This window comes from Methanothermobacter sp. EMTCatA1, assembly GCF_002356395.1.
In the GTDB taxonomy this organism is placed as follows: domain Archaea; phylum Methanobacteriota; class Methanobacteria; order Methanobacteriales; family Methanothermobacteraceae; genus Methanothermobacter; species Methanothermobacter thermautotrophicus.
This window is the reverse complement of record NZ_AP018336.1, coordinates 1577501-1685000: the sequence shown is the minus strand read 5'-3', so window position 1 is coordinate 1685000 and position 107500 is coordinate 1577501. Positions and strand designations below refer to the sequence as shown.

Genomic DNA, 107500 nt, shown 5'->3' with positions numbered 1-107500 from the left:
TGTATCTGTGAATCCTCCTGATGGCCCAGAAGTAACTTATGTATCTTTTAAGGGGTCTTCTGGCCCACATCTGCCTGCAGCGTGAATAGAACCTCCCCTTATGAACGTTCTCATCAGAGACCGTCAGGACAAACATTGCAACGTTTTCCTTGTTAACAAGGTCCTCCCTTATGAAACCAGGGACTATGTGCACGCCCTCAATAACTATGCTTATCCCCTCTGTCAGCGCCCTCTCAATTACTGCCTCCACCCCTATGCTCACACTTTCAACGTGGTCCCTGAATCCTATGAGGACCTCGTCTAGTTCCGGTGGTGGAGGTATCCTCAGGGACTGGTAGGCCGTGTAGCTGGATTCGTAGATGGATGGAAGAAGTTCCCTGGAGACTATCTTACGCATGACCTCCCTTATCATGTCGGTACTTATCATGTTCCTTATTCCAAGGCGGTTTGCAACTTCAAAGGCGATTGATGATGTTCCCACACCTGAAGCACCGCCTATGAGTATTATGAGGGGCTCCTTGCACTGTCTTATCTTTCGCCAGAGCATGTACTTCTCTGCAACCTCGGGGTCCTCCTTCCTGAGATGTTCAGAGACGATTTCAACCAGTTCCTCAATGGTTATCAGATCCACCTTGTTCTTTTTAAGGTGAGCCTCAATCCTTGAAGCGAAGGTGTATGCCCTGTTTGGATCCATCTCTGCCCGGGTCAGTGAACGTGCCAGAACACCCTTGGAGAATGGCTCTGTGTATTTCTTTCCACTTACCTCTCCCTGAACCATTATCATGATCTCACCTCAAAAAGAATTCAGTGATAATCTGGAATCCAGTTTTTATATATTTAACTGGATTTAAGGTTTAAGATTTCAGCCCTTACGGAACCATCATCGTCAATTTCAATGAGAGCTGCCCTGCCCTCGGAAAGCTGCCCGGGGTTGACTATGAGGGTTTCGCCAAGGCGTTCCACACCGGGGGACTCATGGATGTGGCCGCAGATGTTGATGCATGGCTGATGCTTCTCAATCACATCCCTCACACCGGTGCTTCCCACGTTATCCCCAGAGGGAATCCTGTCAACCTCTGTTCCATGGGGCGGTGCATGGGTTACAAGAATCAGCCTATCATTCCCTTTGAGGTTCTCAAGGAGTTTATCCAGTTCGCTGCGTATCTCATCCTCTCCCAGTTCAAGGGGTGTGTTGAAGGGTGTTGGATTGGAACCGCCAAGTCCACAGAATGCAACATTCTTAATATTAAGGGTTCTTGCGTGAATATTGATGGCTCTGGAATTTTCAATTCTGGATGCGATCCCATGGGGGTCACAGTTCCCAGGTACAGCGACCACAGGTATCTTGTGTGATGCCAGCTCATTTAGCAGTTCCTCAGCAAGTTCAGGGGGGCCGAAGTGGGTTATGTCCCCGGCTACAACAATAATGTCCACCCTGTTATTTTTCAGGTAACTGTGAAGCTCGGGGATGTTTGATCCATGGAGGTCACTAACTGCGAGGATTTTCACTAAAATCACCCTATTCCCTGAAAAATGAGCCTATTTCTCTCAGGCCCTTCTTTATGTCCTCTGAGTCACCGTAAATCGCTATAAGGTCATCCTCTTCGAATTCTATTATCAGACTGTGGGTTTCGGCAATGTCCTGGACCCTGTCCTCTGCAAGTGGTTCCCTGAGGTGAACCCTTGCAGCTGCAAATCCTGGCGGCGCCCCGACAATGAATTTTGATTTGGTCTGTGGGGGTCTGTGGACCTCCTCCCCCCTAGCCGCCCTTTTCAGTTTTTCAATCCACTGTGCAGGGTAATCTGATGAGACTGTCTCTGCGAGTTCAAGGAGCTCCTCCTGGATGGAGTTTAGCATGTCATTTATCCTCTTGAGCTCCTTCATCATTTCAGGGTTTTCAGGATCTGATTTGTAGAAGTTTATTGACGTCCTGACCAGTCTAACGTCCTCTGTGATTGATGTGGGTACATCCACATCCCTTTTTCTAAGGTCTGTTAAAAGTTCAACCAGGACGAACCATGTCTGTTCTACTGGTAGTGTCATAGGTGTCCTTCCAGAATTTTTAGGGTTGTGTGATTTAGCTTTGCACCCGCATCCTCAAGCTCCTTTCGGATCTCATCAACGCTGTTGTAGGAGCTGAGGAAAAGCACATGGTTACTCTGGGTGCCCTTGATGGATATTATGGCTATTTCATCATCATCTGTGAGTTCTTTTTTCTCAAGTCCCGCCTTGTAGTCCACAAAGGGTTTGAATTCTTCTGGAAGATCCTTAAGGGTGAATATTCCCTTTAAAGTGGCTATAAACAAAAAAACACCTCTGGTTTACTTTATGGGAGTTTGACTCCCATTGAAAAATAAATATTTTGGGGGGTTATCCGCTTCCAGGTGCGAGGCGGTCGAGTTCCTCGAGTTTTTCAAGGCACTCGTCGACACATACCTGGTGGGCGTCAACCACAAGATCCTCTTTTGGAAGACCCATTGCAAGTCCCAGCAGCTGTGCAAGGTGGAGTACTGGTATGTTGAATTCTTCACCGAACTTGTCCTTGATCTCCATCTGACCCACGTCAAACTGGAGGTGGCAGAATGGGCAGACATTGACTATTGCATCCACACCTGCTTCCTTCATGTTTGTGAGTTTTTCCCTTGTGAAGTCTAGGGCAACATCCAGGTCCCTGGACCTTACTCCACCACCGGCACCGCAGCACATCATCTTGTCCTTGTAGTCAACTGATTTTGCTCCGGTGACCTCGACAATTTCATCCAGTATTGTTGGCCTTTCAGGGTTGTCTATGTTTATCTCGTCGCTTGGTTTGAGGAAGTGGCACCCATAGTGCACTGCCACGTTGAGGTTGAGGGGTTTTTCAACGACTTCTGAGAGTTTGTCAAGTCCCACATCATTGTAGAGAACTTCGGCCAGGTGCCTTACGTTTATTTCACCCTTGTATTCCCTTCCTGCTTCCTTGAGGATCTCATTGATTTTTGCCCTCATCTCCTCGTCTTCCTTGAGGAGGTGGTTTGTTTCAAACAGTGACCCGAAGCATCCGTTACATTCTGTCATGATGTCTGAACCCATCTCTTCAGCGATGGTGATGTTCCTTGCTGCTATTGCAGCCCAGGTTGTCTTGTCGAATGAACCGAAGACCCCTGGTGCCGGGCAGCAGGATGCCCCTTCCATGTCCTTGAGTTCGATTCCGAGTTTATCGAAGAGGACTCTTGTTGCCTTTTCAATTCCAGGGTACCTGTTGTTCATGATACATCCTAAAAAGTATGCGATTTCCATTTACATGCCTCCCTATTCTAGTTCACCTGTTTCCCAGTTGTATCCTATTAACTGGTCGAAGCCTGTTGCCTTGATGATTTTCTGAACCTCTTCAAGTGCTCCTGGGAACTGGTGTGTTGTTGGTGGTAGTTCTCCAAGGCCAACTGCCTTTCGGAGTTCCATTGTTGCGTCGTTTATTGGCACACCATGGCCTGTTTTTATAACGAATGATCCAACAGCCTTGTGGGCTGGTGCCATGAATCCTGCCTTGGCTGCTTCGTTCCTTGCAAGTTTCACAACATCCACGATTTTGACCTTACGTGGACACCTTTCCTGGCAGGAGTAGCAGGTGGTGCACATCCAGAGTGTTGGATCTGAGATTATCTCGTCCTTTAATCCCACGTTGGCCTTCCTTATTATCTGCCTTACCCTGTATGGGGTTCTTCTTCCTGATGGGCATGAACCTGTGCATGTACCGCACTGGAAACAGTATTCCAGACTGTCTCCTCCTGCTGCTTTTATTTTCTCAGAGAATTCCTTGTCAATATTACCCTTTCTGATTATGTTTTCCTCTCTCTGCAGTAGGGTCATTATATCACTCCTTTCGCTTTTTTCCTCCTCATCCTCTGATCCTTCATCGGAATCAGAATCCTCCGAAGAGGTTTCATCCTCAACAACCTCCTCATCTTCATCGGAGGTTTCAGCTGGTTCTTCAGTTTCAACTTCATCAGCATCTGCAGTTTCCTTCTCCGGGACTTCAGGGACCTTAACAGTCTCCTCAGCCTCAGAGGCCTCAGAAACCTTCACAGGTTCCTCAGGGGCATCGGATGTTTCATCTGCAGACGATGAAGGTTCAGCTGAAGGTTTTTCTTCAAGTTGAGGTTTTTCAGTTTCTTTAATGGGCTCGCTAGGAGTCTCTGTTTCCACTGGTTTCTCTGTTTTGCTGTCCTCTTCCTTCTTTTCACCCATCAACATTTCCTTTAGGCGTTTTAGAACTGACATTGTTTTCACACCCTGAAATATCCCTGGTTAGCAAACCTCAAATTTTTCTTATTAGACTGTGACTTTTATCTCTATATAAAGATTCCTAAAATTCACCAGAGTGTAACCTTTAAGGTTACAGTACTCTGGAAATGGTTAAGTAGAATGGTGCCTCAAGTAGCTATGACGGTGCATGATCATGACCAGATACCAGATAAAGCTACATGACGGTCCTGCAAGGCTGGGCCTCCTGGATGATACTGAAACACCCCTACTAGTTGAAGATGAAGGGATGGAGATAGCACCCCATGAGACCATACCCTACAGTGTCCCCAGGGAGATTGCAGAGTGGGGTGTTAATGAAACCCTCAGGATGTCCTCCGGTTCCGATGCAGATTATGCCTTCATACATGGATCCAGCTACCCTGACCTGAGGATAAGGTGCGCCATTGAACTTGAGGAGATGGGGTTCAGGAGGCTCATAGTGGCAAATATGGATGAACTGCTTCAGAGGCCCGTGGACCTTGTGAGAATTTTAACTGTACTGAGGGAATCTTTGAAGCCTGAAACCCTGCTTTGCTCCACCTTCTCGCACCCTGCATTCATTCCCATCCTCACCTACATGGGTATGGACCTCTTCTCAGATGCCACTGCAGAGCTATACGGGAGACTCAACATCCTCCTGACAGAGAGTCACACCTATCCACTGGACACCTACGGTATCTGTGATACCAGAGCAGAGGATCTCATGGAGAGAAACAGGCACACCCTTGAGCTAATAATCAGTGAGGTCCGTGAGCATATCAGGAACGGAACCCTCAGAAACCTTGTTGAGGAGCGTGCTGCCTCATCACCCCAGAACATGTCAGCACTCAGGATTCTGGACCGTGAGAAGCAGGAATTCCTCCAGATGTACACCCCTCTCTACTGATTATATCATTTATCAACATTTATCAGGACCCCCCGTTCATTCTGGAGTTTACAGCTAATAGAGCAGTTTCAGCATTCATCAGATCATAGATCCAAGGACAAGATAATGAAAGGACCCCACATCCATCACATCATCAACCTCAAATCCCTTCTCCCTGAGTATCCCGATGACCTCATTCTCAGATAGCCTCAGGTCAAGGTGTGGACCAGGGGTCCCCTGAATTTTTTTAAAATCAACTATGGCTAGTTTACCACCATCCCTCAGGAGTCTCCTCACCTCAGCAAGGAGGAGGTCAACCTCCCTGTTTGCAACTATCCCATGGAACACGTTTGCCATGAAATAAATGTCAACTGTCCCATCGGGAACCGGAAGCCTCCCGGTTATATCATCAAGGAGTATTAAGATGTTTTTTATTCCTGCAGCAGCTGATCTGAGGGCTTCAACTGATGGTGGGTATATGTCAACTGCAATTACCATCCCACTCTCTCCCACAGCATTCACTGCCTCAAGTGAAATGAAGCCATCCCCGCATCCAGCATCGAGGAACGTATCTCCAGGTTTCAGTGGAAGCAGTTCAATCAGTTTTCTGGCGTCTATGAGGTCACGTGTTGATTTACCCCCATCGGCATGCACTCTGCCCACACTAACACCTCCTCAGTTATGAGAAAAATGTCATGACCCGCTAAATACTCTGATTCTAAAAATGAATAATCTTTCGGGATACGACATTGTGAACATTCCATAATCACTGAAGAAATAACCGCCAGATCAGACGACACTGAAAATCCATGATCACTGCCAAATTATAAATAAAAACCCTGACAGATTATTAAATGGTGTTTAGATGATAGAAAAGATGGAGCTCACCATGATAAACGGGACCGTCCATCACTTCAAGAGGGGTGAATTTGGGGTTGAAATGATAAAGGTTGATAAGGAGAAGTGCATCATACTGGTGAGCTTCTCTGAGAGGGAATTCGGGAAGAGGGAGATAATCATCCCCCTCCAGAATGTTGAAAAATGCGAGTATCTCCTGAGATAAGTTAGATGATCATCCTCTCCACCACTGCCCGGGGTGCCCCTGCAATTTCAACAAGGTATTCCGCCTCAATGAAATGAAGGCCCGCAGGGACCACGAGACAGTGGAGTGGATCACCGAAGTCCTCGTCAACGAGTGCATCTATTCTATCAGCCCTCACAAGGGGTTTCTCAGAGCCTGCCCTTGCTATGACAACTGCAAGGGTTTCGCCGCTAATTGTATCATCATCAAGTTTCTCTGATGCCTTCAAGAGATACATGAGCCCCTCACTGGCCGTCATGTATCTATTCCTGTGGGCCTCGATATCCAGGAGGACAAGGGAGTGGGAGCCAGCCTTAAGGTTCTCCCCTATGTTGGTGTAGGGTGATGTGGGAAAGTAATTATCAGCTGTGAATGGTATCGTAATTATCCTTCCAAACTTGTAGGCCTGGAGGCCCGCGAGACCAGGGGCGGCTGATATTATGGATGACGAATGGATAACCCTTGTCTCTATTCCCCTCCTGTGGGCGTCTATGAGAAGCTCCGTGTGTGTTGTTGCAACAAGGGGATCTCCCGCAACAAGGAGGGCCACATCAAGCTCCGATGCCCTCTCAAGGGGGATTCTTTCCTCCTCGATTTCTCCCCTCCCCAGGACCTTCACACTTCTACCTATTCTCCTCTCTATTGCAGATAAACTGGACCCCTGGAGCATTGCAGTGTAGAATTCAGCGTAAACCTCGTCACAGTCCTCTATGGCCCTCAGGCCCTTGATTGATATGTCATTCTCGTCATACAGTCCCAGTCCAATTATGTATAGCATCTTAACCCTCCCTAATCAGTATCAGAAACCATTAATAACGGTATATATGCACGTGACCAATATAATAGGTGACTCAAGATATGGGAAGTTTCAATCATGAAGGGCTTGAAGGTTCCAAAGAAGATGGCTAATGATATCATAAAGATGCTTGTTGCTGGGTCACTGCTGAACAGGGACTACCGTATAAGCCGGGACCATGAGCACGTTTACATACCCCTCAGGGAGGACGCCAGGATCCCTGAGATCGACGGTGCTGAAATTGTTGATCAGGAATTTAAGGAGAGCAAACGCTCCCCTGCAAAGTTCACGGACATACTGAAATCAAAAATCCCTGAAGATGCCCTTGCATCAATCAGGAGGTCCTTTGACATAATAGGAGATACTGTGATACTTGAGATACCAGAGGAGCTTCATGATTACCGTTTCATCATTGGTGAAGCCGCCCTTGAATTCACAGGCAGAAAGGCTGTCTACATGAAGAGGAGTGGTGTGAAGGGAGTTACCAGGACCAGGGAACTTGAACTCATTGCAGGATCACCGGTGTCAGAGACCATACATCAGGAGTATGGAAGCCGGATCAAGGTGGATATAAAGGAGGTGTACTTCAGCCCCAGACTTGCAAATGAGAGGGAAACTGTCGCGGCTCAGGTGAAGGATGGTGAGGTTGTCCTTGACATGTTTGCCGGGGCTGGACCCTTCGCCATTGCAGTTGCAAGGCATGGCAGGGCTTCGCGCATCTACGCCGTTGACATAAACCCTGCGGCTGTCAGGTACATAGAGGAGAATGCCAGACTGAACCATGCAGAGGATGTTATAGTTGCAGTTGAAGGTGATGTTAGGGAGTTTCTCAGGGACAGGGAGTGCTTCGCTGACCATATAATAATGAACCTCCCTGGAAGTGCCTGCGAATTTATTGACGATGCCATCAGGGCCGTGCGGGACGGTGGAGTGATACACTACTATGAATTTGCAAGGGACTTCAAAACCCCTGTGAACCGTTTGAAGGAGGCTGCGAGGCCCTTCCATGTTGAGGTCCTTGATATGAGGAGGGTTAAATCAAGGAGCCCTGGGGTCTGGCATATGGGCATCGACGCCAGAATAAGGAAAAGTGCCTCTTCAGATCCAGAAAAAAGTGAAAAGGGGTATAACTCCCTGATATAAAAAAAGGTTTATTCCATGATTTTCAGGGGTCTAGAGGGGGTCGAGGATGCCCTTCTCAGTTATAATCCCTGATATGAGGTCTGATGGTACGATATCAAATGCAGGGTTAAGGGCTTCTGTTTTCTGCGGCGCTATCCTGCATCCACCATAATATAGAACCTCTGCAGGGTCTCGCTCCTCTATTTCGATGTCATAGATGGAGTTCTTCGTGTCGAATGTGCTCATGGGCGCTGCAACATAGAAGGGGACATTGAAGCGTTTTGCTGCCAGGGCAACCATGAGGGAGCCTATCTTATTTGCCACACCCCCCTCTGCGATACGGTCGGCGCCTATTATCACCTTATCAATCATGCCAGTCTGCATCAGGTAGCCCGCTGCAACATCCGCTATCAGCTTAACGGGGATGCCCTCCTGATGCATCTCCCAGACACTGAGCCTTGCACCCTGGCCAACTGGCCTTGTTTCATCACATATGACTGTTAACCTTTTCCCATCATCCCATGCGGCCCTTATAACCCCAAGGGCTGTCCCGTAGTCAACACAGGCAAGGGCCCCTGCATTGCAGTGGGTTAAAACCGTGTCACCATCCTCTATGAGCCCCGCGCCGTGTCTTCCTATTGCTCTGTTGGTCGCCATGTCCTCCCTGTACATTGTGATGGCTTCATCCAGGGGAGATTCTGATTTCATCACACGGTCAACGGCCCAGAAAAGGTTCACTGCTGTTGGTCTAGATGCCTTTATTTCCTCTGCCGCTACCTCAACATCCTCACCGGCGAGTTCCGCCATTGCAACCCCGAATGCTGCTGTAACCCCTATTGCCGGTGCACCCCTCACAACCATGTTCTTTATGGCATATATAACGTCCCTGTAGTCCCTGCAGCGGAAGTACTCGAGGGAGTCCGGTAGTCTGCGCTGGTCGATGAGGACCAGCTCTCCATCCTTCCATTCAATGGTCTTCATGTTCATCTATCCATGGTCAGTAGTGGCTTGCTGGTGTCATGTCAAGGTGTTTATCAGCTTCTTTCTTCCCTGGGATTCCGTAGGCGTCTGCCCTGCACTGTGTACATGCCCTGAACACGGGTATTATCTTTTCAACTTCGTTGCGGACCCTCTCGATCTGTTCACATGTTGGTCTCGGGTAGTCCTTCATCTCGCCCATTGGTATAAGGGGTATTATATTCATCAGGGACGCTCCCCTCTTTTTAACCTCCCTTGCAATGTCAACTATGTGTTCATCGTTGAGACCCGGTATGAGGACGCTGTTGACCTTTACAATTATACCTCTCTCAGCGAGCTTCTCAATACCCTCCAGCTGGTTCCTCGAGAGAACCTCAAAGGCCTCCCTTCCATGGTAGACCTTATCCTTGTAGACGACGAAGGAGTATATCTTCTCCCCTATCTCAGGGTCCACTGCGTTAACTGTGACGGTGACGGTGTTAACCCCAAGTTCTGCGAGTTCATCTGCCCTGTCCGGTAGGAGAAGTCCGTTGGTGCTCATACATTTAAGGAGGTCCGAAAATTTCTTGCTGGCCTTTTTGAAGAACTCGAATGTCTCCTCATTGGCCAGAGCGTCTCCTGGACCGGCCACACCAATTACACTTATTGGCATCTCCTCCTTAACCTTTTCCACGTGTTTTATGGCATCATCAGCTGTCATGAGCCTTCCTGTAACCCCTGGCCGTCTTTCACATTCGTTTATGTCCCTGGTGCAGAATTTACAGTGAATGTTGCAGCGGGGTGCTATTGGAACATGTATCCTTCCAACCCTGTCATGCAGTTTCTCGTTGAAGCATGGGTGGGCCTTTGTTATGTGTGCAAATCTTGTCTGTCTCTGATCTGGCATTTCTTCACCTCATCCCATCAATTATCTCCTTCGCCTTCAGGACCCATTCATCCCTGAGTACCTCATCGGTGCATACGAGGGCTATCAGGTTGTCCTCAGATAGATCCCTTATAACCCGGAATCCCTCGGGTATTATCCTGAAGATTGCATCGTATACCCTCTTCTTGAGGTTGAGTGAGGGGTCATGGACCGTCATTCCGGTGATATCCGAGACCGGGTCCTCAATTATCACCTCAAACCTGGAGGGCTGGCGGACCCTGCCCCTTCCCTGTGTTTCCCATAACCTTTCAAGTAGCTGTGGGAGGTAGGTCTCATCCTTTATCCTTAGATGAATGGAACCTGTGGCCTTATCAACCTCCATTTCAGCCATATCCTCAAGGTGAATGGGTTCGGATGTCTTCTGTGTCTTAACAGCTATTATGAAAACCGGTTCCCTTGGATCAACCCATATCCTCAGGTCATCTATGGCCCTTGAAAGCTGCAGGTCCTGGAGAACCTGCCTGGTGATTATCTCATAGACTGCGGCTCCGCGGGGGTCATAGCATTCGATCTGTATTCCCATATTAACCCTCACCGGCCTTCTTCATTCCTGAAACAAGGAGCGCCGCCCCCACTGCACCGATGTGCTGTGAGTATGGTGGCACTATGACATCTATACCCCCAAGGATGTCGCTGACTGCCTTTACAAGACCCTCTATAAGTGATGTTCCTCCGACCTGTATCAGGGGCTCCCTGACATCTATCTCCTGGAGCTGTTGCTCGTAGACCTGTTCAGCCACAGAGTGGCATGCTGCCGCGGCTGTGTCCTCCCTGGAGGTCCCTGCTGCCAGGGCTGTGACAAGGTCCTGTATACCGAAGACTATGCAGTAGCTGTTTAGAAGGGCCTTCCTGTAGTCGCCCTTGAGGGCGAGGCTTCCGAGCTCATCTATCTCCACACCGAGTCTCCTGGCGGTTATCTCAAGGAAACGACCTGAGGCACCGGCACAGATACCCCCCATGGTGAAGTTGTCTGGTATACCATCGTTGACCGTGATGACCTTGTTGTCCATACCACCTATGTCCAGCACCGTTGCCTCTCCCTTCTGGTGGTCTGCAAGGAACACTGCACCCTTGGAGTTGACGCTCAGCTCCTCCTGGATGAGGTCCGCCCCGTAGTGCTTCCCTATTGTGAGTCTACCGTATCCTGTGACACCCATCCCATCAATATCCTCAAGCTTGTAGCCGGTCCCTGAGAGTGCCTCCTCTATGCCCTTCTCTGCTGAACCTATGACATCGGTCGTTGGCAGCCACCCGGTACCTATGACCTCATTATCCTCCATGAGGACAACCTTGGTTGTTGTTGATCCCGAGTCGATACCCATGGTGAGGCCCTCCTGTTTCTCCCTTGCCAGTATGCTCTTCCTTGCGACTATGGTGGCTAGGGCCTCCATACGTATAAAGAGTTCATCCGCCTTGGTCCTTTCTGTGAATGAGTAGGTTACAACTGGGAGCCTGGTGTTCTGCTGGATGAACCTCCTGAGCTCATTCCTCACAAGGGCGCCCTCGGCACATCTGAAGCATGTTGCTATGAAGACTGCATCGGCATCTGTTTTACCCTCCACCAGGGACATTGCCCTGGCTATCATCAGCCTTATGCTTGAACTGGCACAGTTGAACCCGAACTTTTCATAGGCCTCATCTATGTAGTCGAGGTCAGCCTCGGGGATCACTATCTCCGCCCCGAAGGTTTCGGCGGCCTTCTCAATTTCCTTCTGAACACCACTGTAGTCGGTTCCGCATGAAATCTGGGCTATTTTAACCATTTTGAGCCTCCAGTTCGTCTAAGAAATTATTTATCTTGTTGACAACATCTATTGTCTCCTCACGTGTGCGGGGATATTTAAGTTCAAGGGTTGGTATGCCCCTCTTCCTGAGCTGAAAGACGCAGAGCTCGTTGGTCCTTGCGCAGCCTATGCAACCGAAGCCGAAGGGTGCCTCCTCCATTATTATGGCTGCATCTGCCTCCTCTATGAGCGGACCGAAGATTGACATCCTGCCCCTGACACCTGATGGAACCTCTATTGCGGCGTACTTCAGTCCCCTGATTGGGTCCTCTTCGGTTATGTTGAAGGGAGGTGAGTCTATTTCAGGGTCTGTGACCTTCTTTTTTAATTCCTTCTGGATTACCAGTGGCTCATGTCCCCGTCTCTCAACAAGATCAGCCAGTATCAGTGAGTTCGGTGGAAATATGGCTATCTTCAATAGAATTCCCCCTTATCTGTATCCTGGGGTCTTCTGGCTATCTCGACCATGTCTGTGAAGAGCCCCTTTGTCGCGTCAACGATGCCCACTGCACATATAACCTCACCCTCCTCCTTGAGGGGTACGACAACAACGGGAATCCCTCTGTATGGTCCCCTGTCAGGTGTTTCCCGGGCTATTTCCCCTGATTCCAGGACCTTCTCAAGTACGGGTCCTGTGTAGTTATCATCAATCACCTTTCCGTCCTCTATTCTGAGGCCCGGTAATTCCCTGCTCCTTATTGTTAGGGGCAGGCGACTTACAAGTTCATGTATGCAGATGCCAAGTTCCCTCAGTTCCTCTCCACTTGATGATGATGTTATTTTCATTTTAACCAGCCCTATGTTTTCTGTTTTGATTTTTGAGCTTTTTCAGCTATCCTGCGGAATTCATCCACAGAGATCTTCTCCTTTATTTCAGGTGCGACCTCCTGCGGGTTTTCAAGGGCCTCGCATACGTAGCCCAGGAGTTTGAATTCCTTCTCAAGCTGATGGTATCCCTCCCGGGCGGCCCCCCTGTGTCCCCTGCATCTCCTGGGGTCTCCAGGTGGAAAGCCCCTCTCCTTTGTGAATATGTTGGGGGGGTCAAGGCTCCTTATCCTTTTCACGGCCTCCATTACCACATCCTCATCTCCATGGATAAGTGCTCCGTAGCATGTTGACTTTATTGTGAGGGGAAGGCCAAGGAGGTGGAGTTTCTGGACAAGTTCCGATGAACTCAGCCTCGCCGATGGACCCAGTATTATCATCCTGGTTGCCTTTTCACCCTCTTTTTCTTTCCCGGACATATACGGTATCCCCCTCTTTCAGTTTTTCAATATTCTCAATTCCACCTGTGATTTTACCTATCATGTTGGTGCCGTTGAATGGTTCACCTGTGGGACCATACTCATCGTTGTCCTCGAGTCTGACACCCACCATACCTATGTGGCGCCTTGACATGTTGGTTATGCCGATGTTACCCTTCTTAACGCATCTCTCAGGTGTATTTTCCGGTATGAGTCCCTTTGCCAGTGATTTATCGCCCTCAAACATGACCACCTTCATTCCAGGGAAGGCGAAGTGTACCCTGAGGGATCCTATCGGTGTGTCGATGAGACCTGTGAGCCTGCGGAAGTACCAGGATGATCTGGGAGCAGCCGGGTCCAGTTCTATCTCAAGGATCTTATCCTGATCAACACCAACTGTCCTGACCTTCCCCTCCCTCAGGATGTCCATGGTGTAGGGTGGGTCCTGGACCACCACGATGGCATCATCATCCATTATACCCTCACGTATCTGTTCTATACCATATTCCCTGAGGTAATCCTCAGCCTCCTTCTGGGTCATGGCCACGGTCATTATCCTTCCGGGTTCGCATTCCACTGTTATCTGGTCGCCCTCGCCTGCTATGTCAACCAGTTCCATGCCCTCTGTGACATGGCCTATGATGTTATGGGATGGGGTTGAAACCCTATCCTCCCTGTAGATGTAGACCCTTCCAGAGCCCCTTCCTGTGTTTCTGAGTGTCACAGCCCCCCTGTTTCTCTTGTCGATTTTTTCGGGGTCTTTCTTTATTCCCTGGAGGGAGTAAAAGCCTATGAATGAATTTGCCTCATAGTCAACCCTGAGTTTTCCATCCTCCAGCATGGAGAAGAAATGTTCCACTGACTGTGGTGATTCAGGGGAGGGTTTAACCTTCACGTAGGTGAAGATCTGGTTGCCTTCCTCGAGTTCTGTGTTGAGTTCTGTTACAGCGGCGCTCTCAACTATGCTCTTCCTCTCAACCACGGGTTCAACTGATTTCACCATGTCATCCGGGGTTAACCTCTCAACTGTCCTTTTTCCGCCTGTTAACCTTGCAAATACTCCTCTGTTCTCCCTTGGGACACCGTATACTGCTGAATGGGGTTCCTTTGATATTATTATATGTGTTGAATCCGGGCTGAATCCTGAGAGGCTCATTATAACCTCATCTTCATCGTAGGTGAATTCATCCCTTGATGGTTCCAGTTCTGTCCTGAGGGGTCCCATTGCGATCTCAGATGGAGTGGTCCACCTGATGCGCATGTTTTCAAGTCCAGTGTAGATGCTCCTCCATTCCTCGACCAGGGCCGGTGCCTCTTCCGGCAGGAGTTCCAGGAGTATGCTGCCTGCTGTTGTCCTGATGCGGTAGGTGTCTATTGTCCTCTCAAGTTCCCTTGTACCGCTTATGAGGCACACCAGTGTCCCCTCCACGTAGGGGGCGCCGGTTGCCTCAAGGGCATCCCTCACCGTGGATCCATCCGGAAGTTCTACTCCCGCCCCGTTGACCTTAACAAACATGATTTCTCCCTCATAGAATTTCTTCACTCAATCCTGTTTCCCCAAACATCAAAATCTCCCCACTCACATGGTTCTTCACAATTTTTCCTCGGTCACTCCTGTTATTATCTCACTTTTAAGGTCAAAGAGGACCCCCTCATCATCATCAACCCTCAGATAAAGCCTCTGATCGGCTATTATTTCGCCAGCATCTGATGCTGTTATTCCGACTGACTCCAGCAGCTCCACACATTCATTTACATTTTCAGGTGCTGTTGTTAGAACGAAACCTGATCCTGGATACATCTTAAGCCAGCTGTCCCAATCAACGGATCTGTTCCTTGGAATGGATTCCATTTCAATTCTCGCCCCCACATTCGAAGCTTCAAGGAGCATTCCAAGTGTTCCGAGTGTGCCAGGGTTACTTATGTCCTTCCCTGCGGTGACAAGGTGCCTCTCAGCAAGTTCTGCCATGATATCTATCTGTGCCTGCACATCCTCGGGGCTCTTATGCGTGGTTGTATCCCAGTTCAGTGGAAATGAAGGGTGTGGCCTTCCATCGAGGTCTATCCCGACAATGACGCGGTCCCCTGGCCTGGCGTCACAGCTTGTTATGATGGCATCCTCGGATGCTATCCCTGCAATTGAAACATCAAGGGCATCGTAGGGGGTGTCGGGGTGAACGTGACCCCCCACCATTGGAACCCCGAATTTATCTGCACCATCCTTTATGCCCTCCATGACACTGTAACAGGTTTCACTGGAGTTTATTGACAGTACATTGACCATACCCACAGGTTTACCGCCCATGGCCGCTATGTCATTAACGTTAACAAGGACGGAACAGTAACCTGCCCAGTAGGGGTCGGCGTCCATCAGGCGGCCCCATATGCCATCTGCGGCCAGTAGAAGAAGTTTCCCGTCCCCGATCCTTATTGCAGATGCGTCGTCACCGTAGCCGAGGTAGGTGTTTCCTGAAACATTGTAGGCATCATTCAGAATAGAAACAATATTCTTTATCGGTCTTTTTCTTGTTACACCCTCAAAATTTTTAAGGGAATGGATGATATCATCTAAATCCAATTCCACACCTCTTTGTATCGTTTAGGTGTATCTCACAGTGTATTCTGCACCTATATTATCTATAATCTGTAGCAGATCCTTTTTAAAAGTTTCCAAGTCCTCCACTTCAATTGTGTCACTGCCCCTGAATAGCTCCCTGTGGATCCTCTCACCCACTATATCATCCCATCCTCCCTCAAATTCTATTATGATGGAACCTGAGCATTTGAAACCGTTCCTGACAACCCTGTCAATGTCTCCATCTGTGATGCCAATGATTGGAACGTCAAACCTGTAGAGTATGTCTGCTGCCACAAGGGTCGTGTCGTCTCCCACGGTGACAACCAGGTCAGCGTCATGAAGGCTGTAGATGTCCTCTGCTGCGTGGTTGAGGAATGAAACCCTGAAGCTCTCCTTATTATTTTCTCTTAGCTTCACCTTTCTTGGTTTTACATCGGATCGTCTTAGGAGTCCTGTCTTCACCACCGCGTCCCTTAGGTTGACCCTTCCAAGCTTCTCGACGCCGTGTTTCTTTATGCGGCCCCCGATTATATTTGTGATTATGCCGTTCTCTGCAACCAGTGTGACGTCATCTGAGGTTGATGTCCCCACCACTATACCGTTGACAAAGATGTTCTCGTTCTCTGAGACACCCACGAGTCTGCGGTATTCCCTGCTATCAGGTTCCTGTTCGTTGCAGGGCTCTCCATGGAATATTTCACGGCATATCTCCTCGGGGTCCACCAGTTCAAGTCCAAGTTCATCTGCAAGCTTTTCTGCGAATGGGAGTACCTCCCTCCTCCAGGGTACAACACTTCCATCGGGCTCTCCAGGTCTTTCTATCTGGACCATGGGCGGTTTCTTCTCCGACCTCTGGAATACCTTGTAGCCAAAGCCGTGGCCGGTTATGCGGGATTTTCCATAGTTCATGAGTACAACAAGGTCATGGCCCTCCTCTGCACAGAGGTCAACCGATTCACTGGGAAGTCTCTTCTCTGAGATGTCTATGATATCCTCAAGGTGGGCGTCGTAGACAGCTGTTCTTCCCATGGTGCCTCCCAGTCTTGCCTTCACATGACCGTATTTTCTAAGGAGTTCTATGAGCTGTGCTGCATAGCCAGAATCAACAATGTGTGGTCCGTGAACAACCACTCCTATCTTCATGAAATCACCTGAAGTTTCAGTTTCTGTGCCTCTTGCGGACTATTCTTGAACCGCATATCTCACATTCCTCAAATTCATAGTCCAGGGGGTACACCCTCCGGCACCCGGTGCATACCCGTCTCCAGCTGTAGGTGTCCCTTATACCTGATGTTAGAACACTCCTGAACCCTATACCCAGGATTTTCAGTGTGTTCTGTATTGTGTAGTCGTCTGTTATCACAGTGACGTCATCCTCCCCCCTCAGGGAAACTGCAAGGCCTATGACCTCCATGTCTGTGGGGGAAAGTCTCATTATGTCTCCTGATTCGCTGATGGCGTCCTCCACCACCTTCATGCTCTCAGGGTCGGGTTCGGTTATTTTGAGTCTACCTTCCCTCAGTGCATCCTCCAGTATCATCATTGACCTGAAATCCCTGATCTCCTCTGTGACCGACCTGACAGTGTAATTTTCCCTTCCCTCTGGCACGTATCCATTTATGAAGGCAGACGCGTCAAGAACCTTCTTCATAAAAACCACATTATCAATATGCATGGGGTCTCTGTCTTCAGCTTTGAGGGATCACCCTAATAAATGTACCTTGAGATGATGAAGAGGAAAAACGCAATCAGCTGCACTGCCCCAGGAAAGATCCCTGCAAAAATGTGGATGTATGTTTCCATCCTTAAAGGCTTCAGAGCTGCTGAATGGTAACCGGGCTGACATGAAAAAGTATTACCACAGAATCTAATAAAACTGTTAGAAACCTGTTTTTTTGGATTTAAATGGTTTTAAAACCTTTAAACGGGATTATGGCTCCCAGATGCTGATTTAAATAACCTAACGAAAACTTTATAAATAGTGCTGTTAATATATAGTAAACGGGTAGGGTCCAGGACTTTTAAAACTTATTCTGGTCTTTTAAATTGGAATTGAAACCGCCTCCAATCCAATATCAAACCCTACCCCGATCAAATCGTCATAAATTTTTATTACTTTTCTCTCCTTGTCAGAAAGGGGATTATAATCATTTTCGATAAGCTAAAAACCAGAAGACTTATAAATCACGCCCACATAAATAAATTGTTACATCCATAATTCAGTATTAAGTAGACGGTTGATGAATATGAAAAGTCAGAGTATGGAGGAGCACAGGGCCTCAGCTCCAGAGAATATCAGCTGCGGTGTCATCACCCTCAGTGATTCAAAGTACCGGGAGTTCCAGGAGACCGGTGAAATACCCGAAAGTGACACATCTGGCAGACTTCTGGTTGATGCACTCTCCCGTGATTACAGTGTTTCAGAATACACTGTGATACCCGACGATGGTGAGAAGCTCATCTCTGCAATTCATGACATGATCGATGAAGGGGTATCAGTCATATTCACCACAGGCGGCACCGGCATCGGAAGCCGTGATATAACCGTTGAGACACTCAGGGGGATCTTTGAAAAGGAACTTGATGGTTTCGGTGAGATATTCAGGTATCTCTCATTCAAGGAGCTTGGAGCCGGGGCAATACTCAGCAGGGCAACTGCAGGCGTTTACCGGGGGACCCTCATATTTGCACTGCCGGGATCACCCAACGCAGTTAAGCTTGGAATCGAAATTGTGGTCCCGGAGATAGGTCACCTTGTGAAGCACCTGCGGGAATAGTGAGAAATAATAATAGAATGTTCAGGAATGGTTGAAGTCAGATACCGAAAGTAGGGGTATGAGGGTTATGCCCTCCCTTTTAAATTCCTCGACAGCCCCTTCCTCACGGTCAACAATAACAAATGCCTTCTCAACGATCCCACCATTCTCCTGAATTGCCCTAACCGCCTTAAGAAGAGAACCGCCAGTCGTTGTAACGTCCTCAACCACGGCAACCCTGTCACCTTTCTGCAGATCCCCCTCAATGAGTTTTGATGTTCCGTATCCCTTTTTCTCCTTTCTTATCATCAGGAGCGGTTTTCTGGAGTAGAGTGACACCGCAGTGGCTATTGGGACCGCCCCGAGGGCTGGACCGGCTATCCTGTCCACTTCACCGGCCGCATCGGCTATTAGCCTCGCTATAACGTCAAGGACAGCCGGCTCCGTTACCGCCCTCTTTATATCAACATAGTAATCGCTTTCCCTGCCGGATGAGAGGATGAATTTACCCCTCTGAACGACATCCATTTCAGACAGAAGTTCTATAAGCTCCCTTCTGAGTTCCTCTGTATTTTTGACCTGCATATCTTACAGACTCCCAGCTCTGGAACGTAGCAATCTGAACATACCTGTGCCCCGCAAAGTCTACACGTGTGAAGAAAACCTGCACGCCCGCAGATGCTGCAGATTCCCCTGAGCTCCAATCTCTTCACCGGCCCATCGGGTCTATTCTTCAGGGCCTTTGAGGAGTATCTTGTCACCTATCTTCTTGACCATTTCATAGGGGACTATTGTTTCACCCTTTGATAGTCCAAGGCCCTCTGATATTCCGCCCTTCCCAAGAACAAGTGATTCTATTGCCTGGGATTCTATGTCGACTTCCACGTCCTTTACCTTCCCTATGACCTTTGCAGAGCTGTCAAGAACCTCTTTACCAACCATTTCCTCAACTATTCTCATAATACCACCATTTAATCACTGTATTTATTATTGGTCTTATTGGTATTTATAATTTTAAATGCCGTTCACCGAAAGACTTTTATATTATGATGTCCATTAAGTTGTTTTTCTTACAAAAATATATTTTATTTTTGGAGGCATAAAACCCATGAGAAAGGCCCTGGAAATATTCTGGAAGGATATGAAGACCGTTAAAAACAGTCCAGTTGTACTCTTCGTAATCGCAGTTATAATCTGCATCCCGGCGCTCTACGCCGTATTCAACATCCAGGCGACCCTTGATCCATACTCAAGGACCTCCAGTATAGAGGTTGCTGTTGTCAATGAGGACAGGGGAGCGGATTTCAATGGCACACACATGAACGTGGGTGCAGAATTTGTCAGTGAACTCAGGAAGAACAGAAACTTCGACTGGCAGTTCGTTGACCGATCCGATGCAATGGACGGCCTGAGGAAGGGAAGATACTACGCCGTTCTCATAATACCTGGAAACTTCAGCTCTGACCTCCTCTCAATAAAGAACGGGACCCCCAGACAGGCAAGTATAAAGTACATGGTGAATGACAAGTTAAACCCTGTTGCGCCAAGGATAACAAACGCTGGGGCAGATGCCCTCCAGGCAAAGATAAACAGTGAAGTCGTTAAAACCATTGATGGAATAGTATTCGGTAAGATAAGCGAAGCAGGTGAACTTGCAAGGGCAAACAGGGACGATATACTCAGGACAAAGAGATTCATCAATGAACTTAATGGGAACCTCGGTAAAATCGATGAAACACTCAGCACCGCCAACTCAGACCTGGAAAAGGGACAGAATCTGTGGTCCTCACTTAAAACAGATCTACCAGAAATCAGAGACAACGCCAACTTTGTGAAGGAGAAATACAGCCTCCTTGAAAGTTACATCGGGAAAGACCCTGCAAAGGCCCTTTCAACGGTCCAGAGCATGGAGTCACACCTATCAGAGGCAATAACCTCAATGAAATATCTCCGGGCGGTTCTTGCCAGCCTTTACTCGGCCACAGGAGACCCAAAACTGAAAACAGCCATTGACCAGATTGATACAAATGTAGAGAAGGCCAGTTCAGTTCTCGGGATATTGCAGGCAATTGAATCTGATCTCAAAACAAAGGGCACCACTGACCGGATTGTGAAGCTTAAGGCCTCCATCGACAGGATGGACAGCGCCCTCAACAAACTCATGGACAGCAGGGACGAGATAGACGCTGCAATGCAGGATGCTTCAGCGAAGCTGGGTATGGCAAACGCCAGATGGCCGGCCATGAGGTCAGCCATCCAGGATGCCAGCAGAAAGCTGAACATGATCAGCGATGATGACCTCAACAGCCTCGTTAAGCTGGCTGACATTGACCCCTCCGCTGTGAGGGAGTACTTCAGGAGCCCTGTGAGGATGGAGAAAGAGCACATCTATCCTGTGAAGAACTATGGATCTGCACTGGCACCATTTTACATACCCATATCCCTGTGGATAGGCGGTATAATCGCAGTTGCAATGATAAGCATGAGGGTGAAGTACGGTGACTACAGTAGCATCCAGGTCTACTTCGGTAGGATGGGCCTCTTCATAATAATAGCAGTATTCCAGGCCCTCGTTGTTGTTGCCGGTGCAATGTTTCTGAGGGTGCAGACCACGGGAAGCATGCTACTGCTGCTCACATCCATCTATGTGAGCATATGCTCCATGCTCATAATATATTCACTGACCTCTGCCCTGGGAAATGCCGGTAAGGCCCTATCAATAATAATTCTTGTACTCCAGATTACCGGTACCGGAGGTATATTCCCTGTGGAACTGCTACCCCCATTTTTCCAGGCGATACACCCCTACCTCCCCCTCACCTACGCTGTTGGCGCCCTGAGGGAGGTTGTTGGTGGTGTGATCTGGAGCATCTACTGGACGAACATTGCAGTTCTCAGCCTCTTCCCGGTGGCAACCTTCATTATCACGGTTCTCGTCAAGGAGAAGATGGATAAGAGGGCTCACTGGATGGAAAGCAAGCTGGAAGAAAGCGGTCTTTTCTGATAAACCCTGATTCTTTTATTTTTATTTTTTAGTCCCAAACATCAGCTGATTCTCTACCACTCTGAAGTCATGCAACAAAACAGACCCGGACACAGAACTAACAGGGCCCTTCACAGAGACCTGATTTTATTTGAACAAAAATTCAGGGCTGTGGATTCTCATGCTTTGTTGTTTAACCTGAGATCCGGGTAAAAAAATTAAAGGATTAGATGGAGAAGATCCCTCTTAAAGACCAAGTTCATCCTCTTCCATCCTTTTCTCCTCTTCCTCCCACCTGAGTTCTTCCATTATCTGTTCTTCCTCATCTTCACCGCCCCGGTTCCAGTTCACCAGGCCGTAGATAACGCAGAAGACTGTTATCAGGATGCAGAGGATATATGCGCCCCATACCCATGGGTCAGGTATTCCAAGTACCATGCTTGACCTCCACTAAACTCCGTTAAAACATTTCTGGATGTGCTCATCAGAGGGTGGTTCCGTAAGAAGGCTGACAGCCACCATGAAGATGGCTGAGACCGGCACACCCACCAGTATCGGGTCCACCACCGGCCATGGCATCGCTGCTATAACCGGGCCCCCGAAGAGTGCCTTGGCAATTCCAAGGGCCTCCGCAGTCTTCTTGTATTCGAAGAGTAACCAGAACAGACTTACAATGGCTCCTGAAACCATTCCGGCTATCGCACCCTGCCTTGTGGCCCTCTTCCAGAATATGGCTGCAACATAGACCGAAAGGAAGGATGCTGCACATATCCCGAAGAAAAGGGCTGTTCCCTGTGCAACTATGCTTCCTGGTAGCAGGTAGCCGAGGACCACCGCTATAAGTACCGCTATTATTATGCCTCCCCTTGTGATGAGGACGGATCTATCACCCTTCCTCCTTCTTACTGTCTCATAGACGTCCCTACCTATGGCAGTCCCCTGGACATGGAACTGGGCACTGAGTGTTGACATGGCTGCTGAGAGCAGCGTCAGCATGAAGATGTACGAGAACCACTCGGGCATGGCAGACTTTATGAAGAAAGGTATTATCTTATCTGCGTTTCCACCAGCAGCCTGCACCGCTATCATGCCCATCTTCCTGAAGAAGTAGACATTTGAAAGTGCCCCAACGACGTAGGCGCTCCAGGTCATCACGAATATGAAGAGTGCGCCTATTAGAACACCTCTGTTGAGCTCCCTGTTGGATTTCACGGTCATGAACCTCACTATGAGCTGGGGCTGTGCAAGGACACCCACACCAACACCAAGGATTATTGTTGAGAGGAGCGTCCACCAGTAGGGGCTGCCATATAAAGGCATGCTGGTCCAGCCAGTTGCCCCTATTGCCCGGGCCTTGGCGGGTATGAGGTGTGAAATGTTTGTGAGTGCCTGATGAGCGTCCACAACTCCGCCAAGAAGGTAGTAGGTCGATACAACAAGGAATATCATTCCAAGGAACATTATGGTGCCCTGAAGGGCGTCGGTGTACATAACACCCCTTATACCTCCAAGAACAACATAAACAGCCACTATGACAGCCATCAGTATCAGGGCGATGCTGAAGTCCAGGCCAAGGGTTGTTTCAATGAACCTTGCAGCACCTATCAGGACAACGGATGCATACAGGGGCATTCCAAGAAAGATTATGGCCCCACCAAAGTACTGAAGGAATCTGCTGTTAAATCTCCTCCCCAGGAATTCCGGGAATGTGAGGGCCGACATGTTGTGGCCCATCTTCCTTGTGCGCTTACCAAAAAACACGAATGCAATGAATACACCTACAAGTATGTTGAGAAACACGAGCCAGAGTATACCCATCCCAAAGACACCTGCCATTCCACCGAAGCCGACGATGGCCGCCGTGCTTATGAAGGTGGCTCCATAACTCATGGCCATGATGTAGGGGTGGGTCCTTCTACCGGCCACCATGTAGTCCTCTGAGGTCTCTGTCCTTCTCCATGCCACGTATCCAACGTAGCCCACAAGAAGGAAGTAGATGAGAACGACGATACCGAGTATTAAAAGATCCATTCAACATCCTCCTTTAAATCCATCAAATTATAATTAATGATAATGACAGTTAACATATAAGTCTTTAGAGACAGAAAAAACAAGAAAGCTCATCGAAGGAGATCGAAATGATATGGAACCCTGAAGCCGAATGTATGAGTCAGGAAGAAAAACAGGAATTACAGCTCAGGAGGCTCCAGAATACAGTCAAAAGAGCCTACGAAAACGTGCCCTACTACAATAAGCGTCTGAAAGATGCAGGAGTATTCCCCGAGGATATAGAAACCCTTGATGACATAGAGAAGCTACCATTCACCACAAAGAATGACCTCAGGGAGGCCTACCCCTTCGGCATGTTCGCGGTACCTGACGAGGAGATAGTGGAGGTGCATACATCATCAGGGACAACAGGTAAACCCGTTGTATCAGGTTACACCAGCAGGGACCTTGAAATATGGTCTGAGGTGATGGCAAGGGCCCTGACAATGGGCATGGCCACCAGGAAGGACCGCATACAGAACTGCTACGGCTACGGACTCTTCACAGGAGGTCTGGGTGTGCACTACGGGGGCCAGAAAATCGGGGCCACGGTGATCCCCATCTCAGCAGGTAACACAAAGCGCCAGATTGAGATAATGCAGGACTTTGGCACCACAGTGATAACATGCACACCATCCTATGCACTCTACCTTGCAGAGGTCCTTGAGAAGGAGGGTGTGGATATCGGTGAACTGAACCTGAAATCAGGGATATTCGGTGCAGAGATGTGGACCGAAGAGATGAGGGAAACCATAGAGGCCAGGCTGGGCCTCACAGCCCTTAACATCTACGGCCTCACAGAGATAATAGGTCCTGGAGTCGCGATGGAGTGCACAGAGAAGAAGGGACTCCACATTGCAGAGGACCACTTCTACCCCGAGATAATAGACCCCAAAACCGGGGAGAAACTCCCCAATGGAACAAAGGGGGAACTCGTCCTTACAACACTCACAAGGGAGGGCATGCCAGTCCTTAGGTTCAGGACCAAGGATATAACAGCCCTCAGAGATGGTGAATGTGGATGCGGCCGCACCCTTGTAAGGATGGACAGGATAACAGGTAGAAGCGACGATATGCTCAAGATCCGTGGCGTTATAGTGTTCCCGTCACAGATAGAGAGGGCCCTCCTCAAGATAAAGGGACTGGAACCCCACTACCAGATAGTTGTAACAAGGCCAGAGTTCCTTGATGAACTTGAGGTCCAGGTGGAGGCATCCCCCGAGCTCTTCTCAGATGAGGTTAAACACGTTGAAGAGGCCAAGAGGATGATAGAGAAGCATATACACAGTGAGATAGGCCTCAGGGTTAATGTGACACTCGTGGAGCCAGGAAGTCTTCCCAGGAGTGAGGGTAAGGCCATCAGGGTCATAGATAAGAGGAAATTTGACTGAAGACCTGAGAAAGGGTTAATGGATTGAATGAAGGCTAAGAGGTGTTTTGAATGAAACTGAAACAGATATCTGTATTCCTTGAGAACAGAAAGGGGAGATTGAAGAATGCCATCCACGCCCTCTCAGAGGCAGGCATCAACATCAGGGCACTTTCAATTGCAGACACATCCGAGTTCGGAATACTCAGGATGATAGTCTCCGACCCTGAACTGGCCAGGAGGGCCCTTGAGGAGAGAAACTTCGTTGTTAGGGTCAACGATGTGATAGCCGTGGAGGTCCCGGATGAACCAGGCGGCCTTGATGGAATACTTGGAGTCCTCACAGACCATGACATAAATGTTGAATACATCTATGCCTTCGTTGAGAAGAAGGGTGAGAAGGCCGTTGTGGTCATAAGGACAGAGGATGTGGATGAGGGCATAAGGGCCCTTGAGGATGCAGGTATACCCGTCCTGTCCTCGGATGACATCCTCATCCTCTAAAACCCCTCTCAGAAGCATCAGACACTGACACTCATTCTAACAGCATCTCAGGACTCAGCTGCAGCCTCGAATCCATTCCTGAATGCCTTCAGATTCACATCAATCAGTCTGGATGGCAGGTTATCCCTCATGGAACTGATCAGTGACTCCGATTCGAGAGGGAATCCCCGGGTGGCTGCTGCAGCTCCAAGCATCACCATGTTTAGGGAGAGTATGTGACCTGCCTTCAGGGCAATTTCCTCTGCATTGAATCCCCTGACACTCCCTGCCCTCTCCTCAAGGGTTGACATGATCTCATCAAGTGGCGGGTAGGGGTGCGGGCTCCTCATGAGGTTGAAGGGTGGTATCACTGACGTGTTCAGGATGACCTCTGATTCTTCAGACATCTTTGGAAGGGCCCTGATGGCCTCAAGTGGTTCGAAGGCCAGCACAAGATCGGCTTCTCCATCAGGGATGATGGATCCATGAACTTCACCAATCCTTATCTCAGTTGAGACTGACCCTCCCCTCTGGGCCATCCCGTGTATTTCACTCATAACGACGTTGATGTCCTTTTTCATTGCAGCCTCACCGATTATGACCGAGGTCTTTATTATGCCCTGGCCGCCCACGCCACAGACGTAAATATTGTAGTTCATCCTTTTCCCTCCGGTTTTATTGCTCCTGCGGGACATATCTGGAGGCATACACTGCATCCCCTGCACTTTAGAGGGTCTATGAACACCTCCCCCTCACGGGTCACCATCGCAGGGCAGGCAAGGTCCCTGATGCATTCCAGACAGAGATCACATTTCTCCCCATCAACAGCCATTGGCCTCCCGCGGACCGCTCCAGAGGAGAGCATGCAAGGATACTTTGAGATCACCACAGCCACGGATTCATGTTCCAGGGCCCGTTTAACTGTTTCTGATGTTCTTTTTATGTTCATGGGGTTCACCGTCTCCACAAATTCCACTCCAGAGGCCCTCACTATTTCCTCAATGGAGATCTCAGGGGCCTCATCACCCATCCCATCTACAGGCAGGCCCGGGTGTGGCTGACCACCCGTCATGGCCGTTGTCCTGTTATCGAGGACAACCAGCACAAATCTCTGCTTGTTGTGCACAGCATTTATGAGTGGGGGTATGCCTGCATGGAAGAATGTGGAGTCACCTATGAAGGAGACTATCCTCTGGGTGGTCGCGGCTGAGAATCCACAGGAGGTTCCTATGCTGGATCCCATGCTCAGGAGGTAATCTGCTGCAGAGTATGGAGGCTCTATTCCAAGGGTGTAACACCCTATATCTGTCGGGAATATGATCTCATCCCCTGAGAGTTCCAGTTCATCAGCAGCCCTCCTCACGGCGTAATAGAAAGCCCTGTGCGGACATCCCGGACAGAGTGAAGGAGGTCTTTCAGGTATATCCGGGACATCACATTCCCTTTCAACTGATGGTGCGCCTGTAAGCCCTGATATGGCTTTTCTGAGTATGTCCTCATTGTACTCGTATATCTCAGGGAGTGTGCCATCAAGTTTTCCATGGACATCAAGGTCCAGGCGGGCGGATCCCGCTACTGCAAGGACCTCCCTCTCCATTATGGGGTCAACCTCCTCAACAACCAGGACACGTTTAAGGCCTGAGAGGAACTCCTCCACAAGTCCTGCAGGGAATGGATACGTGAATCCAAGTTTGAGTACCGGTAATTCAAGACCAAGGGATTCAAGAGCATCGTATACATAGTTGAAGGCCCCGCCTGAGGCCACTACCCCAAGTTCTGAATCACTGCCCCCATTGAATACTCTGTTGAGTTCTGATTCATCTGCACGTATCCTCAGTTCCTTCATCTTATCAACAAGTTTCCTGTGCATCACCCTCGCGGTGGCAGGTACCGGTACAAATCGTTCCGGGTCCCTCCTGAAGAACCCCTCTGAAGGTTCACGCATCCTGCTGCCCACCTCAACCACTCCCCTCATGTGGGATACCCTGGTTGTTGTCCTCAGGAGGACCGGCAGGCCGTAATCCTCTGATAGTTCAAAGGCATGGTTCATGAATTCCAGTACCTCCTGGGGATCTGATGGTTCCAGGAGAGGGACGCATGCGAGGCGGGCGTAGTGTCTGTTGTCCTGCTCGTTCTGGGAAGAGAACATGGATGGGTCGTCGGCTGTGAGAACCACCATGCCAGCCCTCACACCGGTGTAGGCTGTGCTCATGAAGGAGTCAGAGGCCACGTTAAGGCCGACGTGTTTCATGAAGGTGAATGATCTGACACCTGAGGCAGCTGCAGCTGCAGCAACCTCCAGGGCCACCTTTTCATTCACAGAGAATTCAAAGTACATTCCTGCCCTCTTTGCGATCCCTGAGAGCACATTGCCTATCTCCGATGATGGTGTTCCAGGGTAGGTGCTTGCAACCCCCACCCCTGACTCTATCGCTGCCCTCACAGCAGCCTCGTTGCCAAGTAAGAACAGTTTATCGCCCTCTCTGGCGTTAAGTATATCCTCCAGTTCCATTAAATCACCTTGATGATGGTATATAAAGCTGATCCAGCCAAATCTGAGGAACCCATATGATATTCTTCACAATATCCTCAGCTGATCCAGCCAAATCTGAGGAACCCATATGATATTCTTCACAATATCTCTTTAACTGTTGATGGACTCCGGTGTTTGATTTTATGTTGAGTGCTGAACTTCTGATAACACTATGAAGATACCACTCAGCAGGACGCGCCGGTCCCGGAGCACTTCCAGAATACATATGTCTGTATTGTTTAAAAGATTATCAGTTAAAATCACAAACCTTAATATGTGTTGATAAACAATTAAAATTCAGTTCATTCTGAAGTTTTTCATATGAGTCAGCATGGAGATGGAAATGATAAATATCAGGGTTTTAAGATTTGAGCCGGGTGTAGATGAGAAACCACACCTTGAAAGTTATGAAATACCCTCAAAGGAGAACATGAAGGTCCTTGACGCCCTTCAACTAATAAATAAAATTCACGGAGCCAATATTGCATTCAGAAGCTCCTGCAGGGCAGGGCAGTGCGGTTCATGTGCTGTTAAGATGAATGGAGAAGTTGTGCTGGCATGCCGCGCTGAGGTGGAGGATGGTGCCATCATAGAACCCATCGACCTCCCCGTTATAAAGGACCTCATGGTCGATCGTGGAGAAATAGAGGAGAAGGTAAAGTCAATGCAGTTATATCTCCAGGCATCCTCTGAGGGAATCCAGAGGATCAGACCAGAGGATTACCTGGACTCCAAGAAGCTCAGGGGATGTATTGAATGCTTCTCCTGTATAAGCTCCTGCCCCGTTATAAAGGAGAGTTCAGAGTACGCCGGGCCCTACTTCATGAGGTACCTGTCCAAATTCGCCTTCGACCCCCGTGACACTGGCGACAGGGCACAGGAGGGCGTGGATAAAGGACTGTACTGCTGTACAACCTGCGGTAAGTGTGCAGAGGTCTGCCCCAAGGAACTCAATGTGCCCGGTGATGCCATTGAAAAACTGAGGGCAATGGCGTGCAGGGAGGGTTCCGGGCCCCTCGATGCCCACAGGAGAATCAAAAAACTTATCTCAGAAACAGGAAGATCCGTTGACAGGATAAAGGATGGTTTCATTGAATCAGTCGGCAAAAACCCCGGGTCACGGATAGGTTTCTTCACCGGCTGCCTGGTGGATTACAGGATGCCAGAGGTTGGAATGGCACTCCTCAGGGTTCTCAGGGAGCACGGCTTTGATGTTGACGTCCCGGAGGGACAGGTTTGCTGCGGATCACCCATGATAAGAACCGGGCAGGTCGACATAGTTGAGGACCTTGTTGAGAAGAACAGGAGGGCCCTCAGGGACTATGATACCATAATAACCGTCTGTGCTGGCTGCGGCGCTACCCTGAAAAAGGACTATCCACGCTACGGTGTTAAGCTGAACGTCCTTGATATAAGTGAATTCCTTGCAGACAGAATCGACACCATCAAAATGAAGCCAGTGAATATGAGGGTGACCTACCATGACCCCTGCCACCTCAAACGGGGCCAGGGAGTTGAATTCGAACCTAGGAAGATCCTGAGGAAGATACCAGGCCTCGAATTCGTTGAAATGGAGAAACCTGATCAGTGCTGTGGATCCGGTGGTGGAGTGAAGTCAGGTAAGCCAGAGATAGCAGAGGCCCTCGGCAGGAAGAAGGCAGATATGATACGTGAACTCGATGTTGACGCTGTTGTAACAATATGCCCCTTCTGTCAGCTCCATATCAGGGACTCCCTTGACCTTGCGGGCCTGGAAAAAGTCAGGGTCATGAACATACTTGAACTCCTGGACCTTGCCTATTCCGATTAAAGGGTTGAGAGACATGGAAGCCCTGGAAATGCTGGCAGAAAATATCAGCGTTGTCTTCGTCGAACCTGAAACCCCTGGAAATATCGGGTTCCTGGCAAGGGCAATGAAGAATTTTGGTCTGAGGACCCTGATCCTCATAAACCCCTGTGAACTCGAGGATGAAGCCTACTATCAGGCAATGCATGCAAGGGACATCGTGGAGGGTGCCCTGATTTATCGGGACCTTCATGAGATGATAGATTCCCTGGAGCCTGACTTCCTTGTGGGGACCACCGGCGTTCCTGGTGGCAGTTACAACGTGGACAGGATCCCCCTCAGACCATCACAGCTTGCAGATGCTATCAGGCCCTCCTCAGGGACCTTCATACTATTCGGGCGCGAGGGTGACGGTCTTTCCAATGAGGAGATAGGTCTCTGCGACATGGTTGTGAGTGTACCGACCTCAGAGGAGTATCCGATAATGAATATAACACATGCTGCAGCCATAATATTCTATGAGCTGTTCAGAGATAGGGAATTCAGATGTGAGGGCCTTGAAGAGGCCTCTGCCATGGAAAAGAGTCTTCTCCTGGAGGAAATGGATGAGATACTCTCGCTGATTGACATCCCGGAACATAAGCAGAGGGTGGCCTCGAGGGTGTTCAGGAACATCACCGGAAGGGCCTTCATAACCGCAAGGGAGGCCCACACGCTCAAGGGAGTCCTCAGGAGAATAAAGAACCGGATGAAAGGTTGATGGTGATTCTCTGTGCCCTTCAGTATCCCTGAGAATAAAGAACCGGATGAAAGGTTGATGGTGGTTCTCTGTGCCCTTCAGTATCCTTGATATCCTTGGGATGGCTGCATTCATCCTCCTCATCATACTCCTACCTGCAATTGTCAGGATGAGGATCTTCTCAGCCATTGAGGGGGCCATAGCCGAGCTCGAGGATATGGAGGGTGATGCCATGAAAATCCTGGCAGAACTTGCAGAGCCTGAGGACCCCAGGACCCTTGAGGATTACCTTGAATTCTTCATAATCCCGCCATCAGATATTGATCCAGCAGGGCTGGCAGATAGGTACCGCCGGCTCCTTGAGATGGGTGATCTGAGGCTCCAGAAACTTGTTGAAAGGTTTCCACCCGCTGCTGATACCGAAAGGAGGGCCTCCATCATCATGTGCATCAGGGTTGCTGCAGGAATGAGGGGGATACTCAAATTCCTCAGGCACAACCTTGAACTTGCAAGGAAAACCGGGAACCTTCAGATCCTTGTGGCACTCCAGATGAATCTTGAGCTGATCATGCGAACCGCCAGGGCCTACATGGACGGCTGCAGGGCCATATCACGCTGCCTTCCCATAGGTGATGGTGCAGGTCCCCTCACTGCAGGGATGCTGATAGAGAACAGGGACCAGAGGGAGCACCTGCATGAAATGGTCTATGTTAAAAAGAGGTTTATGGGGAAGGAAGTTGGTATTCTGAGGCCCAGAGGTCCCGGTTCAAGGCTCGGGATGATGATAAAGGCCATGGAGGAAATCCTTACCCGCGATGAGTTTGATGAGATAATAATGGTTGATGCTGCTGCAAAGCTTGAGGGCGAGAAGACCGGGGCTGTGGCCTGCGGTATGGGTGTGGCCATCGGCGGGTCCGGTGTTGAGAAGTGGTTCATAGAGAACATGGTGCTGGAACATAGAACCCACTCCATCATAATAAAGATGTCCCCTGAGGAGGCAATGAGTCAGATGCCAGAGGATGTCCTGGAGGGCTGCAGGGTGGCCCTTGAACAGATAAAGGGGATCGTCTCTGAATCCGATGCAGACTCCATCCTCATAGTGGGTACCGGTAACAGCAGCGGCATCCCTGACTCCGTGGAAAACCCCGATGAAATCAAGGTTAAGAAGGAGGATAATGGCAGAGATTAGAGAGGAGATGTTTTTAATGGCGATACTCAGTGACCGTGACATAAAGAGGTACATCGAGGAGGGCCTCATCACCATAGACCCCCTTGATGACCCTGAAAGACAGATACAGCCATCATCGGTTGATCTCAGGATAGGTAATGAATTTAAGGGGTTCCGGGTTATAAGGAAACCCTGCATAGACCCCAAGGACCCCTCAGATATAGAGTCCTATATGGAGACATTCCATGTTGAGGACGGACCCTTCATAATACATCCCGGTGAATTCGCCCTTGCAACAACCCACGAATACATAGCCCTGCCTGAGGACCTTGTTGCCAGGGTTGAGGGTCGTTCATCCATCGGGAGGCTTGGTATAACCATGCATGTCACAGCAGGGTACATAGACCCCGGTTTCCATGGAAGGATAACCCTTGAAATATCCAATATAGGTAAGATGCCAGTTGCACTCTACCCCAGACAGAGGGTGTGCCAGATAGTATTCGAGACAATGACGTCTCCAGCAGAGCGACCCTACGGGCACCCCTCACGTGACAGCAAGTACATCGGCCAGACAAGGCCCCAGACAAGCAGAATAAAGGATGACTATGAGATAAGAAACTCCAGACTGTAGAAGGGAGTGATTAATGTGAACCATGAAAGAACCATGACAGTTGCAAGGAAAAGAGGTTTCCTCTGGTCTTCATTTGAAATTTACTCAGGTGTTGCAGGTTTTGTGGACTACGGTCCACTGGGGGCAACACTCAAGAACAAGATAATGAACCGCTGGCGTGAATTCTATGTTGTGAGGGAGGGTTTTTATGAGATAGAATCCCCCACAATAATGCCTGAGGAGGCCCTCAAGGCATCTGGACACGTTGACCACTTCAATGACCCCATGACCCAGTGCAAGGAGTGTATGGATGTCTACCGTGCCGATCACATCATTGAGGACGCCACCGGACGCGACGTTGAGGGTCTTGAGAACCAGGAACTCACAGAGATTATATCAGATGAGGGGATAAGGTGTCCCAGGTGTGGAGGCCACTTAACCCATGTATGGAGCTACAACCTCATGTTTCAGACCCTGATAGGGGCCAGGGGTAAGAAGACAGGTTATCTGAGGCCTGAAACAGCCCAGGGCATATTCATACCCTTCAAGAGGCTCCTGAGATTCTTCAGGAACCGCCTGCCCTTTGGCGTTGTCCAGCTTGGTAAATCCTACCGTAACGAGATATCCCCCAGACAGGGAGTTATAAGGCTCCGTGAATTCACACAGGCAGAGGCAGAGATATTCGTGGACCCTGAAGACAAGACACACCCCGACTTTGAGGAGGTTAAGGAGGACATCCTCAGACTGTACCCTGCCAGTAGACAGATGGAGGACTCCGGAACTGTGGATATGACAGCCTCTGAGGCCCTTGAAGCAGGTGTGATTTCAAGTGAAGTCCTTACATACCATCTATGCCTCGCAAAAAGGTTCCTGATGGATATAGGTATCCCCGAGGATGCCCTGAGGTTCAGGCAGCACCTTCCATCTGAAATGGCACACTATGCAATTGACTGCTGGGACGTCGAGGCATTTACAGATTCCTACGGCTGGATAGAGATCATAGGGATAGCTGACAGGACCGACTATGATCTCAGGTCCCATAGCCAGCACAGCGGGGAGGATCTCAGGGTTTTCATAGAATATGATGAGCCAAGGAGAATTAGGAAACGTGCCGTGAAGCCAGACATGGGCAAACTTGGCCCAAAATTCCGTAAGGATGCCGCCAGGATAGCCAGTGCCCTCAGTGAGGTTGATGTGGATGAAATAGAGAAGGCCCTCGATGAAGAGGGAAGGTTCATCCTTGAGGGTGAATTCGAGATACTCCCTGATGATGTAAGTTTTGAGGATGTTGAGGAGGTTGTGACTGGCAGGAAGGTGTATCCCCACGTCATAGAGCCCTCCTTTGGTATTGACCGTATAATCTACACGCTACTACTGCACTCCCTTGTGGATGATGGGGAGAGGACCTACTTCCGTCTCCCACCCCATGTTGCACCGGTTGAGGTGACTGTCCTTCCACTGGTGAATCGGGAGGAGATGGTGATGACCGCCCTTGAGATAGAGAGAAACCTCAGAAGGTCAGGTTTTATTGCAGAATTTGATTCATCAGGAACAATAGGAAGGAGATATGCCCGTGCAGATGAGATAGGTGTCCCATTTGCAGTTACGGTGGATCATGAGACCCTTGAGGATGGTACAGTGACCCTTCGAAACCGTGATGACTGCAGTCAGGTACGGGTTAAGATTGAGGAACTGGTCCCCACACTTGAAAAACTCAGAGGATAAATCATTCCTCTGCCGGGACCACCTCATCCACATTAACATCCAGCATTTCACTGTCCAGACCCGTGGAGAGGCTCCAGTGATAATCAAAGAGCTCGTTACCCCACCGCAGGAGTTCATCACCGTGACCCATTATGACCCTTGTACTTGATGGGTCAGATCCTCCCTCCCTCCTGAGGCTCATCGCAAAAAAGGTGTCAGAGACAATATATGATATTTCCTGTTTCTCCTCAAGGATTCCGATCCTGAGAAGACCAGAATCCATTGCTTCCTTCAGATTCATACCTGCCGATTCCCTTAGAAACACAGGACAGCTATCAGGTGTGAGTATGACTTCAGCTGCTCCCCCGATCTCAAGGAAACGGCCTATGGCATCTGTGTGTCGGGGCAGGCACACCGAGAGCATTGCCCTGAGGTGGGTGGAGTTATCCAGCATCTCCAGATAGGTTGCATACGGCTCCTCAAGTTTACCCGGGCTGGCTTCAAGGGTGTAGGCGTCCCTGAATACATTTATCTTCATCAGAAATTCCAGGGGTATGACCCCTATTGAGTGTTCATTCCAGAAGTCCCTGTGAAGTCTGACTGCATCCAGTGAAGCTATGAACCTCGAAAGGACCGCACCCATAAGTTTCCCCTTTGAAGTCAATCTGCAGGAATCCTGACTCCTCTCAACCAGCTTTTTTGATTCTAATTCCATTAAGGAATGGGTTATGGTTGAATCTGGAGCCATCATACTCCTCCTGATATCAGAAATGGACCTTTCACCGTCCATCAGTGCAAATATAATCTTTGACCTGACCCGTGAGCCGGCCAGAAATCTGATGTCAGCAAGGAGATTCTGAAAATCACCTTCATCACGTGGTGATAACAGTTTAAATTTCATTCCGGTTCCCTCCAGATCAGCTAGTTCCCTGTTGAAAGCATTATCTTCGTAAGGTTCCTGAGTCCAAGCTTTTCTGATCTTTCACGGTAGTGCTCATAAAGCCGGAGGCCCCACTCAATGGCCCTGGCATCGGTGCTCATGATATCCCTGTTCTGGTCATAAAACCCGTTCCTATCAAAGAGGCCCAGTGACAGGAACTTATCGGTTACTGTGAAGGCAATCCTCAGAGCACCTTCAAAACGTCTTACCCTCAGGTTTCTGTTTTTAATGGATGTCCTTAAAAGACTGAAGCTTGCATTTAAAACCATTTCCCTTATAACACCGTCACTCAGAACGAGTTCGATGGGTACACCCTCCTCAAGGAACCCCTCATATATATCGATGAGATCCCTGTGGGAGATGGGTGAAACACCGTATATCTCACTGGAGCCCCTTATGAGTTCCCTGTATGTGTTATGGGGCCTGTATATATCTGCAGGTGATGCCACTATGAGTTCTGAATTGATGAGCCAGTCAATATCCTCAAGGAGTTCCTGAGGGATCCCGCTTATATCATGGTCAAGCCATATATCCTCAAGGCCATTTATAACCCTCACAGAATCAAACAGCTTCAGTGCGGAGAGTCCCATGAGTTTCATCTCCGGGGTGAGGCTGTAACGGTCCCCCCTCAACCGGACTGAACCCTCATCCATAAGCAGCCTTAGGTTACTGTAGAGTGCTGGCAGGCTGACCCTAACATCCCCCCTTATCTCATCAAAGGTTTTCGGTGATTCCAGAAGAGAAGCTATTATCCTGAATCTTGCCGCTGATTTAAGGATGAACTGAAGGTCATCATAAAGATATTCATATACATCAGTGAGTATCTCGCCATGCATGCATACACCACTCCTCTCACTACACTTATATCCTTCAGGGTTAAATATTTTGATAGAATGAAAAGGGAGGAGTTGAACTGATAGACAGTCATATACATGCAGATACTAGACCCATCGAGGATTTTGAGTTGATGGCTGTGAGTGGTGTTGAAGAAGCCATCGCATGTGCCCATGACCCTCTTGAGGCCCTATCAGCAGATGTAATCCTTGCACACCTCAGGAGAGTTCTCATGGTTGAGCCGGGGAGGGCCTCCCGTAAAGGCCTCAGACTGCACCTGGCACTGGGGATGCACCCGAGGGCCATACCCCCTGATCATGGGAGGGTCCTTGAAGAACTTCCAGCTCTCCTTAAGGATTCATCTGTTGTTGCTGTGGGTGAAATAGGCCTTGACTCGGGGTCAGAAATTGAAAAAGAGGTCTTCATAGAGCAGATGCAGATGGCAGATGAGCTGGGATTCCCTGTAATTGTGCACACACCCCGCACCAGAAAGGCCGAGATAACCCCACTGATAGTGGATCTTGTTGGAGAGAACATTGATGAGAGGAGGGCCGTGATTGAGCATGTTAACATGGATGTGCTCCCTCATCTGATTGAAACTGAATGTATTCTTGGCCTCACCGTGCAGCCGGAGAAGCTCACTCCTGCTGAAGCAGTAGAAATTCTCAGGGAATACGGGACCGAAAGATTTGTCATAAACAGTGACATGAGCTCTGCACCATCAGATCCCCTTTCTGTTCCAAGGACAGTTCACCGGATGAGGATGGAGGGCTTCGGGAGAAGAGAGATAAGGAGGGTGTCCCGGGATAACATCAGAGACCTCATCAAAATTAACTAATCCGGAACTCAAAAAAACCCATTAAAAAGCTCCAAACCTTGAAATCACCTTAAGGGCTGCCCTGTGACCTCCCCTGAGACATTCTAATGGCTCATATTCCCTGAGCCATTCTGACATGAAACCTGCTGCAAAGGCATCGCCTGCACCGGTTGTGTCGATGGCTCCAGCATCCTCAACCTTCATCTCCAGGGAATGGTCAGCTGAGAAGAAGGACGCGCCCCCTGGTCCATGGGTTACAACAACATTATCAACACCGACACCCAGTAACCTGGAAATCCCTGATTTACGGGACCCCGTGAGAATCTCAAGTTCATCATCATTCAGAAACAGGACCTCCGTTTTCCTGAGTACCGGTTCAAGGACATCGAGGCCATAGCCTGCCAGAAGGCGGCCTGGACTGAAGTAAATCTTCCTGATTTCAGCAACCCTCTGTGCAACTTCAACGTAGCAGCCACTAAGATGGACAGCATCTGCAGCCCTGATACACCGCCCCTCAGGTGTTCCGATCTCAAGTTCTGCATTGGCCCCCATATATGAATATATTGACCTTCTGCCTGAGCCATCAACTGATATGAAGGCCATGCCTGTAGGTTTTTCAACCACGGAAAGACACCCTGTGGATACACCCTCTGATTCCAGTCTGGCTCTTATTATTTCTCCGTACATGTCTCCGCCGGTGGCAGCCACGATGCCTGAACTGAAACCAAGGGCTGAGATCCAGACAGCGAAGTTGAGGGCGGAACCCCCTGGAAGGATGTGGATATCATCTATGTACATCTCAGAGTCAGGTTCAACAAAATCCTGCACCCTGAAGATAAAGTCCATGTTACAGGTCCCGACACTGACAACACGCATCAAAATAAATCACCGGGGGGTGATCATCTCCGCCCCATTAAACCGCTTATGAGTTTCGCAATAACTCCCTGCTTGTCAGGCTCAATTGGCTGGTATTCCTCGCCAATGAGGTCTGCTGCAAGCTTCATGAGGGCGTTACTTGCCGGTGACTTTGGATTCTTAATGACTATCGGCTCGCCAAAGGCGGCTGCGCGGCTTACCTCGGGGTCGTCCGGTATAACTGCAATTACAGGGACCTCGAGTATTGTTTCAACCTCCTCAACACTCAGGAAGGTTTTATCGTACTGTTCACGGTTTATAACAACACCTATTATGTTTATATCCAGTTTACTTGCAACAATCTTTGTCTTGAGGGCATCGCTTATTGATGGCACCTCAGGTGTTGTGACAAGCAGAAGTTCATCTGCAGCTGCAAGGGCTGCTACAGCGTCCTTTTCAAGCCCTGCAGGGGCGTCTATGAGTAGTATATCAGTATCCTCTATAAGGTAGGCCAGGGCATCCTCCAGACGGTCCAGCTTGACATTCCTCAGACCCTCAAGGGATATACCTGCCGGGACGACCCTTACACCGTTTGGTCCCTCATAAACAGCGTCCTCGATTGAAGCATTACCTGCAAGGACATCATGCAGTGTAACGGATTTTCCCTCCATCCCAAGGATTAATTCAAGGTTTGCCATTGCTATATCAGCGTCAAGTACGACAACCCTTTCACCGTAGGTTGAGAGCGCAACACCCAGGTTTGCAGTGATGGTTGTCTTCCCCACACCTCCCTTACCGGATGCAACTGTAATCACTCTTGTCATTCCAATACCTCCAGATAATAATCAGTCATTCCGATATAAATATTGTTACACGCGTCGCCTTTTTCATTACCCTACTTTGAAGACATGCAAGTCCGGTATAAAAATGTTGTTAGTTCTGGACAGGATATCCCGATCCAGGCAACAGTTGACCTTATCTGATCAGCGTATCTCAATACTCACCTCAAAGTTATCCACAATCTCAGGGAAATCCCTGAAGGTCTTCCTGAGCTCCATCTCGACGATGTCCATTATGTGGAACTTGAGTTTGTCCTCCTCCTTGGAGTCCCCCATTATCCTTGAGAACAGTCCCTTACCCTCATGTTCAACCATTATCTTTATCTTCCCACTGAGGTCATAGGCGTTGTCAAGGAATACTATGACCTCAGCACCCTTTATTTTGGGTATTCCAAGTATTGACATCTTTATCTTATTCATCAGGGTGAGTTCAACCCTCTCAGGGTCTATATCTGTAATTGCACCTCCTTTGTATGTCTCAAGAACCCTTTCAACCTCTTCTTCACCGATATCCTTGAGACCATATTTTTTCATGAGTTCATCCCTGCTGAGGGGTTTCCGGGTCTCTTCAGACTCATCTTCAGATTCCTGGACGGTGCCCTCAGTGAAAGAAACTTCAGAAGCCTGTGGAACTTCAGTATATTCTGTTACCGTTGCTTCCTCCTGAGAGGTCTCCTCAGAACTATCATCTGTTAATTCAGATGTTCCTTCATCACCCTCAACCTCCACATCCATACCTGAAGTCACTCCCTGATCAGCCTCGCCAGAAACATCTCCTGTTGAATCAGGAGCCACTTCACTGACCTTAACATCTTCCTCATTTTCAGTTACAGGTTCCCGGGGGGTTACTGGCTGCCTGTAGCTTGCCTCCTTGGGGTTGAAGTAGGACTCCTCCTCAACCTCGGGCATTTCAGTTATCTCAGCCGCAGTCTCTTCGATTCTGTAGATCTTGTTTATATCCATGAGATAGTCCAGCTGTGACCTTTTAAGGTCAAACAGTTCTATCAGGGTGTCTGTTTTATCAGCCACCTCCATTATCCTATCAAGAGCTTCCCCCTTCATGAAACGTCCGTAGGATGCTGCGACATGTGATCCGTCCCTGAAAAGGATGTAACCCTCATCCGATGCATGCGTAACCCTTATGAAGCCGTTGTATTCATCCCTGGCGAGTCTTTCAAGAAGTTCCGTGAAGTCTATTTCATCACCGTAGGATATCTTTGATGGTTTGGTGATTGGAAGCTCCATTACGTTCACTACCCCTTCCTGATGAGTTTGATTTCCCTTGGAGTTATTATAACAACATTCTTCTCCTTATTGCAGATCAGTATAGCCTCAGCTCCGTGGTTCTCCCTCAGATCCTTTATGCGTTCACCGACGGCTGTGAAGTCTTCAGGATTATCCCTCTGAATTTCGGTTAAGTCAAGTATAACCGGATTTTTCTCCTCGATAACCTGGGAAAGTGCGTCCTCCACATCCCCCAAGGATCCTGCCCTCAGTAGGATTATCTCATAAAACGAATGTTCCGGCACTATTATCGTCTCTGTCTCCTCGGATTCCCTTACTTCCTCGTCCAGTCCGACACTTTTTTTCAGCATTTCCAGAATGTCCCTCAACTAAATCTCCCCTATGTATTCCGTGATGACGTCCATCAATCTTGATGCCCCCCCATTTTTAACATCGACAACAGGAAGCCCGAAACGTTTTTCATATTCCTCCATTATTGATCTGTCATTAATGTTTCTTAAATTTAAGGAAATGCCTATAACCTTAGTTGGCTCGAGTGCCTCTATGGCCCTTATCTCCTCTTTTATTCCTCGAGGTTTTCTGTAGGGATGGTTTGGTCTGTGACAGAGCACTGTGGCATCTGGCATTGAACCTATGAGTATCGAAGCTGATAAGCCCCTGGGATGGGGGTTACCCCTTTCAGTCAGACTGGACTGCCCCTCTATGAATATGATGTCAGGGTTCTTTTCCTCCTCAAGGTACCTGACTGACCCCATGATGGCCGCTGCAACATCCATCACCGAAAGACTGCCTGCACGGAAGTTTATATCCACTGGCTGTTCCAGACCCATTTCATCGGTTGATATCACGCCAACCTCAAGGCCCCTCTCAATGGCCTCCTTTCCCAGCAGCCTTGTGGTTGTACGCTTACCGCACTCCTGTGAGGTTCCACCAACAAATACAAGCGGTGCCTTATGCCTGTAATTTATCTTGGGGAGCACCTCTGTGCAGCGTGAAGGGGCTACTCCAAATATCCTCCGGATGTTATCGAGCCTGGGGCTTATCTCCTTTATGGTCACATTCATCCTTTCAGCGAATTTAATAAGTGAAGTGTTCTCTGATAGGGGGAGTGATCTGAAGGAGGTGACAACGTTTTTGCCCTCATTTATTGCCTGGACAGCGTACTTGAGGGCTGTGCCCTCGGCACCTATGGGGAGCATGATGGCAACGCTACGGGCGTCTGTCTCCTTTATAAGGTCAAGAAGGCTTGATGATACCTTAAATCCGCAAAATTCAGTTCCATGTTTTTTGGGGTCGTCATCCACAAATCCTACCGCCTCAACACCCGCAAAGTTTGCGAATTTTTCTCCGCCACCACCACAGCCTATTACTATGAATGGATTCAGCTCCCTGAGTTCCTCCACAGAAGATAATGTGTGCAAATAATCACTCCTTTAATACTTGCTGGAATCAAATAGAAACTGTTAATTAGTTAGTCATACCCATTTAATTAATAAATGCTTAAAGCATATATATTTTAGGTGGAATACTCTGTTTATGGAGGCATAGTATGATAGCAAGAATACTTAAAGATTTAGGTAGGATCAATGGGGTAAACGGTTCCCTTGTTGTTGGTAAGGATGGTCTGGTAATTGAGAGTGAGGTGCCATCTGATATCGATGGGGAACTGGTTGCTGCAATGGCTTCAGCAGTGTTCGGTACCGCCGAGAGGTCAGCCGAGGAGATAAAACACGAGCCCCTTGAACAGGTCATGATTGAGGGTACCAGGGGTAAAACTCTCATGATAGATGCAGGGGAGGGAATACTTGTACTCATAACTGATGTTGATATAAATCTTGGACTTATACGTATAGAGATGAGGAGAAGCGCTGAACGCGTGAAGGACCTCCTGACATAATCTTTATTTTAGTTTTGGGGAGTATAAATTGAGAAAGCCCTACGTTATACTCATTGGAAGTGCCTCAGGTATAGGGAAGTCCACGGTGGCATCTGAACTTGCAAGGGAACTGAGCATAAAGCACCTCATAGAAACAGATTTTATAAGGGAGATAGTCAGGGGTATCATCGGGCCAGATTATGCGCCTACACTTCACAGATCATCCTTTGATGCCTACACAGCACTCAGGGACAAGGAGCGCTTTCAGGGAAATAGTATGGAGTCACTGATATGCGCTGGCTTTGAGGACCATGCCTCTTTCGTAATTCCCGCCATTGAGAAGGTCATAGAGAGGGCTGTTGCAGATTCTGATGACGTTGTTATAGAGGGCGTCCACCTCCTCCCCGGACTCATAAACACGGAAAAGTTCAGTGAAAATGCTTCAATTCATTTTTTTGTTCTGGCGGCCGAGGAGAATGTTCATAAGGAACGCTTCGTCAAGAGGGCCATGGAGATTAAGAGAGGTGGTAAACACCTTGAATACTTCCGGGAGAACCGCGTAATCCATGATTACCTTGTCAGGAATGCGAGGGAACATGGTGTCCCGGTTATCAACAATGATGATATAAACTGTACAATCAGGAGGATGCTCTCCTTCATAAGGGAGAACTGCACCGAGGTGACCCTCCAGCACCCGGTTGAACGGCTGGGTGATGTGATTGACATAATAATAAAGAGACATGGTGGCAGGATTGTTGATGTCTCCTACCCGATACCCGGGTTCTCGCAGCCCCTCAAACGTGAAGTGAACGTATATGATCCGGCTGAAGCTGAAAGATTTGTTAAAAGATTAAATGAGAGTCCCAAGAGGAAAAGAGATCTTGAAAGGCTCTACACACTCTCGAATAATGTTCACAGCCACCGAATATGTGCTCCAGATCCCGAAACTCTTCAGGAGATACTCAGGGAACTGGAAGAGAGTGGACTGGTCTACCATGATGAGGATGGGGACTGAAAGTAAATCCAGTAACATCAAGGGGTGACAGTGTGAATCAGCAGGATATGAAAATTGACTGTCCGGTCTGCGGTGGAGAACGGTGCATGACTGCAGTAACAAGGGTTGAAAAGATTCCCTACTTTGGAGAGATAATGGAGTCAGTACTAATCTGTGAAAGGTGCAATTACAGGAGCACCGACATCATATGCCTCGAACAGAAGGAACCCTCCAGGTACATCATCGAGGCCGGGGAGGATACACTCAACGCAAGGGTCGTTAAGTCACAATCAGCAACCATCAGGATACCTGAACTTGGACTCAAGGTCGAGCCAGGTCCCAGGTCAGCGGGTTACATCTCAAACATAGAGGGCGTTGTTGAAAGATTTGAAACCGCGCTTAAAACCGCCCTGAACCTGTTTGAGGATGATGAATCAAAGGAAAAGGCCTCAAAGATTCTTGAAATGCTCCATGAAGTTCGTGAAGGTGTCAGAAAAGTTACAGTGATAATAGAGGACCCCTTCGGTCAGAGCTTTGTGGGTCACCCCCTGGCCCTGAAGGAAAAACTTTCAGAGGATGAAATAAGGTCTCTGAAAACGGGATTCCTTGTTTTTGAATCAGAAGGGAATGATGATGAGGATTAATCCTCATCCACGTCCCTGAGTTTAAGTGTGCGCTGGATATCCATGGCCATGGAATCACAGTCCGCCTTTATTGCCTCAAGGTGGGCCAGGAGGCGTTCCTTCTCCTGGTTGATCCTTTCAATGTTCTTGTAGGGATATATGCACTCCTTAAGCATTTCATATTCCACTGTTGCATAGGGGTACTGGTTCAGCTGGGTGCAGACCTTTTCAAGGATCTCACCGAGGAACTTGTTCATCTCAACCTTGACTCTCTCACGTATCATCTTATCGCTGTCAAGGTGCTGTTTCATCAGTCTGACAACCTCTGCCTTTGCAAAGGGTAATTCTTCAGTTTCCTCTTCAGTTTCAGTGACATCAGCATTATTATTCTGAAACTCTTCATTTTCCATAATTTCAACCTCCATGGGACTATATCTATGTCAAGGTATATAAATGTATTCCATATAATTGAAGAAACCATCAATTATAATGTTAAGTGGACGGTATCAAATTAAGTAGATTGATGGTTCCAATCACCAGAATTAAAACTCATTTTAGCCCCCTTATTTCAAGGCTGAGGTCAACTGGATGAGCTGAAGCTGTTATGAAACCCATTGATATCACTTCAACGCCGGTAGAAGCATAAAGTTCAATATTATCCGGTTTGATGCCCCCTGATGCCTCCACTATGACATCATCCCGGAGCCCGCGCCTTTCAAGTTCCTCCAGGGTATTCCGGATTGTCTCAGGTGACATGTTATCAAGGAGTACTATATCAGCTCCGGCCTCAGCCGCCCGGACTGCATCATCGGGACTCTCAACCTCAACCTCAACCTTCTTTGTGAAACTCACATGATCCCTCACACGCCTCACCGCATCCTCAATGTTGCCCACAATGGCGATGTGATTGTCCTTGATCATTGCACAGTCATCAAGCCTGAAGCGGTGGGTGTCGCCACCACCAATCCTCACAGCCTGTTTCTCAAACCACTGAAGACCCGGCGTTGTTTTCCTTGTGGCCGCTATCCTTATACCATCATTTACCGCCCTCGCCCTCTGAAGCATGCTCCGCGTCAGGGTTGCTATACCGCTCATCTTCATCATGAGATTCAGCATGGTCCTCTCAACCATAAGGATGTCTCTGGCATCCCCTTCAAGGGTTAGAACCCTCTCACCGCCACTTATGGGATCACCATCATCCTTCCACCTGATGAGGGATATGGAGAACTCCCGGGCCATCATCTCGGCAACGTCAACACCTGCAACAACTCCCTCTTCCCTGGAAACGATATCCGCCACAACCCTGGTTCCCCTGTCAATGAGTGCCTCGGTTGTTATATCCTCAAATCCCACATCGGCCCTGATCATCTCCCTGATAATATCAATCATAAAGATCCCCTAAATTAATATAAATGGAAGAATTATAAATCTTATGTCCAGCAGGGAGATATGCGAAAGAAGAACATTTATGAAAGAGTGATATGATGGAAGTTACATTCCTCGGCACATCATCAGCGGTCCCATCAAAAAACAGAAACCACAGCTCCATAGCCCTCCGCATACCCGGTGAGGTATTCCTCTTTGACTGCGGTGAGGGAACCCAGCGGCAGATGGCCCTTGCAGGAATCAGTCCCATGAAGGTTACAAGGATATTCATAACACACCTCCACGGGGACCACATACTCGGAATACCCGGGATGATACAGTCCATGGGTTTCAGGGGTCGTGAGGAACCACTGGAGATCTATGGTCCGCCAGGGATCCAGGGACTGCATGAATGCATAATGAAGATGGGCTACTTCACCCTTGACTTCGATATCAACGTCCAGGAGGTGAGGGGTGGTACTGTTGTTGAAGAGGATGACTACCGTGTCACCTCAGCCCCGGCCTCCCACTCAGTATTCAACCTCGCATACTGCTTCGAGGAAAAGAAAAGGCCCAGGTTCCTCAGAGAGAAGGCCATTGCACTGGGACTCAAACCGGGCCCGGCCTTCGGGAAACTACACAGAGGCATACCCGTGACGGTCGGTGACAGGGTAATAATGCCTGAGGAGGTCCTTGGAAGCCCCAGAAAGGGCCTGAAGATATGTTACTCTGGAGATACCCGCCCCTGTGAGTCTGTTATAAAACTAGCGGAGGGTGCGGATCTCCTTATACATGAATCAACCCTTGAGGCCGGTAGTGAGGACAAGGCCGCTGAAAGCGGACACTCCACCGCCAGGGAAGCTGCAGAAGTTGCCAGATCCGCAGGGGTGAAGAGACTGATCCTCACACACCTCAGCACACGGTACAAGCGCACCGAGGTCATTCTGGAAGCTGCCAGGGAGGTTTTCCCCATGACTGAGGTTGCAGATGACCTGATGACACTGGAGGTAAAGGCTGATGACTCCAATCCTGAAAATTGAAACAATCTCCAGAGGGAGGTAAAGGCTGATGATCCCACTCCCGAAAATTGAAACCATTCTAATAATAACTGTAACCGTGATGGTGGCGGTCCTCCTTGTTAAGTGGACATCCTACTTCCTCAGGAAGTCAGCCAGAAAATGGGAACTTGACCTCACCCTCATACAGGTCATCAATGACATAATAAAGTACGGTGTTTATTTCATCGCAGCAAGCATAGTGCTGCGGGAACTCGGCATGGACATAACTGCGATAACCGTTAGCCTGGGAATAGCAGGTGTTTCAGTGGGTTTTGCATCAAGGGACATCATATCCAACTTCATATCCGGGATGTTCATCCTTGCAGATAAGAGCTTCAGGGTGGGTGACACCATCGAAGTTGCCGGCCAGCGGGGCAGGGTCAGGAGGGTTGGATTCAGGACAACGACGATAGAAACTCCGGAGGCCGGACTGGTGACGGTTCCAAACTCCACCTTCTCAAAAACAGCCTATGTAAATTACAGTGCTGAGGACCGTAGGAGGGTTGAACTGAGGGTCAACCTTGACTATGACATCGACCTGGAGAAATTTGAATCCGATGTGAAGGACATCCTCATGAGGGTTCCCGGGATACTGAAGGACCCTGAACCCGGACTGATCATACTGGAATTCACTGATACTGGCATCAGCGCCAAGGTAACTGCCTGGATCCCTGACCCTGACAGGGTGACAAAATACAGGTCCGTCATTGCCGGTCATGTGAAAAAAATCCTGAGGAAATACAGAGAAGGGTCATAAATGAAGAAAACAAGACTCTACGCACCCCTCATATGCCTTTTTTTCATCATGCTAAGTTCAGGTATCATAATAAAGGGATTCGAGGACTACAAGGCCCTTGAAAGATCAAGGACCCACCTTGAGAATTACAGGAATGCTCCCAGGGAGCTATTTGACCCTGTCCCCAGCAGCAGCGCCGGCTCCGGTGACCCTGTCATTGGAAGGCTCATCATACCCAGCATAGGGGTGAAGTGCTGGATAAGGGAGGACACCGTAAATGCCTATGAATCAGTATACCACTATCCTGAAAGCGTTATGCCGGGATCTGGTGGGGAGTGCGGAATCCTCGGACACAGGACAACCTACTCAGGACCCTTCAGGAAGATCGGAGCGCTGAGGAAGGGTGACCGGGTAATCATAGAGGATACATCATCCTCCATCCGCTACATATACGCTGTGACATCCAATGGTGATGATATAAGGTGGGACTACAAAACAAACCCTGTGAGGTTTTCCCAGAGCGGGGATGCAAGGCTAATGCTCATAACATGTTATCCCCCCTGCCAGAAGAAGGCTGCGTGGATAACACACTGCAAACTTGTAAAGAAGGAGAACATCTAAAGCGGGGGTTTTAGAATAATTGAAGAGATAGTGGGTGAAATCCTGGAAATTGATGGTGTCGAGGGGGTTATCATAACCGACAGGTCAGGGGAGATCCTCTACGGTGCCGGATCATTCAGCAGGGACGTGGGATCAATGGCGCAGGTGATGGCCGATGCCTCAGGTAAACTCATAAACCGGGCAGGGCAGGGGGAATACAGGTCAGCCGTGATGGAGTTCCCTGGCGGGAAGATGGTGCTCCTGAACGACAGACACCAGTTACTCGTAATGGCTGACAGGAGATCCAATCTCGGGAGGATTATTCTTCTTGCAAGGAAGACCATGCGCAAACTCTCAGAACCTGATATGGCCAGTGAACTGGCTTCCCTGAAGACGGCCATGGCCCCTGATAGGGATGAAGCTACAGTTACAGAACCAGAATACACTGCTGTTAGAGGAAAGCCCAAAATCAGCGAGGTTAAGGACTCAGATGTATCTGATACGCCTTTACTAGAATCCGATGCTTCTGCAGATTCCTCTGAATCTGATGCCATGGATGATGAAGCTGGAATGGTCGTCAGACCCCCTGAGGGCGAATCAGTGCCTGATGAGGGTGACCGTGAACCCATGGAATCACCCGGAATACCCGAGGTCAAACCTCCACTCTCACTACCCGAACTGAGGCCCCTTGAGGTCCCTGGTGACCCTGAGGGGCAGATCGAAACCGCCCTCACAATCTACGAGAACGTACTCCTTGCAATGTCAATCGGGGCCAGCAAGATAATGGGGGTTGCCCCGGCAGGTGGGATGCTCAGAAAGTCCCTTCCCTACAGTGAATGCCCTGAAACACTCAGAGACGTGAAGGTACTGGGAAGCGCATCCCTCGACTTCAGAAGGCTGAGAGAGAACATAGCGGGCTCAGGTCACAGTCTCGAGAAGATTAAGGAAGACTTCGAGAGGATAATCACGGCCATAACAGAAAATTATGGTCGTGTTATGGGGTATGATGCGTTCAGGGGGATGATAAGGCCCGAGTTCACCAGGATCCACAGGGCCTACAGTGATGTCATGGATGCACTTGGAATAACCGGGACCATTCACCCGGAGCTGAGGAAGATATGGGAGGAATGATCTCCTAAAAGAGGGACCACAAAAAACCTTCATAAAAGATAATACCGAAAACCCACTTCAGACAAAAAAGGTCTCATGGAAATCTTTATAAAACATAAGATTCTATTAATAACTGCATTAATTCTTAATTTTACTTATGATAACTCTCAGTAGGGATGCTTATGTTAAATCAGCTACAAAGAGACATTCTAAGGTTAAAGAAGGAAAAAAATGCAATCATACTCGCCCACAATTATCAGAGTAGAGAGATACAGGAGATTGCAGATTTCAAAGGGGATTCTCTTGAGCTCTGCATTGAGGCATCAAGGATAGAGGGAAAGGATATTGTCGTCTTCTGTGGAGTGGACTTCATGGCCGAGACAGCCTACATACTGAATCCTGATAAGAAGATCCTGATACCTGACAGGGGTGCTGAGTGTCCCATGGCACACATGCTCAGTGCAGAGGATGTGAAAATGGCCAGGAAGAGGTATCCTGATGCCGCCGTTGTTCTCTACGTTAACACCCTCGCAGAGGCGAAGGCCGAGGCTGATATCCTGTGCACATCATCAAATGCCGTCAGGGTTGTTGAAAGCCTTGACGAAGACCTGATTCTCTTTGGACCCGACAGAAACCTTGCATGGTACGTCCAGCAGCATACAGACAAAACTATAATACCCATACCAGAGGAGGGGCACTGCTATGTCCACAAGATGTTCACAGCCGGCGATGTAATGGCCGCAAAGGAGAAATACCCCGAAGCCGAGCTCCTCATACACCCTGAATGTGACCCTGAGGTCCAGGAACTTGCTGATCACATTCTGAGCACAGGAGGAATGCTCCGAAGGGTCCTTGAATCGGACGCCAAGAGTTTCATAATCGGGACAGAGGTTGACATGACAACACGCATCAGCCTTGAATCAGACAAGAAGACCATACCACTCCTTGAAGAGGCCATATGCGAGAACATGAAACTTCACACCCTTGAGAAGGTCAAAAATTCCCTTATAAAAGAGGAATTTGTTGTTACGGTCCCTGATGAAATCGCCAGGAGAGCCCGTAGGGCTGTTGAGAGGATGATCGAAGTATCAACATAGAGATCATGCCCACACAGATCCCTGAAAACCCCTGAATGAGATCATACCCTCACAAGATGGTACCTTCGTGATCCAAGACCAATCTCTTCTGCATAAACCAGCTGGTACCCTGAATCAACCTCAGTCCAGACCCCCCTGAACTTATCAGCGCCCTCCTCAAAATTCTTCTCAAGCATGGACCCCCTGAGGCCCAGCTGCTGGTTCACAAGATCATAACTTGCAGCATCTATTGCAACGGGATCACTGGAGACCAGTATCCCTATATCGGGTACGATGGGATAATCACTCCAGGGCACACAGTCACAGTCAGGTGTTATGTTCGTAAGGAAATTGAAGTATGCAATCTTACCCTCCTTACCTTTAATAGCGCCAAGGGAATATTCCATCATCCTTTCAATGAATGCTGGCACATCATCTTCCCAGTTAAGATCATAGACCTCATTTGGGCAGCTGTCCATACAGTTCATACAGGCTATACACTCATCATATTCAATCTTAACACCATCTTCAGTGAGGGTGATGGCCTCCACAGGACACTCCTCAACACAAACACCGCAAAGGTCACAGTCACCCATTATTACAGGTTTTGCGCACTCATGCTGTTCCAGTTTCCCATGGAGTGTTGCACATCCCATTGCAAGGTTTTTAAGGGCCCCTCCAAAACCACTCATCCCGTGACCCTTAAAATGGGACACCACAACCATCCCTGAGGAGTCATGGATGTCACCGGCTATCTTCACAGTATCAAAATGCTTCTGATTCACCTCCACGAGCCTTTCATTCCCCCCATGGAGTCCGTCCGCAATTATAAGAGGAGCACCGACAACCGCATAGTCAAAACCGTTCAGTATTGCGGTAACAAGGTGATCAACTGAATCATGCCTGGAACCATAATACAGTGTATTTGTATCGGTCAGAAAAACCTTCGCGGCGCTATCCTTGACCTTATCGACAATATGCCTTAAAATCACTGGACTTACAAAGGAATCATTCCCCCTTTCCCCAAAGTGGACCTTCACAGCCACCACATCATCCTCTGAGAAAAGATTGCCGCATACCCTCTCAAAGAGTTTCCCTATCTTACTCCCCTTATTCTCATCAGCAGATCTCGCCCTGAGGTCTGCAAAGTAAACCTTAGATGCCACAGAACATCCCTCCTATAAGAGATATCATCAAACAGAATATATAACCACCGATCACCTGCTACCTCCTTGAAGACCCCTCAGAGCACTTCAAAGAAAAGAGACACCAGTAATACAGTGCAAAGCATTAAATGTAATCCATTGACATATTTATATACACAGAAGGTGGAGAATTTGAAGAAAACCTGTTCTAACTTTTATAGATGTCTTTTTCTGGTTGCTATTTGTTTTTTCTGTGGAGGTAATGCATCGGCAACCCAGTGGGATGTGGGGTCAGGTCAGATCTACACCTCGATCCAGGCAGCAATTGATAATTCCAGCACCCTGGACGGTGACATTATCAATGTATACTGTGGAACCTATCATGAGGATGTCACCGTCAACAAGAAACTCATAATACAGGCTAATAACGGCGATGATGTGGAAATAAATCCTGCTAACACAGCATTCACCCTGGTAAAGGATGGAACCGGTGATGGCAGCGGAAGCACGATAAGGGGCTTCATAATAAACAGCCCTCCCCATGGTGTCGGGATTAATATAAGTGCAGATAACTGTAAAATTGAAAATAACAGGATTAATGGTGGTAAAACAGGAATCGCTGTTTCAGGATGCAACACCACAATCTTAAATAACGTTATTTCTGGTCCTCATGAGAATGGTATATTTGCTAACATTTCCCAGGGTTTCTTCACGGTTTCCGGAAACCGCATATTAAACATGAATGGTGATGGAATCATCTGTGGGGTTACTGTTTCCACGAACGGGACTTTAGACAGTTTTAATCTAAGCGGGAACACTCTGTCAAATATAAGCACTTCTAATGGTGCCGTATTCGGATTTCAGCTTGGAAAAAGCAAGGGTGCCGGTGGAAACCCCGAGCTGGCCAGTGTGGCCAGTTTAGTGGTTGCAGGGAACATCATTGATGGTGTAACTGCCTTCAGTGCCATTATGGGAATGGAAATAGTCAGTGATAGCGTTAATGCCATCATATCAGGTAACAGAATCTTCAATTTACAGGGTTCTGCCAACAGTTCTGTCTATGCACTTGAAGCAGCCATAGTGGGAAATGGGACCGTTGAAATATCCAAAAATATAATATCCTCCATAGTGGCGGGGCAACAGGCAGTTGGAATGGTTATCGTTGCCATCGGGGACCTTAAAATGGAAGGTAACCTTGTATCAGGTATCAGCAAAGCCAGTGCATCCGTAGCCATGTTAGGCCTGGGCCTCCTAAACAATGCAACCCTGAAAAATAACATTGCTTCAGATATCACCTCCCCGGGTGTGGCTGCAGGGATTGTGGGTGTTGCCCTGGCACATCTTGAAATGATCCATAACATGGTAAATGGAGTAAATGGAACCCGTGACGTTTCCATGGTGGCTGCAGGCTTTAACACAACAAGGGTCACCGGTAACAACATAGAAGGGGATGGCGCAGGGATAGGTATAGTGATCTGCTCACCAGACGGGACAATAAACTACAACCGTATCGCCAGCTACGAATATTATATCCAGAACTTTTTATTTTCCAACTTCGGGCCCAGCATCGATGAAATGCTTAAACCCCTCGATGATGCCATTAAAGAGCATCCAGAATTGGAACCCATCCTGAAGCCCATACGGGACGACATGGACAGACTCTTCCATCAGCTGGAAAACAGTAACACAAACGCCTCCTACAACTGGTATGGCACCAACAATCCTGATACCGCTAAATTCTTCCCTGGCAATGGAACCCTGAATTATTATCCCTGGCTGGTTCTGAAGATCGATGCAAGTCCATCCACCATAAATCCCTCTGAAACCTCAACCATTACCGCCAGTGTCTACCATGATGTGGCTGGTGGTGATCACAGTGCAGATGCCGCCCTCTTCTTCAGCGGCCCACGGGTGACCTTCACAACCAGCCTGGGGAACCTGGGCAGTAAATCTATAACAGTCCCCTGGACCAATGGTATGGCCATTACGGTTTTAAGGGCTGATGAAGGCCCGGGTACTGCCACAGTAACCGCCAGAGACTACCAGCTCGTTCAAACCACTGTAAATATTCGGGGATCTCCAGGTCCTGGCAACAGGACAAACACCACAACCGTCGTGGGGATGGAGACAACCGGTTCACCGGTGGCAGGGATCATAGTCTCCATGCTCCTGGTTCTTGGAGGCCTAACATCCGCCAGAAGACTTTAATCCCCACCCACCTTTTTTTATAGATTACCCCTTAACAACAAACTTAATTCTAAAAATGAGGTCATAGAACTCCTGAAGCCCCTTAATGCTTTACCTGAGTCTTCATTAGACTTGAAGGTCTTTGATAGAGACTAAGATGATAACTGATAAATAAATGAAGAAAACATAAATTATATGGGTGATTCTTGTGGACAGAAAAGAAGTACTGGAGCTCCTCAACATTGATTTCAGGCATGAACTCGAGGCCACCATGATGTACACCTACAATTCCTTTGTCATCGAGGACTGCGATATAAGCCGCCTGACCGAGGCCATTGCAGTCGATGAAATGAGGCATATGTGGTGGCTGGCTGACCTCATAACAAAGAGGGGAGGTAGGCCATCCATGGAGCTTGGTGAAGTGGAGTATGTTGGTGAAGATATAAAGGAGGGCCTTGAGAGGCAGATCGAGAAGGAAACAGAGGGCATTGAAGAGTATGAGAGGCAGATCGAGATAATAGATGATGATGAGGTTGTCGGTGTTTTAAGACACATTGTTGATGAGGAGAAGAGGCACAGGAAGGAGTTCCGGGAGCGTATAGCTCGACTATAATCAGCCTGTAATTTCCTGAATCGGCCCCCTCAGAACTCAGCACTCATATCTTTATCCATCTAACTATCCTCTTACCCAGCTTCGGAGCCACTCATATCTTTATCCGTCTGCGTATTCTCTTTCCTATTTCAAGGAAGGTTTCCCTTGATATTCTCTTTGGTGGACGGGGCCTCATGTAACCAAAGAAGGGGTCATCGAAGGTTTCACCGTTGACTGTGACCTTCCCCCTGTACCTGGGTATGAAGTGCCAGTGGAGGTGGGGTGGTGGGGTGTTCTGGCGGTAGAATGAGTTGAGCAGGACCCCCCAGTTGAACATGGTTGCCCCGAATTCCTTCTTCACAGCATCCTCAATTTCAGAGATTATGCGAAGCATTTCCTCCCACTCATCCTTCCTGAGGTTCCCAAGGAATTTCTCATCCCTCTTAAGGGCAACAACACAGGTGCCAAGGTTGCTCTGGTTGGGTGCCAGGAAAACAATCCAGTGGTCCCTTTCATAGAGATATTCCCCAAAATCGTATTCCTCAAAGACCACCAGATCCCTCCATCCTATCTATAAATAATGAGAGTTCAGCCACTATTGTTTCAACCACCTCATGAACTGTTTCATCCTCCCATGGCTCAGTTATCCTGAAGGAAACAAGAACATCCACCCCCCGGGGACCAGCAGAGAAAGAGTAGTCCCTGAATTTAGCTGCAAGTTTATCAATAGCTTCCTCCCTGATTTCATCCGGGATCATAAGCTTAAGTCTGAGTTTCCATCCTTCAGGGGATTTTTTGAGTTCATCAACAGCTACAAGGACCATCTTCCACCCTTTCCGGCATGATCCAGTTCATCAGTAGCAGGACCATAAATTCGCTTTTATGCCTCTCAGTCCTCAAGGACGCTTGAAAGGAAGACCATCATCTCGATCTCCTCCCTTGCGATGAAGTCCTCCATTTTAACCTTTGACTCCTCAGACCCAAAGGGGAAGTACTCCCTTTCATAGAACACTGTTATGATGAGGTCCCCTTCATCCCTTTCAGTGTCCTCATCCAGCCTCTCAATCAGCTTCTCAGTGAGCTCCTCATCAAGACCCGAGACCCTGTAACGTACATAGTTCATACCCCTATCTTCCCTGAAGCCAAAATCTTCAACCTTAACCTTCAAATAAAACACCACCCATCATTTATGTAGATTGGGATCATCATCAATAAGCCCCACAGAACACCATGCCTGCTCTGAGATCAGCTCAGTAGCTCCTCAATCACCACCAATAAATGACACTATAATCTCATTGTATTTTCCTATCTCATTCACCCCGAGGTGTCCGCACTCTGAATCGAATAGGACAAGTTCTGCTTTCGGTATTAGTTGAGCCATCGGGATTGTATCAAGTTCAGGTGGGAAGTAGCGGTCCTGGTTCACCCCGAATATGAGGGTGCGGGCCCTGATACTCTCCAGTTTCCCGCTGAGGTCATGTTTCATGGCGGCCCTGTTTCTCCAGATAACGTCATAGGGGTCCATGAGGGCCCCCTCAGAACCCATATCCATCATTGAGGACTCAAGTTCAGCATTTTCGAGGCCCTGGTAGTATTCCCTTGAAAGTCCGTGGAGGTACATGAGCATCGAGGCCAGCGCAAGTGCCCTCTCAGGCCTCCTGCCTGCCCTGAATTCCGGGTCCTCCTCGATGAGGTGGTTCATGTAGCTGAAGAGTGCATAGTTTATACCGCGCACTCGCCATGATGTCACAAGGGGTATGAGGAACTCCATTTCATCAGGGTACTCCGCAGCCCACTGAAGGGCCTGGAAACCGCCCATGGATGTGCCTATAACTCCCCTAACCTTTCTTATCCCGAATTTTTCATCTAAGAACTGCCTCTGGAAGTTGACCATGTCGAGGATGGTGTACTCCGGGAAATCCGCTCCCATCGCTGTTGTGGATGGTGATGCTGAGCCCGGTGATCCAAGGGAACTTATAGAGATTACGAAGAAGTTCTCAAGGGCCCCTCCCGGCTCTGTAAGGGCAGCTATCCTCCTGACTGATGAACAGTCCCCGCTCCAGCCATGTATGTATATAACAGCATTATCTATTACTCCCATATCATCAAAGGATGGTTTCCCTGTTGTTCTGTACTCAACGGGAGCCTCCTGGATTTTTTCTCCTGATTCAAACTGGAATTCTTCGATTTTGAAATAGGATGCTGGAATCTCCCCCATCAATTCGCCTCCCATCTCATTGTTACAGAACCTCCTCTCCATCCCTGTAAAGCTTTATGCACATTACCGGGCAGTTACCTGCAGCCTTTTCACTGCAGGATGGATCCTCAAGTTCAAGTGCCTGGATATCAGAAATTTCAACACCTTTAATGGATGAAATTCCATCATCTGCAAATTCAAATAGATCCGGGCAGCTGTCAATGCAGTTTCCGCATGATATGCACATCGTTCTATCCAGTTCAAGCCTGTACATGATGTCACCCTAAAAACTGAAGTCAAATATTAATATGGGGCTATTGCTAAAAATAGTTGGTGATGGATGGAGCAGCTGATGGTTGTGAGGAGAATGAGCCGCGGTTGTTGCTAAAAATACCTGATGATGGATCATGCGGGATGATTAAATGAGAAGGATTGATGCACTGGAACTTCAGGACAAACTCATAATAATCTACAAGGGTATGCAGCAGCGGAGATCCTTTGAAAAATTTTTCGGGAAGGATAGGTCCATGGAGAACGACTTCCTTGACAGACTCCTTAAAATGGATGCAGATGATCTCATCAGGGATGCCATAGTTGAACTCGAAGATTTAATCGGGAAGGAGAGCTACAGCCATGATGAGTGCAGTGACCCCTTTGAATGCATCGTGAACCGTGAATCAGTGGAGTACAAATGCAGGAGGTATGGAATCCCTGGACCTGAGGGGATAAAACTTGAAGACGTTGAATGCATTCTCTCAAGGATAATCTGAAGCCCCCCCTCAAGGACGTCCAGTATCCTGGATCAGGAGAACATGTTGAGAATGGCCTCCTTCAGGCCCCTTATAACATCCCCTGCAGATTGAAGAAGTGGGCTCTTAATGTTCCTGTAATCCCGGAGGTTTTCGAGACGGTTTATCCTGAAATATATGGGTGGATGCGGATCCCATGCTGTCCAGCCAGTTATCCTCTGTGACCCCCTTTTCTCCAGGGCAAGTTTCTGGTAACCTATCTTCCTGAGGGCCCTGGCCAGTACCTCAGGTTTACCGAGGGTCATTGCAGATAGCAGGTCGGCCCTGGCCTCAAAGAACTTTGCCACGAAGAATATTACGCCCATTGCAACGATTATGTAGAGTATGGGTGAAATGATAACCACGGGAAGGAGCACTGTGAGCCTCAGTATGAACTCAGCTGAGACTATGCTGAAGAGTATGATCGGGTCCCGTCCAACCAGGTGCCCCATCTCATGTCCTATGACTGCAAGGATCTCATCATCGGTGAGCTGAACAACCAGGCCAGTGGTTACAAGCACCAGCCCCCTCCCTGGACCTGGACCAGTTGCTGCAGCGTTTGCTATCATGGTATTTGCAAGCACCACCTTCGGTACCGGTATCCCAAAGGCTGATGCGGCTCTTTCAACTATTCTGTAGAGGTTCACCGTCCTTGACCTCTCATAAAGGGGATTGCATCTGAATCCATGCCTCTCCAGGACACTCCGGGCGTCATCACAGGTGGGGGGCCTTTTATTTGCAAGTGAAGCATCATAGATCTCCCTTTTTATCCTGACAACCGCATCTTCTCCCATTGTCTTTATAAAGAACCTGAATTCATCCTCTGGAAGCTGGAACTGGACTATGTGTACGCTGGGATTATCCTTTGTGAGAACCCACTCCCCCATCCTCGCGTATATCCTGTCAGAGAGGAGGATTATTCCAAGCTGCATGAGGAGAATTGCGATAACAGCATAGAAGCCAAGGATTACGAAGAGGATTATGTTCACCCCGAAGAACAGTACATAGACAAGGAGCATGCTGCTTCCGAATATCCCCCTGGACGCCATTCCCCTCCTCGTGGGGGGTTTTTCAGGGATTATATCCTCCCCCTCCACCCAGGCAAAGTATATTGTGTGCTGCCGGAGGACATCCTCAAAGACCTGGATGGATGTGAATATATCCGCGTATATTGAGTGGGCCCATTCCTCAAGATTCCGGGGGTAATCCAGGATCAGTTTAAAGTCCCCGCCTCCAATAAGCTCCCCGTATATCACCCCATCATTCCTTAAAGCCCTGAAAGCTATTTTGAGGGCCTCTTTTCTGATGTCAGTGAATTCTCCGGGGATGAGGTAGTAACGGTAGATGAAATCAAGTAGCTCCCCGTAATATGCAGGCGATATCTCGGTTCCTATGAAAAACTCCTTTATCATGGACACACAACTTTCTCCAGCTCACAGTTCGTAAGGTAGACATAAAATCTCTCAGACAGACTATAGTTTATATCAGGGTCGATATTAATATTTACACTGACAGGGTAGATTTAGTTGCCCGGTGATCTGCGATCACTGAGTACCAGTTACAGTTAACTGACTGAACTTTTCAATAAACGCTGAATGTGAACTGCATGAAGTGCAAGGTATCTGAAAATCCGTCGATAAAGGAGGCCTACCGTTTAATAGAGGATGGTATAAGGAAGAGGGCCCTTGTGGTGATACTCGCCTGCTGCAGTGCATCCTATGAGGGTCGTGCAAGGAGCAGGCTTGATGCCGGTGAAAGGCTGATCGTCATAAAACCCGATGGGACCTTCATGGTGCACCAGGACCGTAAGGTGGATCCTGTTAACTGGCAGCCACCCAAATCAAGGTCACGTGCCTATATCAAGAGGGGCAGCCTCTACCTCGAGAGTATCCGGAGGGACCCTGAAGAGCGCCTTGAGGTCGAAATCCATGAGGCCCACCTTGTATCATATTACCTTGCAAGGGACGTCCATGATCTCATGGTTGCAGGTCATGAGAACGATATGGGTGATATGATAATCATGCACCCCCACCTCATTGAGAAGGGTTTCCGGCCCGTTGCAAGGGAGTATGCCGTCACTTCAGGCTTCATTGACATACTGGGAAAGGATGAGAATGGTTCCCTCATGATAATTGAGCTTAAAAGCAGGAAGGCCGGAGTGAGTGCAGTTAAACAGCTTAAAAGGTATGTTGATGAGTTCAGGGAGGATAGGGTGGGTGTGCGTGGTGTTCTCGTGGCTCCATCCATAACCCATGATGCCATGGAGATGCTGGAGGAGGAGGGCCTTGAGTTCAGGGAGATCGAACCCCCACGGGAGCTGAGATCAAACAGGGGCGTTACACTGGATAATTTCCTTTAAAGCCTTTCTATAACCTCTGCAAGCTGTCTGAGTGTCCTGACCTCCATCACGCTTGCCCCGGCATCCCGGTAAAGTGAAACACAGCTATCCACGACGTCCCACTTCTTTTCAGGTTCAGGGTTAAGTATCAGAACCTTCCGGGCCCTCTCTGACATCTCAGCTACCAGTTCAACGCTCTCAGGGATACCATCCCTCCTTGGACCGGCCCAGTCCCTGCAGTCTGAGAGGATAACTATGTATGATTTTCCTGTGAAGGTTACGCCTTCAATAAAATCCCTGAATGCTGTGTACATATTGGATGTTCCGTGGATCATTAAATTCCTGATTCTTGACTCCCTGAGATTCCTGAAGGCATCGTAGAGGTCGTCCTCATCCAGCAGGTGGGTTGTCTCAACTATTCGGCTGTCGAAGTCAAAGAATCGTGAACGGTAGAATGTGCGCTGGGCTGCGTAGATTATGCAGAAGAACCAGTTGCTTATCCAGTCACAAGACCCGCTCACATCACTGAGGAATATGTGCTGGCTCTTCCTCTCCCTCGGTTCTGAGCGTATAAGTTCAAGCACTGTGCCCCCATGTTTAATGTTCTTCCTTATGCTCCGCCTTATATCCGGCTTCATCCTCCTGGACTGGCGTAGCCTCCTTGATCTTCTGTTGGCAATTTTTATTCCAAGTCTGCGGCATAGCTCAAATATCTCCGGGTCGAATGAATTGAGGGTGGACATGTCCCTGTCCATGACTGCGGCCACATCCATTGAAGGGTCAGTTAACTCCTCAATTTCAGGTTTGAGCTGTGCAATCTCCTCAATTCCCATCTCAACCTCTGAATTAGCTGAAAAATTTTCTGATGCCTTGAGGTGATGTAGCCCCTCGCTTTCCCCTGATCCATCTGATTCACTTTCTGCTGGAACTCCGAAGACCTCCTCGTAGGCCTCCATGAATGCGCCTGCGTATCTCACGTCCTTAACATAAACCGAGAAGAGGGCATCCCTGAGTTCAAGCCTCCCCTTAAATATCCGGTAGGCCTCAGATGCGTCCATGGTGCCCCTTACACTTACAGGGACTCCCTTATCCCTTAAAATGTTTGAGAGATGAATTATCCTCTTCATCTTTCCCCTCAACCGATTCCACAAGATCAAGGACCTTTGCTTCATCCGCCCTGTTCTTTATAACAACTCCAAGGGTTTCCTTAAGCGTATCAGAGTCCAAGCTATCCTTTCCAAGGGCCATGATGGTCCTGATCCAGTCCACGGTGGCCCTTATGGAGGGTTTCTTGATGATTCCCAGTCCCCTTATCCTGTTTATGAGCATTACAGTTTCCCTGATTAGGCCCTCAGGTGCTGATGGGACGTGAGACCTCACGATCTCCATCTCACGTTCAGGGTCAGGGTAATCAATGTGGATGTAAAGGCACCTGTCCCTTGTCTCGTCGAGGAGGTTCCTCTGGGAGTTGGAGGTGAGGAAAACCATTATATCATTTCGCAGGTCAAAGGTTCCAAGGTCATTGACCGTTATCTGCTTCTCCCCCAGGGCCTGGAGGAGGAAACTCTCGACCTCCTCATCTGCCTTGTCTATCTCATCTATCAGGAGCAGTGAGGGTTTCTCATTGATGAATGCTGATAAGAGTGGTCTTTTTATGAAGTAATCCTCCCTGAAGACGTCTTCATCGGATCCGTGGATTCGTGACTTTTCAAGGCTCAGAAGCTGTTTCTGGTAGTTCCATTCTCCGACTATCTGCTCGAAGGTTATGCCCTCATAGCACTGTATCCTGAAGAACTCTCTTCCCAGTGCCTCTGCAGTTTTTTTAGCAAGAAGTGTTTTACCAGTCCCGGGCGGGCCCTCCACGAGAACAGGTTTTTTCAGTTCCGATGAGAGAAAAAGGGTTATGATGATATCCCTGCTCGGTATGTATCCCACATTTCTGAGTGATGTGTCGATTTTATCCAGCTTTTCAGTTGTATTCATTCAAACCACTGCCAATGGGGTCTCCAGAATTAATCTGGCACCCCCTCTTAATAAAACTTTAGATGGGCTTATTCCAGTTCTGATGGTTTCACATGGATTTTAAAGATCTCAGACCCCCTTATAACATCCAGATCACATTCCATGCCGATCCTTTCCTCATTGAGGATTCTGTGAAGGTCGTCGACTGTTTCAACTGCTTCGCCGTCGAGGGCTATTATGATATCACCACGCATGACTCCAGCATCTCCTGCCGGACCATCTGAGAGTGATGCAACCATAACTCCCCTATCCGAATTCAGTTTCAGTTTCTCAACTGTTTCTGGCTTCAGCACCATGTTCTGGCAGGCCACTCCCAGGTGGGCCCTTCTTATTTTACCATCCTCTATGAGTTTATCTGCGACTTCCCTGACTGTATTTGATGGTATTGCAAAGCAAAGCCCCTGAGCAGGTCTTATAAGGGCCGTGTTTATCCCCAGGACCCTTCCGCGAAAATCAACCAGTGGTCCGCCTGAATTTCCAGGGTTTAGTGCTGCGTCTGTCTGTATAACCCCATCCACGAGCCTCCCTGTCATGGTCCGCAGGGATCTGCCGGTTGCACTCACAACTCCTGCTGTTACTGTGAACTGGAACCCGAAGGGGTTGCCTATTGCCAGGGCAAGCTGTCCCACCCTCACCCTCCTGGAGTCTGCAAATTCAGGTGTTCTGAGTTCATGCTGAGGTTCGATTTTCAGGACCGAGATGTCTGTGTGGGGGTCATCACCAACAACAGTTGCCCGGTACTCTTCCCCTGTGTTCAGTGTTACTTCAATTCTCTCTGCTCCGTGGACAACATGACTGTTTGTGATTATATGCCCGTATTCAGTGTATATGAGACCTGAACCTCCACCCACTGTCCTGTTTTTTGATCGGGCCACCGTTGTTACCCTTACAACTGAGGGGCTCACTCTATCGGCTGCGCCCATAACAGCCTCTGAGTAGGCATCCATTATTTCCTGCTCTTCAAGTTCTGTTTCACTAAAATCAGATCCTTTGTTATTATCTTTTGATTCAATCATTTTTCTAACTTTTAATTGGTTTTTAAGTTTATTTTAAAGGTTCTGGAACCTTTTTCAGGTTACTGAATTTTTAATTAAATTAAGTTATTAAAAGTCCTTATATATAAAGGTTTTCCTGGGGGTGGTGGGTTTAAATAGGGTAAGAAAGAAGGTATGATTATTAAGGTAAGAGAGGATAATAATGGATCTTCTATCAATGGTGCTCATAGGAGTTGGCCTTGCAATGGACGCCTTCAGCATATCCGTGAGCCGGGGCCTTGCACTCCATGAATCAGAGACAAACTACGCCCTGATATCCGCACTGTCCTTCGGAACCTTCCAGGCTGCCATGCCAGTTCTTGGATGGGTGTCTGGTCTTGAAATCCAGAGGCTCGTATCAGCCCTTGCACCATGGGCAGCATTCATTCTGCTCCTCATAATAGGCCTTAAAATGATCTATGAAAGCCTGATCATGGAGGAGGAAGAATTCATTTTCAGTTACCGTGAACTCCTTGTACTCTCAATTGCAACCAGCATCGATGCCTTCGCAGTGGGTGTGAGCTTCGCCCTCCTTGACATATCCATATGGCTCCCGGTAATTGTCATAGGTCTCATCACATTCATACTATCACTTGCCGGTAGCTACATAGGCGAAAGGGTGGGCCACATATTTGAAAACCGTCTTGAGGCCATTGGAGGCCTGATCCTCATCCTCATCGGTCTTAAGATCCTCCTGGAAAATGTTTCCTTCACCTGAATTTGTGGAAGTGTCTCTATGAGGCTTGGAATATGCCAGATGCAGGTAACCGAAGATAAAGAGGAGAATGTTGGTACTGCCGTTGAGATGATTGTGGAGGCCGCTGAGAGAGGCGCCCGGCTCATTGTCCTTCCTGAGATGTTCACATGCCCCTACGATGTAAACCTTTTTTCAGAGTATGCAGAGGATGAGAATGGATACTCCATAAGAACCATGAGGTCAATTGCCAGGGAACTGGGGATCCATCTGGTCGCAGGTTCCATCCCCGAGGAAACACCCGAGGGCATCTACAACACCTCCTTTGTGATGGACGATGGTGGGAACATCATCGGGAAGCATCGCAAGGTCCACCTCTTCGACATCAATGTTCCCGGAGAGATAAGCTTCAGGGAATCAGATAGCCTGATTGCAGGCGATTCCGTGACCGTTATAGAAACTCCCCACTGCATCATGGGTGTGGGGATATGCTATGATATGCGTTTCCCTGAACTTTCAAGGATGATGGCCCTAAGGGGTGCAGAGGTCCTTATATTCCCTGGGGCATTCAATATGACAACCGGACCGGCCCACTGGAGGCTCCTTGTAAGGTCAAGGGCCCTGGATAACCAGTGCTACTGTGTTGCTGCATCACCTGCAAGGAACCCCTCAGCGTCCTATGTTGCCTATGGCCACTCCATGATCGCTGATCCCTGGGGATCTGTCGTCTGTGAGGCCGATGCATCCCCCTCTGTGATCACAGCAGATATTGACCTGGAAGCCGTGGAGAGGATCCGGAGGGAGCTTCCCCTTCTGAGAAACAGAAGGCCTGATGTGTACGGCTGGAGATCTGGAGTATGATCATGATCCATAAAGGTGTTCAGCATGTCTGATAAAGCCGGAAGGACCTCCCTGCTGATACTGCTGACGGGTATCATACTTGCTCTGAGCTCATACCCTGTTACTGGCATGAGAATAGAGGGTTACTGGATCGTATCAGTTATATTCATAATTTCAATGGCTGTTCCATCATTCATATCAACCATAAGGAGCCTCGGGTCCCGTGGCTTTTTACTGATACTCGTTCTTGGCATCTATGCAATTTCGATTGAAACCCTCGCCATAATAACCGGTTTTCCCTACTCTGAGTTCTACTACGGTGATATGATCGGCCTGAAGATACTCGGCTACACCCCCTTCACGGTTCCATTCGCGTGGCTACCCCTGTTCCTTGGATCCGCCTACCTTGCAAAGGAGTGTGTTGAGGGCAGGGTTAAATTTCTGATCCTGGCAGCCCTTATTGCTGCATTAACCGACGTGGTTATTGACCCGGCTGCAGTTGCCCTCAAATTCTGGGTGTGGGTGAATCCGGGGATCTTCTATGGGGTTCCACTACAGAACTTCGCGGGCTGGATTCTCTCAGGTCTGGGGGCTGCACTGATCTCACTGGCAGTGACCGGTGACTCCCTGCAGGAGATGGGTAATGGTGCTGTATCAAGCCTTTACCTGATAATGTGTTTCTGGACAGGTGCCTGCCTCTTCCTTGGCCTTGAGATACCCTTCATTGCAGGCCTCATGCTCATTGCACTCATATTAAGAACAGCCAGGTTTAAGTTATGGTGAAGTGTCCCGTTGATGGGTTATATCCAGTGAAACACCCTGTAGTTTATGAGTGCAAGGAATAGAAGGCCGCCGAGGGCAGTGTTAACATGGGGTAAATACCAGTATATCTTCTCTATTCTTATTCTCCTTATTAGAAGCACTGAAAGGGAAAATGCCGGGTATATGAATACCAGGAAGCTCAGTGGATGGAATCCTGTAATGCATACTGTTATAATGGATAGCAGTAACCAGAAGAAGGCTGAAATTGCGAGAGCCGGTCTTCTGCCGATGAAAACGGGGGTGGTGTTTATACCTGCAATTCTGTCATATTCAGTATCAGGTACGGCCGAGAAGATGTGCATGGCTGCAACATGGCAGTAACCGGCAAAGAGGATCAGCGGGTCCGGAAGGGCGCCCGATGCAAGGTTGTATGCGAATATACCCGGCATTATATAGAGGTAGTTGGATGAGAAATCCAGGAATGGTCTCTCCTTGAAGCGAAGTGGGGGTGCGCTGTAGAAGTATGATAAAAAAAGGAATCCCATGAAAATTAGGGCCTCCGTAAGTGTCTGTGATAGCATCATAAGGAAGCTGATGACGGTTACCAGTATTATCGATCTCTTCAATCTTTTTCTCTCATCACGGGCCAGCATATGTTCTCTGGAGCCCTTCTTGGGGTTCAGAATGTCGGTTTCCTCATCCCACCAGTCATTAACCCCATATATGAAGATACTGGCCGGAAAGAAAAAGTATATCAGGTAGAGGTAGTAGGCAGGTGAGAGGAAATCTGCAAATCCTGACGCGGCCAGGGTGTATCCTATAACATAGGTCCCACCGGTGTAGATCCAGAACCTGAACCTGGATATCCTGAAGAGAAACCCCATATACTCCAGTATAGTCTTCATCTGAACACTGCCCCGACGATCATGGGCCTCCACTGACCCTGATGGAACCCATGAGGCGGAATATGTTAAACACCGCCCCTGAGACCACACGGCCCCTTGAAGGCTTCACCTTTCGGCTGTAGACTATCATGGGGTCCCTTTCAATGATCCTTGATGTCCACATGTACATGTCAGCCGCTGTCTTTATGGGTACCAGGTAACGGTAGGGGATGTACCGGTAGCCCCTCTCCGCTGTTCCCTGCCAGTCCCTGTAAATGTCTATCTGGGCCCTCAGAAATGACCGGAAATTATCCTCCCTCCCCCTTATCTCATGAGGATCAAGGGATTCGAGTCCAAACCTTTCAAGTTCATCCAGGGGGAAGTAGAGCCTCCCAAGCTCAATATCCTCTGCAATGTCCCTTATGAAGTTAACGTACTGCATGGCCCTTCCAAGGTACCTTGCATAGTGGTATGAATCAGGGTCAAGGCCCATTATGGATGCCATGAAGAGCCCCACGACCTCTGATGAACCAAGGAGGTACTCTTCGAGGGCAGACATTGTACTGTAGGATGATACTGTTATATCCATCTCCATGGACCTCAGGAAGGCCTCTGTCCAGTCATCTTCAAATTTTTTCCTCCTTGAAAGTTCCACGAATGAGTCAACCACCACGTCCCCTGTGATTTCACAGGAGTATGCTCTCCTGTACCTTTCCACGAAGTCATAGAAGCCATCAGTATCCTGCGGCACCCGGTCAACGTAGTCATCGGCCTTTCGAAGGAAGCTGTAGAGTATAAAAACGTCTCTCCTAACCTCCATTGGGAAGAAAAGTGTACTGTAGAAGTACGTTTTACTTCCCCTCTTAAATATTGAGTAAATTTTCTTGTCAATCAAAGACATATCACCCATTAGACTATTTTTAAGGTTTAAAGGTCTAAAAATTTGCAGTCATTACAGCAACCCTTTACCTTCCGGTATCCTCCATTATCTCATTGCAGACTATCTGTGATGAGACAAGTGTCATCGGGACGCCTATGCCGGGGTGGGTGTAATGTCCTGTGTAATAGAGGTTCTTAACCTTCTTGCTCTTATGTGATGGTCTCCAGAGGGCTGTCTGTCTCAGTGTATGGGAAAGCCCCAGGGCTGTGCCCTTGTATGCATTGTAACGGTCCCTGAAATCATTTATGGCGAATATCCTCTTTACAACGACATGGTCCCGTATATTTTCACCCACCTTCCTCTCAAGGTCATCCATCACCCTCCGGTAGAGGCCCTCCCTGAGTTCCTCGTTGTCCTCCATGCCCGGGGCGAGGGGGACCAGTATGAAGAGGGTGTCTGATCCCTGGGGGGCAGCAGTCGTATCTGTCCGTGAGGGTACATTCACATAGTAGGATGGTCTCTCTGGCCACCTCGCCCTCCTGGGGTCAAATACCTCCTGGAATTTATCGGCCCAGTCCCTCTCCAGGAAGAGGTTGTGGTGTTCAAGGGCATCTATAACCCTGTCAACTCCGAGGTAGGCTACAAAGGCTGATGGCGCCATTACCCTAGACTCCCAGTATGTCTCATCATAGGTCCTGTGGGGTTCATCAAGGAGTTCCAGTTCACTGTGGGGGTAATCAGCATTCACCAGGACTGCATTAGCTTCATAGATGTTCCTGTCGGTTATGACAGATGTTGCCACTCCATCGATTACCTCTATCCTTTTGACCTCCTCGTTGAAGTGGAATCTGGCTCCATGTTCAAGGGCGAGTTCATATATTGATTGGGCAACCCTCCTTATACCCCCCTCAGGGTAGAAGACTCCGAGGGTCATGTCGATATGGGACATTATATGATACATTGAGGGTGTGTTCTGGGGTGCGCTTCCAAGGAATCCCATTGAGTACTGGAGTATCTTGCGGGCCTCGTCACTCTTAAATCGCCTTTTAACGAAGTGTTCAAGAGATTCGAGTATGTTGAGCCTCAATCCTTGTAGCAGGAGCTTTCCATTAAGGAAGTCCAGGACTGACCTGTAGTCCCTGTAGAGCATTTCCTTCACAACCGAGTCGTAGAGTTTACCAGCTGATTCCAGGTACTCCCTGAGTCTTTCACCACCATCCTCCTCAAAGCTGTCAAAGAGTTCATAGTTCTTTTCAATATCAGATGATACATCAACGACCCTTCCCCCGTCGAAGAATACGCGGTATGCTGGTTCAAGTTTTTTAAGGTCATAGAAATCCTCTGGCTTGGCATTGAACTCTGCGAAGAAGTTTTCAAAGACGTCTGGCATGAGGTACCATGATGGTCCCATGTCAAAGGTGAATCCCCCCTCACTGTAGACGCTTGCACGTCCCCCAGGACCCTCATTCTTCTCAATGACAGTTACTTCCAGCCCCTTCTGTGCAAGGAGTGCCGCCGCAGATATTCCCCCGAATCCAGCTCCAACAATCACAATATTCATAAAACCACCACAGACCATATTAATAGTGTTATGTTGAAGCAGATATAAAAACTTCATTAAATGGATATTTCATTATTTAAATGTGCAGCAACAGGGATGTGTTGACCCATAGATATGATGTGAAAAGGAGGGGTGGATGAACAATGTCCCCTCTGATCCTTAAATCAGTTTAACTGAAGAATCAAAGGAACAGCACGTTATCGCACACTAACCAGTCCATTAAATCAACTAAAGAAAAGGAACAGCAAAAACTGATAATTTACTTGCAGGTTATCGTCCTGACTGGATCTTTTTAAGGGACTTGTTTGCAGCCTTCTTGAAGTCCTTATCACCCTTTCTTCTGGCCTTCTTGATGGGTTCTATGGCCCTCTCATCTCCAAGGTCTCCAAGGGACCTTACAGCTGCAAGTTTAACACCCCAGTCCTCATCATCAAGGGCAGCTATGAGGGGCTCCACTGCACGCAGATCTCCCAGTTCACCCAGGGACCTTGCAGCAAACTTCCTTACACCCCAGTCCTCATCACTGAGGGCCTCTATGAAGTGGTCTGTAACACGGGGATCTCCTATCTTCTTGAGTGCGAAGGTTGCGTATCTCCTGATTTCGCCCTCCGCTGTATCCATTATCTCCATAAGTTTCTCAAGAGATGCTTCACCAAATTCTGCAAGTTTTTCAGCTGCTTTAAACCTTACGGGATGACTTTCATCCTCCAGAAGAGCTATGAGCATTTCAACTGATTCCTCTGAAGGTTCAAGTTGTTCTATGGCCTCCATCCTCTTCTGAGGCTCCATTAGCCTCATTTCCTTCAACCTTGCATTGACCATGAGATCACCTGTTTTTTCCTGATATGCCGTAATCTCCGATGGTAACCTCTCCATTAACCAGAGACAACTGACTTCTGACCATGCCTACGTGTTCAGCTCCATCAATGAAAATTAATTTATCTCCCCGATGATATAAATATTCCACAGTAATTCAATGGAGATTCCCATGAAGAATCCTGCATGGAATACTGAAACGATCCGTGAAATAATCCGGCTTGGAAGGCTCCCCTTCCTTGGAGCCGGCTTTATACTTTATGCCACTGGAGCTGTCCTTGCAGCCATAGAGACTGGACATATCTCAGCGGAACAGTTCATCGCCGGTTACCTCATAGTTATGCCAGCACACCTATCTGTATCCTACAGCAACGACTACTATGACTTTGACCTTGACAGACCGGATTCTTCAACGAAGTACTCCGGTGGAAGCGGTACCCTCCAGAGGCACCCTGAACTGCGAAACTTCGCCTGGAGATTTGCAGTTTTTCTTATAGCCACATCCATAACACTGTCCATAATTTACACCATAACCTTCCGGAACCCCTCAGTACTTCTGCTTACTGTTTCTGGAAGCCTCCTTGGATGGTTCTACAGTGCACCGCCCCTCAGGCTTTCATACAGGGGCCTTGGTGAACTGGCAACCGCCATCACCGGATTCATATTTCCAGCCATGGGATACTCTGTAATGGCAGGTGGGCCTGACATCAGGATTCTGCTCTTCTCGGTACCGATAATGCTCTTGCAGCTCGTATTCATAATAAACGTTGAGATACCCGACCTCCGGGAGGACCTGCTGGGAGGTAAAATGACCCTTCCAGTCCGCCTCGGGGTCAGAGATTCCCGCAGGATAATGGTCCTTGCCTCAGCCGCCGCAACGGTGATGCTGGCCCTTCTTTCATTATCAGAGAGTTTCAGTCCCGGGATCAATTTCCTGGTAATAGCGGCCCTGTCACTCACAGTCACAATCCCGTGCATCCATTCACTCTATGGTTCAGGGGAGAGAGAGGATGTTGCAAGCAAATCTGAGCTTGTTATGAACTCCCTCATACTCTTCGGCATGCTTGACCTCATATATTTAACGACAGTCCTGGTGACCCCATGAAGACCTACAGACTCATGGATGACCTTGAAATATGTGACCTGTCCCTCATCATTGAGGATTCCATGGTCATTGCAGACCTCCACCTGGGCTACGAGCAGTACCTCAACACACAGGGTGTTATGGTACCCGGTTTCCAGTTCAGGAGGATAATTGAACGGATAGACACCATACGGGACGTGTCCGGAGCCTCAGGTATCATCATAAACGGGGACCTTAAACATGAGTTCGGGAGGGTGAGCTGGCAGGAGAACCGTGAGATCATCAGAATGATGCAGTACCTTGAGGAGAACTTCAGGGATATAACCATCATCAGGGGAAACCATGACGCCCTCATACCCTACATGTCACAGGTGTCACATCTCAGTGTCACCGAAACCCTCCGTATATCCGGTTTCCTCCTTGCACACGGCCACGTTGTACCCGAAGACCTTGATGCTGAGACAATAATCATCGGCCATGAACATCCCTGTGTGGGTTTAAGAAGCGGTGAGAGGGTTGAGAAGATCAAATGTTTCCTGCTTGGTCCCTTCAGGGACATGAAACTCCTTGTGATGCCCTCCTTTAACTTCGTTACAGAGGGTTCAGACATCCTCCATGAGGATATACTCTCCCCCTTTCTGAGGGAGTCTGAACTCACTGAATTCCTGGTCTATGGTGTTGAGGACTTTGAGATCTTCGAATTCAGGACCGTGGGGGACCTTCTGAAGTTTCAGCAGAAAACAGGTTATCCGGGTGATTGAATGATAAAGAAACAGGAGAGGATGTACACATCCGGAGAGATACACTCCATACTCCACCCATGGGTGAGTGAATGGTTCAGGAGGACCTTCGATGACTTCACAGAGGCCCAGAGGTATGCCATAATGGACATCCACAGGGGAAGGAATGTCCTGGTATCCTCCCCTACAGGGTCCGGCAAGACCCTCACCGCCTTCCTCTCGATAATCAGCGAACTGACGAGACTTGCAGATGATGGGGAGCTTGAGGACAGTGTCTACTGCATATACATATCACCCCTCAAGGCGTTGGACAACGACATTGAACGGAACCTGGAGGAGCCCCTCAGTGCCATCAGGGATATCGCCGCAGGGGAGGGCAGGGACCTTGAGATAAGGAAGGCTGTCAGGACAGGGGATACCACCAGCTATGAAAGGTCACGGATGCTCAAAAAACCACCCCACATACTGATAACAACTCCTGAGACACTCTCAATACTCCTTGTCGCACCAAAATTCAGGGAAAAGCTTTCAACCGTCCGCTATGTTATAGTTGATGAGATACACTCCCTTGCAGATAATAAGAGGGGAGTCCATCTCTCCCTCAGCCTTGAGAGGCTGCAGCACCTCGTGGGGGACTTCACGAGGATAGGTCTCTCAGCAACCGTCCACCCCCTCGAGAGGGTCGCGCGGTTCCTGGTTGGTTACAGCTACGGTTCAGAGAGGGAGTGTCTGATAGTTGACGTCAGCTACCTGAAGGAACTGGACATCGACCTCATATGCCCCGTGGATGATATCGTTGCCGCTGATCCCGAGGAGATAGGGAACGCCCTCTATGACATCCTCCATGACCTCATAGAGACTCACAGAACAACCCTGATATTCACAAACACCAGGAGCGGTACTGAAAGCGTTGTATATAACCTTAAAAGCCGTTTCCCTGAGAGCTACAGTGATAGCAACATCATGGCCCACCATTCATCACTCTCAAGGGAGATCAGACTTGAAACCGAGGAGAAACTCAAGAGGGGTGAACTGAAGGCGGTTGTTTCATCCACCTCCCTTGAACTCGGTATCGACATAGGCTACATAGACCTTGTGGTGCTTCTGAGTTCCCCCAAATCAGTTTCAAGGGCCCTCCAGAGGATCGGGAGGAGCGGCCATCAGCTTCACCAGAAATCTAAGGGGAGGATAGTTGTTGTGGACAGGGATGACCTTGTTGAGTGTTCACTCATACTCAAAAATGCCCTTGAGGGTAAAATCGACTCCATCAGGGTACCCGAGAACTGCCTGGATGTGCTGGCCCAGCACATATACGGGATGGCCATCGAGAACCCCTGGGACATCGACCATGCCCTTGAGGTCATAAGGAACAGCTACTGTTACAGGAACCTCAGGAGGGAGGATTACCTCTCTGTCCTCAGTTACCTGGCCGGTGAGTACGTGGAACTTGAGGAGAGGTACGTGTACGCCAAGATCTGGGTTGACTATGATAAGAACCAGTTCGGGAGGAGGGGTAAACTTGCAAGGATGCTTTACTCCACCAACATAGGCACGATACCTGATAGAAGCGCTGCGGTTGTGAAGTGCGGCGGTAAGGTCGTGGGGAGGATCGAGGAGGACTTCATGGAGAAGCTCAGGAAGGGGGACACCTTTGTGCTTGGGGGCAGAATATACCGCTTCAACTATGCCAGGGGCATGACCGTGAACGTCACTCCTGCCTCAGGGCCTCCGACGATTCCCTCATGGTTCTCAGAGCAGCTACCCCTCTCCTTTGATCTTGCATTGGATATACAGCGCTTCAGGGATATAATGGATGGAAAGTTTCAGTATGGGCGTTCCAGGAATGAGATAATGGAATTCATAATGAGCTACCTTCATGTGGACGAAAGGGCGGCGTCCTCCATCTACGAATACTTCCGTGAGCAGTACCTCTACGCCGGAATACCCAGTATAAGGAGAATGCTGGTGGAGTACTACACAGGTTTCGGTGGGAGGAAGTTCATTGTATTCCACAGTCTCTTCGGGAGGAGGGTGAACGATGCAATCTCCCGTGCAGTCGCCTACGTCATTGCCAGACGCTACCGGAGGGATGTTATGATATCTGTATCTGACAATGGGTTCTACCTCAGCTCAGAGGGCAAAATGGGTGGTCTTGAGGCCTTCAGGGAACTTGAACCTGAAAACCTGAGGAATGTGCTCAAGAAGGCCCTTGACAGGACAGAGACGCTGGCAAGCAGATTCAGGCACTGTGCTGGCCGTGCACTTATGATACTTCGGAGGTACAGGGGCGAGGAGAAATCGGTTGGCAGGCAGCAGGTTCGGGGTAAGATACTCCTCAAATTTGTGAGTGAACTTGATGATAAGTTCCCTATCCTCGAGGAAGCTCGGAGGGAGGTCATGGAGGACTACATGGACATTGAAAATGCCATCAGGGTGCTTGAATGGATAAGGGACGGTGATATGGAGATAAAACAGATCAACACCCGCATACCATCACCCTTCGCCTTCAACCTTGTGGCACAGGGCTACCTGGATGTCCTCAAATATGAGGACAGGATAGAATTCATAAGGAGAATGCACCAGGCGATAATAGATGAAATAAAAAGGTAGGTAGATGTCCTGAAAACTGGATCAGCTCCTAAGTATGAGCATCCTGTTGCCACCTCTCCTGAACTCATAGTCCACCTCCACCACATCAACATCAACTCCCCTCATCCCATTATTTATTAGTTCCCTTGCATAATCCGCCAGTTCACCGTTTTCCCTGACGATGGGGTACACCCTCACCTCGGAGCCCACCCTTGTGAGTTCTTCAAGGGCTTTTCTATGGAATTCCTGGTCAAGCCTGTGCTCGTAGATGAACAGGAGGTGTGATGAGACCACCAGGTCGAATTCACCGTCATCAAAGGGTAGCTCCCTGAGATCCCCCCTGATGTACAGGGCAGGGTTCAGTCTGTAGCTTTCCTCGAAGCAGCTGCATGCTTCAAGGCGTTTTTCAAGCATCTCATCAGGGGATTTATAGAATTCCCATTTAAAGGTATCTTTAATTCTTTTTAATTCTTCTGTGAGGGTCCGGAGGTGCTCCCTACACCTTTCACCGAGGATCCCTGGTTCCTCGCCGTACATGATGTCACATGCCCTCACATCAAAACCAGCTGCGGCCATGATGGGGGTGAATGAACTGGCACCCCCCGGGCAGTCCAGTATCCGGAGGTCCCTCAGGTCGGGAGGGTTGAGGTTGAACATTTTAAGGTACTCCCTGCATGTGCGGGCCGTGAATAGTGGCCCTTCCACCGGTTCTTTCATGGATTCACTCCTTCAGGTTCTGAAATTAAAGATTGTCATCTCATGGTCCACTACATTAATTATGTTCAATCACCTAATTCACCCTTCACCTCACCGAAATGTTTATATAGGAGTATTCTAACATATAGGTTTGTGTGTCTCATACACACATCACCCCCTTATTATGGCTTTCAACATCCGGGATATTCGTTCTGTTGAAAGCACAAAAAATATCAGCTTCCAGAGATGTGAAAAAATAAAGCACCTCCCCGTTTTTTCACTCCTAACAACCCCCCTTAAAATCTCTGGAAGCTACCCCCCATATTATCACATGCAGGGACTATTTCTAAGTTTATATGAAGGCCAGCTTCAATTTAGTGCATGTTATCATCTCACAGTTTTTCAGCTAAGATCACAGAATACATTCCGCAGATAAACAGAGAACCCTGCTTTTAAAGCATCAAAAGAACACTCCATGATATGAAACGCAAGAGAAACCCCTGAAGACAGAAAACTGATTTTAAAATTAAGCAATAATATAAATGAACAGATCCACATATTAGACTACATGAAAGCACTTGTGGTATATTACTCAAGAACCGGGAACACAAGGGAGGTTGCAGCCAGAATAGCCGATGAACTTGGATGCGATATCGAGGAGATCCATGATACCCAGAAACGTACAGGGATCATAGGATTTATAAAATCAGGTTACCAGGCTGCAAGGGGGAAGGACACCGTCCTTGAACCCTATGAAAAGGACCCCTCCAGTTACGACCTTGTGATAGCTGGAACTCCGGTATGGGCGGGTAAGCCATCTGTACCCATAAGCACCTACCTGAAGGAGAACCGTTCAAAGATAAAGAAGGTGGCCTTCTTCTGCACCTACGGTGGAAGCGGTGCAGAGGGAACATTCAGGACCATGAAGGAAATCCTTGGCATGGAACCCATCGAAACAGTCGCAATCACAGAGAGGGAGATAAAGGAAGATACCTGCGACTGCAAGATAGAACCCTTCGTAAGGGATGTTGAAGAACCATTCAGAGAACCATCAGAACCCCGGTGAATCCATATCCCAGGATGTTGAAGAACCATTCAGAGAACCATCAGAACCCCGGTGAATCTATATCCTCATAGTATGGTTTTATATCAATAACCGGGGAACCTTCCAGCGCATCAAGGCCCCTGACCCTCAGTATCTCCCCACACTCAAGTAGCTCCACAAGACAGAGCCCCACAGGGTTGGGCCTCGCAGGAGCCCTTGTAGAGAAAACACCCCTTTTCTTCCTTTTACCCCTAGGTACCACCCTTAAAACATTCCTCTCAGCCAGGTGCAGCCAGTATAAAACAAAGATGTGGCTGAAGAGTTCAAGACCGTCCACCGCATCCAGGTACTCTGGAAAGATGTGGATCTCACTCTCCTCGCTGGAAAACCTTCCCTGTGCCGGCGCATCGCTCCTGGTCCTGAAGGGGGACCTTACAACCCCAACGGGCCTTATCCTTATTTCCATGTCACTCATCTCAGCTCCGCTATAACGGTGCATGGTGCGCTGTCAACAGATCCAAGCATCCATGGAACAGCAAACACCCTCCCGGTAACCTCCCGGACACTGTCAAGTTTCATGTCCTCTATGAGAAGGAGGGGGTCTCCGTACTCGCGCCTCTCCATGAAGGCGTTCAGATGGGCCATCCTCCCCTCAGAGGGCCTTGATGAAGTGGATATCGATATACAGTCAATTCCAATAGCCCTTATCCCCTTGAAGTTTCTTCTTATATGGTCTATGAGTTCAGGGTCTATCCATGGATTGTCCCTGAGGTAAACATCCTCTCCCCTGCGTGACCCGAAACCTGTTTTTATGATGAGGAGCTCACAGTCAACAAGGTCAATGTCATCCTTTCCTATGGGGACACCTGGACCCGCATCCACCTCAATGATGGAGACCTCATTGAAGATAAGATCATCTATACTGTATTCAGAGATCCTCCTTCCTCCCTCAATGAAGTGGGCCGGTGCATCTATGTGTGTACCTGCATGGTTGCTGGTCCTGATGGTGTGGGTCTCATATCCATCATTCCCTACAGTGGTGTTGATGGTTATGCTGACATCCTCAAGGGATGGGTGGACCGGTGATCTGTCCTCAAGGTGATAGGAGAGCAGCTCATACATTTTTATTCCTCACACCGTGAATGCAGTTTACTGCACTGCTCTATGAAATCCACAACCATATTATCCCTTAGGTAATAGCGTGCCATCTTACCATCCCTCTCATAGTCAACCATCCCGGCGTTCCGGAGGATCCTCAGCTGATGTGAAACCGCTGACTGGGTTACATCCAGTAATGATGCCAGTTCACATACGCAGAGGGAGTCCAGTGAAAGCGCCCTGAGTATCTTAAGTCGTGTTGGCTCAGATAATATCTTAAAAATGTCACAGATCCCCCTTATCTCATCGATGGAGGGCATTTCAGCCCTCACCCTCAGCACCCGTTCCCTGTCTGTATGCTCAATTTCACAGATATCCCTCTTCATGAAATACTTTATAGATGGAACCGTAGATAATAATAACGCAGAGACTCTGGTGAAATATTCGGATGGATTAAAATGGCGGTGGACTGGATAAGGATAAGGGACCTTGTGGGAGAGGAGCACACCTACAGTACAGGTCCCCGTGGAAATGCAGTGGAGATTCGTGTGAGTGAGAGGAAGATAACCGTGACATACCTTCAGGATGATGAACCCGTGCAGAGGGTTTTTATTAAGTCCAATATTGTCTATTATGATTACAGTTCAGAGCATCTGAGAAAAAAGTACAGCTAGAATTGAATTTCGGCTGATCCGCTTTAAGTAATGGAATGATACCATGAAGACCATCATATTTGACATTGATAAGACCCTCCTTGTGGGTTCCCACTGCCACTTCTACTCCTTCAGGCTGGCATTCAGGGAACTGTTTGATGTTGATGTCAGGATAGATATCGGGAACATGCAGGGGATGACCGATAAGGAGATAATATTCAGGACAGCCGCTGAACATGGCCTTGAAATTGATGAAGACGATTTCAGGAGGATAGTTGACAGGATATCATACAACTACAGGCTGAACCTTGGCAGGGATAATATAAGGGCCCTTGATGGTGCCGGGGCGGTCCTTGAGCACCTAAGGGATGCAGGGATACCCCTTGGAGTTGTAACCGGTAACATTGAACCCGTGGCCTGGCTGAAACTCAGGGAAGCATCCTTTGATACCCACTTCCGGTTCGGAGGCTTCGGTAATGAGGGCTGCAGCAGGGCCTCAATTCTGAGGCTGGCCCTTGAAAGAGCTTCAGGTATCTATGGAAACCTCAAGGCAGGGGATGTTATTGCCGTGGGGGACACACCCCGTGATATTGCAGCCGGCCGGGAAGTGGGTGTTACAACGGTGGGGGTTGCAACAGGCGATTTCAGCATGGATGAACTTGAGGATGCTGGTGCAGACCACGTCCTTGAGGGACTGTTTGATGTTGATGCTTTTCTTGAGATAGCAGGGTATCCTTACCCGGTAACCTCAGAGGTTCCAAGATGATTCCTGCAATCAGATAAGGGATTTGTTATCATGAAAGATATCCAGAATAAAACCAGGAAAAGAGGGCTTTGTATTAAGATCCCTCTAACAATAAAAGACCAGAGAGAGGTGCTCAGATGAAGATCCTTATAACAGGTTCCTCGGGCATGCTGGGAAGCGACCTCGTGGACATCCTATCCCGGAGGCATGAGGTTGTAACATCAGGCTCCCTTGACATCCGTGACCTGGAGGGTGTTATGGAACTCCTCAGGGAGACCCGGCCCGACGCCGTTGTACATGCCGCGGCATTCACAGACGTTGACTGTGCAGAAACAGAGAGGGATACAGCATACCAGGTGAACGTGCTTGGCACCAGGAACATTGCAGCTGCGGCATCGGCTGTGGGGTCATCCATTCTCTACATATCAACGGATTACGTCTTTGATGGAGAAAAAGGTGATGGATACCTTGAATTTGATGAACCAAATCCCCTTAACTTCTATGGTAAAACAAAGTACCTCGGCGAGGTTTCGGTGCGTCAGCTTTCAGAGAGGTTCTACATTGTCAGAACATCATGGTTGTTCGGAAGGAACGGGAGAAACTTCGTGGGGACCATGGTTGAACTCGCTGAGAGGGGTCATGAAATAAGCGTTGTGGATGACCAGTACGGATCCCCGACCTACACCCGTGACCTTGCGGCATCCATCGGGAACCTGCTGGAGAGGCCGGCCTACGGGGTCTATCACCTCACAAATTCTGGTCAGTGCTCGTGGTATGAATTTGCCATTGATATATTCAATGAACTCGGCATGGAAGTGTGCCTGAAACCCGTGAAAAGCCATGAATTCCCCAGACCCGCCCGGAGGCCCTCATTCTCTGTTCTCAGAAACTATAACTGGTCCATGGAGGGTTTCAAACCCCTGAGGAACTACCGGGATGCCCTGCGGGATTACATCAAAGATGCGGGTTTTGTAAAATGAATGAAAGTCTTAGGAGGTGAAGCATGAAGGGAATAGTTCTTGCAGGTGGCTCAGGGACCCGCCTCTACCCGATAACAAGGGCTGTTTCAAAGCAGCTGCTGCCGATCTATGATAAACCAATGATATACTACCCCCTATCTGTCCTTATGCTGGCGGGAATAAGGGACATACTTGTAATATCAACACCCCGGGACCTCCCACTCTACAGGGATCTTCTGGGGGACGGCTCGCAGTTCGGGGTCAGGTTCTCCTACAGGGTCCAGGAGGAACCCCGGGGGATTGCGGATGCATTCATCGTGGGTAAAGATTTCATAGGGGACTCAAAGGTTGCCCTTGTTCTGGGTGACAATGTCTTCTACGGGCACAGGTTCAGTGAAATACTCCGCAGGGCGGCTTCACTGGAGGATGGTGCTGTCATATTCGGTTACTATGTCAGAGATCCGCGTCCCTTCGGCGTGGTTGAATTTGACAGTGAAGGCAGGGTTATCTCCATTGAGGAGAAACCATCACGGCCAAAATCAAATTACGTTGTACCCGGCCTCTACTTCTATGACAACCAGGTTGTTGAGATCGCGAGGAGGATAGAACCATCAGAGAGGGGTGAGCTTGAGATAACATCAGTCAATGAGGAATACCTCAGGATGGGTAAACTCAGGGTCGAGCTCATGGGTCGTGGTATGGCCTGGCTGGATACAGGGACCCATGATGGTCTCCTTGAGGCAAGCAGCTTCATAGAAACAATACAGAAGAGGCAGGGTTTCTACATTGCATGCCTGGAGGAGATCGCCTACAACAATGGCTGGATCACCAGGGAGGATGTGCTTGAAATGGCCGAAAAGCTTGAAAAAACAGATTACGGTAAGTACCTCAGGGACCTTGCGGAGGGGAACTTCCATGGCTGAATTCCGGTTCATAAAAACCAGCCTTGATGGTGCCATAATCATAGAACCCGAGGTGTACACGGACGAGAGGGGATACTTCATGGAGACCTTCAATGAGGCCATGTTCCAGGAAAATGGCCTTGAAGTCAGGTTTGTGCAGGACAACGAGTCCATGTCAGTTAGGGGTGTCCTCAGGGGACTGCACTTCCAGAGAGAAAAGCCCCAGGGAAAACTTGTGAGGGTTATAAGGGGCGAAATCTTTGATGTTGCAGTGGACCTCAGGAAGAACTCAGATACCTATGGTGAATGGACTGGCGTCAGGCTCTCAGATGAGAACAGGAGGGAGTTTTTCATTCCAGAGGGCTTTGCACATGGATTCCTGGCCCTATCAGATGAGTGCATAGTTAACTACAAGTGCACCGAGCTTTACCACCCCGAATATGACTCAGGGATCCCCTGGGACGACCCTGACATTGGAATAGACTGGCCACTTGAAATGGTGGATGATCTGATAATCTCAGAGAAGGACAGGAACTGGAAACCCCTCAGGGAGAACCCTGTATACCTGTGAGGAGATCTGAATGGAGAAGATTCTTGTAACCGGGGGGGCTGGTTTCATAGGGAGCAACTTCATAAGGTACATGCTCCAGGAACACCCCTACCATATAATAAACCTTGACGCCCTCACTTACTGCGGAAACCTTGAGAACCTGAGGGGGGTTGAGGATGACCCCCGCTACACCTTTGTGAGGGGGAGCATAACCGACAGGAAACTCGTGGATGGAATCATAAAGGACGTGGACGCCGTCATTAACTTTGCAGCGGAGTCACATGTGGACCGCAGCATCGAGGATCCAGAGATATTCATAAGGACAAATATCCTGGGCACACAGACTCTGCTGGAGGCCTCAAGGAAACATGGAGTTGAAAGGTTCATACAGATCTCAACCGATGAGGTCTATGGTTCAGCAGAGAAGGGTTACTTCACAGAGGAGACACCCCTGGCACCCAACAGCCCCTACTCCGCCAGCAAGGCCTCCGCGGATCTCATGGTGAGGGCATATCACAGGACCTATGGCCTGCCAGTCAATATAACCCGCTGCTCAAACAACTATGGACCCTACCAGTTCCCTGAAAAACTCATACCCTTAATGATAACAAATGCCCTTGAGAATAAGCCGCTGCCTGTCTACGGTGATGGGATGAATGTCAGGGACTGGATACATGTCCTGGACCACTGCAGGGCAGTTGACCTTGTTCTGCACCGCGGACGTGTAGGTGAGGTCTACAATATAGGGGGTAACAGTGAGAGGAGGAACATAGAGATCGTTGAGCTGATAGTGAGGGAGCTTGGCAGGGATGAATCCCTCATAAGGTTCGTTGAGGACCGCCCGGGACATGACCGGAGATATGCAATCGATGCCAGTAAGATACGGAATGAACTTGGCTGGAAGCCCCTTTACTCCTTTGAGGAGGGTATCAGGGAGACCATAAGGTGGTACATTGATAACAGGGACTGGTGGGAGAATATAAAGAGCGGGGAGTACCTCAGGTACTATGAGAGAATGTACGGTGGGAGGCTGCAGGGTTAGTGGTCTTTTTCTGATGGATGCTATTCCGGATCTCCCCAAGATTAATCTCCATGAAATTCCTGAGAAAGAATATTCCGGATCTCCCCAAGATTAATCTCCATGAAATTCCTGAGAAAGAATATTCCGGATCTCCCCAAGATTAATCTCCATGAAATTCCTGAGAAAGGATATTCCGGATCTCCCCAAGATTAATCTCTATGAAATTCCTGCTTGAGGGATCTGCAAGTATCCCCAGCTGTTTTTTTCCTGTTTTCAGGTGGGCCGCCTCGAGGATGTTCTGGATATCAGAGATGTCCATTTGAAGGACGGCCCTCACTCTCTCCCTGTCAGATTCTGAGAGCTGCGAATACCCCTCGATTATCTGCGACCTGAATTTTGAGGCCAGGTTTGTCCTTCCACGAGCCCAGCGCCTTAGAATGAATGATGGGACCCTTGTGAAGAGTTCAAGGGCTTCAATAACATCGTCCTCGGTTATTTTCATGATCATATCTGTGGCGATAGGTTTATATAACACTAACCCACAGAATGTTAGTAAGTACTTACATAAGTGGTATCATGGTCTCAACAGAGAAGAGGATAACCAATGCTGCAAGGGAACTCTTCATAAAGAGGGGGTACAGGGGTACAGCTACCCGGAGGGTTGCTGAAAACCCTGCTTCAAGGATACTTCTAAAGCATATGACAGGAGAGTGCCGGAAGGACGGAGCTCCAAGAATAGAAAGTGCCCTGAAACATTTCCTCCATGGTGATGAATGCTGCTTTGAGTGCAGGTTACTGTCCAGTATCCTTGGACTCATAGTGAAGAGGGGAGCAGATGCCTTTGGCGTGAAGGAGGAGGATATACGGGAACAGATGCATGATCAATACTGGTTCAGGGGCCTCATCAGCGTCCTCAGGGGCATCGGGTTTTTCGGTGTTAACAGGCCATTCATACCCGGAGCCCCCTTCCAGGTTGTATGGAACATTACAAAGCGCTGCAACCTGAAATGTAAACACTGCTATGAATACGCCGGTGAAAAGTCATCTGAAATGAAACCCTCTGAAGGTCTCAGGGTTATAGACACCCTCGCAGACGCAGGTGTAACATCCCTTGCCTTTTCGGGTGGAGAACCAAGCATACACCCCACCATAATAGAGTACATATCAAGGTCCCATGAAAACGGCATGTACACTGCCATGGCAACCAATGGCTACATCTTCAGTGACATGGATGCTTGCAGTAAATTCGTCGATGCGGGTCTGCAGTTTGTCCAGATAAGCATAGATTCAATAAGGCCAGAGGTCCATGACAGATTCCGTGGTGTTGATGGCTCATGGGAGAGGGCCTGTGAGGCCGTTAAAAACTTCTCAGAGTATGACATCCTTGTGGAGGTTGCGACCACTGTAACCTCAGAGAACTGTATGCATCTGTCCGGCATGGGTGAATTCTTCCATGATCTGGGTGCAGACTGGTTCATGCTCTACAACTTCATACCCGCTGGCAGGGGAAATGAGAACCAGGAACTGGACATAAGCCCAGGTGAAAGATACAGGGTCCTCTGTGATGCCCACCACAGTAACCTCCAGGAGAAAATCCAGATACTTTCAACGGCGCCACAGTTCGCACCCATTGCAGCGGGTCTCAGCCATGATAAGAAGATAATACCCACCCACTTCTATAACCCCGAATACACAGAGGAAACTCTTCAGCTGGCTGAATTCATCGGTGGATGTGGCGCTGGAAGATTTTACATTAGCATAGAACCTGATGGCGATATCTACCCCTGCGTATTTTTCCCCCACCGTGAGGATATGCGTGTGGGAAACATTCTCGAAGACAGCTTTGAAGATTTATGGAAGACAAATAAGGTCCTCAAGACCCTCAGGGACAGGGATGAACTCACAGGACACTGCGGATCATGCGAATCAAGATACATCTGCGGCGGCTGCAGAGCACGAGCCCTATCCTACCTTGGGGACATCCGTTCACCGGACCCTGGCTGTGTGAACAACATGAGGGAATGGTGCAGAATCTGTGGAGAAAAAGAGACTGGTGGTGTTTAATTGGACGTCGTGCTTATAAACCCCGAGGACAGGACAGCTGTGAAAAATAAACTGGGCTTTGTTTTGCCGCCCCTCAACCTGATGTACCTTGGAGCCTCCCTTGAAAGGGCATCCTTCAGTGTTAAGATAATCGACGATGACCTCCGGAGAATGGGAGTTGAGGGGGTTGCCAGACTCGTTGAGAGGATCAACCCCTTCATCGTGGGAATAACCGCAACCACCGCAACAATAAGAACATCCCTCGAGTACATAAAGGCCATAAAGGATCGTTTACCCAACGTCCTGACGGTTATAGGCGGTCCTCACCCCACATTTCTCCCTGTAGACACACTGATTGATGTTGTTGTCATGGGTGAGGGTGAGGCCACCATCGTTGACCTTGCAGAGAACCATGAGAGGGGAGGATCCCTGGAGGGTGTTGCAGGTATCACCTACCGCGATGGTGACAGGATACGGACAAACGAACCCCGGGCCCTCATAGAGGACCTTGATGAGATACCCTTCCCCGCAAGGCACCTGGTGCCCTTCAGGGACTATGAGACATCCAGCCAGGACGCCGGGGGGATGATAACCAGCCGCGGCTGTGTCTACCCCTGCAGGTACTGTTCATCATCCCTCATAATGGGTAAGAAGTTCAGATTCAGGAGCCCGGAGAACGTAGTGGATGAGGTTGAGGAACTTGTGGAGGTTTATGGCCTTCATGATATAGCATTCCTTGACGACACCTTCATGCTCCACCGACCCCGTGCCAGGGAGATCTCTGAGGAGATCCGGAGGAGGAACCTTGATGTGAGCTTTGTCACGTCCTCAAGGGTGGATATGGTCCAGGAGTCCCTTCTCAGGGACCTGAGGAACGCTGGAATGAGCACAATATATTATGGTGTTGAATCAGGGTGTCAGCGCGTCCTTGATATGATGAAAAAGGGCATAACCGTGAAGCAGGCCGAGGATGCTGTGAGGGTCACCAAGAAGGTTGGGGTGGATGTCATAACATCCTTCATACTGGGATATCCCGGTGAAAAACCCTCCGAGATGGACCGGACCATAGACTTTTCAATAAAGCTTGACCCGGACTACAGCCAGTACTCCATACTGACCCCATTCCCCGGCACCCCGATCTATGCGGAGCTCAAGAGCCAGGGACTCATTGAAGATGACTGGGAGAATTACACCGTTATAAAGCCGGTTATCAAATACGAGAAGCTCGGACTGAGCCGTGAACTCATCCAGAAAAAACTCGTGAAGGCCTACCTCAAGTTCTATTCAAGACCACGTTACCTCCTGAAGCACAGTTACATGATACGCGTATTCTTCGAAACCCTCTACAGGACCTATATCGAGCCAAAGATCCCCTTCAAAAAGGACAGATGATGGGTATATCTAATGAAATCAAAGCTCCGATGATAAAAAAAGAGTGGTGGTGGGTTCAGGGTGCCACCGGCATTCTGAACACCCCCACATTAACACCTCCAAGGCCCACACGGTTTATTATTCCAATTTTCCCTGACCCTTCAAGTTCAAGGTAGCTTGTTGAATTCCTTATAACCCTGAGACCTGCCGGTTCAAATGCTATACCCCCGTAATCCACTGAACCCGTGATTCTAAGGACGTTGTCAGGTGAAATGGCCAGTGCTGTCCCCCCTATGGTGACATCGGTGCTCAGATTACCGCTGGCCCTCAGATTCTGATGCAGGTCTGCTATGTAGAAACCGCCGGTGTTAACACGGAAGGACGCATTCCTGAAGGTGGAATTTCCGATGAGCACCGTCCCTCCCCCTGCGTACTGAATGGTTGAGTTGAGGTTTTCTATCCTTGAATCGTTGGCAAGTACAACCATTAATCCGCCTGTCTTTGTCCTGATGGTGATGTTGTAGATGTACCTGTTTGACAGGATTATCCTTGCGGTGCCTGTGTCCATTGTAATGTTCAGGTTCAGGTTTTCACCGTTCACCGCATGTTTAACCCCCGGAACTGGGCTTGTGGAATTCCTCTGTGTCTCAACCGTGTAAACCCTTTCTGATGTGTTTGTAAATTCAAGTTCAACGTCGCTGGCATTCGATTCAAGGTTCACAGTCACATATCTGACCTCTGATACCTCGCTTGAGTTAAGTGTGAAGTTCTGAGCCACCTCCTTATCCTTCGGCTGCAGGAGCGGTGCTGCAGATGCAACGATGAATGCAGCCACAAGTACTATGAGGAGGACGGCCCCTGCAATGTTCATCCTGTCCATCATAACACCCCCAGAATCATCATCAGAACTGTTATCACAAGGGCTGGAAGTGCAAATACCGATAGAAATGCCCTTCCGTAGTCGATTCCATGTTCAGCAGCCACGGCAGCCATGGCAGTTGTAATGACCCAGATGTACATCACCACAAGGAGTGCTGTGGATGTAAAGATGGTCCTCCAGAGTATCAGGGTCATGAAGGCAAATATTCCAACCACGAAGGGGGCCGCTGCAAAGCCCATCATCTTGAGGGTTCCTGCGAATGTCCCCTCCCCACCGAAAACCTTCGATGCAATTATGTGGGATATCAGAGCCCATACCAGAAGTTTTATGAAGGAAACAATCAGCACAGCAACTGCAAATAGAATGGGAACTGCAATTCCTGCTCCTGTTGCGGTCGACAACACACCCCCCAGCATGTATCCGAGAAATGCTGATAGGAAGATGTAGAGGTAGATGCCCTGACCTTCAAGACCCCTCTCTCTGACCCTCCTGAAGGCCTCCTCGGGTGATGCAAGGACAAGTATCATGTCCCTGGAAAAGTTCATTATTCTGTTCAAAGAATTAACCTCCCGTCATGTATCTCAATCTTCTCAATCCATATCAACTTCACCGCTCTTCGTACATTTCACAACAGCTGGAAAGGCATTCCCATGGTATCACCTCCCTTTCTCCTTGAGAGAATTACTCAGCCTCCCTCTCAATGAATTCCTTCACGTCCCTTATGGATGACATGAACTGGGCCGGAAATACTATCGTTGAATTTTTCTCTGTGGCTATTTCAGCCAGTACCTGCAGATTTCTCAGTTGAAGGGCCACCGGATGTTTTTCAATCACATCAGCGGCCTCTCCCAGCTTTGCTGCTGAGAGGTACTCCCCCTCTGCAGTGATTATCTTGGCACGTTTTTCTCTTTCAGCCTCTGCCTGTCTGGCCATGGCCCGCTGCATCCCCTCAGGAAGTTTTATATCCTTTATCTCCACCGTTGTTACGTTTATGCCCCATGGTTCGCTGTGCTCGTCTATTATCTCCTTTATCTTCTCATTTATCCTTGCTGTTTCTGAGAGGACCTCGTCAAGGACAAACTGGCCTATGACGTTCCTGACTGTTGTCTGGGATATCTGGTTAACCGCACCATAATAGTCCTCAATTGCAACAACGGCCCTGAGAGGGTCTGCAACCTTGAAGTAGGCAACTGCGGCCACATCTATTGAAACATTGTCCTGTGTTATTATCTTCTGGGATGGTATGGGCATCGTAACTATTCGAAGTGAAACCCTTACCATGCGATCAATAATCGGGATTATTATGCGAAGACCTGGCTCCCTGACGCCTATAACCTTCCCCAGTCTGAAAACAACACCCCTCTCGTACTGTTTAACTATCTTCAGGCTCAGAGAAATAATAACGATTATCACAGCAGCCAGCAATCCTGCAGTTAAAATATCCATATGCACCTCCCCCCATCTTTCCGTATGTTTATCTGGACCCGCGCCCATATCTAGATTTCGATGCGGAACTTGTCCTTCGTAATAGGGTAGTATACTGAAGTTGACAGTTAAAGTAAAACTAAAAACCATGAAAGGGTAAAGTATTTTCAGCAGTCAGATCAACTTCATAATGGGATTGACATGGATTACTGGAAGCTCATAAGAGCCAAGGAAATCACCCTACTATTCCTCATCATCCTTGACATAGTGCTACTCAGCTACATATCATTTTACCCATCAAATCCCTTGACCGTAAACGCCATAAACCAGTTTGACCTCATCCTCTGCGCAATCCTATTCATAGAATTCTCAGTAAACCTGAAAAGGGCGGAGGACCGTAAAAAATTCCTGCTGGAAAACTGGCCTGATATAATCGCATTCCTCCCGGTGGACTTCTTCAGGGCATTTCGTTTTATAAGGATAATAAGGGTTGTGAAGGTCATCGCCCTCTTCAGAAAGTACCTCAAGAAGTTTTTCGCCTTCCTTGTGGAGACACACCTTGACCAGGCCGTGGGAACACTCCTAATTGCACTCGTGGCCGGGACAATGTTCTTTTACATGATGGAGTCAGAGGTCAACAGCTCCCTCCATGGACCCCTGGACTCCCTCTGGTACAGTCTAACAACAATAATAGCCGGGGAGGTCGTGATACCCCCCAGGACCATCTATGGAAAGGCCATAACAAGCATCCTCATGCTGGTTGGTGTCACCTTTGTGGGGTTCCTGACAGCTTCACTTGCCTCATGGTTTGTCAGGAACCCCGATGAGGAGCGCGAAGTCCATGAAAGGATCGAGGAAATAGAAAGGGGCATAGAGGACCTCAGAAGGGAGGTTGCTGAAATCAAGGAGATACTGAAGAAAAGATGATTCATTATCTGAGGAATTTAATCTAAAGAGTTTTCTCATCGGGACACCGTTACTTTTATACAGCATGGCCCCTTAGCATAAATAAGTAATTCATCAACGAGGATAACATGGCAAGATCATCCTACATAATCATCGGAGCCATTCTACTATTCGGCGCCTACCTCTACGGGGTAACTGCACTGAGTCCGGTGGAACCTGTGGGGCGTCTGGGCTTCGTTAAACTGGCAAACCCTGACATGTATCCCGGGCACCCCCAGTCAAAGGTCCTGGCATCCTATGCGGCCCAGAGGGGATCCAAATGCGCCCTCGTGGTCCATTACGCCGGAAGTTCAAACTACAGACACTACAGGGAGGGCAATGTCACCATAATAGAACTCGCATACATCAGTTCAGAGTACCGGACCGACATAGACTGGGGCGAGGTCATCGAATCATTCATATTCGGGGTCCCGGATGGTAAATACCGTTACCGGGCGGACGGATATGAATTCGACAGTCTTGATGAGGCCATGGATTACGTTGAGAGTGTTGCCAGGAGTAAGGGACAGGAGGGTCCCATGCCCATGGTCTTCCACGGCACAGTCAGGGAGGGTAACGTTTTCATCAATCCTGGCTGCGGTTTCCCACTCTATGTCCAGATCGCCTGGAGGCAGTACGGTAGACTCGGAGCCTACTATTACATCGTGAAGGGGCTCCTGCATCCCTACCTGAACAACCCCTATGCCGCATATGAACTGAGCCACGCATCTGATCTCCAGAGGCTCTACAATGAGGGCGCCCTTGACTATACCGGATACGATTGAACTTCACCCTTTCTGGGGATTTTAAGGGCCCCCTCCTATCAGGGACCATTAAACTTCAATGATCCGCAGCCCCCAGCGGATTGACCGTTAACTACAAGCCTCGCCGGCCCATCAGTTCCCCATGAACTCTTCACGGATCCCTCTGAATTCTTCGAGTTTCCTCTCAGTCAGGTGCCTGTATAGAACCCTGATACGGGGGTTGTTTCCTATCAAGCTCCTTTTTTCATTTAGAAATGTCCAGAAGAGGGCATCCCAGACCCTGCACCAGTCCCCGCGCCGGTGATCACTCATCCTGAGGATGTAATTTGACGATGAGATGTAAGGCTTGGTTGCAATCAGTCCACCATCAGCGTACTGGCTCATGCCATAAACGTTTGGCACCATCACCCAGTCATAGGCGTCTATGAACATCTCCATGAACCACCTGTAGACCTCATCCGGGTCCGTGCCAAGGAGCAGCATTAAATTCCCTATCACCATGAGCCGTTCAATGTGATGGGTGTAGCCGTGCTCCAGAACCCTCCCCACAGCAATGTCATAGGGATCTATACCTGTTTCGCCATGGTAAAGTTTAGGATTGAGTTTCCTGCTGTGGCTGAAGAAGTTCCTTGTCCTCTCATAGGGTCCCTTAAGAATATAAACTGCCCTTATGAATTCCCGCCAGCCCATCACCTGCCTTACAAACCCCTCAATGGAGTTCAGTGGCGCATCTGCCCTGAGAACTGCCCTTATAACCTCCATGGGCGTGAGGAGGCATATGTTAAGTGAAGATGAGAGTACCGAGTGGAACAGAAAGGTCTCATCACAGGATATGAAGTCCTGGTAGCTTCCAAAGTTTTTAATCCTCCTCTCAATGAAGTCCCTCAGAAAAATCCTGGCCTCAGTGTGTGTTGTGGGGTAATTGAAGCGGTCCATGGATCCCGGGTTGTCAGAAAATTTCTCTGAAACATACTCCTTCGCCTCCTTTACGTATTCATTTTCTGGGAGCTTCACAGGGGATGGTACCTCCAGGCCGGGGGGCATTCTCTTCCTGTTTTCGGTGTCAAATGTCCACCTACCACCGGCTGGTCTGGAATTTTCCATGAGAATTGAAAGCCTCTTCCTCTCCCTGATGTAAAATGATCGCAGAAGGAATCTCCCATCCCTGAAGTAAGTGTCCATCAGATTCCTCCTGAAGAGGAATGGGGCCTCAATTTCAGTTATTTCAAGTCCCAGTTCCATGGAAAGTTTCTTCATTCTCGCCTCAAGTTCATGGTCAAGGAGCTCAAGTGTGTAGACGCGGTCATATCCCTCCATGTGGTCCCTAAGGTACCCCATGTGCGGGTCAGGGCTGTATTCTATGTATTCGGCTTTAAGACCCCTGGATTTAAGGTGATCATGGTAGTATCGCATTGAAGCCCGATGAAGTACAAGCTTGTTCTTATGGAATCTGAGTCCAAATACCGGGTCCCCAAAGAAGAGCTGGTCCTCCACGAGGATGAAACCTGAGGTTTTACCTGCCGCAGGGTGGTCCTCCAGGAGGTGGTGGGGGAATACAATGGCCACAGATTTCTCATCCATATCCATAATTATGTTGCATGATAACTATAAATCTAAAAGTTTTTTAGGACTCTGAGACATAAAATGTAATGGTGTTTACAATGGTTAAGTGGGGAGCCGTTATTCTTGGATTTATACTTTCAATTGTTTTTCCATACATCCTCAGCCCCTTTATTGGGCATGCTTCAATCCTTGGATTATTCCTGGCAGGATTTGTCGTTGGCCTCATGGTAAATGAGGGGGCCAGTGAGGGTTTCTGGAATGCGACTGTTGCGGGGGCATTTGGCGGCATATTGGTTGCCATTTTACTCACGATCTTTGGAACTGCTCTGGCCGGACCTGTAGGTTTCCTGATTGGAGCCTTTGCGGGTGGAGTGCTCGTGCTGGCCCTCCTGATTGTGTCAATGCTCTTCATGGGTATTGGAGGTGCGATTGGAGGTTTCCTTGCAGGTGACTGATAACGTTCATTCCAGAATATCTGAAAGAAGAGCAATGCCCCCTCTCGATGCTTACCTCCTATTTGCAGGTCTCCCGGTCAGATGAGCCCCCGTGCCGCTTTGAGTGGGGGTTCTATAATGGAACCGGTCACTAAAAGACCCGTTGACCTCCTGGAGCTTAAATGATGGGTGGGTTTAAGGAGTTTGTAGGATAACCTGCCCACTATAAAATTCCGTGTCCATTTCATTCCATTTTATCTTCCCTTCTAAAGGAAAAACTAATTAAAGGGATAGAGATAACATGTTCCCTTCTCCATCCAGATCCCGGAAAAACTAATTAAAGTGATGCAGATAACTAACTTTAAAGCGTACATCCAGGAGATGATCTTAAGATCAAGCACATCAAGGAGAGTTGAGATGCTTATAGGCGTTATATCAGATACACATATACCTGACAGGGCATCAGAGATCCCGGAGGCTGTTTTTGATACCTTCAGGGACGTTGAACTGATACTTCATGCAGGTGATCTAACATCCCCTGATATCCTCACGGAACTCGAAACACTGGCCCCCGTGGAGTGTGTGCAGGGAAACATGGACCGCCACTATGGTATAGAAACCCCCAGATCAAGGCTATTTGAGATCGAATCCTTCAGGGTGGGGCTAATCCACGGTGAGGTCTACCCCCGGGGTGACACCCAGCAGCTGAGGTACCTCGGCCTTGAACTGGGAGCCGATGTTCTGATAAGCGGGCACACCCATCAGCCCTTCATAAGGAAACTTGAAGATATGGTCCTCCTCAACCCCGGAAGCCCCACCGTTCCTCGCCTCACGGATCCAAGTGTCATGGTGCTCAGAATTGATGGGGAAAAACTGGACGCCGAGATAATAAGAACCGGGGCACCTGTATGCAGGTCCCTGAATTTCAGGAGGTGATCCTATGGGTAAAAGGTGGCAGGCCGAAAGGAAGAGGGACCACTACTACAGAAGCGCAAAGAAGGAGAACTACCGTTCAAGGGCATCCTACAAGTTACTGCAGCTCAACAACAGGTATAAACTTATAAAGAAGGGTGACAGGGTCCTTGACCTGGGCGCGGCCCCCGGGGGGTGGTCACAGGTTGCCCTTGATAAGGTCGAGGAGGAGGGACTTGTGGTTGCCGTTGACCTCCAGAGGATAAAGGGTTTCCCTGCTGAAAACTTCAGGGCAATAAGGGGAGACTTCACAGACCCTGAAGTGAAGGATAGAATAATCAGGGAACTCGGAGGCAGGGCCGACGTGGTCATATCAGACGCAGCACCATCACTCTCGGGTATAAGGGATATTGACCATCTGAGGTCAGTGGACCTCGTTGAGAACGTCCTTGACATAGCCTACAGGGTCCTTGACAGGAAGGGAAACATCCTGATAAAGGCATTCCAGGGCCCTGAGCTTGACAGGGTTATAAAGGAACTGAGGAAGGACTTCTGGAAACTTAAAACCACCAAGCCGGCCTCATCAAGGAAGGCCAGTGCAGAGATGTACATTGTGGGGAGGGACTTCAAGGGTAAAGAAAAATGGGAAAGAATAATCCACTAGAACCCACATGAAAGATAAGAGTAAAAGAAAATGGGAGAAAATGGTCCCCTGAAACTACATGAGGGCTCTCACATCACTCAGGGCCTGTGAGGCTACCTGTAACTGATATCTGGCCGTTTTAATCCTTTCATCAACCTCTGATTTGGGCTTGCTGGTCTCAAGTGCACTTTTAACGTCGTCTATAGCTGACTTGGCCTTCACAAGTTCTATTTCAGCATTCAGGTAGGTCTTCGTGAGGTTATCATTGTTCCTCTGGTATATCTCCTTCTTGACTGAATCGTACTGGACCTTCAGGGAAGAGTAGTCGTTCTGAAGCTTTGCAAGTTCATCGTACTCCTCCCCCCTGTTCACACTACCTGATATTGCATCTGAGATGGTATCAACACCTATGTAGGCAAATACCAGGATTGTTCCTATTATAAGAAGAACTCCCAGGACGGATATGGTCATTGAAGTCAGTTTAAAAAGGTTTATCCTTGATCTCTTCATTCTATCAACCCCGTTGTCGTGGATTCAGCTCTCAGTTCACAGTTTTATATCTGATCTGGCCCCTTCAGAGCACGTTAAACTAAGTTCTGTTTACAGTTATCTGTGCACAGACTAAGGTTTTATAATGGTATCATAATATACTTTCCATGATGAAAACCGTGGACAAGAGCAAGACACTTACAAAATTTGAGGAATTCTTTTCACTGCAGGACTACAAGGACAGAGTATTTGAGGCAATAGAGAAATATCCAAACGTCAGATCAATTGAAGTTGGTTATCTTGACCTTGAAATGTTTGACCCTGACCTTGCAGACCTCCTCATCGAAAAACCCGATGATGTGATAAGGGCGGCCCAGCAGGCCATAAGGAACATCGACCCCCTCAGAAAAAATGTGGACCTCAACATAAGGTTCAGCGGGATCAGCAACGTAATACCCCTCAGGGAGCTCCGGAGTAAATTCATAGGCAAGTTCGTGGCAGTTGATGGCATCGTCAGGAAGACCGATGAGATAAGGCCAAGGATAGTTAAGGCCGTCTTTGAGTGCCGTGGGTGTATGCGGCTCCATGAGGTAACACAGTCAACCAACATGATCACAGAGCCATCACTCTGCTCAGAGTGTGGTGGGAGATCCTTCAGGCTCCTTCAGGACGAATCCGAGTTCCTGGACACCCAGACACTGAAACTCCAGGAGCCCCTGGAGAACCTTTCCGGTGGGGAACAGCCCCGGCAGATAACAGTTGTCCTGGAGGACGACCTGGTTGACACCCTCACACCAGGGGATATTGTGAGGGTGACCGGTACCCTGAGGACCGTTAGGGATGAGAGGACAAAGCGTTTCAAGAACTTCATCTACGGGAACTATACTGAGTTCCTTGAACAGGAATTTGAGGAGCTCCAGATAAGTGAAGAGGATGAGGAGAAGATAAAGGAGCTTGCAGGGGACCCTAACATATATGAGAAGATCATAAGGTCCACCGCACCCTCCATACACGGCTACCGTGAGGTTAAGGAGGCCATAGCCCTCCAGCTCTTCGGGGGAACCGGGAAGGAACTGGATGATAAAACCAGGCTCCGTGGGGACATCCACATACTCATAGTGGGGGACCCGGGTATCGGTAAGTCACAGATGCTCAAGTACGTCTCAAAGCTGGCCCCCAGGGGGATATACACCAGCGGTAAGGGTACCTCAGGGGTCGGTCTCACAGCGGCAGCCGTGAGGGATGAATTCGGTGGCTGGTCACTTGAGGCAGGGGCCCTGGTCCTCGGGGATAAGGGTAACGTCTGTGTGGACGAACTTGACAAGATGCGTGAGGAGGACCGCTCAGCCATACACGAGGCCCTGGAGCAGCAGACCATCAGCATAGCCAAGGCAGGGATAATGGCAACCCTGAACTCCAGGTGCTCGGTCCTGGCAGCTGCAAACCCCAAGTTCGGAAGATTCGATAGTTACAAGTCAATTGCAGAGCAGATAGACCTTCCATCAACAATACTATCACGTTTCGACCTCATATTTGTGGTTGAGGACAAACCGGATGAGGAAAAGGACAGGGAGCTTGCAAGGCACATCCTCAAGACACACAAGGAGGACCACATGCCCTTCGAGATTGACCCTGAGCTCCTGAGGAAGTACATAGCCTACGCAAGGAAGAACGTCAGGCCGGTCCTTACAGATGAGGCCATGCAGGTCCTGGAGGACTTCTATGTCTCCATGAGGGCCAGCGCTGCAGATGAGGACTCACCGGTCCCCATAACCGCGAGGCAGCTGGAGGCCCTTGTGCGTCTATCAGAGGCCAGTGCCAAGATAAAACTTAAGGAACACGTCGAGGCAGAGGATGCAAGGAAGGCAATAAAACTGTCACAGGCCTGCCTCAAACAGGTAGGCTATGACCCCGAGACAGGAAAGATAGATATAGACAAGGTTGAGGGGAGGACACCAAAATCAGAGAGGGATAAGTTCAGACTTCTCCTTGAACTCATAAAGGAATATGAGGATGACTACGGTGGCAGGGCACCCACCAATATTCTTATAACTGAGATGATGGATAGATATAATGTAAGTGAGGAAAAGGTTGAAGAACTGATAAGGATCCTCAAGGACAAGGGAGCCATATTTGAACCCGCAAGGGGATACCTTAAGATAGTCTGAATTTTCCATTTACACACTTTTACTGGAGGTATCAGTTATGGATGATTATGAAAAATTACTTGAAAGGGCAATAGACCAGCTGCCCCCTGAAGTGTTTGAAACAAAACGTTTTGAGGTTCCAAAGGCATACTCCGTCATACAGGGAAACAGGACATTCATACAGAACTTCAGGGAGGTTGCAGATGCCCTCAACAGGGACCCGCAGCACCTGCTGAAATTCCTTCTGAGGGAACTGGGTACCGCAGGGAACCTTGAGGGTGGAAGGGCCATACTTCAGGGAAAATTCACCCACTTCCTCATAAATGAGAGGATAGAGGACTACGTGAACAAGTTCGTCATATGCCACGAATGCAACAGACCGGACACAAGGATAATCAGGGAGGGCCGCATATCACTCCTCAAGTGTGAGGCCTGCGGTGCCAAGGCCCCCCTCAAGAACGTCTAGAGAACAGAGAGGAGCAGCCATAGAAAATGTTCTGTGTCAGATGTGGTAGTTCTGATTCTGAATTATATGAAGGCCTCTGCAGGGACTGTTTCCTTGAGGATTACAGTATCCTCAAGATACCTGACAAAATAGAGGTCAGGGTATGCAGCCACTGCCGTGCAAAGTTTATAAGTGGCCAGTGGCTTGATGAAGGACTTCCAGACGAGGAAATCGTGTACAGGGCCCTTGAGGACAGCATAAGCTGGGATGAACCCGTTGAGAACCCTGAAATCGAACTCGAAATAATGCAGGAGAGGGGCACCATCTACAGGTGCCTTGTGGAGGTTGATGCAGAGGTTCTCGGGAAGCGGCTCACCCAGGAATACGAGGTGGAGGTCCGCATCACCAACACGGTATGCCCCACCTGCAGCAAACAGAGTTCCGGCTACTATGAGGCGGTTATACAGCTGAGGGCCGATGGAAGGGAACTTGCAGAAACCGAAATAGAAACAGCTGACAGGGTTGTCCAGAGGACACTCCTGAAACTTTCCAGGCGGGACAAACTGGCCTACCTCCCCCGGCGGGTTGAGGTAAAGGAGGGTGTTGACTACTACATAGGATCCCACAAATCCGCCCGGAAGGTTGTGGACGCCATTCGGGAGAAACTCGGGGGGATAACAATGGAGTCCCCCAGACTCATGGGTCAGGACAAGTCGACGGGCAAGGGACTCTACAGGACGTGGATATCCCTCAGGCTTGCGAATTTTAGGGTTGGAGACTTTATATCCCATCATAACCGAATTCTGGCAGTCATTGACCTCCGAAAGAATGGCGTGGGTGTGAGGGACCTTGAGACCCGTAAGGTGAAGAACGTGCTCTGGGGGGAATATGAGGATATGGATGTTTTGGCCCGTGCAGATGATGTGAAGACCACCACTGTAACCTCAAGATCCCCTGGAATGATCCAGATACTCCACCCGGAAACCTTCGAACCCGTGGACCTTGAGGCGGACAGCTACACATCAACACTGGATATAGGGGAACAGGTCCCTGTCATAGAAATCGATAAAAGACTCTACATCATCGAGGATGAGGCGGAGGAATGATTGAATGGATGATTCGCTGAAAACCATAACCCGTAACGTTCTGGAGGTCATAACCCCTGAAGAGTTAGTGGATGTCCTCAAGAAGGATGAACCCGTTGTCTACACCGGATATGAGCCCTCAGGAAGGATTCACCTGGGGCACGCCCTGACGGTAAGGAAACTCAGGGAGCTCCAGGACGCTGGCTTCAGGGTCAAGATACTCCTCGCAGATTACCATGCCTACCTCAACGGGAAGGGGAGCATGGAGAGGATAAGGGAACTTGCAGATTACAACAAGAAATGCTTCCTGGCCCTTGGACTCTCACCCGAGAGAACCGAGTTCATACTGGGATCATCGTTCCAGACAGAACCAGAATACACTGAGCTGGTCTACAGATTGGCTCTCATAACAACCCTTCTGCGAGCAAAAAGGAGTATGGCCCAGATAACCAGGGAATCCAGGGACCATAAGGTTGCAGAGGTCATATACCCCCTCATGCAGGTCATAGACATGGTTTACCTGGGTGTTGATGTTGCCCTCGGTGGGATGGAACAGAGAAAGATTCACATGCTTGCACGTGAAAACCTGCCCAGACTTGGCTTCAATGCCCCTGTATGCATACACACACCCCTCCTTCATGGAACCGATGGCTCTGAAAAGATGTCATCAAGTAAGGGTAACTTCATAGCCGTCGATGATTCCCCCGATGAAATACGGGAGAAGGTTAAGAAGAGTTACTGCCCAATGGGTGAGACTGATGGTAACCCCATCATCGAAATCGTGAAGTACTTCATAATGCCAGAGTATGGAATGATGACCATAAGGAGACCTGAGAAATTCGGGGGCGACCTGGAACTGGGACTCGATGAGCTGCTTGAGATGTACTCCAGTAGCGAGCTGCACCCCCTGGACCTCAAGAACGCTGTCTCAGACTACCTTGTGGATATGCTTGAACCTGTAAGGGAATACATGGAAGGTGTTTAGATGCTCTATGAGATGAGACTGCCGCCTGGAATAACACATACAACAATGGCTGAAATAATCGAAAAATATGAGGTTGAACTGATACAGACCGATGACGGCCCTGTTCTGAGGGGTGAAATGGAGGAACTCGAAATGGTGAGGGACAGAATTCTGGAGTCCCTCAGGAAGAGAATAGAGGAACTCGAAAACCCCGGCTCAAAGAGCTGATTCCACATAATAAGTTTCTATTTTTCCTGAAAAGGATCCGGGGCCACAGGCTACAGTATACCCCCTGAACATATGCCAAAATGAGGGGCCAGTATCTTTCTTATATCCCTCTGGATCAGATTAACCCCCCTTTCAGCATTTACAGTGTAGAACCCGTTTTTATCTGCAAGTTCAAGGTACCTTTCACGTACTCCTGCAAGGTATGATGGGTCCTCAAACTCATCGGTCCCGCCGCAGCGCTCCATGGCCACCTCCACGTCAAGGTCGAGAAGTATTACAATATCCGGTCGTGGAGCGAACCTGTTTATCTCACAGATCCATTCCTCAGGTCCCTGATACACCAGGCTGGAGTAGTAGCATCTGTCACTTACAACCACGTCCTCTGCCCAGTCACCCTCAATTTTGCTCCTCAAGGTCAGGCGGTCTGCTGCAAAGAGGAGGGCGAGCATCCTCTGAACATCCCGTGTCCGGGCATCTGGACCTGAAAGCATGCTCCTTATAAGGCCGCCGATATTAGAATCAGTTGGTTCCCTCACCTCATGGACCATGTAACCGTTTTCCCTAAGCCAGCTGGCCGTCAGGGCGGCATGGGTTGTCTTACCTGAACCATCGATTCCCTCAAAGCATATGTACATGGTGGTTAATCTATCAGGAACAGGTAAAAAATCTTCCCCTACCGAGGATCGTGGTTAATCCGTCAGGACCCATGAAAAGATCTTCTCCTCCGCTGGAGGACATAACTTTATAATGCTTCAGACACAGAATTATTTAGGATTATTTTAGTGATAATTGAGGTGGACCATGTCTAGAGCTAAGGTTATGGTGGTTGAGGATGAGAGCATAGTTGCCATTGATATCAGCCAGCGCCTTCAATCACTTGGATACGAGGTTACAGCCACCGTCTCCTCAGGTGAAAGGGCCGTTGAAATGGCCGAAAAAACAAGACCAGACATCATACTGATGGATATAGTTCTTAAGGGTGAAATGGACGGTATAGAAGCTGCTGAAGAGATAAATAAGCGGATGAAGGTCCCCATAGTCTACATAACAGCATATTCAGATGAGGAAACCCTCAAGAGGGCCAAGATAACCGGGCCCTTCGGTTACATAATAAAGCCCTTCGAGGACCGTGAACTCCACAGCGTCATTGAGGTGGCCCTCTACAAACATGAACTTGAGCGTAGACTGGCCGAGAACGATGAACTCTTCAGGGCAATACTCTCATCGGTTCAGGATATACTGTTCACAGCAGACAGTGAAGGCCTGTTAACGATGGTATCCCCCGGACCCCTTGCAGGATACGGCCTTGAAGCCGATGATGTTCTGGGAAAAGGGCTTGTGGAGGTCTTTGGGGATGAGGTCCACCATGAGATGATCGGAAGGGCCCTCAAGGGGGAACCTGTGACCTATGAATGGACATGGGCACCCCGTGACGAATTCTACTTCGAAACAACCCTCTCGCCCCTCCGGGACTTTGAGGGCAATATCACAGGGGTTGTGGGAATACACAGGGACGTCACCGAAAAGGAGACTGCAAGAAGGGCCCTTGAAAGGGAGACCCTCATAAACCAGGAACTCGCAGACCTCTCAAAACAGTTACTTGCATCAATGTCACTTGAGGAAATTTCAGATAGCATAACCCGGAAGGCAGAGGCCCTCACTGAGAGCAGATACTGCCTTGCGGGTTTCATTGAATCAGGTACGTTGAAGAATTATACCCTCACAGAGAACGTCAGAAGGGAGTGTCACCTTGATACAGATTCATTAAAACTGGGCGGTTTAATTGAGTGGATAATGAGAGAGAAGGAGGCCATTCTTCTAAATGACCCCTCCTCTGATCCACGGTACAGTGGTGTCCCAGAGGACCACGTGGAGATCAGCAACCTGATTGCGGTTCCAGCGGTCCTCAGGGATGAACTGGTGGGCATATTGATGGTCTCCGGGAAGGAGGGGGGCTATGATGAGGGCGACCTTGAAGTACTCCAGCGCCTTGCAGACATATACGCCCTCGCAATTCACAGAAAAATGGAAGAGGATCGTTTGAAGGCCAGTGAGGAACGTAACAGGGCCCTGGTAGAAAAATTCCTTAAAATAGTTACAGAAGTCCTCGAGGAGATTAAATAAACCTGATTTTAACCGGAGGAAATTTCATTTGGAGATACCTGAACTCCTTGCACCTGCTGGTTCCCCTGATACATTCAGAGTGGCCCTCAATGCCGGGGCCGATGCTGTTTACCTCTCAGGGAAGGACTTCGGTGCAAGGTACTATGCAGAGAATTTCAGCCTCAGAGAAATCCGGGAAGCCGTGGACTACGCTCACCTCCATGACAGGAGGGTCTACGTAACCCTCAACACACTCATAAGGGACTCTGAGACCCAGAGGGTATCGGATTACCTCCAGGAACTGCATGCAGCAGGGGCAGATGCAGTGATCATACAGGACCCCGCCCTGCTCTTTCTCAGGGAGGAACTCTCCATCGACATCCCCCTCCATGCATCAACCCAGATGACCGTCCACAACATGGCCGGGATCAGATGGGCAGAGGAAATGGGTCTTGAGAGAGTCATACTTGCGAGGGAGCTCTCAGTTGATGAGATCAGGGATATAACCTCAAGGGCAGGGGTGGATATCGAGGTATTTATACATGGAGCCCTCTGCTACAGCTACTCTGGACAGTGCCTGCTCTCATCATTCATAGGGGGTAGAAGCGGTAACAGGGGCCGGTGCGCCCAGCCATGCAGAAAGAAGTATGAACTCATCCAGCTCAAACCCGAAAGGAGGGTTATTAGCCTCCCCTCGAAGTACCTCCTATCGACCAGGGACCTCTCAGCCTACATGCACCTTGACAGACTCGTGGATGCCGGTGTCAGGTCACTCAAAATAGAGGGCAGGATGAGGTCAGCCGAGTACGTCGCCACAACAGTCAGTGTATACCGGAGGGCCCTTGATAAGATAAAGAAGGGTGGCTGGAGACCCTCCAGGAGGGAGTTTGAAAGACTGAAGCTGACATTCAACAGGACCCTGACCGGGAGCCACCTGGCCGGCGAGGACTTCATGGGCCGTGAATACCCCGGTGACCGTGGCCTTCCCATTGGATACGTTGAGAAGTACTCCGGGGGGAGGGCCCTCATAAGGCTGACCTCAGAGACCGTGCCCGAAAGGGGTGATGGTCTCTTCTTCCAGGGAAATGGCATGGGGGTCCGCCTCGGTGACCACCTGCTGGATGGGGGTATTCTATCGATTCCCTCAAAACCTGTCACTCCGGGTAGCAGGGTCTATCTCACAGGACGAAGGGAACTCCAGAAATTAACTGAAAGACTCAGGAGTTCACACCCACCCCACCTCTGGGACGTTGAGCTCCGCTTCATTGCAACGGAGGACGGTGAAGTTCATTTCACAGCGGAATGGTCAATGAATGGAAGGATTCTGAGGGAATCCATTGAAACGAAGTTCGAGAGGGCCCTCAGAAGACCGCTGGCACCTGACACAATCAGAGAACAGCTTCTAAAAGCCGGTGACAAACCCTTCAGATTAAGTTTTGCGGAATTCAGATACCCCGGAGGACTCTTCCATCCCATCAGTGGCCTCAATGCCCTGCGGAGGGAACTTCTCAGTAGGGTTGAGAAGAAAATAATTGAGGAGAAGAGATCCAGGAATGTTAAGGAGAAGAAATCGTCTGAGAAGGTTTCAGAGGGTTTCGCCAGTGGCTCTGCACCCGGGGGTGAAGATGGGAGTCCCTGCATCTCAGCATATGTTGAGGACCTCCCATCCCTTGAGATGGCCCTTAAGGCGGGGGCCGGGAGGGTGTACTTCGAACCCCAGATTCACACTGATTTCAGGGAATGTGACTGGAATGATGTCAGATCAATCCTCAGGGAAGCCATTGCCATTGCATCGGGCTACGATGCTGAATTCGTATGGAAGTGGCCTGATATAACCCATGACTGGCTTCTAAGGAGACTGCTCAAAATTGAAGATGAAATGCACCTCAACATCATGGTGGGTGGGTGCGGGATTCCCGGCTTAATAAAGAGTGATGTGAGGATATATGGATCCTCCGCCCTCAACATATACAACAGCATATCCGCCATGCTGATGTCAAGGAATTTCCACATGCTCACGGCTTCACCGGAGCTATCCAGGGAGGATCTCAGGGGTATGGAAGGCAACATTGAGATTCCGGTTCACGGTAACCTCACCGCAATGGTGACTCGGGACAACCCCTGGAGGCTGGTCCCCCATAGATTCAACACCATATCGAAGTCCAGGTGGGCTTTAAAGGATAGCAGAGGGGCCATATTCCCATTAAACCAGCTGATGGGCTGTGAAACCACAATCATGAACTCAAAGGAGACCTGCCTCATAGATTTCCTTCCATCACTGATGGAATGGGGTTTCAGGAATTTTTCCATTGACTGCCGCATCCAGTCACCCGAAAGAACAGGAGAACTTGTTGGATCATACATTGAGGCCCTTGAAACCCCTGAAAGAATAGGTAATATAAAGGAAAGAATTGTGGGAGATGCTGAATACGGGATAACAGCATCACACTTCAGGTATGGTCTCAGGGAGTAGTATAACTGCCATACCCCTCTCAGCAGCGAGCTTCGATGTGAATTATTGCACCTAATATCCCCACTCTTTCTGCACCCTTCTGCAGTAAAATCTGGGAGTACCCTCTCATCAACACAGAATACTTTCCACACGCACTCTGAATCCATATATATCCAGGGAACTTTATAGTTGTGTTGATGAATTCCAGAGATTCCGTGGGGGCCATCCTTACAGAGGTCAGTGGGATAGGGGAGAGACTGGCCAGGAAGATAATAGATGAATTTGGTGGGGAGGATGAGCTCCTCAAGGCAGTTAAAAACCTTGAGATTGACCGGCTTGTGGCAATTGAGGGTATAAGCCAGCGCAGGGCCATTGAAATAGCTAACAAACTCCTCGGAAATTCATTACCATCATTTTTAAAAACAGAGAAGGCATTTCAGATATACCGCGATATACTGGAATTAATGATGTCATATGCCCATACAGACTACGCCCGCAACCGTATAATGCTGCTGCACCCCTCCACAGACACCACTTCCATAAGGGAACATATAAGAATGGTCATTGAAGCGAAGAAGATGGTGGGGGAACTTCCTGTTGAGAAACTTCGGGGACTTCTCAGTAATATAGACAGACCCCGGGACCCCCCGATAAACTTCAATCCATCGAAGGCCATCCTGGTGGAGACACGGGAGGACTACGACCTCCTCATAGACATGGGACTCAACCGTTACCATCCCGTGATTCTCAATCCGGAGCCTGGTGAACTGGATGAATATGAACTCATAATCTATGTCTACTCTGAGGGAATGCTTGAACTTGAGGATACATTCAGCACCATAATGGTGACTGCTGATTCAGATAAACACGAAATTGTGCCTGAATGCGTCCTCAATTACTTCAGGAAAAACCTTGAACTCTTTCGCAACGCCCTTGAGATTAAGAGTATGCTTGGAATGGAGACCTGTCTCCATGAGGTCGTTGAGATAATGGATGAGCTTCAGGCTGCCGGTGATGAGGAGGTTGACATCGACGAAGTCGTGAATTCAGTCAAAGCCTGGGCTGATACGAAGCTCAGGGACCTCATAAAGGACATCGACCTCAGCGGTGATGAGGTACTGACCCTCCTGAACCAGGGTATGACAGCCAAACTTGAAAGGATATTTGATGATGTCCTTTCTGAGGCGCGCAGCATGATAAGAAAGCGAAGCGGTGTCGAATTTGACCCCTTCATAAAATCATATCCCCTCAAGATTGACCAGAGAGAGGTTGAAAGGGTTAAGAGGCTTGAGGCGGCTTCAAGGAATCTCAGGGAATTCGAGGTTAAGGTTGATGCTGCCACCAGACTGGATGAACTGCGGGTAGCAGTCGAAGGTGAAATAAGGGATATAATGGAATTTGACTACCGCCTCGCCCTCGGGCTCTTTGCCCATGAATATGAACTAACCGAACCGGAGTTCGGCGATGAAATAAGTCTAAGGGGAGCCCTTCACCTTAACCTTGTGGGATCCGGGAAACCTCAGCGTGTTGACTATCGCATCGGTGACCCTGACAATGTGGTGCTCCTGACCGGGGCCAACAGTGGGGGTAAAACAACCCTCCTTGAGACACTGGCCCAGGTCACCATAATGGCCCAGATGGGTCTGCCTGTCTGTGCCCTTGAGGCCCGTGTCAGGATTGTTGATGAGGTTTACTTCATCTCAAAGAAGAGGTCACTGGATGCAGGTGCATTTGAATCATTCATAAGGACATTCACCCCGATCACCACAAGTGAAAATTCAAAGCTTATCCTCCTTGATGAGCTTGAGGCCATCACAGAACTTGAAGCTGCCGTGAAGATCATAGCAACATTCATAGAGTTCATAGGGGAGTCCAGTTCCCTTGCAGTCATCGTTACCCACATGGCCCGTGAAATAATGAAGTATGTTGATGTCAGGGTCGATGGTATTGAGGCCAGGGGCCTTGATGATGACTACAATTTAATAGTTGATAGAACACCCCGCATAAACTACCTTGCAAGGAGCACTCCTGAACTTATAATAAGGATGATCTATGAGAAATCCTCTGCTGATGAGAGGATTGTCTATGGGAGGATACTTGAAAAGTTTCAGAAAACAGATAAAGCAGAAGAACAATAACCCACATTATGATTGAATATCTTGAAGGATATATACGGACTCTTAAAGGTGAGGATCCGGCCATCTATGAAACCTTTAACCGGATATATGAAGTGGGGTGCTCACAGGGATCCCTTAAGGTGACCGCGGGACTTGAAGAGAGATTTGATAAAAACTTTATTGAATCCGTGAAAGAACAGGAGATTATAAGGGTTTACAACCGCTGGACCGGTGAAGGGGCACTATTTAATTCATTTCGTCTAAAGAAACCTGTAATGGATCGTGGAAGTGCTAAAAAAATCCTGAAGGAGTTGCTCAGGGACGATACCATGTGTGATTTCTGCATGCCGGAACTGTATACCCCTGAAGATGATTTTGGGCGTGTAAGGGGCCGGCACTCCATCACAGCATCCAACATCGCAAAATATGACGCATGGAGTGGCCTTTTAATTTTCAAAAAACATAATCCCCTTGATTTTAGCTTCGAAGAACTTTCAGATTACCTCTCAACAGCTTCAAAATGGTTTAAAATGGCAGAAAAATCCTCAGGATTCCGTTTTCCATTTATAGTATGGAACTGTATGCCGCGTGCCGGCGCATCACAGATACATGGACATATGCAGCTTCTACTGGGGGAGAGGCCCTATGGAAAGGTTTCATTCCTTGAGGAAGTCTCCAGGCGGTACCTTGAAACCTATGGTTCATCCTATCATGACGATGTCTTCCGTGTGCATAGTGCCATCGGGCTGGGGGCTGAATACGGTGGTGTATCTGTATATGCGAGTATCACGCCGGTGAAGGAAAGGGAAATTAACATAACATTTAAAAGTGAATTTCACAGGGACAGTGAACTCCAGAAGTGCCTGTTTAAAATTTTGAGGTGCCTCATAGATGAAGCTGGAGTCCACAGCTTTAACCTCTCAATACACCCATTCAACCGGGAAATGAGTATTCCGGGCATTATAAGGATCGTTGACAGGGGAAACATAGCCTCAAAATCCTCTGATATAGGTGGAATGGAACTCTTTGGTAGTGCTGTTATTGGGAGTGATCCCTACATAATCTTTGATAGAATTAAGGGTGTCCTGGATGCCTGATTATCTATTTGACTTTCTGGATGAACTGAGGTTTCTGAGGAATGGCATGAAAACAGCGATAATTACAGACATCGATGGCACCATAAGTGAAATAGCACCGACACCTGAAGAAGCCTTTGTAGACGATGAAATGAGGGATGTGCTGAGGGACCTCGCATCAAGATACAGAGTCCTGGCATTTATAAGTGGAAGGCCAGTCCGTGAGGCACTCCGCATGGTTGGGGTTCCCGGTGCAGTTTATGTTGGAAACCATGGCCTTGAATATATAATAAATGGTAATTATCAGCGCTTCACTGAGGTTGAAGAATACATCCCTTTAATAAAAAAATGTGCCCTTGAACTCAGGGATAAGATAGATGAAGAGAACATCATCTTCGAGGATAAGGGAATCTGTTATTCCATACATTACCGTCAGTGCACTGACCCTGAGCTGTCACGCGAAAGGATACTCAAAAACCTCCAGGAGATACCTGAATCAAAAGGGCTTAAGGTGGACCATGGAAGAATGCTTGTGGAACTCAAGCCACCCCTTCATTACAACAAGGGCTCCATAGTAAGGAAGATACTGGAGGATTCTGATGTGTCATCCGCAGTGTACCTTGGAGATGATATAACAGATGCTGATGCCTTCAGGGAAATCAGAAAACTTGAATCAGAGAGAGGCATGAAAAACGTCCCCATCCTTGTATTATCAAAAGAAATATCTCCTGAAGTAAAGAACAGCGCTCGATTTTTTGTCTATGGCGTCTCTGAAGTTCTTAGATTTTTCAGATGGCTCCTAAAATAGTCCTGGTTATTATAATGTAATTGCATATTCACTGGAAAAAAATACTTATTAGTTCAGTAGGACATAAATATTGTTCATGACATCTGTTGTTGTCATGGCTGGGGGAAAGGGTACAAGAATAAGACCCTTAACATTCTCAAGGCCAAAACCACTTGTACCTGTTGCAAACAGGCCAATCCTCGATTACATAATCCAGAGGGTTCTTGATTCTGGTTACAGTAAGGTTGTGATGACCCTCGGGTACCTTAAAGATCAGATAAGATCCCACGTTCTCGCAGAGTACCCTGAGATTGACTTTAGATTCTCAGTCGAAAAGAAGCCACTTGGAACTGCTGGGGGTGTGAAGGCAGCCGCCAGTGAAATAAATGAAACCTTCATTGTACTCAGTGGCGATGTAATCTTTGATCTTGATCTGCGAGAAATGGTAAAATTCCACAGAAAAAAGAAGGCACTTGTCACAGTGGCGCTCACCCCAGTTGAAGATCCCTCACATTATGGGATAGCTGTTCTCGATGATGATGGGAAGATAAAACGATTCCATGAGAAACCACGTCCCGAAGAGGTCTTCAGCAAAATCGCAAATGCTGGCATATATGTGATGGAACCGGAGGTCCTTGAACACATCCCCCATGGAAGCTCTGACTTTTCAGCCGATATTTTCCCTGTTCTGATAGAGAGGGATGCCGGGATGTATGGATTCCTTTTCGACGGATACTGGAATGATGCCGGCAAACCCAACACATTCTTAAGGGCCAATCATGATGTCTTGAATGGAACGGTGACTCCTGAACCTGATGGTGAGATAGCTGAGGAGGTCCCCGGTAGATTTGGAAAAATATGGATCGGCAGGGATGTCGTTATCGGTGGCAGGGTCCGTATTGTGGGACCAGCTGTACTCGGGGATGGTTCAAGGGTAGATGATGGTGCATACATAGGTAAAAACACCGTGATTGGATCCTGTGTTAACGTGGGTGAGAACAGCTTTATAAGGGGGTCCGTTATTCTTGATGGGTGTGTGATTGGAAGAGGTTCTCAGCTTCTAAACTGTGTTGTAGATGAATACTGTGAAATAGGAGCAGGATGTGCAATTGACAGATGCGCAATAATTGGTCGCGGGGCATTTATAGGTCCCTCCACCGTTATCAGATCTCACTGCAGCGTCAGTAACCGTCTCAGGATATTATCTGGCTCCCTTGTGGACTCAGACTATCCGCTGGTACCTGAGTGATTCGCATGGCACGGTATGTACAGGATATAAGGGGTTCCGTTAACCGGGATATAGACTGTCAGTTTGCACTCAACCTCGGAATGCTGATTGGGGACTATGTGAGCTGCAAACGCGTCCTCATAGGACGGGATGCCCACACCCCATCCCAACTTATAAAGAGGGCCATCGGGACGGGATTGATGGCTGCAGGTGTGGATGTAATCGATTTCGGTGTGGCCACAGTTCCGGTTATACACCACCACATGAAGAGTTTCGACACCCATCTCATGATAAACGTTTCCCGTTCACCACTCCGTGCAGATGAAATAAACATCAAACTTCTCAGCAACCATGAAATACCCCTTGAACAGCGTCCCACCCTCTATGCGAAATATGAGGAACTTGGAAAGCTGATATATGTTGATAATTATCTTGAATCCTATGTTAGATCTGTTCTTGAGTTGATAGCCCCCTCTGTTAGTGAAAGGGAGTTCCTGGTTGTGCTTGGATGCGATGAAGGCTCCCCCCATAACGTTGAAGGTGAGATACTCAACCAGCTTGGGTGTCAGACCATCAACATCACATTCAGGGGATCCCTCTTTGGTAAAAACTTTCCCATTGCAAATCCATCCAGCATAGCCATGATTTCAGATGTTGTTAAGGCCGTGGGTGCAGACATGGGGGTTATACTGGATAATGACAGGGATACTATCTTCTTTATAGATGAGAGGGGACAGCTCCTAAGGGATCAGACTGTTCTATCAATATTTGCAGGGCATTACCTTTCAAGGGGGGATGGGCCAGTGGTGTCCTCTGTGGTTGCATCAAAATCCCTGGAGAAGGTTAGCAGAGGACGTCTCATAAGGACATCTGTTAACAACGTTCTCAATGAGGTTCACGCAAAAAACGCTGTTTTTGGCGGCGATGAACCTGGAATGTACATATTCCCTGAATTTCAGTGCTGCTATGACGCCACCTTCGCACTTTTAAAGATGCTCGAGATCATTACAGAGAAAAACAGGACACTCCACAGTCTCGCATCTGAAATATGTAAGTACAGCAGGGTTGAATTCAGTGTCGAATGTCCGAACGAATTTAAGGACCGTGTTATTGAGAGACTGCTGGAGCAGTTTCAGGAAAGTGATCCTGAACTTATTGATGGTATAAGGGTCGAGGACCGGGGAGGAGTTATTCTTATCAGGCCCTCAAGATTTGAACCCGTTCTGAGGGTTTATATTGAATCAGAATCTCCGGAGGAAGCCCAGAAAAGATCACGTGATATGATAGATCTTATAAAGAATGAAATGAGTGATCTGTATGGTGAGTGAGCTTCAAAAGCGTGCCATGAGGTTTCTTGAAGGCAAGAACCCTGTTATTGTATCCAACAGGGGGCCTGTGGAATTCTTCAAGGAAAATGATGAAACTGTTATGAAGAGGGGTGCTGGTGGCCTTGTCTCAACACTGCTGCCCCTCGTTGAAAGGTTCAGTGGTGTGTGGATTTCAAGTGCAATGACAGTTGAGGATGCAAGGGTCGCCTCAAGGTACCCTGAGAACCGGGTTCCACTTCCTGAAGATGATCCCAGATTCACCGTTTCATTCGTTATAGTGGATCGTGAGCGATATGAGTCATACTATAGCATTATAAGCAATCCCCTTCTCTGGTTCGTCCAGCACTACATGTGGAATACTCCCTACGATCCTCAGATAGATGATAAAGTTTACCGTGCCTGGGAAGATGGCTATGTCCATGTCAATAAAAAATTTGGGGATA

At 48.6% G+C, this 107500-nt stretch carries 118 protein-coding genes (2 of these 118 cut by a window edge); 59 read left to right on the top strand and 59 right to left on the bottom strand.

Annotated features, from left to right (window positions below):
• The 6 genes from tca_RS09030 to hdrC all read right to left on the bottom strand — a co-directional run.
• Positions 1–784 carry the 5' portion of a 2-phosphoglycerate kinase gene (locus tca_RS09030; RefSeq protein ID WP_286708892.1) on the bottom strand. The gene continues 137 nt to the left of window position 1, outside the view, so the window shows 784 of its 921 coding nt (coding positions 1–784); the start codon lies at positions 782–784; its stop codon lies beyond the left edge, outside the window.
• 53 nt (positions 785–837) lie between these two features.
• The gene (locus tca_RS09025) at positions 838–1509 is read right to left on the bottom strand and encodes a metallophosphoesterase (RefSeq protein WP_286708891.1); all 672 of its coding nucleotides are present in this window, start codon (positions 1507–1509) and stop codon (positions 838–840) included.
• Between the two features lie 10 nt (positions 1510–1519).
• Positions 1520–2044, bottom strand: coding sequence for a DUF2096 domain-containing protein (locus tca_RS09020; RefSeq protein ID WP_115892903.1), 525 nt, complete (start codon positions 2042–2044; stop codon positions 1520–1522).
• The gene (locus tca_RS09015) at positions 2041–2307 is read right to left on the bottom strand and encodes a DUF749 domain-containing protein (RefSeq protein WP_286708890.1); all 267 of its coding nucleotides are present in this window, start codon (positions 2305–2307) and stop codon (positions 2041–2043) included. Before tca_RS09015 ends, tca_RS09020 begins: the two co-directional genes overlap by 4 nt.
• A gap of 64 nt (positions 2308–2371) precedes the next feature.
• Positions 2372–3280: a CoB--CoM heterodisulfide reductase subunit B gene (gene hdrB, locus tca_RS09010; RefSeq protein ID WP_286708889.1), complete on the bottom strand. Its 909-nt coding sequence runs from the start codon at positions 3278–3280 to the stop codon at positions 2372–2374.
• A 12-nt stretch (positions 3281–3292) separates the two neighbouring features.
• Positions 3293–4261: a CoB--CoM heterodisulfide reductase subunit C gene (hdrC, locus tag tca_RS09005; RefSeq protein WP_394339336.1), complete on the bottom strand. Its 969-nt coding sequence runs from the start codon at positions 4259–4261 to the stop codon at positions 3293–3295.
• A gap of 178 nt (positions 4262–4439) precedes the next feature.
• On the opposite strand from hdrC, the gene tca_RS09000 reads away from it, so the two are divergent.
• Complete coding sequence (locus tca_RS09000) at positions 4440–5171, top strand: archaeosine tRNA-ribosyltransferase (protein WP_286708887.1); 732 nt, start codon at positions 4440–4442, stop codon at positions 5169–5171.
• Positions 5172–5249: 78 nt separating this feature from the next.
• On the opposite strand, the gene tca_RS08995 is transcribed toward tca_RS09000, so the two are convergent.
• A complete protein-coding gene (locus tca_RS08995) occupies positions 5250–5813 on the bottom strand; it encodes a class I SAM-dependent methyltransferase (RefSeq protein ID WP_286708886.1) in 564 nt (187 codons plus the stop codon).
• Positions 5814–6015: 202 nt separating this feature from the next.
• Between tca_RS08995 and tca_RS08990 the strand changes: the two genes are divergently transcribed.
• Complete coding sequence (locus tca_RS08990; protein WP_286708885.1) at positions 6016–6213, top strand: hypothetical protein; 198 nt, start codon at positions 6016–6018, stop codon at positions 6211–6213.
• A 1-nt stretch (position 6214) separates the two neighbouring features.
• Here the strand turns inward: tca_RS08990 and dph5 are convergent, their stop codons facing one another.
• Positions 6215–7009 (bottom strand): diphthine synthase, encoded by a 795-nt coding sequence (gene dph5 / locus tca_RS08985; RefSeq protein ID WP_286708884.1) that lies wholly within the window; start codon positions 7007–7009, stop codon positions 6215–6217.
• A gap of 96 nt (positions 7010–7105) precedes the next feature.
• Here dph5 and tca_RS08980 point away from each other — a divergent pair, with 96 nt between their 5' ends.
• On the top strand, positions 7106–8170 hold the full coding sequence (locus tca_RS08980; RefSeq protein ID WP_286708883.1) for a class I SAM-dependent methyltransferase family protein: 1065 nt from the start codon (positions 7106–7108) through the stop codon (positions 8168–8170).
• A gap of 30 nt (positions 8171–8200) precedes the next feature.
• Here tca_RS08980 and mtnA read toward each other — a convergent pair whose 3' ends face one another.
• The 11 genes from mtnA to tca_RS08925 form a co-directional block, all read right to left on the bottom strand.
• Entirely contained in the window at positions 8201–9130 is a 930-nt protein-coding gene (gene mtnA / locus tca_RS08975; protein WP_286708882.1) for an S-methyl-5-thioribose-1-phosphate isomerase, read from the bottom strand.
• Between the two features lie 16 nt (positions 9131–9146).
• Entirely contained in the window at positions 9147–10013 is an 867-nt protein-coding gene (gene nifB, locus tca_RS08970; protein ID WP_115892898.1) for a FeMo cofactor biosynthesis protein NifB, read from the bottom strand.
• 4 nt (positions 10014–10017) lie between these two features.
• Positions 10018–10575, bottom strand: coding sequence for a methanogenesis marker 17 protein (locus tag tca_RS08965; RefSeq protein WP_115892897.1), 558 nt, complete (start codon positions 10573–10575; stop codon positions 10018–10020).
• A gap of 1 nt (position 10576) precedes the next feature.
• Positions 10577–11815 carry a methanogenesis marker 15 protein gene (locus tca_RS08960; RefSeq protein WP_115892896.1) on the bottom strand — a complete coding sequence of 413 codons (1239 nt, stop codon included), beginning with the start codon at positions 11813–11815 and terminating at the stop codon, positions 10577–10579.
• The gene (locus tag tca_RS08955) at positions 11808–12254 is read right to left on the bottom strand and encodes a methanogenesis marker 5 protein (RefSeq protein ID WP_115892895.1); all 447 of its coding nucleotides are present in this window, start codon (positions 12252–12254) and stop codon (positions 11808–11810) included. The genes tca_RS08960 and tca_RS08955 overlap by 8 nt, the downstream gene beginning before the upstream one ends.
• Entirely contained in the window at positions 12251–12622 is a 372-nt protein-coding gene (locus tca_RS08950) for a DUF2111 domain-containing protein (protein WP_115892894.1), read from the bottom strand. The genes tca_RS08955 and tca_RS08950 overlap by 4 nt, the downstream gene beginning before the upstream one ends.
• Positions 12623–12633: 11 nt before the next feature.
• A complete protein-coding gene (locus tca_RS08945) occupies positions 12634–13080 on the bottom strand; it encodes a methanogenesis marker 6 protein (protein WP_115892893.1) in 447 nt (148 codons plus the stop codon).
• Positions 13055–14596 carry a methanogenesis marker 3 protein gene (locus tag tca_RS08940; protein ID WP_170130341.1) on the bottom strand — a complete coding sequence of 514 codons (1542 nt, stop codon included), beginning with the start codon at positions 14594–14596 and terminating at the stop codon, positions 13055–13057. Before tca_RS08940 ends, tca_RS08945 begins: the two co-directional genes overlap by 26 nt.
• A gap of 75 nt (positions 14597–14671) precedes the next feature.
• On the bottom strand, positions 14672–15658 hold the full coding sequence (locus tca_RS08935) for a methanogenesis marker 2 protein (protein WP_115892891.1): 987 nt from the start codon (positions 15656–15658) through the stop codon (positions 14672–14674).
• Between the two features lie 21 nt (positions 15659–15679).
• Positions 15680–16801 carry a DUF2117 family protein gene (locus tag tca_RS08930; protein WP_115892890.1) on the bottom strand — a complete coding sequence of 374 codons (1122 nt, stop codon included), beginning with the start codon at positions 16799–16801 and terminating at the stop codon, positions 15680–15682.
• Positions 16802–16817: 16 nt separating this feature from the next.
• The gene (locus tca_RS08925) at positions 16818–17309 is read right to left on the bottom strand and encodes a type II toxin-antitoxin system VapC family toxin (protein WP_170130340.1); all 492 of its coding nucleotides are present in this window, start codon (positions 17307–17309) and stop codon (positions 16818–16820) included.
• 595 nt (positions 17310–17904) lie between these two features.
• On the opposite strand from tca_RS08925, the gene tca_RS08920 reads away from it, so the two are divergent.
• On the top strand, positions 17905–18435 hold the full coding sequence (locus tca_RS08920; RefSeq protein ID WP_115892888.1) for a molybdenum cofactor biosynthesis protein B: 531 nt from the start codon (positions 17905–17907) through the stop codon (positions 18433–18435).
• Between the two features lie 21 nt (positions 18436–18456).
• Here tca_RS08920 and pyrE read toward each other — a convergent pair whose 3' ends face one another.
• A complete protein-coding gene (pyrE, locus tag tca_RS08915; RefSeq protein WP_115892887.1) occupies positions 18457–18999 on the bottom strand; it encodes an orotate phosphoribosyltransferase in 543 nt (180 codons plus the stop codon).
• 141 nt (positions 19000–19140) lie between these two features.
• On the bottom strand, positions 19141–19374 hold the full coding sequence (locus tag tca_RS08910) for a PRC-barrel domain-containing protein (protein WP_010877461.1): 234 nt from the start codon (positions 19372–19374) through the stop codon (positions 19141–19143).
• Between the two features lie 148 nt (positions 19375–19522).
• Between tca_RS08910 and tca_RS08905 the strand changes: the two genes are divergently transcribed.
• A complete protein-coding gene (locus tca_RS08905; protein WP_115892886.1) occupies positions 19523–21418 on the top strand; it encodes a YhgE/Pip domain-containing protein in 1896 nt (631 codons plus the stop codon).
• Positions 21419–21643: 225 nt separating this feature from the next.
• Here tca_RS08905 and tca_RS08900 read toward each other — a convergent pair whose 3' ends face one another.
• Both tca_RS08900 and tca_RS08895 read right to left on the bottom strand, forming a co-directional pair.
• Positions 21644–21835 carry a symporter small accessory protein gene (locus tag tca_RS08900; protein WP_010877459.1) on the bottom strand — a complete coding sequence of 64 codons (192 nt, stop codon included), beginning with the start codon at positions 21833–21835 and terminating at the stop codon, positions 21644–21646.
• Between the two features lie 12 nt (positions 21836–21847).
• Positions 21848–23428 (bottom strand): sodium:solute symporter, encoded by a 1581-nt coding sequence (locus tag tca_RS08895; RefSeq protein ID WP_115892885.1) that lies wholly within the window; start codon positions 23426–23428, stop codon positions 21848–21850.
• 107 nt (positions 23429–23535) lie between these two features.
• On the opposite strand from tca_RS08895, the gene tca_RS08890 reads away from it, so the two are divergent.
• Complete coding sequence (locus tca_RS08890) at positions 23536–24837, top strand: phenylacetate--CoA ligase (protein WP_115892884.1); 1302 nt, start codon at positions 23536–23538, stop codon at positions 24835–24837.
• A gap of 50 nt (positions 24838–24887) precedes the next feature.
• Positions 24888–25319: an ACT domain-containing protein gene (locus tca_RS08885; RefSeq protein ID WP_010877456.1), complete on the top strand. Its 432-nt coding sequence runs from the start codon at positions 24888–24890 to the stop codon at positions 25317–25319.
• 47 nt (positions 25320–25366) lie between these two features.
• Here tca_RS08885 and iorB read toward each other — a convergent pair whose 3' ends face one another.
• Both iorB and iorA read right to left on the bottom strand, forming a co-directional pair.
• Positions 25367–25957: an indolepyruvate ferredoxin oxidoreductase subunit beta gene (gene iorB, locus tca_RS08880; protein WP_115892883.1), complete on the bottom strand. Its 591-nt coding sequence runs from the start codon at positions 25955–25957 to the stop codon at positions 25367–25369.
• Positions 25954–27810: an indolepyruvate ferredoxin oxidoreductase subunit alpha gene (iorA, locus tag tca_RS08875; RefSeq protein WP_115892882.1), complete on the bottom strand. Its 1857-nt coding sequence runs from the start codon at positions 27808–27810 to the stop codon at positions 25954–25956. Before iorA ends, iorB begins: the two co-directional genes overlap by 4 nt.
• A gap of 364 nt (positions 27811–28174) precedes the next feature.
• Between iorA and tfrB the strand changes: the two genes are divergently transcribed.
• From tfrB to glyS, 5 genes are all read left to right on the top strand, one after another.
• Positions 28175–29641 carry a fumarate reductase (CoM/CoB) subunit TfrB gene (gene tfrB, locus tca_RS08870; protein WP_115892881.1) on the top strand — a complete coding sequence of 489 codons (1467 nt, stop codon included), beginning with the start codon at positions 28175–28177 and terminating at the stop codon, positions 29639–29641.
• A 13-nt stretch (positions 29642–29654) separates the two neighbouring features.
• On the top strand, positions 29655–30377 hold the full coding sequence (locus tag tca_RS08865) for a TrmJ/YjtD family RNA methyltransferase (RefSeq protein WP_115892880.1): 723 nt from the start codon (positions 29655–29657) through the stop codon (positions 30375–30377).
• 70 nt (positions 30378–30447) lie between these two features.
• Positions 30448–31545 (top strand): DUF1512 domain-containing protein, encoded by a 1098-nt coding sequence (locus tag tca_RS08860; protein ID WP_115892879.1) that lies wholly within the window; start codon positions 30448–30450, stop codon positions 31543–31545.
• A gap of 16 nt (positions 31546–31561) precedes the next feature.
• Entirely contained in the window at positions 31562–32155 is a 594-nt protein-coding gene (gene dcd, locus tca_RS08855) for a dCTP deaminase (protein WP_048061156.1), read from the top strand.
• A 15-nt stretch (positions 32156–32170) separates the two neighbouring features.
• Positions 32171–33859: a glycine--tRNA ligase gene (gene glyS, locus tca_RS08850; RefSeq protein ID WP_115892878.1), complete on the top strand. Its 1689-nt coding sequence runs from the start codon at positions 32171–32173 to the stop codon at positions 33857–33859.
• A gap of 1 nt (position 33860) precedes the next feature.
• On the opposite strand, the gene tca_RS08845 is transcribed toward glyS, so the two are convergent.
• A complete protein-coding gene (locus tag tca_RS08845; RefSeq protein WP_353681339.1) occupies positions 33861–34481 on the bottom strand; it encodes a transcriptional regulator FilR1 domain-containing protein in 621 nt (206 codons plus the stop codon).
• Between the two features lie 85 nt (positions 34482–34566).
• Here tca_RS08845 and tca_RS08840 point away from each other — a divergent pair, with 85 nt between their 5' ends.
• Positions 34567–34698, top strand: a complete 132-nt coding sequence (locus tag tca_RS08840) for a hypothetical protein (protein ID WP_269899848.1) — start codon at positions 34567–34569, stop codon at positions 34696–34698.
• Between the two features lie 61 nt (positions 34699–34759).
• Here the strand turns inward: tca_RS08840 and tca_RS08835 are convergent, their stop codons facing one another.
• Positions 34760–35614 (bottom strand): winged helix-turn-helix domain-containing protein, encoded by an 855-nt coding sequence (locus tag tca_RS08835; protein ID WP_115892876.1) that lies wholly within the window; start codon positions 35612–35614, stop codon positions 34760–34762.
• A gap of 77 nt (positions 35615–35691) precedes the next feature.
• Here tca_RS08835 and tca_RS08830 point away from each other — a divergent pair, with 77 nt between their 5' ends.
• Positions 35692–36450 (top strand): TatD family hydrolase, encoded by a 759-nt coding sequence (locus tca_RS08830; protein WP_048061154.1) that lies wholly within the window; start codon positions 35692–35694, stop codon positions 36448–36450.
• A gap of 21 nt (positions 36451–36471) precedes the next feature.
• Here the strand turns inward: tca_RS08830 and tca_RS08825 are convergent, their stop codons facing one another.
• From tca_RS08825 to tca_RS08805, 5 genes are all read right to left on the bottom strand, one after another.
• Positions 36472–37305, bottom strand: coding sequence for a carbohydrate kinase family protein (locus tca_RS08825; RefSeq protein WP_245942920.1), 834 nt, complete (start codon positions 37303–37305; stop codon positions 36472–36474).
• Between the two features lie 23 nt (positions 37306–37328).
• Positions 37329–38108: a septum site-determining protein MinD gene (locus tag tca_RS08820; protein WP_115892874.1), complete on the bottom strand. Its 780-nt coding sequence runs from the start codon at positions 38106–38108 to the stop codon at positions 37329–37331.
• Between the two features lie 159 nt (positions 38109–38267).
• A complete protein-coding gene (locus tca_RS08815; protein ID WP_170130339.1) occupies positions 38268–39368 on the bottom strand; it encodes a DUF2226 domain-containing protein in 1101 nt (366 codons plus the stop codon).
• A gap of 8 nt (positions 39369–39376) precedes the next feature.
• Positions 39377–39736, bottom strand: coding sequence for a cell division protein SepF (gene sepF, locus tca_RS08810; RefSeq protein WP_010877440.1), 360 nt, complete (start codon positions 39734–39736; stop codon positions 39377–39379).
• Positions 39737–40789 (bottom strand): DUF1611 domain-containing protein, encoded by a 1053-nt coding sequence (locus tca_RS08805; protein WP_269899379.1) that lies wholly within the window; start codon positions 40787–40789, stop codon positions 39737–39739. It abuts the gene before it with no gap.
• 128 nt (positions 40790–40917) lie between these two features.
• Here tca_RS08805 and tca_RS08800 point away from each other — a divergent pair, with 128 nt between their 5' ends.
• The 3 genes from tca_RS08800 to tca_RS08790 are packed head-to-tail and all read left to right on the top strand — an operon-like array spanning position 40918 to position 42882.
• On the top strand, positions 40918–41265 hold the full coding sequence (locus tag tca_RS08800; protein ID WP_010877438.1) for a roadblock/LC7 domain-containing protein: 348 nt from the start codon (positions 40918–40920) through the stop codon (positions 41263–41265).
• Positions 41266–41293: 28 nt separating this feature from the next.
• The gene (locus tca_RS08795; RefSeq protein WP_269899378.1) at positions 41294–42259 is read left to right on the top strand and encodes a 3H domain-containing protein; all 966 of its coding nucleotides are present in this window, start codon (positions 41294–41296) and stop codon (positions 42257–42259) included.
• A 32-nt stretch (positions 42260–42291) separates the two neighbouring features.
• Positions 42292–42882: a ZPR1 zinc finger domain-containing protein gene (locus tca_RS08790; RefSeq protein WP_115892869.1), complete on the top strand. Its 591-nt coding sequence runs from the start codon at positions 42292–42294 to the stop codon at positions 42880–42882.
• Here tca_RS08790 and tca_RS08785 read toward each other — a convergent pair.
• Complete coding sequence (locus tca_RS08785; RefSeq protein WP_048061151.1) at positions 42879–43271, bottom strand: hypothetical protein; 393 nt, start codon at positions 43269–43271, stop codon at positions 42879–42881. The two genes, tca_RS08790 and tca_RS08785, sit on opposite strands and share 4 nt — an antisense overlap.
• A 139-nt stretch (positions 43272–43410) precedes the next feature.
• Positions 43411–44250, bottom strand: a complete 840-nt coding sequence (gene nadC / locus tca_RS08780; RefSeq protein ID WP_269899377.1) for a carboxylating nicotinate-nucleotide diphosphorylase — start codon at positions 44248–44250, stop codon at positions 43411–43413.
• Positions 44251–44345: 95 nt separating this feature from the next.
• Between nadC and rnz the strand changes: the two genes are divergently transcribed.
• From rnz to nadA, 5 genes are all read left to right on the top strand, one after another.
• Entirely contained in the window at positions 44346–45266 is a 921-nt protein-coding gene (rnz, locus tag tca_RS08775; RefSeq protein WP_269899376.1) for a ribonuclease Z, read from the top strand.
• Positions 45267–45294: 28 nt separating this feature from the next.
• Entirely contained in the window at positions 45295–46041 is a 747-nt protein-coding gene (locus tca_RS08770) for a mechanosensitive ion channel family protein (protein WP_269899375.1), read from the top strand.
• Positions 46042–46641: a class E sortase gene (locus tca_RS08765; protein ID WP_286708881.1), complete on the top strand. Its 600-nt coding sequence runs from the start codon at positions 46042–46044 to the stop codon at positions 46639–46641. It abuts the gene before it with no gap.
• Positions 46642–46671: 30 nt separating this feature from the next.
• Positions 46672–47751: a roadblock/LC7 domain-containing protein gene (locus tca_RS08760; RefSeq protein ID WP_269899373.1), complete on the top strand. Its 1080-nt coding sequence runs from the start codon at positions 46672–46674 to the stop codon at positions 47749–47751.
• A gap of 161 nt (positions 47752–47912) precedes the next feature.
• On the top strand, positions 47913–48827 hold the full coding sequence (gene nadA / locus tca_RS08755; protein WP_115892864.1) for a quinolinate synthase: 915 nt from the start codon (positions 47913–47915) through the stop codon (positions 48825–48827).
• A gap of 41 nt (positions 48828–48868) precedes the next feature.
• On the opposite strand, the gene tca_RS08750 is transcribed toward nadA, so the two are convergent.
• On the bottom strand, positions 48869–49972 hold the full coding sequence (locus tca_RS08750; RefSeq protein WP_115892863.1) for a DUF362 domain-containing protein: 1104 nt from the start codon (positions 49970–49972) through the stop codon (positions 48869–48871).
• 162 nt (positions 49973–50134) lie between these two features.
• On the opposite strand from tca_RS08750, the gene tca_RS08745 reads away from it, so the two are divergent.
• Positions 50135–52159: a NosD domain-containing protein gene (locus tag tca_RS08745; protein WP_115892909.1), complete on the top strand. Its 2025-nt coding sequence runs from the start codon at positions 50135–50137 to the stop codon at positions 52157–52159.
• A 187-nt stretch (positions 52160–52346) separates the two neighbouring features.
• Positions 52347–52751 carry a ferritin-like domain-containing protein gene (locus tag tca_RS08740; protein WP_115892862.1) on the top strand — a complete coding sequence of 135 codons (405 nt, stop codon included), beginning with the start codon at positions 52347–52349 and terminating at the stop codon, positions 52749–52751.
• Between the two features lie 91 nt (positions 52752–52842).
• Here the strand turns inward: tca_RS08740 and tca_RS08735 are convergent, their stop codons facing one another.
• The 5 genes from tca_RS08735 to tca_RS08715 all read right to left on the bottom strand — a co-directional run bounded on the left by tca_RS08735 (position 52843) and on the right by tca_RS08715 (position 55201).
• A complete protein-coding gene (locus tca_RS08735; RefSeq protein ID WP_115892861.1) occupies positions 52843–53283 on the bottom strand; it encodes an HIT family protein in 441 nt (146 codons plus the stop codon).
• The gene (locus tag tca_RS08730) at positions 53273–53554 is read right to left on the bottom strand and encodes a hypothetical protein (RefSeq protein ID WP_115892860.1); all 282 of its coding nucleotides are present in this window, start codon (positions 53552–53554) and stop codon (positions 53273–53275) included. The genes tca_RS08735 and tca_RS08730 overlap by 11 nt, the downstream gene beginning before the upstream one ends.
• 65 nt (positions 53555–53619) lie before the next feature.
• Entirely contained in the window at positions 53620–53898 is a 279-nt protein-coding gene (locus tca_RS08725) for a DUF5750 family protein (protein ID WP_394339335.1), read from the bottom strand.
• A 93-nt stretch (positions 53899–53991) separates the two neighbouring features.
• Entirely contained in the window at positions 53992–54990 is a 999-nt protein-coding gene (locus tag tca_RS08720; protein WP_269899372.1) for an alpha/beta fold hydrolase family protein, read from the bottom strand.
• A complete protein-coding gene (locus tag tca_RS08715; RefSeq protein ID WP_010877421.1) occupies positions 54971–55201 on the bottom strand; it encodes a ferredoxin in 231 nt (76 codons plus the stop codon). Before tca_RS08715 ends, tca_RS08720 begins: the two co-directional genes overlap by 20 nt.
• 148 nt (positions 55202–55349) lie before the next feature.
• Here tca_RS08715 and tca_RS08710 point away from each other — a divergent pair, with 148 nt between their 5' ends.
• A complete protein-coding gene (locus tag tca_RS08710) occupies positions 55350–55697 on the top strand; it encodes a hypothetical protein (RefSeq protein WP_115892858.1) in 348 nt (115 codons plus the stop codon).
• A gap of 32 nt (positions 55698–55729) precedes the next feature.
• On the opposite strand, the gene tca_RS08705 is transcribed toward tca_RS08710, so the two are convergent.
• Positions 55730–57127, bottom strand: a complete 1398-nt coding sequence (locus tag tca_RS08705) for a M48 family metallopeptidase (RefSeq protein ID WP_286708880.1) — start codon at positions 57125–57127, stop codon at positions 55730–55732.
• A gap of 194 nt (positions 57128–57321) precedes the next feature.
• Between tca_RS08705 and nucS the strand changes: the two genes are divergently transcribed.
• On the top strand, positions 57322–58074 hold the full coding sequence (gene nucS, locus tca_RS08700) for an endonuclease NucS (protein WP_048061145.1): 753 nt from the start codon (positions 57322–57324) through the stop codon (positions 58072–58074).
• On the opposite strand, the gene tca_RS08695 is transcribed toward nucS, so the two are convergent.
• The 3 genes from tca_RS08695 to tca_RS08685 all read right to left on the bottom strand — a co-directional run bounded on the left by tca_RS08695 (position 58071) and on the right by tca_RS08685 (position 61091).
• Positions 58071–59180 (bottom strand): VWA domain-containing protein, encoded by a 1110-nt coding sequence (locus tca_RS08695; RefSeq protein ID WP_286708879.1) that lies wholly within the window; start codon positions 59178–59180, stop codon positions 58071–58073. The genes nucS and tca_RS08695 overlap by 4 nt on opposite strands.
• The gene (locus tca_RS08690) at positions 59140–60036 is read right to left on the bottom strand and encodes a MoxR family ATPase (protein ID WP_286708878.1); all 897 of its coding nucleotides are present in this window, start codon (positions 60034–60036) and stop codon (positions 59140–59142) included. Before tca_RS08690 ends, tca_RS08695 begins: the two co-directional genes overlap by 41 nt.
• 68 nt (positions 60037–60104) lie before the next feature.
• A complete protein-coding gene (locus tag tca_RS08685) occupies positions 60105–61091 on the bottom strand; it encodes a S1C family serine protease (protein WP_286708877.1) in 987 nt (328 codons plus the stop codon).
• Between the two features lie 181 nt (positions 61092–61272).
• Between tca_RS08685 and tca_RS08680 the strand changes: the two genes are divergently transcribed.
• From tca_RS08680 to cruF, 3 genes are read left to right on the top strand one after another with little or no spacing between them, the layout of a single operon-like run.
• Positions 61273–61827, top strand: coding sequence for a manganese efflux pump MntP family protein (locus tca_RS08680; RefSeq protein WP_115892853.1), 555 nt, complete (start codon positions 61273–61275; stop codon positions 61825–61827).
• Positions 61828–61845: 18 nt separating this feature from the next.
• Complete coding sequence (locus tag tca_RS08675) at positions 61846–62664, top strand: carbon-nitrogen hydrolase family protein (protein WP_115892852.1); 819 nt, start codon at positions 61846–61848, stop codon at positions 62662–62664.
• A 24-nt stretch (positions 62665–62688) separates the two neighbouring features.
• Positions 62689–63426 (top strand): bisanhydrobacterioruberin hydratase CruF, encoded by a 738-nt coding sequence (gene cruF / locus tca_RS08670; protein ID WP_245942913.1) that lies wholly within the window; start codon positions 62689–62691, stop codon positions 63424–63426.
• A 17-nt stretch (positions 63427–63443) separates the two neighbouring features.
• Here the strand turns inward: cruF and tca_RS08665 are convergent, their stop codons facing one another.
• From tca_RS08665 to tca_RS08650, 4 genes are all read right to left on the bottom strand, one after another.
• Positions 63444–64310: a prenyltransferase gene (locus tag tca_RS08665; protein WP_115892850.1), complete on the bottom strand. Its 867-nt coding sequence runs from the start codon at positions 64308–64310 to the stop codon at positions 63444–63446.
• Positions 64311–64329: 19 nt separating this feature from the next.
• Positions 64330–65190 (bottom strand): phytoene/squalene synthase family protein, encoded by an 861-nt coding sequence (locus tca_RS08660; protein WP_245942912.1) that lies wholly within the window; start codon positions 65188–65190, stop codon positions 64330–64332.
• Between the two features lie 64 nt (positions 65191–65254).
• Positions 65255–66730: an NAD(P)/FAD-dependent oxidoreductase gene (locus tca_RS08655; RefSeq protein ID WP_115892848.1), complete on the bottom strand. Its 1476-nt coding sequence runs from the start codon at positions 66728–66730 to the stop codon at positions 65255–65257.
• A gap of 270 nt (positions 66731–67000) precedes the next feature.
• Positions 67001–67552 carry a HEAT repeat domain-containing protein gene (locus tca_RS08650; RefSeq protein WP_115892847.1) on the bottom strand — a complete coding sequence of 184 codons (552 nt, stop codon included), beginning with the start codon at positions 67550–67552 and terminating at the stop codon, positions 67001–67003.
• A gap of 166 nt (positions 67553–67718) precedes the next feature.
• Between tca_RS08650 and tca_RS08645 the strand changes: the two genes are divergently transcribed.
• From tca_RS08645 to tca_RS08635, 3 genes are read left to right on the top strand one after another with little or no spacing between them, the layout of a single operon-like run.
• Positions 67719–68651 carry a prenyltransferase gene (locus tca_RS08645; RefSeq protein WP_170130337.1) on the top strand — a complete coding sequence of 311 codons (933 nt, stop codon included), beginning with the start codon at positions 67719–67721 and terminating at the stop codon, positions 68649–68651.
• Positions 68648–69391 (top strand): metallophosphoesterase, encoded by a 744-nt coding sequence (locus tag tca_RS08640; protein WP_115892845.1) that lies wholly within the window; start codon positions 68648–68650, stop codon positions 69389–69391. The genes tca_RS08645 and tca_RS08640 overlap by 4 nt, the downstream gene beginning before the upstream one ends.
• The gene (locus tca_RS08635) at positions 69392–71980 is read left to right on the top strand and encodes an ATP-dependent helicase (protein ID WP_115892844.1); all 2589 of its coding nucleotides are present in this window, start codon (positions 69392–69394) and stop codon (positions 71978–71980) included. It abuts the gene before it with no gap.
• A 21-nt stretch (positions 71981–72001) separates the two neighbouring features.
• On the opposite strand, the gene tca_RS08630 is transcribed toward tca_RS08635, so the two are convergent.
• On the bottom strand, positions 72002–72676 hold the full coding sequence (locus tca_RS08630) for a class I SAM-dependent methyltransferase (protein WP_286708876.1): 675 nt from the start codon (positions 72674–72676) through the stop codon (positions 72002–72004).
• A gap of 547 nt (positions 72677–73223) precedes the next feature.
• Here tca_RS08630 and tca_RS08625 point away from each other — a divergent pair.
• Positions 73224–73721 (top strand): flavodoxin, encoded by a 498-nt coding sequence (locus tag tca_RS08625; RefSeq protein WP_115892842.1) that lies wholly within the window; start codon positions 73224–73226, stop codon positions 73719–73721.
• A gap of 40 nt (positions 73722–73761) precedes the next feature.
• Here the strand turns inward: tca_RS08625 and tsaA are convergent, their stop codons facing one another.
• The 3 genes from tsaA to tca_RS08610 are packed head-to-tail and all read right to left on the bottom strand — an operon-like array spanning position 73762 to position 75184.
• Positions 73762–74175, bottom strand: a complete 414-nt coding sequence (gene tsaA / locus tca_RS08620; RefSeq protein ID WP_115892841.1) for a tRNA (N6-threonylcarbamoyladenosine(37)-N6)-methyltransferase TrmO — start codon at positions 74173–74175, stop codon at positions 73762–73764.
• Positions 74172–74822 (bottom strand): cyclase family protein, encoded by a 651-nt coding sequence (locus tag tca_RS08615; RefSeq protein WP_115892840.1) that lies wholly within the window; start codon positions 74820–74822, stop codon positions 74172–74174. Before tca_RS08615 ends, tsaA begins: the two co-directional genes overlap by 4 nt.
• A 2-nt stretch (positions 74823–74824) precedes the next feature.
• A complete protein-coding gene (locus tca_RS08610) occupies positions 74825–75184 on the bottom strand; it encodes a helix-turn-helix transcriptional regulator (protein ID WP_115892839.1) in 360 nt (119 codons plus the stop codon).
• A 72-nt stretch (positions 75185–75256) separates the two neighbouring features.
• On the opposite strand from tca_RS08610, the gene tca_RS08605 reads away from it, so the two are divergent.
• The 6 genes from tca_RS08605 to rfbB all read left to right on the top strand — a co-directional run bounded on the left by tca_RS08605 (position 75257) and on the right by rfbB (position 79649).
• Complete coding sequence (locus tca_RS08605; RefSeq protein WP_010877396.1) at positions 75257–75472, top strand: hypothetical protein; 216 nt, start codon at positions 75257–75259, stop codon at positions 75470–75472.
• A 43-nt stretch (positions 75473–75515) separates the two neighbouring features.
• Positions 75516–76217: an HAD family hydrolase gene (locus tag tca_RS08600; protein WP_115892838.1), complete on the top strand. Its 702-nt coding sequence runs from the start codon at positions 75516–75518 to the stop codon at positions 76215–76217.
• A 116-nt stretch (positions 76218–76333) separates the two neighbouring features.
• Positions 76334–77176, top strand: coding sequence for a dTDP-4-dehydrorhamnose reductase (rfbD, locus tag tca_RS08595; protein ID WP_115892837.1), 843 nt, complete (start codon positions 76334–76336; stop codon positions 77174–77176).
• 23 nt (positions 77177–77199) lie between these two features.
• Positions 77200–78078: a glucose-1-phosphate thymidylyltransferase RfbA gene (gene rfbA, locus tca_RS08590; RefSeq protein WP_115892836.1), complete on the top strand. Its 879-nt coding sequence runs from the start codon at positions 77200–77202 to the stop codon at positions 78076–78078.
• Positions 78071–78628 (top strand): dTDP-4-dehydrorhamnose 3,5-epimerase, encoded by a 558-nt coding sequence (rfbC, locus tag tca_RS08585; RefSeq protein ID WP_115892835.1) that lies wholly within the window; start codon positions 78071–78073, stop codon positions 78626–78628. Before rfbA ends, rfbC begins: the two co-directional genes overlap by 8 nt.
• A 10-nt stretch (positions 78629–78638) precedes the next feature.
• Entirely contained in the window at positions 78639–79649 is a 1011-nt protein-coding gene (gene rfbB, locus tca_RS08580) for a dTDP-glucose 4,6-dehydratase (RefSeq protein ID WP_115892834.1), read from the top strand.
• 139 nt (positions 79650–79788) lie between these two features.
• On the opposite strand, the gene tca_RS08575 is transcribed toward rfbB, so the two are convergent.
• Positions 79789–80130 (bottom strand): hypothetical protein, encoded by a 342-nt coding sequence (locus tca_RS08575; protein ID WP_170130336.1) that lies wholly within the window; start codon positions 80128–80130, stop codon positions 79789–79791.
• 44 nt (positions 80131–80174) lie between these two features.
• Here tca_RS08575 and tca_RS08570 point away from each other — a divergent pair, with 44 nt between their 5' ends.
• Both tca_RS08570 and tca_RS08565 read left to right on the top strand, forming a co-directional pair.
• Positions 80175–81692 carry a radical SAM/SPASM domain-containing protein gene (locus tca_RS08570; RefSeq protein ID WP_286708875.1) on the top strand — a complete coding sequence of 506 codons (1518 nt, stop codon included), beginning with the start codon at positions 80175–80177 and terminating at the stop codon, positions 81690–81692.
• Positions 81693–81701: 9 nt separating this feature from the next.
• Positions 81702–83063, top strand: coding sequence for a B12-binding domain-containing radical SAM protein (locus tca_RS08565; RefSeq protein ID WP_286709253.1), 1362 nt, complete (start codon positions 81702–81704; stop codon positions 83061–83063).
• A 55-nt stretch (positions 83064–83118) separates the two neighbouring features.
• Here tca_RS08565 and tca_RS08560 read toward each other — a convergent pair whose 3' ends face one another.
• The 3 genes from tca_RS08560 to tca_RS08550 all read right to left on the bottom strand — a co-directional run bounded on the left by tca_RS08560 (position 83119) and on the right by tca_RS08550 (position 85368).
• Positions 83119–83922 carry a hypothetical protein gene (locus tca_RS08560; protein ID WP_269899369.1) on the bottom strand — a complete coding sequence of 268 codons (804 nt, stop codon included), beginning with the start codon at positions 83920–83922 and terminating at the stop codon, positions 83119–83121.
• Positions 83922–84479 carry a YIP1 family protein gene (locus tca_RS08555; RefSeq protein ID WP_010877383.1) on the bottom strand — a complete coding sequence of 186 codons (558 nt, stop codon included), beginning with the start codon at positions 84477–84479 and terminating at the stop codon, positions 83922–83924. Before tca_RS08555 ends, tca_RS08560 begins: the two co-directional genes overlap by 1 nt.
• 124 nt (positions 84480–84603) lie before the next feature.
• Positions 84604–85368, bottom strand: coding sequence for a slipin family protein (locus tca_RS08550; RefSeq protein ID WP_115892828.1), 765 nt, complete (start codon positions 85366–85368; stop codon positions 84604–84606).
• Between the two features lie 180 nt (positions 85369–85548).
• Between tca_RS08550 and tca_RS08545 the strand changes: the two genes are divergently transcribed.
• Entirely contained in the window at positions 85549–86274 is a 726-nt protein-coding gene (locus tca_RS08545) for a potassium channel family protein (RefSeq protein WP_286708874.1), read from the top strand.
• Between the two features lie 107 nt (positions 86275–86381).
• Entirely contained in the window at positions 86382–87077 is a 696-nt protein-coding gene (locus tag tca_RS08540) for a hypothetical protein (RefSeq protein ID WP_286708873.1), read from the top strand.
• A 111-nt stretch (positions 87078–87188) separates the two neighbouring features.
• On the opposite strand, the gene tca_RS08535 is transcribed toward tca_RS08540, so the two are convergent.
• Complete coding sequence (locus tca_RS08535; RefSeq protein WP_286708872.1) at positions 87189–88637, bottom strand: cryptochrome/photolyase family protein; 1449 nt, start codon at positions 88635–88637, stop codon at positions 87189–87191.
• An 80-nt stretch (positions 88638–88717) separates the two neighbouring features.
• On the opposite strand from tca_RS08535, the gene tca_RS08530 reads away from it, so the two are divergent.
• From tca_RS08530 to rrmJ, 3 genes are all read left to right on the top strand, one after another.
• Positions 88718–89074, top strand: coding sequence for a DUF5518 domain-containing protein (locus tca_RS08530; RefSeq protein ID WP_286708871.1), 357 nt, complete (start codon positions 88718–88720; stop codon positions 89072–89074).
• A gap of 396 nt (positions 89075–89470) precedes the next feature.
• On the top strand, positions 89471–89989 hold the full coding sequence (locus tca_RS08525; RefSeq protein WP_286709252.1) for a metallophosphoesterase: 519 nt from the start codon (positions 89471–89473) through the stop codon (positions 89987–89989).
• 4 nt (positions 89990–89993) lie between these two features.
• On the top strand, positions 89994–90629 hold the full coding sequence (rrmJ, locus tag tca_RS08520; RefSeq protein ID WP_286708870.1) for a 23S rRNA (uridine(2552)-2'-O)-methyltransferase: 636 nt from the start codon (positions 89994–89996) through the stop codon (positions 90627–90629).
• Between the two features lie 54 nt (positions 90630–90683).
• Here the strand turns inward: rrmJ and tca_RS08515 are convergent, their stop codons facing one another.
• Positions 90684–91118: a hypothetical protein gene (locus tag tca_RS08515; protein WP_286708869.1), complete on the bottom strand. Its 435-nt coding sequence runs from the start codon at positions 91116–91118 to the stop codon at positions 90684–90686.
• A 149-nt stretch (positions 91119–91267) separates the two neighbouring features.
• Here tca_RS08515 and mcm point away from each other — a divergent pair, with 149 nt between their 5' ends.
• The 5 genes from mcm to tca_RS08490 are packed head-to-tail and all read left to right on the top strand — an operon-like array spanning position 91268 to position 95966.
• A complete protein-coding gene (mcm, locus tag tca_RS08510; protein WP_394339340.1) occupies positions 91268–93265 on the top strand; it encodes a minichromosome maintenance protein MCM in 1998 nt (665 codons plus the stop codon).
• A 37-nt stretch (positions 93266–93302) separates the two neighbouring features.
• A complete protein-coding gene (locus tca_RS08505; RefSeq protein ID WP_010877371.1) occupies positions 93303–93710 on the top strand; it encodes a translation initiation factor IF-2 subunit beta in 408 nt (135 codons plus the stop codon).
• 26 nt (positions 93711–93736) lie between these two features.
• Positions 93737–94795, top strand: coding sequence for a 60S ribosomal export protein NMD3 (locus tca_RS08500; protein ID WP_286708867.1), 1059 nt, complete (start codon positions 93737–93739; stop codon positions 94793–94795).
• Positions 94796–94799: 4 nt separating this feature from the next.
• Positions 94800–95759, top strand: coding sequence for a tyrosine--tRNA ligase (locus tca_RS08495; RefSeq protein ID WP_286708866.1), 960 nt, complete (start codon positions 94800–94802; stop codon positions 95757–95759).
• A complete protein-coding gene (locus tca_RS08490) occupies positions 95760–95966 on the top strand; it encodes a hypothetical protein (RefSeq protein WP_286708865.1) in 207 nt (68 codons plus the stop codon). It abuts the gene before it with no gap.
• Positions 95967–96016: 50 nt separating this feature from the next.
• Here the strand turns inward: tca_RS08490 and tmk are convergent, their stop codons facing one another.
• Positions 96017–96601: a dTMP kinase gene (tmk, locus tag tca_RS08485; protein ID WP_286708864.1), complete on the bottom strand. Its 585-nt coding sequence runs from the start codon at positions 96599–96601 to the stop codon at positions 96017–96019.
• Between the two features lie 166 nt (positions 96602–96767).
• Here tmk and tca_RS08480 point away from each other — a divergent pair, with 166 nt between their 5' ends.
• From tca_RS08480 to tca_RS08445, 8 genes are all read left to right on the top strand, one after another.
• Complete coding sequence (locus tca_RS08480; RefSeq protein WP_286708863.1) at positions 96768–98090, top strand: response regulator; 1323 nt, start codon at positions 96768–96770, stop codon at positions 98088–98090.
• 28 nt (positions 98091–98118) lie between these two features.
• Entirely contained in the window at positions 98119–100542 is a 2424-nt protein-coding gene (locus tca_RS08475; RefSeq protein ID WP_286708862.1) for a U32 family peptidase, read from the top strand.
• A gap of 176 nt (positions 100543–100718) precedes the next feature.
• Complete coding sequence (locus tag tca_RS08470) at positions 100719–102659, top strand: endonuclease MutS2 (protein WP_286708861.1); 1941 nt, start codon at positions 100719–100721, stop codon at positions 102657–102659.
• Positions 102660–102667: 8 nt separating this feature from the next.
• Positions 102668–103735 (top strand): hypothetical protein, encoded by a 1068-nt coding sequence (locus tag tca_RS08465; RefSeq protein ID WP_286708860.1) that lies wholly within the window; start codon positions 102668–102670, stop codon positions 103733–103735.
• Positions 103728–104522: a trehalose-phosphatase gene (gene otsB / locus tca_RS08460; protein WP_286708859.1), complete on the top strand. Its 795-nt coding sequence runs from the start codon at positions 103728–103730 to the stop codon at positions 104520–104522. The genes tca_RS08465 and otsB overlap by 8 nt, the downstream gene beginning before the upstream one ends.
• A gap of 76 nt (positions 104523–104598) precedes the next feature.
• Complete coding sequence (locus tca_RS08455; protein ID WP_286708858.1) at positions 104599–105750, top strand: NDP-sugar synthase; 1152 nt, start codon at positions 104599–104601, stop codon at positions 105748–105750.
• A 5-nt stretch (positions 105751–105755) separates the two neighbouring features.
• Positions 105756–107057, top strand: coding sequence for a phosphomannomutase (locus tca_RS08450; RefSeq protein ID WP_286708857.1), 1302 nt, complete (start codon positions 105756–105758; stop codon positions 107055–107057).
• Between the two features lie 16 nt (positions 107058–107073).
• Positions 107074–107500, top strand: partial view of a trehalose-6-phosphate synthase gene (locus tca_RS08445; protein WP_286708856.1) — the 5' portion only. It continues 1040 nt past the right edge of the window; only the first 427 of its 1467 coding nucleotides appear in the window; its start codon is at positions 107074–107076; its stop codon lies beyond the right edge, outside the window.

Coding starts and splice junctions, on each gene's coding strand:
- tca_RS08515 (WP_286708869.1), bottom strand. CDS start 91,118: ATGAAGAGATCAAGGATAAACCTTTTTAAACTGACTTCAATGACCATA.
- tca_RS08630 (WP_286708876.1), bottom strand. CDS start 72,676: ATGAAAGAACCGGTGGAAGGGCCACTATTCACGGCCCGCACATGCAGG.
- tca_RS08815 (WP_170130339.1), bottom strand. CDS start 39,368: ATGGAGCTTCCAATCACCAAACCATCAAAGATATCCTACGGTGATGAA.
- tca_RS08610 (WP_115892839.1), bottom strand. CDS start 75,184: ATGAAGAGGGATATCTGTGAAATTGAGCATACAGACAGGGAACGGGTG.
- rfbA (WP_115892836.1), top strand. CDS start 77,200: ATGAAGGGAATAGTTCTTGCAGGTGGCTCAGGGACCCGCCTCTACCCG.
- tsaA (WP_115892841.1), bottom strand. CDS start 74,175: ATGAGTGACATGGAAATAAGGATAAGGCCCGTTGGGGTTGTAAGGTCC.
- dcd (WP_048061156.1), top strand. CDS start 31,562: ATGGCGATACTCAGTGACCGTGACATAAAGAGGTACATCGAGGAGGGC.
- rfbB (WP_115892834.1), top strand. CDS start 78,639: ATGGAGAAGATTCTTGTAACCGGGGGGGCTGGTTTCATAGGGAGCAAC.
- rfbC (WP_115892835.1), top strand. CDS start 78,071: ATGGCTGAATTCCGGTTCATAAAAACCAGCCTTGATGGTGCCATAATC.
- tca_RS08570 (WP_286708875.1), top strand. CDS start 80,175: ATGTTAGTAAGTACTTACATAAGTGGTATCATGGTCTCAACAGAGAAG.
- mtnA (WP_286708882.1), bottom strand. CDS start 9,130: ATGAAGACCATTGAATGGAAGGATGGAGAGCTGGTCCTCATCGACCAG.
- tca_RS08925 (WP_170130340.1), bottom strand. CDS start 17,309: ATGAAGAAGGTTCTTGACGCGTCTGCCTTCATAAATGGATACGTGCCA.
- nadC (WP_269899377.1), bottom strand. CDS start 44,250: ATGATTGATATTATCAGGGAGATGATCAGGGCCGATGTGGGATTTGAG.
- tca_RS08705 (WP_286708880.1), bottom strand. CDS start 57,127: ATGATAAAGGAGTTTTTCATAGGAACCGAGATATCGCCTGCATATTAC.
- mcm (WP_394339340.1), top strand. CDS start 91,268: ATGAAAACCGTGGACAAGAGCAAGACACTTACAAAATTTGAGGAATTC.
- tca_RS09020 (WP_115892903.1), bottom strand. CDS start 2,044: ATGACACTACCAGTAGAACAGACATGGTTCGTCCTGGTTGAACTTTTA.
- tca_RS08655 (WP_115892848.1), bottom strand. CDS start 66,730: ATGAATATTGTGATTGTTGGAGCTGGATTCGGGGGAATATCTGCGGCG.
- tca_RS08710 (WP_115892858.1), top strand. CDS start 55,350: ATGAGAAGGATTGATGCACTGGAACTTCAGGACAAACTCATAATAATC.
- tmk (WP_286708864.1), bottom strand. CDS start 96,601: ATGTACATATGCTTTGAGGGAATCGATGGTTCAGGTAAGACAACCCAT.
- tca_RS08625 (WP_115892842.1), top strand. CDS start 73,224: ATGAAAGCACTTGTGGTATATTACTCAAGAACCGGGAACACAAGGGAG.
- tca_RS08890 (WP_115892884.1), top strand. CDS start 23,536: ATGATATGGAACCCTGAAGCCGAATGTATGAGTCAGGAAGAAAAACAG.
- tca_RS08550 (WP_115892828.1), bottom strand. CDS start 85,368: ATGGATATTTTAACTGCAGGATTGCTGGCTGCTGTGATAATCGTTATT.
- rrmJ (WP_286708870.1), top strand. CDS start 89,994: ATGGGTAAAAGGTGGCAGGCCGAAAGGAAGAGGGACCACTACTACAGA.
- tca_RS08690 (WP_286708878.1), bottom strand. CDS start 60,036: ATGAATACAACTGAAAAGCTGGATAAAATCGACACATCACTCAGAAAT.
- tca_RS08660 (WP_245942912.1), bottom strand. CDS start 65,190: ATGTCTTTGATTGACAAGAAAATTTACTCAATATTTAAGAGGGGAAGT.
- tca_RS08920 (WP_115892888.1), top strand. CDS start 17,905: ATGAAAAGTCAGAGTATGGAGGAGCACAGGGCCTCAGCTCCAGAGAAT.
- tca_RS08500 (WP_286708867.1), top strand. CDS start 93,737: ATGTTCTGTGTCAGATGTGGTAGTTCTGATTCTGAATTATATGAAGGC.
- tca_RS08615 (WP_115892840.1), bottom strand. CDS start 74,822: ATGTATGAGCTGCTCTCCTATCACCTTGAGGACAGATCACCGGTCCAC.
- tca_RS08960 (WP_115892896.1), bottom strand. CDS start 11,815: ATGGTTAAAATAGCCCAGATTTCATGCGGAACCGACTACAGTGGTGTT.
- tca_RS08905 (WP_115892886.1), top strand. CDS start 19,523: ATGAGAAAGGCCCTGGAAATATTCTGGAAGGATATGAAGACCGTTAAA.
- tca_RS08685 (WP_286708877.1), bottom strand. CDS start 61,091: ATGATTGAATCAAAAGATAATAACAAAGGATCTGATTTTAGTGAAACA.
- rnz (WP_269899376.1), top strand. CDS start 44,346: ATGGAAGTTACATTCCTCGGCACATCATCAGCGGTCCCATCAAAAAAC.
- tca_RS08720 (WP_269899372.1), bottom strand. CDS start 54,990: ATGGAGAGGAGGTTCTGTAACAATGAGATGGGAGGCGAATTGATGGGG.
- tca_RS08480 (WP_286708863.1), top strand. CDS start 96,768: ATGTCTAGAGCTAAGGTTATGGTGGTTGAGGATGAGAGCATAGTTGCC.
- tca_RS08600 (WP_115892838.1), top strand. CDS start 75,516: ATGAAGACCATCATATTTGACATTGATAAGACCCTCCTTGTGGGTTCC.
- tca_RS08545 (WP_286708874.1), top strand. CDS start 85,549: ATGGATTACTGGAAGCTCATAAGAGCCAAGGAAATCACCCTACTATTC.
- tca_RS08825 (WP_245942920.1), bottom strand. CDS start 37,305: ATGCGTGTTGTCAGTGTCGGGACCTGTAACATGGACTTTATCTTCAGG.
- tca_RS08575 (WP_170130336.1), bottom strand. CDS start 80,130: ATGAAAATAACCGAGGACGATGTTATTGAAGCCCTTGAACTCTTCACA.
- tca_RS08910 (WP_010877461.1), bottom strand. CDS start 19,374: ATGAGAATAGTTGAGGAAATGGTTGGTAAAGAGGTTCTTGACAGCTCT.
- otsB (WP_286708859.1), top strand. CDS start 103,728: ATGCCTGATTATCTATTTGACTTTCTGGATGAACTGAGGTTTCTGAGG.
- iorB (WP_115892883.1), bottom strand. CDS start 25,957: ATGAACTACAATATTTACGTCTGTGGCGTGGGCGGCCAGGGCATAATA.
- tca_RS08730 (WP_115892860.1), bottom strand. CDS start 53,554: ATGGTCCTTGTAGCTGTTGATGAACTCAAAAAATCCCCTGAAGGATGG.
- tca_RS08965 (WP_115892897.1), bottom strand. CDS start 10,575: ATGGGAATACAGATCGAATGCTATGACCCCCGCGGAGCCGCAGTCTAT.
- tca_RS08950 (WP_115892894.1), bottom strand. CDS start 12,622: ATGAAAATAACATCATCATCAAGTGGAGAGGAACTGAGGGAACTTGGC.
- hdrC (WP_394339336.1), bottom strand. CDS start 4,261: ATGTCAGTTCTAAAACGCCTAAAGGAAATGTTGATGGGTGAAAAGAAG.
- tca_RS08525 (WP_286709252.1), top strand. CDS start 89,471: ATGCTTATAGGCGTTATATCAGATACACATATACCTGACAGGGCATCA.
- tca_RS08785 (WP_048061151.1), bottom strand. CDS start 43,271: ATGGAAAATGAAGAGTTTCAGAATAATAATGCTGATGTCACTGAAACT.
- tca_RS08455 (WP_286708858.1), top strand. CDS start 104,599: ATGACATCTGTTGTTGTCATGGCTGGGGGAAAGGGTACAAGAATAAGA.
- tca_RS08990 (WP_286708885.1), top strand. CDS start 6,016: ATGATAGAAAAGATGGAGCTCACCATGATAAACGGGACCGTCCATCAC.
- tca_RS08900 (WP_010877459.1), bottom strand. CDS start 21,835: ATGGTACTTGGAATACCTGACCCATGGGTATGGGGCGCATATATCCTC.
- tca_RS08640 (WP_115892845.1), top strand. CDS start 68,648: ATGAAGACCTACAGACTCATGGATGACCTTGAAATATGTGACCTGTCC.
- tca_RS08865 (WP_115892880.1), top strand. CDS start 29,655: ATGGAAGCCCTGGAAATGCTGGCAGAAAATATCAGCGTTGTCTTCGTC.
- rfbD (WP_115892837.1), top strand. CDS start 76,334: ATGAAGATCCTTATAACAGGTTCCTCGGGCATGCTGGGAAGCGACCTC.
- tca_RS08840 (WP_269899848.1), top strand. CDS start 34,567: ATGGTTGAATCTGGAGCCATCATACTCCTCCTGATATCAGAAATGGAC.
- tca_RS08885 (WP_010877456.1), top strand. CDS start 24,888: ATGAAACTGAAACAGATATCTGTATTCCTTGAGAACAGAAAGGGGAGA.
- tca_RS08845 (WP_353681339.1), bottom strand. CDS start 34,481: ATGGGTGCGGTCCTTTCGAGGTTCATAGCTTCACTGGATGCAGTCAGA.
- tca_RS08505 (WP_010877371.1), top strand. CDS start 93,303: ATGGATGATTATGAAAAATTACTTGAAAGGGCAATAGACCAGCTGCCC.
- tca_RS08465 (WP_286708860.1), top strand. CDS start 102,668: ATGATTGAATATCTTGAAGGATATATACGGACTCTTAAAGGTGAGGAT.
- tca_RS08450 (WP_286708857.1), top strand. CDS start 105,756: ATGGCACGGTATGTACAGGATATAAGGGGTTCCGTTAACCGGGATATA.
- tca_RS08820 (WP_115892874.1), bottom strand. CDS start 38,108: ATGACAAGAGTGATTACAGTTGCATCCGGTAAGGGAGGTGTGGGGAAG.
- tca_RS08675 (WP_115892852.1), top strand. CDS start 61,846: ATGAGGCTTGGAATATGCCAGATGCAGGTAACCGAAGATAAAGAGGAG.
- tca_RS08770 (WP_269899375.1), top strand. CDS start 45,295: ATGATCCCACTCCCGAAAATTGAAACCATTCTAATAATAACTGTAACC.
- iorA (WP_115892882.1), bottom strand. CDS start 27,810: ATGGAACTGGAGGATATACTTAACGCCAGAGAGGGCGATAAACTGTTC.
- tca_RS08645 (WP_170130337.1), top strand. CDS start 67,719: ATGAAGAATCCTGCATGGAATACTGAAACGATCCGTGAAATAATCCGG.
- tca_RS08650 (WP_115892847.1), bottom strand. CDS start 67,552: ATGGTCAATGCAAGGTTGAAGGAAATGAGGCTAATGGAGCCTCAGAAG.
- tca_RS08495 (WP_286708866.1), top strand. CDS start 94,800: ATGGATGATTCGCTGAAAACCATAACCCGTAACGTTCTGGAGGTCATA.
- tca_RS08945 (WP_115892893.1), bottom strand. CDS start 13,080: ATGTCCGGGAAAGAAAAAGAGGGTGAAAAGGCAACCAGGATGATAATA.
- dph5 (WP_286708884.1), bottom strand. CDS start 7,009: ATGCTATACATAATTGGACTGGGACTGTATGACGAGAATGACATATCA.
- tca_RS09000 (WP_286708887.1), top strand. CDS start 4,440: ATGACCAGATACCAGATAAAGCTACATGACGGTCCTGCAAGGCTGGGC.
- hdrB (WP_286708889.1), bottom strand. CDS start 3,280: ATGGAAATCGCATACTTTTTAGGATGTATCATGAACAACAGGTACCCT.
- tca_RS08535 (WP_286708872.1), bottom strand. CDS start 88,637: ATGGATGAGAAATCTGTGGCCATTGTATTCCCCCACCACCTCCTGGAG.
- tca_RS08540 (WP_286708873.1), top strand. CDS start 86,382: ATGGCAAGATCATCCTACATAATCATCGGAGCCATTCTACTATTCGGC.
- tca_RS08665 (WP_115892850.1), bottom strand. CDS start 64,310: ATGAAGACTATACTGGAGTATATGGGGTTTCTCTTCAGGATATCCAGG.
- tca_RS08530 (WP_286708871.1), top strand. CDS start 88,718: ATGGTTAAGTGGGGAGCCGTTATTCTTGGATTTATACTTTCAATTGTT.
- pyrE (WP_115892887.1), bottom strand. CDS start 18,999: ATGCAGGTCAAAAATACAGAGGAACTCAGAAGGGAGCTTATAGAACTT.
- tca_RS08605 (WP_010877396.1), top strand. CDS start 75,257: ATGGCGGTGGACTGGATAAGGATAAGGGACCTTGTGGGAGAGGAGCAC.
- tca_RS08470 (WP_286708861.1), top strand. CDS start 100,719: ATGAATTCCAGAGATTCCGTGGGGGCCATCCTTACAGAGGTCAGTGGG.
- nadA (WP_115892864.1), top strand. CDS start 47,913: ATGTTAAATCAGCTACAAAGAGACATTCTAAGGTTAAAGAAGGAAAAA.
- tca_RS08635 (WP_115892844.1), top strand. CDS start 69,392: ATGATAAAGAAACAGGAGAGGATGTACACATCCGGAGAGATACACTCC.
- tca_RS08835 (WP_115892876.1), bottom strand. CDS start 35,614: ATGCATGGCGAGATACTCACTGATGTATATGAATATCTTTATGATGAC.
- nifB (WP_115892898.1), bottom strand. CDS start 10,013: ATGCCAGATCAGAGACAGACAAGATTTGCACACATAACAAAGGCCCAC.
- tca_RS08490 (WP_286708865.1), top strand. CDS start 95,760: ATGCTCTATGAGATGAGACTGCCGCCTGGAATAACACATACAACAATG.
- nucS (WP_048061145.1), top strand. CDS start 57,322: ATGAAGTGCAAGGTATCTGAAAATCCGTCGATAAAGGAGGCCTACCGT.
- tca_RS08980 (WP_286708883.1), top strand. CDS start 7,106: ATGAAGGGCTTGAAGGTTCCAAAGAAGATGGCTAATGATATCATAAAG.
- tca_RS08715 (WP_010877421.1), bottom strand. CDS start 55,201: ATGTACAGGCTTGAACTGGATAGAACGATGTGCATATCATGCGGAAAC.
- tca_RS08695 (WP_286708879.1), bottom strand. CDS start 59,180: ATGAAGAGGATAATTCATCTCTCAAACATTTTAAGGGATAAGGGAGTC.
- tfrB (WP_115892881.1), top strand. CDS start 28,175: ATGATAAATATCAGGGTTTTAAGATTTGAGCCGGGTGTAGATGAGAAA.
- tca_RS08560 (WP_269899369.1), bottom strand. CDS start 83,922: ATGGACAGGATGAACATTGCAGGGGCCGTCCTCCTCATAGTACTTGTG.
- cruF (WP_245942913.1), top strand. CDS start 62,689: ATGTCTGATAAAGCCGGAAGGACCTCCCTGCTGATACTGCTGACGGGT.
- tca_RS08800 (WP_010877438.1), top strand. CDS start 40,918: ATGATAGCAAGAATACTTAAAGATTTAGGTAGGATCAATGGGGTAAAC.
- tca_RS08895 (WP_115892885.1), bottom strand. CDS start 23,428: ATGGATCTTTTAATACTCGGTATCGTCGTTCTCATCTACTTCCTTCTT.
- tca_RS08680 (WP_115892853.1), top strand. CDS start 61,273: ATGGATCTTCTATCAATGGTGCTCATAGGAGTTGGCCTTGCAATGGAC.
- tca_RS08765 (WP_286708881.1), top strand. CDS start 46,042: ATGAAGAAAACAAGACTCTACGCACCCCTCATATGCCTTTTTTTCATC.
- tca_RS08940 (WP_170130341.1), bottom strand. CDS start 14,596: ATGTTTGTTAAGGTCAACGGGGCGGGAGTAGAACTTCCGGATGGATCC.
- tca_RS08930 (WP_115892890.1), bottom strand. CDS start 16,801: ATGAAGATAGGAGTGGTTGTTCACGGACCACACATTGTTGATTCTGGC.